The following is a 107,727-nucleotide window of genomic DNA, read 5'->3' on the forward strand; positions in this document are numbered from 1 at the left end:
TGGTGGTCCTAATCCTGCAGCAGCTGTACCCGAACCTTCGACACTCGTGCTTTTGCTGATGGGTGGTCTGTTGGCAATTCGACGAGTCCGTCGTTAATGTTTACCACTTGATATCCCGGAGATTCCTGGGCCGCAGCGATCATGACCCTGCGGCCTTTTTCGTGAAACGCCTCAAAACGTGTCCTGTCCTGCTTCGGACTCTTCTCCTTCAAGATCGTTTATCTCTTGCCTGTTGGATTCTTGCTTTTCCGCCTGCAACGGATGTCGTTCGAGTTTTGCAAATACCAGATCACGCGTTTCGAGATCTATCTCTGTTGCCTGCCAAATGGCGTTGGAGTTCTCGATGTTCAACGTGAGGTTGATTTTTTTCGGCACGAATTTGTTGGCGTTTTGCCTCGGAAGTATGGTGCCCGGTCGGGCAGCTGCGATTTGACCAAGGTCCGAGTCTGACAGTGTTCGCTCTTTGGCTGCAATCGGTTGTTTTCCTTGCCCTATGTATTGGCTTCGCTTGAAGGCAAGAACAACATCGCTGGTGTCAAACTCACCGCTGCAATCCCAATCGCCTTCGCCCCAAGTTGAATTGGCCAGGGCTTGATCTTCGTACTCTCCGGCTTGAAAAATCTGCAGCAAGTCATCAGCGTTGAAAACTCCGTCAAGATTTGCGTCACCGAAAGATGTGTTTGCTAGATCTTCGACTAAGACTTCCAGGTCGCGCTGCCCAACGACACCATCCCCGTTTAAGTCGAAGCGAGTTTCACCCGTTGGCATGGCTTGACAGAGCAAGCCAATGTCCGCCTGATCGATTTGGGCGTCGTTGTTGAAGTCACCCGCAATGGTTTCAGCTGATCCAGGGGTGCCGTCGATGCGAACGCTACTTTTCCAGGATGCTGCTGAATTCCAGGTTGCCGTATTCCCCGAGAGCTCAACGTGATTGAGTGAGAAACCTTTGCCGTCGGTGTCCGCGATCCATTCGTCGTCGTAGGTAAACTGTTGGATCAAATCTCCCGAAGCGATTTCCAGCCGAATCGATTCTCCCCCATTGCTAAGTTTGTAATCATCGGCCGTCCTACCGTACTCCCCGATGACACGGATGTCCGTGCCATATCGACTGACGAACGCGTCTTCATTCCGGACTGTAACAACTCGCTCACCAGGAGCTAATGTCAGATTGGGGAAATCAAAATGAATCCCTTCGCTGAGGCGAACACTGTTCAAATTGATGGTTTCGGTGTTTGAGGTATTAACAAGTTCGACAAACTCAAAGTCATCTGATTCGAAGCGATCTCCGGCCTGAGTGTCACGTGGATGGTACATCAATTCGCTGATGCGAAGGAATTGCTGAGTCGGTGTCAAGTCAGCCTCGGTTTGAAATTCCGTCACGATCGATTGTTGTGGTGTCATTAAACGGACGGTGGATCCAAAGTTCGACAAGTGTCCCGCATAGTTCCCTTGAACGAACAACCCTTGTCCGCCCCTGGGGCCGGCAGATCGAGCAAGGAATGAATTGCGATTGGGTGTCAAGTAAAGTGATCCACCGGCTGGAATGACCGTTCCTGGCTGGATTGTATGTTCGATTCCACCGGCCAGTTGCCAACCGCTTAAATCAACGGCCAAGTCATTTGGATTAATGATCTCGATGAACTCTTCGTCTTGATCTCCCGAAATCGGATTGAAGTCGATCTGTCCGAATTGGATTGCGGGAACTGCTACTTGTGGTTGGAGAACCTCTCCACGATTCGCGCTAGTAAGTTGGTTGTAGAGGAAGGTGCGTCGAGTCGGAAAATATTCATCTTTGAGGATATTGATGTGATCCATCCAGGTTGATAATTCTTCTTTACCAAAAGTGATGACTTCGGTTTCCGGATGAGTTTTCCAGGTGCCCCATTTCTGATAATCGAGAAGTGCGTCAGGCTCCATTAGTGCGACAAGCTCGTCAATTCGTTTTTCAAATTTGAGTTCTTCTTGCGGAGTTCCTGGCGGCTGCAGAACGTCATCCAAGACGGTTTTGATGCGCCGTAGGTACATTTCGCGGAAGCCGGGGACATGTTCGAATAGAGCGTCAAATAGACGATTGTCACGGCCGGTGAAAAGGGCGGCCGCGGTGGGAAAGATATCCTTGGCTCGACCGACACCGCCCCGCCCAAAGGCAGAATCAAGGTCCCAAGGCAAGGGCTCCCAAAGGCCCGTGTTCTCTGTGTCACGGTAAATATACAGGTTTTTGTTGCAACAATCGCCGTGTCCCATGGCGACAAGGCCAACCAAATAGTTGTTCGTTGCTGCAAGATCCACATTGTCGAGGAGAAAGCGAATCAGTTCTTCGCCTTCCAGCGACAAGCCTTTGAAGAAGGCTCGTAAATCGTCTGTGTTTTCGTGCCTGCGCGTTTGCTTTTTCGACTGGCCGCGTCCGGTGTTGAAACCCAGGTTCATCTTGTAGAGCGCTCCACCCGGATCCAGGCCGGCGCGGGCTAAAAACTGCTCGTTACCGCCGTCGACGAAAGAATAGGTAGCGAAGAATTCTCCATTGCGTTGAATTCGGACCGGCATTGAAAAATGGGCCGGCGTGCCGATGTTCCGGAAGGTTTCGAACGCAAGCGGAATTCGCACCTTGGCTCGATTCCAAAAGTCACTGATGATGTCGAAATCATTCATCCGAAACTGGAACTGTTCCAATTCAAACCAGTTCTCAGAGGTGAAGAATATGTCATGGCTTTTCTTGGGGCCGGCGAGGCCGACGGTTCGACCCGTCGTATCGATGAAAATATTGTCATAGAAATTTCCGTCGTGGAACAACGCTCCAGTTGTCCCGGCAGTCACTTCCGATGCGGCAGGATCTTCGAGAAACAGATGTAAAACGTCCAAGTTCGATTGGATCGATGGATCTGCAACAACGGTTCCAAGGTATTTTCGATTGTTCACCGGATCGGCGAAAGTCGGAAAGCTACTTAAGTCGTGGTCCGTGCTGCTGGCCGTAATCCGATAACGAATCATCTCGGCAGGTGCGGCAATACCTGCTGGAATCGATGCGCCGTAGACTCCATCATCCGCAGCTCCGTCACCGTGCAGTCCATCATCGTGCATCGGCACCGAAACCTCATCATCGAACATGCGGCGGTAATGGAGAGTGACATGTGAGATTTGATCAGTGGTAGAAAACAGGGTTGCTGTGACGTTTAATGTGTCCTCTTGCGTGGGGATTTCGGGTTCATGAGTGGCGGAAGTTATTCCGACAACTGTCCCGATTTGGTTGGGATCACCTGGCGTTGGATTCGTGAAGTAATGCCGATCCGTCGAACGGAGATCACCAAATGTGCGGAGCGATAAGGCGGGGATCATCAGGAAATCACTGCTTTCGACCTCATCATTCAACGCATGAATGGCGAGCACATTTGTGCCTGTCGTTAGCAAATCAGGAAAGCGTGACATGTTGATCATTGCGGCTTCTGGTACGATCGCAACCTTGTCTTTATGAGCATCTGTCGCGGCTGAATTCCAGCTTAACTCGTCGGGTGCTTGTCGCCTGGCAATTTCCTGCCCATTGATATAGGCCACATACCCATCGTCGTATTGCATATCGAGCGTTAGAGAATATACCGATTGGGGAGCATTCAATACGAAGGGGAAACGCAGGTAGGCCGATGAGTTAACACCGTACATTTCGGTCTCTAAATTTGTCGATATGAAATCCTCGTAACCGCTGCGTTTTTCGTAGCCAATACCTGTTGTCACCTCAGTCCAGGACGAGTCGTCGAAACCAGCCTCGGTCCAGCTTGTTTCCAGGTTCGACCCGCCGTTTCCCTCGGTCGGAATCAGTAAGCGGGAGGAGTCTCCAGGACTGATAACGCTTGCTTCACTCGTGGGCTGTGGCAACCCAAACGAAACGTCAGGGATTTGCGGGGGGTACGTGGGACCAAAATCAAACTCGACGGTAAGTCCATCGGGTTGAACTAAGGCGAGGTAGTCTCCCGACGCCTTCAAACGAAAGTTCGTATGTAGTTCGCCATCCGGAGAAGTGCGAGTTTTCTCGGAGGCAAATACAACAACCCGTTCATTTGGGTTTAGATTTACGTCGGGGAACTTCCAGCGATCCAAGTCATTTGGATCGTCAGTGAGGAACCAACCCTCGAGATTTACCTGCTCGGAATTCGTGTTCAGCAGTTCGATCCAGTCGCTGCGATTACGGTCCTCGTCACGCAATAGGTTATCGTTGGAGGCTAGGAATTCGCTAATGACGACGCCTGCAAGCAGGTTTCTGGCTTCAAGACGTTCGAGTTGCGGGCTACACGAATGGTTTGTTTTGCTTGAACGCTTCGCTGAATTAGGCCGTTGGAAAGTGCGCCAAAAACCGCCAGAAAGTCGCGTACGCATCGCTTCCTCCACTTGTTGTCGTTTTGTTGGGTCGATTATTATCGGTGTTTCACAGAGGTGTCCGTCTATGAGTGTCCGTCTATGAGTGTCCGTCACTCTAACACGAATTATGCCGCGGGGAGAATCAAAATTTTATCGGAACAGGCTTAGGAAAGTAACGAAAAGGTTCGTTTATCGCCCGAATTTTAAAGATCGATCGAGAGTTAATGAGAGATCGGTCATTTGTGACAGCAGCGATGCTGTAGTTCACCCAGATTTGTGATGTGAACGGGGCCCCGTGAATGGCGATCGAAATCCATTGAATGTTTGTCTGCATGGGGCTGGACGCTTCGATGGGGCGGTTCGATAACGTGAATTAACAAGGGTAAAAATGTGTGCAGAAAGAAAGATTTGATTGCTGTGCCCATCACCAGACGGTCAAGCAGGTTGTCTCCCTAAAACTTGAGCCGAATCGCGCCTGTCTGCTAGGACGGTTGGAGCTTTTTCGGCTGCAGGGGAAATGTGAGTTTTCTCGCCCCAATCCCCGCTTTTTATTCTGAAGTGCATAATATGGGATGGTAGTCTCAGGTGATTCTACGGAGTCGCGTTTCGTTTTAACTCCTGTTTTTCTGCGACTGGAGACTGAAGGATGTTGGCCATTTCGACCCACTTCGAGCAGCAGGTCGAATTAAGAAATTCGGCAACCGCTGTCATTGATGGTGCTCGCACGTTGTCATACGCAGAACTTAATGCACGTGCTAACGGGATTGCGCACAGGATTCTGGCTGAAATCGGCGAAGAACCCGCTCCTGTCGCCCTGTTGCAGGGGCTTGGCGCAGATGCCATTTCTTCAATCTATGGAGTGCTCAAGGCTGGCAAGTTTTACGTGCCGCTGGATGTCAAGTCTCCTGTCAAACGGCTCCGCGGAATATTGCAAGAAATGAATGCTCCGTTGTTGATCACCGATCATACACGAGACGGTGTCGCTGACGAGTTGCTTGGAGAGATCAAACAAAAGTTGGTTGTTGGGGAAGATTTTGAATCGGAGCAGAAAAATCCTCGAGTAGCTGTTTCACAGCTCGACCTTGCATATGTGATGTATACGTCTGGTTCGACGGGACAACCCAAGGGAGTCATGCACACACACGCTAATGTGTTGGCCGACATGCTCAGGCAAGGCCGCGATCTCAAAACTGATTCAAATGATTGTTACGGACTTCTCTTTGCTCCGAGTTCGAGCGCATCCTGCTGTAGTATTTTTGGTGGTTTGTTGAACGGGGCTGCGGTTAGTTGTTTTGATCTAGATCGAAATCCAGTATCGGCCATGGCCGCCTGGCTGTTGCAAGATAAGATTACCATTTGCGATATCAATGTGGCTGCCTTGCGTTTGTTTGCGGCATCACTTACGGAAAAAGATCGGTTTCCCGACATGCGGCTGATTGCACCCGGAGGCGAGCCACTCTATCGCAGCGACGTTGAATTGTGTCGTCGAATCTTTGGCAAGCAGTGTGTTGTCCAGAATTCACTCGGCACAACCGAAACTCGCACGGTCACTCAGTATTTCATCACATCGGAGATGGAGCTTGAAACTTCGATGGTGCCGGTGGGTTGGCCTGTCGATGAAAAACAGGTGTTACTTCTAGATGGAAATCAATCTGAGAGCGACGAAGGAGAAATCGCAGTCGCTAGTCGCTATCTATCGACCGGATATTGGAATCAGCCCGATTTGTCGTCCAAGGTCTTTTTGCCGAATCCTCATCCTGAAGGTGAACGAATCTATTTGACTGGAGATCTGGCGAAGCGGTTGCCTGATGGTCGACTTCTGCATCAAGGACGTAAAGATTTTCAAGTTAAAATTCGAGGGTACCGAGTTGAGATATCCGAAGTCGAAGATCGATTGCTTCAGCTTGAAGAGATCGAAGATGTGGCAGTGATTGCCAAGCCAGATCATCGTGGAGAGTTATGTTTGCAGGCTTACCTCGTGATCGCCGCTGGGGCCAGACTGACTGTAACGCAACTGCGAGATGTTTGTCGGATTAACCTACCGAGATCAAGTCATCCGACTCGCTACAGTCGTGTCACTGCTTTGCCCAAGACAAATAACGGAAAGCTTGCTCGGGCAAAGCTGCATGAAGTCGAGGGGGAAGAATTGCAGGATCATCGGACCGATTGTTGTTCGCATTCCACCGACCTCGAGAAACGGCTTTGCCAAATCTTTGAACAGGTGCTCGGTTATTTACCAATGGGTATCGAGGATCAATTTAACGATTACGGTGGAGATTCGATTCGGGTCTTGGATTGCATTCTTCAGATTGAAAAAGAAATTGGGGTTCGGGTTTCGCCATTGACGTTTCTGGAAAATCAAAGTGCAGGAGAACTGGCTGCCTATTTGGAGGATAAATAAATTGTTCGATTCCGCTTCCGGGGGGACGGTTCATTTTTCATCTAACGTTCGTCCAATAAAGTTGTTCTTGTTTCCTGGCGTTGCCGATTCGGTATTTGATCTGAAAGAACTTGCCACACAAGTCGATGAAAGAATCGAGGTGATTGGCTTGGAGTCACTTGCGAGTGAAGAGTCAGCTGATTTTACCAGCCTGGCAGCTCATTATGCAGAACGCGTAGCAAGCCTCAGTCCTCTCGGACCTTGGTGTCTAGCCGGTTATTCGTTTGGCGGGCTTTTGGCCTACGAGGCGGCGAGGCAATTGAATGAAAACGGTCGGGCGATCGATTTTCTGGGGCTCATCGACGCGTCTCCGGATCTGCTCCCAACGGGGCCCTTACGCCATCCGATGAGATTCATGGCTAACGTGCCCGTTTGGCTTTTGGACGAATTTCGACATGACCGATTTGAATTGATCAATAAAAAAATAACGCATTGGTTACGGAGAAAGCTGACAGCGCATCAGGGCTCATTTGAGTCCGAGGGACTTACCGAACAATTGAGTGGACGTGTCGAGAGTAATCTGGAAAAGATACAGGCCTACTCACCGCCCGCCAGCTGTCTCAAGATTTCCCTGTTTCAAACTCGAATACGTCCCCTGATGCACTCGATCAATCCGTATCGCGACTGGTGTGATCTCACTACCGAGAAGGTGAGAAGGATTTCAGTTCCGGGAAATCATGATTCCGTCTTGAAGCCGCCGCATGTTAACTCCTTGTGCAATGCATTTAATGAGGAGTTGTTGTTTTGTCTTAGGCACTCGTTGAGGCCAGCCGACTCCTAGACGCCTTCATCGCTTTGAAGGTCCAATCAGGATGAATTGATTTTGACGTGCTGACTTGCTACGGAGCAATCGTCTTGACGCTAAGCGACTTCGATTGAAGACGGACCCCATCGAGATACGTCTTGCCATGGCCTCCTTGGATTGCGCCAGTTGCAAAACGAAACGTAAGCCGAGCCTTTGCCGTTTGTTTTGCCAGAACCAACCCTGGCACGATGATCTTAGTCCCGTCAGCGGGACGTTTGTCAAAGTGGATAAAGCCGGTACTGCCTAATTCAGAACGCCAAGTCGTAGGTTTTTCCGTCATCCATTCCTGTCTGTGATCGTAGCAAACCTTCACAGGGTGTTAGATATCGTGGTTCAGCATGACGCGCATGCTGTAAAAACAATCCTTTGCCTGTTGGTTAGTCCGTTTGGCTGGATGCCGAAACCTAATTATCGACTGTCAGGTTCTGTCTCGTTTAAAATCATCAGACTTTCCTAGGATTCGTTTCAAAGGCAGAGGCCAGTCGTCTCATGAACGCTTCGCCTCTGCCCAGCTAATTCCGATTTCCTTGAGACGTTCCTCGGATTGCGCATCGCTGAGTTTAATCGCTTCCCTTGCGATTTTTCGTCGATGAAAAGCCAGTGCCTGTGTTCCTGCCCTTGCTTTGACACGGCCACTTACTCTTTTGGCGGTTTCTCGATCGCGCCCAATAGTTTGGCATAGTAGCCTTTAGCGCGTGCTAGTCGTTCTAAAATTGCTCGGCTACGAAGGTCGTTACCTCCGGAGAACTCCGTTTCGATAGAGGCAATCGCCTCGAGCTGTTTCTTGATGATTGGCTTTCCTCGAGTGGGCGACCAAGTCGGTTCACCGTCGATGACGATGTAAATCGGGGAGGTGTGAGCGACGGCACCATTGTCGCAACGTACGTTGATCGCCATCCACTGACTGCGCTTTATTTCGATTTGTGTATTCAAACTCAGATTGCCGGACTCGTTCTGAGCTGGTTGCACTTTTGCAATCGTTCCATCATTGCTAACGAGTTCCAACATCACCGGCAGACCCACCTTTTTATGACCTAATGCACGCGCTTGTACCTTGACAACAGCTGGTGCGTCAAAGGCCAGCTCCGATCCCGAAAGCTGACCATTGACAGTGAATTCCAAAGCAGGCCCATTGCTAACAAAGGTTCGACCTTTTGCCAGCCCTTCAAACCAGCGATCAATGTCGAGCTCCTCTCCTGTATGAACATATGTTCGAACTTCGCCGATTGATGATCCCCATGGCACATCGCTCCCTGCTGCTGCAGCCAGCCGAAACCCCAGGTTGAGATAGTCATAGTAGTCAAGCGTATTGATGCGACTGAATTGAAGTAGCTCGACAAAGTCGATGCCTTCCGTCGTGACATACCAGGGAAAGCCGCGAGGAAGGTTACATCCATTCCAAGAAAAATGAGCGAATCCCACTAGGGCCTTCGGTTGGTCATGGATTCGTTTGAACGCCAAGTCATAAAGATCGTAAGTGTCCAGGTCCCGCGCTAGATGTGAAGTGTTCAAACCAATAATGTGGCCAAATGTACTGCGGGGTTCTTCTTGGCCACTGACCAGCCAATAGTCCCCACGCTGTTCGCGGAAGTTTTCACCAAACCCGGCCTGCTTGAAATCGGTGCCATGATGGTGTCCCATTTCCAGAATGTTAACCACGTGTAAATCTTCGGCTTCAGCATATCGAAGCAAGAAATCTCGGTGCGACTTTTTGGTGGTCGGATGGTGCACGTGAACATCGCCCGAAAACCACCCACTTGCAGGGAGATCGATCCAGCGATCCAATCGCAAGGTGTGTTCCTGATCTTGTTCGCTCACAGTAAATTGTTTTGCGAGTGGGATATATTCCATCCCGCGTGCTACGGAGATCTGGTAGCGTCCAGGTTCAAGCTGGATGGAAAAGTTGGGTTGCGTCTGATAACGAACGGGTTCTCGCCAGAAAGGAATCGAAGGTAGCTGTTCATAAACAAAGCTGCGATCATTGTTGTCGCCCTTGCCCAGCATTTTTCTTCTTGGTCCAATCCAATTTGGATCATCGGCATCGAAGGAAATTCCTTGATAGAACTCCTCGGTTTGACTGAATCGTGTCATGATTCGGCCATCCGGAGGGAGACGCACAGATTGGTCGTCGAGAGATCGAATACAGACCACAGCCGGTACGGGCATTCCGGAGGGAACGTCCTGAAGATGAAAAGTGATCGTCGATTTGGCAGGGGCAGCGGCTGACGTGAATTCTGCTAGAAGGCAAGTTAGCACGCAGGCTGTCACGAAGTGGCATAAGCCGATCCGAGGTTTCATCATCTTCGTTCCTGATGAAGGTTCGTTAGACTGGAAGAAACAGTGGGCAACTTCGTCAATCTTACCCAAGGGGTTCACGGCAAGGTGAGGGGGAACGCCGCTTTTTGTTGGTGGAAAACAGCGAATCACAGGCCCTTTCGCCAGCTAAGAAAGACTTGATGTTGGTCTCGCTGAAATCGATTGGTTTTATCCGGCGTGAGGTGTATTAAAGTTTGTGATGTGGTAGCAAGCGGCCAGGCTTTTTTTGCTTTGGTAACGCATGTTTCAATTGCAGCGGGATTAGCGGTCCTGTCGCGTTGTGGAGAAACGATTAGGACGGGGCGCGGCGCAATCATCTCGAGCAGGTTATCAAAGTCGTAGGGGATTTTACTTTCGCGATCATCGAATAATCCCAGCTTTGGCTGGAGTGCGTGCAGTTCCCACCAACGCCGAATGCCTCCCGTCGGTCCGTCGTCGGTGTCTGCTCGTAGCGGTGTAAATCCGGAGAACGAAGCGACTGAATGAATTCGTTGATCAAGTGCGGCGGCGTACAATGCGGTCATGCCTCCCACCGAATATCCCAGCAGGGTGATCTTTTGCGTGTCAATTGCCGGGATGGGCCCGTTCGCCTTGCCGCGACCATCAACGAAGTAGTCAACCGCTGCATGAACATCTTGAACCATTCGGCCCAAACGTGACCATTCCGGGTGCGTTTCATAAAAGTCGCGTCCTTCGAGTAAACGTAATCCAAAGCCACACTGGTCATAGGCCAAAACGACGTAGCCGGCAGCAGCAAGCCGGTGATAGACGGTTGTGCCCTGCACGCCGTAGCCTTCGTTGTATCCGCTGTGGTAGGAAAACGGGTGAAGCCAAATGACGACGGGCGCTGGATGCTCCAGCGAATCCTTGAAATAGAGATTGCCGCGTACGTTCTTTCCGAAACTGACGGGCACGCGGGTGACTCCATCGATGGCCCATCGATCGTGAGTCATCAGCTCTGATTCTTCTGAAGTCAAGAAAGTTCTTTTCACATCGGCCGAATCATCGACAGCTGGAGTTCCCAGCGACCATTGGATGATTTGACGAATGGATGCCTGACCGGGCGGTTCTAATGCATCGGGTGCCTGTTTTTCGCGCCAAGTCTGCCAATCGAATCGATGAATCCAGCTCACAGGAAAGTCGCTTTGCTTGGCATCTCCTCGTTGAAACGAGAGATCGAACCAGTCGAGATTTCGCTGCCGGTCTGCTGGAGATATTTTTTCCGGATCCGGGCCTGATGAATGTCCGCCACTTCGGTAATCGATCCGCAATCGGTCCGAGTGCCCCAGAAGTTGATAAACCTTCTGCCCCTCACGGTAGGCTTGCTCTACTGCAAATGTCGGTTCCGATCCATCATTATGGGCTGTGTGAATGAGACACGGTCGAGGTGCGATTAGGGCGTACCAGCCATGTGCGTCAATCGGCAACTCGTCTTCTCGGCCCGTGTAGGAACGCAAGGAAGGTAAGAACCACAACGACGGAAAGTCGCTTGGTGCTTCGGCAAACGTATCGCGTCCTGTGTAGCGGTAAGGACAAGACCCGGGAGACCCAGGGCTGCGAGCGACCACGCAGCGAATACGTTCGTCTAGCGCTGTTGCGACCAACGCTTGTTTGCCGTATCGAGAGAAACCGATGATTCCTATTCGTTCGGCATCAATGTGGAATTCATGAGTGACGTTGAGCAGAACATCAAGGCTGCGACTGGCTAACCAAGCTTTCGTGACAATCTCCGTCCATGTTGCCTGGGGATACTCCTGGCGAAACGTTTGCCAGACGTCTTCATAGTTGGGAAACTTGCTTTCTCGATGATGGCTGTCGACACCGGGATACAGGCAGACTGCATAGCCTCTTTGCACAGCGTCTTCGGCCCAGTAGATTTGATAATAGCGTGGGGCCATCATCAGCAGCGGGAAGGGCCCGTCACCAGGTGGGGTCCACAACGCGATTTCGAACGATGCTTGTTGGGGTGTGTCGAGAGTTATCTTAATTCGTTTCCGTCGTGATCCGTCGTTGGCTTCGATTTCCGTTGTGGTGGTAACGTCCACAACCGTCGGTACTTCGTCTGGCAAACTTCCGGTGAAATGCGTTGTCAACAATTGGCGAATTTCGGCTTTTCTCGCAGGCCATAAGTCGCGTGATTTCACTTGTACGCCGTCGAGGAACTCAAGCAGCGGCGGCAAGGTGGCACGATGGTATGCCCTTTGCGCTTCCCCAAAAAGATGGCTGCCGGCGTTTGAGACTAGTAGCAAGTAAGTGGCAAGAAATAGCAGGAATTGGTGGCGAAAGATGATCAGTAGAAAACGCATGGTGAGGCGGCAGATTCAGAGACGCAGGAGAGGCGTTTGGGTATTCCAATTTCGCCCGCTTCGACGAGGCTTTTGGGACATGAAGTTGCAGGGTGAATAAAAGTAGGATGTTTATCTTGACGGACTCGAACAGCGAACGCAATCAGATTCCTATTTTACTTCTAGGCCTTGCAGTGAATTAATGAAAAGCAAGCGAGTTTCTACTTCCTCATGCCCCAATGTAGTACTTGTCTTCTGGGGGGGCGAGTGAAGTCTGGGGGGGCGAGTGAAGTCGATGACCTGACAGATTCAGCCGATTTGTAGCAAGGCCTGGCCAGGATGAAGATTCGATTGAAAAAGAAGTGAATGTTCTTTAGTTTCTATCGAGCGGCTTTTGCAGAACTCTGTTTTTTGAAGCAGAGTTCTGCTGGCCAATAGCGTGCAGTGCGTTAGCAACTTGCGTTCGAGAGCGACTTGTTCGCGTGGTGAATTTAAGCTTGCAGGCGATGTGCGCTCCAGCCCCTTCAGCGTTTTCTCGCATTCGCCGCAAGCATGCAGAACAGGGCGAAGAGTAACAGCTGGAGAGTTGCTGGTTCTGGCACTCCATTGGTCGGGCTTTGTGGACCCATATCGTAGCCACCATCTTCGAAAGCCTTGATCAGATCACCCGTGCCGAACCGGCCATCTGCATCCCAATCTCCTTCGGTCCAGGTTGCAGAAATATCTTGTTCGTATTTGCCCGCTGCGAAAATCGCCACGAGATCACGACTGTTGAACTCGCCGTCGAGATCGGTGTCTCCAAACCAAGTTCGCTTGATTTCTTTGACCCATACTCTCAAGTCATTCGTGCTGACTCCCAAGTCGCCGTTGATATCAAACCGTAAATCTTGCGATCCAGAGGCAACGACGGTTGTCAATAGGTTGATGTCGTCAATGCCGAGCAGCTGGTCACCATCGAAATCTCCAGCCACGCCGTCCGACAAAATGTTCACGTCCATTTCCATGGTGGCGGCTGTCCCTCGTGGATGCTCTTTGAGATACCACTGAGGATAGGCAATCGTGCCGGTGTGGCCGGCTGGCTGGTGCAGTGAAGATACAAAAAAACCAACTCCGCCATCGGCTAGCGATTGTTGCAGGTGTTCCAACACATTTGGCAGCCCTAAATCAATTTGAAATGTGTAGTTTGATTCGTAGGGGACAGTTGAGCCGGGGGTGAGGTCGGGCACCACGCCTATTGCCCAAGGCACCGTATCCCATGCTGGGACGGGCTCTTCGTGCCTCGCGTTGTAACCACCCGTCGGGCTGTTGTAGACATCGGTGAGATTACCAGAGCCGTCGTCACCCAGTGGGAAAAGATCGTAAGCACCTGTATTGCTGGAGAAGAGTGAAGTACCTTCCTCGAATTCAGGTGGCGCGTAGTCGACCGGGTCGAAACCCAGCTTTTCATAAGGATCCGGGTAGTTGTCTCGAAATCCTAATCCGAACAATTCAATGGGGCGGCCCGGATCATCTGTGTCGTTGGCCAGATCGCTGATCAGGTCGTACGTGTTGTCATAGACAATATTGCCGTTTCCTGGACCATTCGTGAGGTTGATTCGAATGGAGTTGATCTCATATTGGTGGGGAGCAAGATCAGCTTCAATCGCGATCGAGGTGTTAAATCCAAGCACCGTGGCGCCGCGGCGAGCGGGATCCGTCGAACTCCCTGGACCCCCCAGCGAGCCGAACGTTGGCCCCAGAATTCTGCTTCCGGGAGTTCCGTTGGCAGGATACAGCCATTGATCGATGTCGGGCCGAGCCCACTCCAGCAAATCACCGCTAGCCATCATCGGATCGAATAGGCAAAGTAGGATCGGAAACAGGATCTTGACTCGGGTTGAGCCGCTTTTGTAACGAAAAAGTTCTTTACGGTTGTTACTCATGCAAGGATCTCCTGATTCTCATGGGGTGTTGCCGATGACGCGATTTGCAAGCTTCCCTTGCTTGGGCCGTTGCGGCTGCTCGGGTGCCAGTCATGAGGGAGAGCGGAAAGACTGGTCAATCGAAGCTGTAAATGTCAGCCGATACTGGATGCGTGAAGGTGGTTGCGTTTCGGAATGAATTGCCGATTGGTATGCCTGTTATTCCGTCCGTGTGAACAGGCACCACCAATCAGCGTTTTCATCGTTGATTCTCACTAGCATCGTTTGTGTTGACTTGGTGATGCGAGCGAACATATTTCTACTGCCGTCTACATAGCAACCCGATAAAGCCGATTGCTAAGAAAGTAAGAATCAAGCTGGATGGCTCGGGTACGACACTTACTAATTGAGGTCCGTCGCCTGTAGCGTTATCGGAAGAGATGAAATCGAAGCTGTTCCCTTGGCCGCCAGCAACGTTAACGCCCCAGAGTCCGAAGCCATGATTCGCTTCGCTTCCGTCGATCCAGGAATCTACCGTGGAAGTTACATCGAGGTAGTAATCGCCCATCGCCGGTATTTCAAGCATGCCTAGGTGATCTGCTCTTCCGGCGTATCCGCCAAAGGCCGGATCGTCACCTTTGATATTGCTCTGATACCATTGCAGGCGAGCCAGTCCGTCACCATCGGGTGTGCCGGGAAAAGCAGCAGAAGGGTAGCCATCTGTCGTTGATGGGAAATCAACTTTGGTAGCGCTGACTCCAATCGTCGACGTGTCCGGTACAGCGAGAGTGGAGAGCTTGAGGAATTTGTCGCCCCCTCCATCGGACTTCGTGGATAATCCCGCTAAGTCGTCGAATTTGATAATAGCGAAATTGAAATGTACGAATGCTGCGTTCGGTGTGCCAGCGGAATAGTCGGTGCTGATCGTAATGCCGGGATCAAATTCGTTATTCGTCCCAAACGCTATGTAGGAATCGGTGTCGAAAGTTGCGCTGGCAAGCGTTCCCGCTTCCAGATTACTCCCGATTCCGCACAGCAGAATTGTACAAAGGAACTTGTTGAAAAATCTCATCGATGTAAGCCTCCCAGTTTGAGTACCACAAACAAAAAACAATAGGTGGATTACGGCAGTGGATCGGAGTGCTTGCTGTGCCTCGGTCGAACTTTTCGACGACGGATCGCTCAAGCAGAACGGGGGTCCACAAAGGGGCAAAGCCCGTTTCATTGAAGTGCCGCAGAGGCTGGCAAGCATGGGACCAGAAGGGCCAAGCGGGCTGGCAATCAGAGAATCGAGGGTCATGTAATGAAACTGCGTCTCAATTCAAGTAAGCTGATACTAGTCTCCGAGCTAGGAGCTGTCAACCAGTTTCTGGTAGTCTGGAATGCCGTGTTTCATCACCGTTTTTGTGATTCTTGTGTTTATATAAAATGTTTTATAGTATTTGTTTACGGTTTTTTCACCGCTCCTTCCAGCTGGGGCTTGCTGAAGGGCTTGAAAGCCACTATCATCTCTAATGAGAATGGTTCTCAATAAGTGGTCGCCAGCATCGGTGTTTTTCGCCGCCAGCCAAGCTTAGTCCCCTGACTTGTTTAAATGGCTTGGGAGAAGTGGTGATGGCTGAAGTGGCCCGCAAGTTATCGCTCCTTGACGATCGGGATTTTGTGGGTGCCCAGCGCGCTTCGGGGGGATTCACGCTGGTGGAATTACTGGGGGTGATTGCCATCATGAGCCTGCTGCTGATGTTGCTCTTGCCGGCCATCAATGAGAGCCGAGAGTCAGCGCGCCGTATTCAGTGCGTTAACAATCTCAAGCAGCTTGGCATCGCAACTCATGGTTATGCTTCTGCTCGGAATCATCTGCCGCCACCCAAGGCGGGTACGCAATTTGAAGCTCGCGGAAGCACTCTTGTAATTCTGCTTCCTTATCTGGAGGAAGCGGCGCGCTTCGAGCGTTACGACCTTAAAAAAACGGTCACCCATCCAACGAATATCGAAATAACTCGTAGCACGCCAAGTGTCTATTTGTGCCCGTCCATGGTGATTCCAAGGCAGGTGCCAGATTTAGAATGTGGTGAGCAGTTAGGTCCCGGAAGTTACGTTATTTCCAGTCGAACAAAATACGCTGAGCACGGGAAACTGGATGGCGCTTTTGTAAATCCGCCTCTGAATGGCCGCTACCCATTGAGTTTTAAGCATATCCGGGATGGCACATCCAAAACGCTGCTGTTCGGTGAAATCGACTACGGCCACAAGGGTTGTCTTTGGGCAAACTGTCCCGGGAGAAATGGCGAAAGCAAATGGGGCGATACGATGTGGGCCCACGGTTATTGGTTCTATGCTTGGGGTCATATGTCGGCGGAGTTGCCAGAAGCTTTCAACCACAATGGAGATTATTGGCATCCGAATAGCGCCCGCGTATTTCGCAGTGATCATCGGGGCGGTGTCAATTTTGTTTTGGTCGGTGGTTCCGTCAGATTCATCACGGATGACACAGCCCCCGAAGTCCGAAATGCGTTGGTGACCCGAAATGGTGGGGAATCAAATCAATTGGCTTTCTAATAAATGTTTCTTGAGGATGTATAGCGTCATGTCTGAAAAACTAACCGAGTCAAACAACAGGTCCGTTCATTCCGTGCAGGAACCTGCCGTTCGGACGGGGCAGAGTTCATCTCGCATGGTTAATTCTCGAGATTTGCTTGATGGGAGGCGTGAAATACGCATCCGCCATCGAGGTGAAATCTATCGAATGCTGCTAACTCGCAACGGAAAACTGATGTTGCAGAAATAATTTTGGGACCGAAGGAGGAATAGGATGCGATGCAAGTTGTTTCGCAGCTGGCCGTTGAATGGTTTCCTCACGGTCTTCTGTTTGGGTTTCGTGGCGGACGCGGCAGAGTTTGTTGTGTGGAACGCCGATGCGGGGAGTAAGTTGACGGTGCCGGGTGAGTCGACCGAACGTGCACGATTGACGAAAGGGGTTACCCGTTTTGGTAGGGCAGGCATGGATGGCAAGCTTTATCTGTACCGAGACTATCGGGGAAACCTCTTTCATTATTTCATTCAGAAGCAATCTAAGAATCAAAAGTTGTGTCAATTGGCGCATCGCAAGTCTTGTCTCGACCGGACAGCAAGCTAGGAGAGTACGACCATGAGCAACATGACTTATCCAATAGAATCTGCAATCTCACTGTATCGAGAGGGCTTGTATGACGAGGCAGACGAGTTTGTTTCGCTTTCCTTGCAGTCGAATTCGGATGACGGAAGACTGCAGGAGCTTCATGGCATTATTCGCAATGCACAAGGGAATCTTACCGGTGCAATTGATTCGCTCGAACACGCCGCCCTAATCATTCCGCTTTCCCTCGCTGGTCAGTGTGTTTTGGCACAGTGTTACGTTGCCGTAGGACACCGACAGCTGGCAGGGGAGATGTTTCGGTTCTTACTTTCCCAGCCGAAGGTGGCGCCTAGTTTATTGCCGCTGATTGCTGCCGGTTTTACCGCTCTGGAAGACCATCAGCTTGCGCTGGAGGCCTGTCGCCGAGCTGCTGAGGTTGGAATCGACAATGGCGAACCGTTCTTTGGGATGGCGCATCACATGGAGTGTCTTGACTATCCCTTGGAAATGATCGCGACAGTGCTCAAAAAAGCGATCGAATTGGAACCTAACCGGGTCCGCTATCGAATTGCACTCCTGCGGACCCGGCAACGCATGGGGCAAGATATCGAGGCCCAGGCGGTGGCTTGTCAAATTAATGTGGAACAGCTTCGTTCCTTGCCATGTGCGAACAGTCTTAAGCAACTCATGGAAATTTACGCTGAGGCAGGAGACCATCGCCGGGGCGAACTGTGTCGACTCCGAATCCGTGAAGTTGATTCCACGGGTGATGAATGATGAATCATAAGGAAATTAAGTGATGACCGAACCGTTGACTGCCGAAACGCTACGAATAGGGGCGAGTCTTTTTGAAGCAGGTTGCTTTGATGAAGCTTTGCACCTTCTGCATGATCAACTCGAGGTCGACCCGAATGAGGGGCGACTTTGGGAGCTTTATGGTTTGGTGTTTCGAGCAACAAACGATTGTCTGGCTTGTCTTGATGCATTGGAGCGGGCAAGCCTGTATGTGCCTCTTTCATTCTTAGCGCAATGTGCGCTAGCTGAATGCTACGTGAATACGGGGCGGTATGAGTTGGCTCGGGACATCTACATTTACCTGGTTGAGCAACCCGATCTGTCGACTGCCCTCTTGAAGCGGCTGGTTGCTGGCTTTGATGGGTTAGGAGACCTTCCGATGGCGCTACGCTTATCGCGTGAGGTGGCCAAACAACTACCCAATGATGCGGAAAGTCGTTACGCCGTGGCCTACTTCATGGCAAAACTTGATTATCCACTTCCTGCGATTGAGAGCGAAGCTCGACATGCGGTCGCTTTGGCGCCCGGAAACGTGCAGTACCGTATCGGACTTGCAGGATTGCTTGAGCAGCATGGGCGGGTTTTGGAGGCGCTCGAGTGGATCACCGATCTTTCCGTTGAACAGATTCGAAACTTGTCGTGCAAGAATTGCTTGGTCCGGCTGGCTAGAATCTTTGATACTGCCGAAGATGAAAGTCAAGCAACTATTTGTCGTCGGATGCTTGCTGGTCATCGTGAAACGAATGCAACCGACGATAGGCAAAACGGGTGATTGTTCGCAGGGAAAAGGTCAAACAATGAATGCTAGGCCAACTCGTCCGTACCAAATGACTTAGCTGTTTTAAATCAACATAACTTCAGCCCGCCAGCAGCCTCTTCGCCCGGTTTGCCAGCTCGCATTCGCAACCTAGAAAGGATCGAGCATGGAGACAATGGCCAATGTGTTTCAGAATGCCCAACAACTGTATCGCGATGGTTTTATTGGCGGATCAGTTGACCTTCTGCAAAGTACTCTGGGGCATTATCCGGAACACGGAGAACTTTGGGAGCTGTTAGGAGTGATCTATTTAGTTGAGGGGCAAACGGAACTCGCATTTGAATCGCTCGAGCGAGCAGGCAGCTTGTTTCCACTGTCTTTTGGTGGAACTCTTGCCCTTGCCGAATGCTACCGACGTCGTGAATTAGCGGTGACCCTGCGTGCAGGCAAGATCCAATTATCACCGCAAAATGCGAATGCGGTAGAAGCCTCTTGGGAAGTTCCAGTCGAGCATGAATCTGCCTTTTAAATCTCGTCGAAGTGATGGAGTTATTGGGAAGGCGGACATTGTGCAGGTAGCCTCCGGAAGAAGGGACGGGATCCTCACGCCCGCAGAAGTTGAGGTTCTGCCACCTGATAGACATCACTTCTAATGTCTTGACTGCGATCGGAATAACGATAATGGGCACCGCCATGGCAAAGCGTGAAAGACGCCTCGTAAACATGCCAAACGCGCGAATTGCGATCATGATGAACGCTTATTCCGCATAAGCGTTCAAGTGATCGATCAAGATGTTGTCTTTCAAGTTCTCGGTGGCGATAAGGTTCACATCGATCGCAATTAACAGCCAATTAAGAAGCGGCGTTAACAACACTTCTTTGGATTCGTTCAGCTCGTTTCCGTCTTGCGGTTGAGTAGGGTGGGTTTGATCGCGATTGAGTCACACGCATCGCCTGGTGATGGCGTTGAAAGCGATTTTCATCATGTTCCACTCATTGAAGTCGTGGGGCAGAACGCAGGTTGGCAATGCGGCGAATCATTGACGATTCCACGCGTGAGTCGATGGAAGCACTGCCCCGGGGGAAACTCAATTGCGCCACTGGTGTATCCCCAGATCGCTGGTCGTACGGACAAGCTGGCTCATTGCTTGAATCCTGCGTAACCGGTCAGGACGGCAAGTGCTGCAAGAAGTCCTTTTCAGATTTCGTATCGAAACAGCTGGGCTTTGTCGTTGAGCCTACATTCGCGTTTTTACAGGTGTTAGGTGAGATAGGCGGCACTTTGAAAGGCGAACACCAAATCACGCGTTGTGAATTCCCCATCGCCATTCCAATCGCCCTCAGCCCAGCTTGAATTGCCTGCTAAATTATCTTCGTATTCACCGGCTTGGAAGACGGAGACAAGATCGCTCGAGTCAAAAAATCCATCGAGGTTGCTGTCGCCAAAATTGGTTTGGAAGATCTCTTGGACTAAGAAAGCATGATCATCTTCGTTAAGGCGATCGTCACCGTTAAGATCGGGGCCGAGTTGGCCCGAGCGGATCGCTGCGGCTAATAGGTCGATGTCCGCTACATCGAGATCCCCATTTTGGTTGATATCTCCCGGTTGGGCGGTACGCGTGATGGTGAGGGTATCTTGTCCGGTCTGCATTCCCTGATGGTTGAGTGCGTTTAAGCTGAGCTGATGGGTGCCGAGTTCAATCGGCAATGTAATTTCCCACTGCGAGCCATCCAGCCAGCGAAGCTCGATTGGATCTTCTCGGAGGTCAACTTGAATCTGCCTCACGTCGATCCAGCCACGTCCGCGAATCTCGACCATTGCTTCATTTGTTTCGATGGGGTTACCGCCATTTGTTGTGATTTCGAACTCGATTTGATCCGGCAGGCGATCCAAAACAAATTGGCTTCTTTGTTTCACGTAATTCTTGATTGAAGCCAGATTCTGCTTAGCAACTTGACCGTAATGGTCGATCCAGCGGTCGAGATACTCATTGTTGTAGGTGGTGTTAATCAGATCCAAAAGGTGACCGTGATAAAGCCGGCGTGCAATGGGTTGATTCATTAAGCGTCCCGCGTTGCCTGCAGTTCCGATCAATGACTGTCGCGTTGATGCGGTGAAGGCGAAGTCCCAGTCCCAAGGCAAAGCCAAAACGCGATTATCGGAGGGGCGTGTATAGAACTGAATGTTGTGATGTAAGCTCCCACGCGTGTATGCGTCGGCGGCACCTGTCAGCGATTGCAAGGCGAAGACGCGTGCCCATTGGTCGACGTCAATCAGTTCCGCAACCTCATCGAAGTTGCTGGAGCGTAGCTTATCCAAAGCCTGCGATGCTTGGATAATCGTCGCATAGTCATCCGCATCGCGGTTGTTTCTGATCGCTAGGTGGGAACGATAGGCCTCTTTGTTGTCCCCCAGATCTTCGAGATCGCGGGTGGGTTGGGGATGCGAATACGGAAACGGAACCTTGGGGCTTTCCGGATCACGATTGGTCGTTCCATTCGCGATATAGGCAATGTCCATTTTGTAGACGGTTCCGTCCGCCCCATTTTCGTATTGCGAGTCCAGGAATTCGTTGCCGTATCGTGCCATCATCAAGAGAGCAGTGCGCGTGTGACTTCGGCGAGGCGCGATGACATGTACCAAGTCGTCGAACATGTGGGGGATGTGGCCGGCGGCGTTGGCGATGTGCTTGATGATTATTTCGTCTTGGGTCCGCGGAGTTGGGCCACTTCGACCCGAACGATCAATCACGATGGAATCATGGACCCCACGGAATTGGTGCATCGGATCGAATGCTACTTGGAATCCTAGATAACTGTTATCGGATCGGCCTGCGTTAGAGCCTCGCAGGCGAACTCCGACGTCGTAGAACACTTCTGATTCGTTGTAGACGACCGTCGCTCCGAGATGTCCATTGGATACTACATTCGTGCGATTATGCAGTAACGCGGTGTCGTCAGGTGTCATCATGATGCGGAAATTGTGGATGCCGCTTCGCGCGTCTTGTTGAGGGATTTGGTAGAGGGCCCTGGATGATGCGCCCTCAACAGGAAACAAACTCGTGGCGCCCCGAGTGTCTTCGGCTTGGACATAAAACTGGACGACGTCTCCGCTTGCTTGCCCCGGGATAATCGCCATGTATTCATTTTTTTCGGATGGCATCATCGCTGCCGAAGTGAAACGACCGCCATCGACCGAATAGTGTAATCGTAATGCTTTGACTGCATCGGGATCTTCCGCTTGCACCGATACGGTCACCGGTTCGCCTGCCTTGGGCAGCACGGGTGAATGGGATAAAGATGTTAAAGTTGGTCCGACATTCGCCTCGTAATTCGAGTTTTGACGACCTGGGGTTCCGATGGTTTCTGGTCGCAAAATGCGTGTCGACTTCGGCAATTTGTCGAAGAATAATCGTGAGTGGACCTGGTTCGAACCACCCTGCCATCGCACACGATAGGAAATTCGGTAGTTAACACCGTCGCGGATTCGCGCATCATCAGCGAAGGTGGTTTCGGCGTGGTTGTAACGATCTTCCAAGCTGCCCGTTGCGGTCAACTTCAGCACTTGGTTGTTGGGGTCCTCGGGGTCAGGAAGCACCCGTCCGGAGTGATTGCCAGCGATCCGCCAATGAGCGGGTGTGCTCCCCAAAGCGTCGCTGTCGAACGATCCGTTTTGAATTCGTTCGATTCCTCCAACTCCATGTTCCAGGACGGAAACGTCATCAATCAGTACCTGGCCATCGTCCAGCATGCCTAGGATTAATTCGTGGTAGCGATCCGAGCTGGAACCCGAAAATCCGTCAGGTTGGACGATTCCTTCATAGATAACGGTTTGCCACTGGGATTTTTCAAACTCGGAGCTCGCGCTCCACGATTCAGCCGAACGGTTGTCGGCATCGGGAGAACGCAGTTCCAGGCTGGATCCTCCGCCGTCGGCAAAGTCGTGCCAACGTCCCCCGTCGTGGTAACGCAGTTCGTCAGCTGGATTTCCTCGCTGGTCCGTAAGCCGAATGGTCTCGCCGGCATTGGCGAGCTTGCCATTGAACTCACCGACAATGATTGTTGCTAGGTCGGGATGGCTCGACATCAGTTGATTTGCGTCTCGCGCGACGAGTCGGTATTCTCCCGGTCCGATGATCGCATCAGACGGAAAAGCAAATTCCACTCCATCGGTCAATTTCCAGCCCGCCAGCTCGATCGTTTCGGTTTGGCTGCGATTGAAGATTTCAATCCATTCTTCTTCGGAGGCGGTGTAGGGCTGGCCGGGAACCGCTGCCGCGATCAACTTGGATTGCAGGATCTCGGCGCCGAAGATGATGTCGTTGCTAGCCACGGACGCTTGATGGACCTCCACCGAAATTCGATTGGGGCCGACACGCAAAAAGTCATCCGGAATCACGGTCGTCTCGCTGAGGATTGCATCCGGGATCGACTTGGCGAAAGTCCCGTTATCGATAGGACCTTCTGGCATGTTATAGCGAAGCACTTCCTGACCATTGACGTAAACGACCGCTCCGTCGTCGACCATGTGCCGTAATGCAACGCCCTCGCCCTTGGCTAATTCCTCTGCACTCAAATCAAAGTTGGTCTCGAAGTAATAGGTGATGATGGGTGGGAAAATCGTGGCGGGATTCGGGAATTCCGTTTGGATTGGAATGCCTAATGAGCGACGTTCATAACCAAACAATCCTTTGCCGCGCTGCCAACTATCGACACCAACTTCGTGACTTTCTGTGTGCCAGGTTGTGTTGAGTCCGTCGCTTGCCGCCCGATAACGCCAAGTCGTAGTGCCGATGGGTAGCAAGGAATTGGTTTCGATTTGTGCGGGTTGCCTATCGACCGCAGTTCCGGGGGCGTGATAGAGGATTTCGTTAATGACAAGGTCGCTCGCAAGTGGCACGCTGTTGTGATCACCGGGTGATTTTGCGAGCGGTGTAAGCCAACGATTTGCAAATTCACCCGTGTCGATTCTTTGTTGCGGACTATCTCCGATGCGAGCCGCATCGGAGACGAAATCGAGACCACTGGAATAGAGGAAGAGATGATCGACTTCCGAGGTCGAAAAAGGAAATTGTTCTTGTCGAATAACGTGCAATTCACCCGGTCCGAGTTCGCCAGCAAGATTTAGCCGAGTGGCGGATTCGCCATTCGTGATTGTGTAGCCCTCAAGGCTCTGTGTTTGTTGACTCATGTTCTTCAGTTCGACGAAGAATTGATCGCCATCACGTTCGGATATCTCATGAAAGACAATCGCACTCGATGTCGTGTCCACTTCCGAACTGTTCGGAGTCCCGCCGCGAATGCGACTTTGTGTCCAGTTTTCGACAAAACTGCTGCCGCCGTCGAGATGGATCTTGACCAGAGAGGCGCCCGAACCATCGGTCGCCTCCGGCCAGGGCCACTCGTCGTCGTAGCGGACTTGATCCATCACGCGATCACTGTTGTTGATCAAACGAATCGTCTCGCCACCGTTGTTGAGTCGACCGGAATACGGGCCGTGGTCGGGCTCAAAGCCATAATGTTGTGCGAAGGCCGTTGGTGATTTTGCGACAACGGAGGATTCTCCCGCTGGCAACACACTGTTGGCGGGAAAGGTGAAGTTAACGCCTTCGATGCGCCAACTGGATAAATCGAGGTCTACCGCCATTTCGCTGTGTAGCTCGATCCATTCTAACTCTTGATTATTCCCTGGGTTAAACATCAATTCGCTGAAGACCACGGTGCTATCGAGAACAACTCGTTGTTCGAGTTGTTCAACACGCGGCGTTCGTTGTTTTTTACGGGGGGATGCCATTTATTGAGAGTTCTGGATTACATCATGTGTTTGGTGGCGAGATTAATCTTCAAGTGACAGAACAATATTATTTTGTTGTTTTTGAAAAAAAGTGCCAGTAAAATCGGTGGACAATGTGGAAAGTATTGGGATGTTTTCTCAGGATGTTGACCATGACCAGCAGACAATATGTTTGTTTCATCGCTTTCGTTTTTACTTTGAACGCGTTGGGTTCTACTGCGCCGGCCCAACTTTTGATTGATGGGGGCGGCCTGCTGTTGGTTGAGGAAGGGCCCGCAGTCAGCTTGGGTGGTGATTCTGTTCCGGCGAACTTAGCGCTTGGCGGCACGGCCTTCGCAACGGGCGAGCTCGGCCCCGAACTTGGCATCGATTACCACTACATCGATAACCTGAATGATGGTTCCTATGGTAACGAGTACAGTTGGATCGGCGGGGACGAAAATCCATTCTTTGATGTCTTTGCTGGAATTGATCTCGGGGCGACTCCCGTCGCCCAGGTCCAGAGCATTGCTTTTGGACGCAGCAATGTATTGAGTGGCGACAATGGTTGCGGGGGTGCTGTTTGTTTAGATCGTCATCTCGGGTTTTACACGCTACAATACACACAAGTTCCCAATCCAAGTTCCGACCTTGATTTCGATACGACGGGAAATCCGATCACGGGTTGGGTTGACATCGGGAATTTGGAATATGGGACGAGCGATGGTGTCGGTACCAATTACAACAATACATGGCAACGGCATCGGTATAATTTTGATCCGGTTGAGGCTACCGGCGTTCGCTTGATCGTTCCAGGGACGGGGCTTGGTGGTGGCACCGCGATTGACGAGATCGAGTTGTATGATGTGCCGGGTGAATTTACACCGCCGCCTCCTCCGCCTCCTGCAGTCAAGATTGAATCCGCGCCCGGCTTCTCGATCGGATGGGACGGCAACGACGGTGACTTCTTTGATAGTGAGCCACCGCCGGACGGAGCATTCGTTCCCGATAACCTGGCCTTGGAAGACAACGGTGCCGATGCATTTTCCAGCAGTGATCTAGGGCCTGAATTGGGCATTGATTTCCATGTCGTTGAGAATCTAAACGACGGTTTCTATGGCAATTCAAACAGCTGGATTGGCGGTTCTGACAATCCTTTTGACCCAGATGCCTTTGCGGGGATTGCCCTGTCAGAAGAGCAACGAATCACGAGCGTTGCCTGGGGACGTGACAATGGCAACGACTTCACAGACGCCTGCGGTGGACAATGTACAGATCGATCATTCGGTAGTTACCTCTTGCAGTTCACTCAAGTGGATTCACCGGATGAAGATACAGACGCGACCGGCGATGCTTCGACAGGCTGGCAGGATATTGGCCAAGTGACCTATGCGGTTCGGCGCGAAGACTTTACCGACTATCTTCGTCATGAGTTCACCGTGAGTGACGGGACGGGCGGAGTTCTTGCCACCGGCGTGCGTCTTGTTGTCCCCACCACGGGGTTGGCTGGTGGTACGGCGATTGATGAAATCGAGATCTATGCCGCTGCCGTCGCTAATCTTTGTGATGTGAACGGTGACGGTGCCTGTGATGTAAACGATATCGACGATCTTTCCGCAGCGGTGCGGAACGGTTCGACGGAAGCTCGCTTTGACACCAATCAGGACGGTTTCGTAGACGAGGCTGATCGTGGGTTTTGGATTGAAGACCTGATGAACACTTGGTCCGGTGATTCAAATCTCGATAACGAATTTAATAGCACCGACTTTGTGATTGTTTTTCAGGCTGAGTCTTTTGAAACCGGGAAGCCCGCGACCTGGGCGACCGGCGACTGGAATGGCGATGGGGCTTTTGACAGCAGCGACTTTGTGACTGCTTTTGTCGCCGGCGGATACAACAAGGGAGTTCGGCCTGCGGTCGCGGCTGTGCCGGAGCCATCGAGCTTGATTGGAATGGCAATCGGCGCGTTGGCATTCGGATTCGTTCGCCGAAAGAAACACGAAAAACTTGGATTTGTTAATTAGAGAAGTTGTGGTAGACCGGTTTACTTACACACGAGAATCTTATTTGCGGTGACAAGGGCAGCCAGTGACGCGAAACGGATAACTCCGACAATCAAGAGTTAGCAAATACCGGTTCGTTCTATTCTGTTGCGCCGACTCGGCGTGGCTGCCTTGTTTCAAGTTTGTCTTAGTTTTTTCAAGGCTGCTTGGTTGCTTCTCGGTTGTCGATTTCGTTTCGTCGTCGATTGTCGTATTTGAATTCGCCAACTTTGAGGGTCAGCTTGATGAATGCAATTAGATATCTGCAGATTTGTGGTCTGCAACCGATATTGGTTGTTTTGGCCGTTTTCGTTTTCAATAGTTCGCTCACAGCGCAGCTCACCTCGACAGGGGGAATTGTTCTGGTGGAGGAAGGTCCGACGGGTGGCTCTGTGCCGGCTAATCTTGCGACGGGAGCGATCCCTTTCGCCAGTAGTGACCTTGGTCCTGAGCTTGGCATTCCTTTTCATGTCGCTGGGAATCTGAACGACCAGATCTACGGAAATAGCAATAGTTGGATCGGAGGGGATAACAATCCGTCCGATCCCTTAGCCTTTGCCGGTATTGATTTTGGCGCTGTGGTGAACGATGTCCAGAGTATTGCGTTTGGACGCGATAACCTTGCTGCCTTCACTGACCGTTCTCAGGGTCTTTACAGCCTGCAATATACGCAGGTAGCGAGTCCCAGTGGCAACTTGGGACTCGCCGTTACGGGGGATCCCGGATCCGGTTGGGCGGACCTAGGGACGCTCGATTATGGGGCCAGCGAAGGACACAGCAGCAACTACAACCAAACATTCGTAAGACATCGATTCAATTTCGATGCTATTGCTGCCTCCGGGCTTCGGCTGGTTGTGCCAGCAACCGGTATCGGCGGTGGGACTGCGATTGACGAGATCGAGGTTTACAATGTTGCGGGTGACGTGGTCGATCCTCCTCCGCCTCCGTCACCATTTGATATTATTTCGGCAGAAGGTTACCAGGTAAGTTGGGACGGCAACGATGGCGATTATTTTGATGATTTAGCGCCACCGTCGGGTTCGGTTGTGCCCGATAACGCTGCCTTGGCAGCGAACGGAGCGACTGCGTTTTCCAGCAGTGACCTCGGGCCGGAAATAGGGATCGGTTTCCATGTCGCCAGCAATCTCAATGATGGCTTTTATGGCAATGCCAACAGCTGGATTAGTGGCAGCGGTGATCCGGACGGTCCGCCGGCCGTGGCGGGGATTGCTTTGGGCAGTTTACAGCCGGTGACCAGCATTGCCTTCGGACGTGATAACGGTAATACCGAGACCGATGCTTGCGGTGGAACTTGTGTTGACCGTTGGGCGGGGCAATACACCCTCCAAGTTACAACAGCCGACGATCCGAGCGGAGCCGCCGATGAGGCATGGACAACAGTCGCTTCGCTCAACTACCTAACAGATTTTCCTGACGGTCCCGGTGGCTCGTTTACCGGCCATTTACGTCATGAATTTGATGTTGCTCAGGGAGATGATCCTGTGATGGCGACTGGCGTTCGTCTCTTGGTACCGGTCGTTGGACTGGCGGGCGGAACCGCTGTTGACGAGTTGGAGGTTTACGTCGTTCCAGAACCGAGTAGTGCCTGCCTGGCATTGATTGGCTTGATCGCTGTGTGCTCCCGTCTGCGCCGGCGGAACTAATTCCGGTCGGGCTTGCATCTTGTTACGAGTCGGGCGACGATAGGGGGTGCAGGGTCTTGGTTCCTGTACCTCCCTTCCTAACCCTATGATTCGAAATCGTGCGCAAACTCAATATCATCGCTGGTTGCATTGCGGTCATCCTTTTCCTGACTTTCCCAACGAAGGGTGAGGAGCCGGTCGATTTCGGTCGCCAGGTCTCACCGATTCTTCAATTGCATTGCGTTGAATGTCACGGCGCGAATCTTCAGGAAAGTAATTATCGGCTGGACTTGCGTTCTTCAGCACTGGCGTCGGCGGATTTCGGCGATCCTCCTATTCAACCCGGCAACGCTTCAGAAAGTCCTCTCTACCAATTTGTGGCGGGAATCCACGAGGATGAAATCAGCATGCCTCCGGATGGTGAAGGTGAGCCATTGTCCGCGAAAGAGATTTCGATCTTAAAACGCTGGATCGATGCGGGTGCGACGTGGCCCGATGAGTTTGCCGGAAAGGCCGATGCGAAGATCACGACCGATCACTGGTCTTTTCAGCCAGTGGTGGAGGTGAGTCCTCCTGAGCAAGACTCGACTTATACCAAGACGCCGATCGATCTGTTTGTCTTGGAAAAGCTGCGGGCCAATAAGCTTGATTTTTCTGAGTTGGCGGATCGTGTGACCTGGATCCGACGAGTTTATCTTGATTTGCATGGGTTGCCACCTACCGCCGTACAAGTCAAGCGATTTGTGGAAGATACCGCGCCCGATGCCTATGGGAAGGTCATCGATAACGTGTTGGCAAGTCCGCACTACGGCGAGCGATGGACGAGGCATTGGCTGGACGTTGCAAGGTTCGGAGAATCGACCGGTTTTGAGGTCAATCGTGATCGCGAAAACGCTTATTATTTTCGTGATTACGTGATCGACGCGTTGAATTCGGATAAGTCCTACCGGCAGTTTGTTATCGACCAACTGGCAGGAGATGTGGCCGGGGATGAAGTCGGAACTGGTTTTCTAGTCGGCGGTCCGTACGACATGGTGAAGAGTCCTGATATCAATTTGACACTGATGCAGCGGCAGGATGAGTTGGCGGATTTTGTCAACACAACAGGCACTGCCTTTCTGGGAATGACGATTGGTTGTGCGAGATGTCATAACCACAAATTCGATCCCATTCCGCAACGTGACTATTATGCATTGCAAGCGGTATTTGCAGGGGTTCAGCATGGCGAACGACCACTGACTGCAATTGCTACTCAGGATTCAGCTAGGCAGATCGCCAACTTCACGGACCAGCTGACACAACTGGAAGCCAAGTTTGATCGAATGCGAAAGCTTGCCGTTTCGATTGAGGTCAAGGAGGGGCAATCGAAACGTTTGCCGGCTGTGAAGGCCCGATTGAATGTCGATCGATTTGAGCCGGTGCTTGCGAAAAAAATCCGCTTCACCATCCTCGCAACGAATAGCTCAGAACCTGGGATTGATGAGTTTGAAGTCCTGACCAAGGATGGCCGTAACGTGGCTCTCGCTGCGGACGGTGCGGTGGCAACGGCTTCCGGGACCTTGCCGGGGTACGCAATCCATCAGCTCGAACATCTTAATGATGGGAAGCCGGGAAATAATCACAGCTGGATTTCTAATACGGGGGGAAGCGGTTGGATTCAAATCGAATTTCCCGATGTTGCCGAGATTGAAGAAGTTCGTTGGGGGCGTGATCGCGATGGTCGTTTTAGTGATCGCGTTGCGATCAATTATCGGATTGAAGTTGCCAATACATCAAATGAGTGGTCTTTGGTTTCGTCGTCTGACCGACGTGAACCCTTTACGGCGAATTCCGAAGACGCATTTATCGCTAAATTACCCGAAGAGCAGGCTGTCGAGGCACGATCGCTCTTTGCCTCCCTTCAGGAAGCTAAGAATCAATTGGCAGCCGTGAAAAATAACATTCCGAAAGCCTATGTGGGGACTTTCAAGAATCCAGAACCTATTCGACGCTTACACCGCGGAGATCCACTCGCGCCGCGCGAGGAAGTTAATCCGGATGCACTAAGCGTCATTGGCTCCTTAGAGTTGACGAGTGAGGCGAGTGAGAGTCGACGTCGATTGGCCTTGGCCGAATGGATTACCCAATCTGACAATCCCTTAACCGCTCGAGTTATTGTGAACCGTGTTTGGCATTACCATTTCGGCACCGGTATCGTCTCGACGCCGAGTGACTTCGGACTGAACGGAACAGAACCCTCGCATCCTGAGTTGCTTGATTGGATGACCAGCCAATTCATGAACAACGGTTGGTCACTCAAATGGTTGCACCGACAGATCCTTTCGTCGCACATCTATCAGCAGTCTAGCAAGCCACGTCAGGATGGATTGGAAAGCGACGCTGCAAGTCGTCTGTTATGGCGCTATCCACCGCGACGACTCGAAGCTGAGGCGATTCGCGATTGCGTTTTGAAGGTTTCAGGAGCTCTCAATCCAAAAGCCGGCGGTCCGGGGTTTCTGTTGTTTGAAATTAATCACGAAAATGTCCATCATTATTTCCCCATCGAGGAATTCGGTCCGGAACAGTTTCGACGCATGATCTATATGACAAAAATTCGTCAAGAGCAGGATGAAGTATTTGGTACCTTTGATTGCCCCGACGGCGGTCAAGTTATTCCTGATCGCAGTCGTTCGACGACTCCACTACAAGCATTGAACTTGTTGAATTCTAAGTTCATGCTGCAACAAGCGGAACTCTTTGCGGATCGCACACGCGAGGCAGGCGATGAGACTGTTAATGGCCAGGTGGATTTTATCTTCCAAGTTGCGTTTTCGCGTGATCCGAGTATCACTGAAAAATACATGGCAGTCGAGTTGGTCAACCAGTATGGTTTGACGGCGTTATGTCGAGCGATTTTCAACGCCAATGAGTTCCTGTTTATTCAATGAGGCAACACGTGTTATGAATTCTCGTGACTTGCTTGATCGTAGAAATTTTCTGGCACATACGGCCAGCGGGTTGAGCGGAATTGCGTTGGCGAATCTCCTCTCCCAAGAGCGATTGCTCGGCGCCGATCACCGATCGCCGGTGCGTCCAAAGATCGACCCTCAAAACCCAAATGCTGCCCGTCAACCACATTTCGATGCCAAGGCTAAAAATGTTTTAGTGATTTTTTGTGCGGGTGCCTGCAGCCACCTTGATACATTTGATTACAAGCCGGAGTTGATTCGCAGGCACGATCAACCGATGCCTTCTTCTGAAAAAGTGATTACGTTTCAAGGAGAGCAAGGCGCGTTGCAAAAAAGTCCCTGGGAATTTAAGCCGCGAGGCGAATCTGGCAAGATGATTTCTACGCTTGTCGATCATTTGGGGGAACATGCTGACGACATGTGTTTTGTCCATTCGATGACCAGCAAAACAAATACGCATGGTCCCGGGGAGAACTTCATGTCGACAGGCTTCACGCTCGATGGATTTCCAAGTGTGGGCTCTTGGGCGACCTATGCGCTGGGAAGCGAAAATGAGAATCTTCCTGCCTTTGTTGCGATTCCGGATCCGCGCGGCAAACCTCAATCGAGTGTTAATAATTGGGGGCCTGGTTTCTTGCCAGCGGTTTTTCAAGGGACTGATTTTAACGCCGCGTCACCGATTCGTAATCTGGATCGACCCTCGGCAATTAGCCCTGCTGAAGACAAAGCAACGCGTGATTTTCTTCAGCGATTAAATGAGCATCATCTCCAACAGTTTCCCGGAGATTCAGAATTGGCCGCGCGGATTGCCAGCTACGAATTAGCGGCCAAGATGCAGTTGAGCGTTCCCAAAATTACCGACTTGTCGACAGAGCCGGCGCATGTTCTCAAAGCGTACGGAGCTGACGATCCTGAGAATAAGCTGAAGGCCCAGTTTGCCCGTAACTGTATTCTCGCTCGACGCCTGTTGGAAAGCGGTGTTCGCTTTGTCCAATTGTTCAATGGTGCCTATCAAACCGGCGGTGAAGGGACTAGTAATTGGGATGGACATAAAGTCTTGAAGAAACAATACAGTGTGCATGGCCCAATTCTCGACCAACCGGCGGCTGCTTTGCTGGGAGATCTCAAGCAACGGGGATTACTCGAAGATACACTTGTGGTCTGGTGTACCGAATTCGGGCGGATGCCAACGTTTCAGAAGGGAGCAAGTGGGCGAGATCACAATCCGGCTGGTTTCACCTCTTGGTTGGCTGGCGCCGGAGTCAAAAAAGGATTTTCTTACGGGGCTACCGATCCATTTGGTTACAAGTCCGTAGAGAATGTTGCGACGGTTTACGATCTTCACGCGACGGTTCTCCACTTGTTGGGGCTCGATCATCAGCGGTTGACCTACTACCACAACGGAATCGAGCGACGGTTGACTGATGTTCATGGAGAGGTGATCACCGACATCCTTGCCTAATGTTCGGTTTTCGAGTCAAACAGGTTTCAAGCTGCTTAGGAAGCTTTGCCGACTGCCGGAAGCTTGTTCGACCAAGCACCACTTCGGGCAAAATGTGCCGCAAAAGACGGTCGGTCGGGATCTGAACGGAGAATTGGCTGGCCAGTTGGCTCGGGTGGGTTCGTTTTGTTCACACGCATCATGCTATTCTCGAACGGAAGCTGCCGCGAACTGTTGTCTGCCAAACGGGCATTAAAAAAACGTTTAGTTCAATTTGCGTGCAAAAGTTCAAGGGTCCAACATGGAGCATTTTGATATCGATCGATTGTTTTTTTCCCGAAGGGTTTTCCAGGCTGTGGTGGTCAGCATGACGCTACTGTTCATCAGCGGCTGTGAAAAAAGAACCATTGTTTCGGAAAAGAGTTGGAAGCTTCCCGGCGCAACGGTGCACGAGAAGATTGATCATGGTGAATTGAATTGGCCTGACCGAGTCTACAAACGTACCTATTGGATCGTGAAAAATGGCAAGACGGTTCCTGTGGGCAGCTTTCGCAATGAATCAGACGTTGGTGTTGCCTATCAACCGTTCATCTTGAACGGATCAATTGTGATCCCCACCTCTTCTTATGTCTTCTTGGTGTCGGCAGACAATCAGGTCAAGGAATTTAGTCCCCGCAAAGCAGACCAATGGGGGGTATACTCTGCCCGCGCCGGGATCAATGGTTTCTACGACTTCCATGCTGAAACAGTGGTAAAAAAAGGCGACGTTTGGAAGTTCTCTTATCTGCGCAATGATGCTGACCGAAGCCATTTACCGGCATCTGTGTATTTCGCCACATCGGATGATTGGGAGTCGTTTCAAATGGAATCGATCCCGGAAGGGAAGTAAGACGTTGAATGGCTTCAACATTGACGCACGCGTAGCAAGATGAGACGAAAACGTGTGCGCTAAGCGGTGAAAAGATCCTGGTGATGCTGCTCTATGTGCCAACGAAGGAATGGGATTTGTTGAGAATTGCTAATATTCTTCTCGGCAGTTGAGCAGATATTTGACCAGATCGGCCACCTGGGCATCGCCCAATAAATCAAATCCGCTTGGCATTGCTGAAATCTGGGATGTCTCCCGATGCTCAATGATTGAGATAGGGATCTGATGCAAGTTGCCATCGGCTGTGACGAGTCGGATGTCGCGGCCGTTGTCTTGTAAAACGGCACCCACGAAGGTCAAACCCTCGTTAGTCACGATGGTTTGTTGTTGGTAGCCTTCGGTGATCGTTGCACTTGGTTGTAAAATCGACTGCGCGAGTTTTTTCCCATCAAGTCGTGTTCCCACACCGGATAGGTTGGGAGCAAAACTGGTACCGCGTCCAGATATTCGGTGGCATGATGCGCAGTTTGTGCCGCTTGTTGAACTGTCGAAAAAAAGCTGTTTGCCTCGTTTTGCATCCGCCATCGGTAAATGCTCTATCACGGACCCAACAGTCGCTCGTTGCGGTTCTGGCAGGTCAATTGCCAAGTTGGCTTTTTGATTCAGATGCTGTAAAAGCGTGAAGAATTGCGGTTCTGGTGTCTGGCAGAGCGCTCGAATCGCTCCTTTTAGAGGTGCACTTGTTCGTAATGTTTCGTCCTTGACAGAGAGCAGTGTGATGAGTGTGTTGCGCACGGTTGTCGAGTCACGATGGTTCTGTATTGCGGATGCGAAAATGTTTTGCCTAGCATCGATTGGAGTCCAGCCGACGGGTATTTGGAGGCGTGATAAGACGATCATCGCCGGGCTTACCAAGGGTTGACGCGAGTCCGTGTTCAATCGTTGCAAGATGTCGTCAGCGATGGTTACAGCGGAATTTCCATCTTGGCGGGAAAGCGAAACAAAACCGTTGATGGCGGCCTGTTGTAGTTGATCTTCGCCGGCAAGTGCCGCCCATAGCAAATCCAGGGCTTGGTTTTTTCGAGCGAGAGGGCGGATCAAAAGTGACTGATCTTCAGCCGATTCCAGGAGACCGTAGAGTTGATGAATTGCATCCCAATCCTTGTCGTTCCGGTACGTTGCTCTGGAAAGCATCCTTAAGTAAACCCGTCGCACCTGTGGCGATTTTGCCTTGTTGGCTTTTTTGATTAAGTCACGAACCGAGACGGATTCTTCGAGCTCGATCCGGGATTGGGTATTTGGCATCTTTTGGGGCGGGCGTGGATTCATCGCCCAGGTTAAGGCCCAGTTTTGGACCTGTTCATCCGAATCGACTTCGGCCAGCCTGACGGCTTCGTCGAGTGTGAGTTCGTGTCCCTCTTGCAGGCTTAGCAGGGCTGCGAGTCGGACTCTCGGCTGCTGGTTTTGGAGTAGCTGCTTGCGTTCGGAGATCGAAATCAATCTCCTCAGTGATTGCCAGCCGGCGTAGTAAGTCACGCGGTCGTTTTCAATCGCAAGTCGGTCAATCAGTGGTGGGATCAGGTCTGTCAAATTGGCCTGCCAGATGGCTTGCACGGATTCAAAACGAATTCTCGGTTCTGGGTCTTTTAGCGAAACGCTGATGGCGGCCTGAACGTCAGCCATGGATTCGGCAAGAATCATCTGTCGTTGGATTCGAAAAGCGAGAATTCGGACAGCTTGAAGTCGTAGGTTCAAGGAGTGCTTTGCTTCCCGCGAAGGCGATTTGGAGGTGATGATTTCGCACATCTGTTGGTCGATGTTTTTGGCGGATGCTCGCTTGTCATTCCTGCCGATCGCCCACAATGCCCAGGTTTGTTGTCCTTGATGAAGGTGACCTGACGCGACGGCGCTCTCGAGTTTAGCCAAGATCTTGTCTCCTCGACGGACAAGTTCATCCTGTGCATTGACGCGCCAAACCGGAATGCTTGCCGGTCCAAGATCTGCTATGAGTTCATCGACCGACCATGCTGAATACGGGCGAGCTCGGCTGGAGTCGATGGTCGACTGATCAGTCTTGCCGCCGTGGGAAATCTGAAACAACCAACTACCGGCGTCTGCAGGATCGTAGTGATAGTCACCTCCCCATCCGCAAATATAAATTGTGCCATCCGGAGCAAACTCCAGATCGGTAGGTCGGTAGAGCAGCTTGCCGTTGCCTCGTTTCACGAACTGTTCCCAACGTCCATTCGCAGGAAGCATTAGCGCGCCATCCCAAGTCGGTCGATAGAGATAGGTACCTCGGAGCCAGTCATTAATGAAAAAAACGTTGCGGAATTTGGCTGGGAAATGAGGGTGCGAATAGAATGCGATTCCGGTTCCCGAGCCATGAAACACCGGACCGCTAATCGGAGCCGTTGCCAGATGATTGTCGCCGGTCCAATGGCTACTGTACGAATGACCCCATCCAAAGTGAGCCCCAAAAAACGGCATGATGATTCGATCGCCCTGGTCTTGGTCGTTGTCGGTGCCCAGCCAATTGAATTGGTCATCGAGTGTGATATCCCAAGGGTTTCGCATGCCTCGGGCAACGATCTCAAGATTGGTGCCCATCGGATCGCAACGTAGAACTCCTCCCTCACGTCCCCAATCGTCGGACCAATGATGGTAACTTTTTCGGTAGCTGTGTTTCGTGTGCGTTTTCGGTGGATAGGCGTCCGGTGCTCCGGGAGGATGTTCGACGTCCCACAGTTCTCGAAAGGGGCGGGGTGCCACATAACCGTATTTTTCTGGCTGATTGTGTCCCTTGGAATTTCCCTTCGACATGTAGAGTCGCCCGTCTGGGCCCCAAGTCAGTCCGTGTAACGCATGCTCTCGGTTGCCAAGGTCGGTGTAGAGGACTACGTACTCGTCCGCTTCATCATCTCCGTCGAGATCTCGGACGACAGTCAATTCGGGAGCGTTTGCAACGTAGAGGTCGTTTCCCTTCCAAGCCAAACTTTGGATGCTGTTGAATCCTGTCGCGAATGTTTTTGTGGTGTCCGCCTGTCCGTCTTGGTCGGTGTCCAGCACCAAGACCACACTGTCAGGCGGTGTATCCGGCATATTGCGAGGATATTGGGGGCCTTGTCCAACCATTAAGCGTCCTTGGGAATCAAAACATAGCGACGTTGGCTTATAGACTCGTGGTTCGCTGGCAAAGATAGAAATTTCGAATCCGGTAGGAACTTGTGGCAGGTCGGAAGCCGATTGGGATTTCTCGGTGGGAGGGACGTCGTTGAAGTTTTGGGAAAGGGCCCGCAGAAACTCCTTGTACGCGCTGGCTGGGGAAAATTGATCGATCGAGTCATTCGAATGAACCAGGATTCCATATTTCAAACGGAATGGTTCTCCTTTCTTAACGAGCACATTTTCACGCTTCTTACCACGTCCGTTAAGTTCGTTTTCTCCGAGTGGATTTGCGACTAACAGCCCTGTGTCAACAGCGTGCCACCAGGGTTTTCGGAAGTTGGCTGGATCGTTCATTAGCACAAGGCCGCCGTGATGTTTTTTTCCGGTTTGATCAAACACCGGTCCGCTGTACTCGCACCAGTCGGCTTGGTTAGTGCGAATGGCTTTTAGTGCAGTGCGATTTTCGCTGTCACGAATCATCCCGCCGTTTGGTGTTTTCACGCACAGCGACTTAGCAACTCGGAAGGCCAGTCCCATTTCTTCCTGGTCTCCCAGCCAGAAATCACGCTCTTGATTGCGGAATGTGCTTTCACAAATCATCAAAATCCCATGAGCCGTTTTACGAAAGGAATATCGACATATTTGTTCGCCGAACGGCACATCACTGCCGTTGGTCAAAAGCTGATTTCTGACTGCAAAATGGCCAATGTTTTGGTGAACCGTTGGCTCGTCGACAAAGCTTCCACCAATGATCTTCGCCTTCATTCGCCAATAGTCGTTGCCTCCCACATCGCCAAATCCCCACCAGATTCCCGGGTGGTAGGTCTCGTGGTCGTAGAAATCTGTGGGTAGGGGAGGGTGATTTCGAGTGACTTGTATGTTCCCGCCGAGGGCGTGAATCTGCTTGAAGTACGGGCGAGTTGTGCGCGGATCACTCCAGACGTAAGTTGCAAACAATTTGCCATCAATCGAAATATCCATTTCGCCGGCTCGTTGATGGAAACCAATGCCTGTCTTTGGTAAGTAGGAGAGTTTCTTTGGTTTCTCTGCGGATGGAAGCACCTCGATCGGCCGATCATCATCATCGTCCACGGTGTCGGCTAACTGTTGGTGAAACTCTTTTCTAGCTTTTTCTGAATGGACCAGTGATTTCTCGCCAATCACCGAAAGAGGTTGGTCGTCATAGCTCCACTCGAGCTTGAGAACTGTTGGGTTACGCTTGCTGTCCTTACGCAGTTCGATCGTGAGTGGAAGTCGCTTGCCCTTCATCATCTCGATATCCGCAAGCGTCTGTCCGTCGGATGAATCCAGCAATATCTTATTTCCGAGACGCAGGCGAGCATCCTCATTGGTGGTTAATTGGATTCGGACTCGACCGGTCACAGGCGCAATGATGGCTCCGTGTAACCTGAGTGACCATTCACTTCCGAAATCATCATAGGCGAGATCAATTCGATTTTCTTTTAATAAGTTTTGAGGGCGTTTGAAGTCGCCCGATCCGTATTGAATTCCAAATATGCCGGGTGATTCTGCGGCAGTTGTTGTCCCGTTGAGTTGCGCAATCGAAGTGATTAGCAATAAGAATAGAATCGAGGTTCTGGTCATTGCTTTATCCTGTGATGGGGCGTGAATCCTTGTCCGCATTTTAGCTTGTTTTTAGGATCACGGGGTCGGAAAGCTGGTGGTGAAAACGGTGGAACGCTTTCCCTACTTATTAGCGATTAGGCTTACTCTGCGTATCTGAATCGTTTGCGAGATGTCATTTCGTCGGATGCACGACTGGCCGCATCAGGAATGTCTTGTTTGTATCTTGATCGGTTGACATCCGGCTTGGAATCTGGCGGATCGAGCAGCGGCAGATGGGAAAAAAACGTGGTTTTGTCACCCTGCGATTGTCTCCATGCGGGTTGCGTTTTAAGGTATGGGGGTAATCTAAACGCCCCGGGTTGTTTTTGAAGGTTGGACGCCAGCTTGCACAGACCAATTTCAGCTTCATCAGACGGTTTCTCGCGATCCAAACAGGCCGGCATCTATGACCTGTTTATGTTGTGCATTTGCATTTATGTCTTGGTGACTCTGGCTGCCATGACTTTCTTTCGACTGGATGCTTCCACCTCAAAGATTTTGAATTATGTTGATACGGTGGTTTGCTTCTTTTTTCTGATCGACTTTTTGATTCGCTTTACAAAGGCGGAGAGCAAGTTCAACTATTTGACGCGAGAATGGGGATTCATTGATCTGATTTCTAGCGTCCCTTTGCTCGGCCCATTGCGCTGGGGACGATTTTCGAGAGTCATTCGGATTTTGCGGCTGTTACGCGGTGTCAAATCAACGAAATTGATCATTCAACATGCACTGAGTCGCCGGGCTGAATCAACGTTTGCAGCGGCGGCACTGATTGCTTTTATCGTTGTTGTCTACGCGAGTATTTCGATCCTTTATTTTGAGCGAGGAGCCGATGGTGCAAAAATTATTACTCCGGAAGACGCTCTGTGGTGGGCTGTAACGACGATCACAACGGTGGGGTATGGCGAAATCTATCCTGTGACGGGTGGGGGGCGGTTAGTGGGGGTGGTCGTCATGACGGCCGGCGTAGCGCTCTTCGGTGCCTTGACTGGGTTCGTGGCCGTATGGTTCTTGGCACCGACGCAAGTTAACGAAGAGTTGGAATTGGAATCTGTACGCAAAAAGCTTGCTCGGATCGAAGAGCATCTGGCAGCACTGACCGAGCAAGAAAAGACGCACGCGACGCAGCGGGCTGATGACTAAGAGCGAATTGCCTGCAAGCAAGTTTGCAGCAGGAAAAAAGGCTTCTATCGTTTTGTGATCTGTTCAAGCAACGCTTGGGCTTGTCGGGCAGCATCCGTCTCGGGATAGCTTTTGACGATTCGTCGCAGCACGATTCTTGCGCGTTTTCTCTCGCCGCTGCCGGCAGCAGCAAGTTCCTTTGCGTACCGAAATGCTTTGTCGGCTTGCTTTGCTTGCTTTTCCGTTTCCCTCGCTTGTTCCGCAAGCAAAGCTTTTTGTCGGTTTTGCGCTACGAGTGTCTTGAGCTCTGGACGCTTTTCCAGCCAGAGTCCAGCCTTGATGACTTTTGGGGCGAGCTTGTATTGACCTTCAAATCGTTTCTTCATTTGCAAGAAGGCAGTATAAGCGCCTGCTCGGTTCCCTTTTTCTCCTAAAGACCAAAAACGAGATTCGTCGTTTTTTAAAGCATTCATGACGGCTGCATGGAATTTTGTGTTCGCCTCTTTCGCGGATAAGTCGCTGAATTCGTACGACTTCCATTTGTCATGGAGCCCTTGCGGAACTCGAGAAGGATCGATTTTCCAGGTTGCGCCCTGCAAGGCAGCCTTGATACTTCCTGCGAAATTTCCAGAAGAACCTTGCTCCATTTTGCCATCGCTCGTGATGATTCTTGCTTGATGTATATTCTGCAGACTGATCTCGGGTACTCCCATTCTTTGCTCGAATCGACGGTCTTCATCCACGATCACGGGCCAAGTAATCTTGGTGTTTCTCACGTACTTTTCAACTTCAGATCGATCTTTACCAGAAACGACCGCGATAAAAACAATCGGTTCGTCCCGATATTCATTTGCTGTCGTGAGCAGCCCGGCCCACTTTGTGCGACATCCGGGTCATGTCTCCTCGAAAAACCAAAGAAAGGCTCCCTTATTTACCAATCCCTGCTGACTGATTGGAGCTGAATTAATCCAATTTTCGGGGGCTGTTGGAAATGCGTTCTCATTCGCCAGCACCGGTGAGCTGGAGGACAACCAGATGGAGATCGTCAACAAGAGACCCATAGCGGCTGATCCATGTCGTGCGGTGTTGCGCGTTTGCAACAAGGGAAATCTACACATTGTTTTGTTTCCGAGGGCATCACAAGCGTATGATGGTGGCGTTGAGTATATCAAACGACCGGGTGTGAAACGACTTTTATTTTGTGACTTGATATTGCTTAGCGGCTTTCCGCCTTCTTATCTCTTGCATCCTACTATGTTGGATACGTCGCATAACGGGATGGTGTAGGAGTTGCAATTCGAGGTTCATCAAAAACTCCTGAATTCGTTGGAGACGCAAGTCATTCGCGATTATTTTGACACGACCGTTTCTCAAATAAATCTGTTACCCGTGGAATGACTCGATTGCACCAGTGTTGTTTCCTTCAGCGCTTGAGGATGCTTGAGGATGCTTGAGGATGGGGGACTCGGCTAGATAACCGAGCGCGAATTCACGGCGGATTTAGGAGCATCGCCGGCAGGATCCAAGCACTACCTGGATACATGAATCAAGCGATGATTGAAATGAAGCGAGTGCACGGGGTTTCGTACCCGCGTCGCGGTCACGCAATCGTTTATCTTTTTGCCAGGAGGTATTTGGGAAGGCATTGGATTACTGCGATGCTAATAATTTGCAATGGTGCGGTTGCGATGTTCCCCTGGGTTAACCCGGCCTGCAGGTTTGCGAAGAACCATGACTTTGAGTTGCGATATTCCCCTGGGATTCCGGTATGAAGGGATGAACGCTACTTGACCCAGTATCGCACACGGTTTCATTCGATTTGCTTGAACTTCCACCTCGACGCCAGGAATCATCCTGACCAGTTGAGTTTGCAGGTGCGGCGCAAGTTTGCCTATCGAGAAATTCACATCTGGAATTGCCTTGTCGACAAGTGAGTGCTTGGCTTTCCCGGGAAAATACGACCGCCACTTTACTGCACGTGCGAGCAGCTGATTAAGAATCCTCATGAGAGGTTAAGGGAAGTCGCTTGATTGATGAGTGTTGGGGCGATCAACGAAGAACGATGTGATGGCATCGTAGATCGCCTAGCGGTGGAACCGAGGGTTTCGATCGACAACTTTGATTATTATGCCCCCCACTTTTTCCGTGAACTTGAGCGTGCCGCCACGCAACGGCTCGATCTATTAGCGATGCCTTCTTGGGATACAGGCTGAATCGAACCCAGTTGAAAGCAGGTGATTTCGCGTTCATGGAGTTTGCCCAGGAAGACGGATTTTCGCCTTTATCTATCGAGCGCACCTTCGAGCCCGTATGATATCTCTAGGTGAGCGAAAGGATTGATTTGCTTACAATCCAATTGAGTCGGATGATCCACTTGCGACAAGGTGTGATGAGATCATGAGAACGTTACTCCTGAAACATGGGCAGTTGTCTGGATGGACACTGTTACTCATTTGTTTTTCTTTGCCAAGTAACATTGCAGCACGTGAGACGTCGGTGTTACTGCAAGCGGAAAAATATGATGCGTCTTGCCAAATTAAGATTACTCAGAGTGATTCGACGATTTCTGTGGTATGGCCGATCGGTCCTGCGGGTGATTGCACACTGGAATTTGACCTCGACCGGCAACTTCCACTCATTCGATCGATCGCTATGCTGAAAGCTGAAGGTCAACCAACGGAATTGATTGCCGAGGGGCTTGATCCGTTTGTCTTAGTGCGAGTGGGGAATCGGGATCTTGCCAAGCGGGAAGGTTGGACGATCTTTTTCGATCGTATGCAGAGAAAGCCTCACCGATCATTCGTCGCCCGTCTCGATCGAACAAGTGCGATAGCGACGAGCCACGCACAACGCGCGACATTCACGATTGGCGAGGTCACAGCCGGACCTTTTCGTGGCGTATTGCGTTGGACCTTCTTTGCTGGAAGCCCGTTTGTTCTGCAGGAGTGTGTAGCGCAGACCGAGAGGCAGTCCACCGCGTTTCTTTATGACATGGGACTCGTTTGTCGTGATAAGTTGCCAGCGCACATGGCATGGCTTGACGCTTTGGGGGTGTTTCGACGAGAAACAGCCACATCATTCGATGTCGCAAAGAACCTTCCCGTCAGTAAACGCGCCATCTGTGCAGAGTTTCAGGGCGGCTCGATCGCATTGTTTCCGCTGCCGCATCGTTACTTCTATCCACTCGATTTTTCAGATAACTTGAGTAACGTTTGGGTCGGTCCGGATTACGAAGGGCAGGGACTCCCCATGGGTTTTGGCATTCGCCATGACTGGAAGGGAGACGATCGATACGTCCCGTGGTTTAATGCTCCTCCCCACACGTCACAAGAGCTGGGAATGTTTCTGTTGTTTTCAAATCAGTCGGCTCAGGGGACATTGAAAGAAGTCAACCGACTCACGCGTGATGACCGTTTTGAAGCAATTCCGGGACACCGCGTATTTTCGAGCCACTATCATGTTGAACATACGCGTGAAATCATTAAGGCTCAGAAAGAATCTGCTGCCGAGGTTGATGAAATCATCGGACGTACAGCAAGCGGCAGCGAGTATCGCATTCCACCAGACTTGCAGGATCCTGGATTCATGCGCGTGTTTCGTGAGATGGGAATCGACATCGTGCATCTGGCCGAATTTCATTATGGCGATACACCACGAAGGAACGAAGCGGAACGGCTGAAACATCTGGAACACCTGCATGCGGAATGCCAACGTTTAAGCGATGGGAATTTCCTGCTTCTGCCTGGTGAAGAGCCGAATGTGCATCTGGGTGGACACTGGATTAGCTTTTTTCCTCAGCCCGTTTATTGGGTGCTAAATCGCCCGGAGTCGGCTCCCTTTGTGAAAGAAGATCCACACCTTGGCAAGGTGTACCACGTTGGCTCAGAGGCTGATGTGCTGCGTTTGTTGCGATCGGAGGGAGGTTTGGCCTGGACAGCGCATCCGCGCATCAAGGGATCGACGGGATTTCCAGATCGCTATCGTGATCGTCTGTTTTTCCAATCCGATCGATTTCTTGGCGCAGCTTGGAAACCGATGCCTGCCGATCTTTCGGAACCTCGTCTCGGATCGCGAGTGCTCAACCTACTGGACGACATGTCCAATTGGGGCGAACCCAAGTACGTTTTAGGCGAAGTGGATGTTTTTCAGATTGAGCCCGATCACGAGTTATACGGTCACATGAACGTCAATTATCTCCGCATGGATAAGATCCCGGAGTTCTCCAGCGGATGGCAGTCCGTTCTTGATGGACTGCGCGATGGCCAGTTTTTTGTTACGACCGGAGAGGTGCTGATTTCGCGATTCACCGCCGGTGACCGCGAGTCGGGTGAATCCGTACCAATCCCTCAAGATGGTAAGTTGTCGGTGCAGCTTGACTTGAAGTGGACGTTCCCCTTGTCGTACGCTGAAGTCATCACTGGCAATGGCGAACAGGTCAAACGTCAACGTATCGATCTTTCCGAAACAGGGGCGTATGGGGAAGATCGATTTCAGGTGGATGCGGATGTGTCTGGAAAAGCCTGGATTCGCGTCGAAGTTTGGGATGTCGCGACGAACGGCGCGTTTACTCAGCCCGTTTGGATTCGATCCAGTCCTTAGTCCGTGCCGGTCGTCCTTTGTCTGCCCGCAGAATTTCTCGAGCACCGCTGCATGATTGCGAAGAATCTTTTCTGTGAGCTGAGTGGATGATTGAGCGATCAGGTTGGCTGGTAGACTCCTGCGATGTGCCTACACGGATCGAACGGTCATTGATTGGTGATTGGTGGTTTTTTCTCAGTGATCAATTCACATTCAGGTGCGCACTTCACATTCAGGTGCGCACTTGGCATTCAGGTGCGCACTTGGCATTCAAGTCGATGTATTCTTGCCATTGCTCCGGAACGCGATCGCCGTGAAAGATCGCTTCCACGGGACATTCGATAGTACATGCTTCACAATCAATACACTCATCCGGATGAATGTAGACCATGCTTTCATCTTCATAAAAGCACTCAACTGGGCATACGACGACACAGTCGGTGTATTTGCAATTGTGACAAGGCTGGCAAACAACGTGTGGCATGATGCTGATTTCACTTCAAGCGATTGTAATCGGGATCTGCGGATGGGGTTGCGAGCTATTTTCGAATTAGTCCCATGAGTCAGGGAAACCTCGGCGAGTAGTCACTTCGTGATACAACTTTGAGATTTCGTAATGGCATTCTTCGACTCGTTCGGTATCACATAACTCTTCAAATAGACATTTCAATCTCTGCAGATTTGCGTAGCAACGCATGCCCGAAATATCGATATCAAGCGACGTTCTGGCCGCTTCATAATCACCGAGATTCAATTGCAGGCGGGAGAGTGAAATTCGATATGCCGCATTTTCAGGTTCCAAGTCAGCTGCCTTGGCTAGAAAAAGTTCGATCACCTCCGCAGGAAGGACACGATTCATGACTTGTGCGGATCCTGCCCAGAATACAGCATTGTCTGGGAATCGCCGGCGTCCTTGCTCGCAAGCGTTTTGAGCAATCTCGGTTACCCGATTCCCATCGCTGTCTCCATGGCTTGGTAGGGGGAGCAATCGAAGCGGCTTGGTCAGATCGCTGGATGGCGACGCAGCAAACTTCTACGAGGAATCTGGACCAGCAACTTCACCAATTTCTGAGCCAACATCTCCCGGCATACATGGTGCCCCAACACTTTCAACTTTTGGATCAGATCCCCTTAACCGCTAACGGCAAGATCGATCGACTAGCACTTCCCGCTGTTCCCACAACAGTGGCTGCATTTATCGCCCCGAGAAATTCCACCGAAGCAACCATCACCAAGATGTGGCAAGATCTTTTGGAGCTAGAGCAAGTAAGCGTTGATGCCAATTTCTTTCGGTTAGGCGGAAATTCTTTGCAAGCAATCCAGTTGCTCGGTCAACTTCGTCGAACCTTTGAAATCGAATTGGATATGAGCCAATTATTTGGGGCACTAACCCCAACTCGCCAAGCCGAGCTTGTTTTGAATCTCCAAGATCAGGCAGCGGAGCCAATTCCAAAAATCTGGAGAAGCACGACGATCGACACCTTATCGGACGAAGACGTGGACGCTGAATTGAAAAGAATGCTGCAGGAACGAAGTAAATCAGACAGAAATTAGCTGCCCAGCCTCAAGTCATAAGTTGCAGTTTCTTTCGCGTTTGCAGTGCAAACGAATCGGCGAGAATTTAGTTAGAGTCGAAATTTGGCTGCGGAAAGCGTCGTTGATTGGGCTTCTGCTTTTCTTCGTGTGACGCGGTGATTTTCTCCAGAAATTGTTTTCTTTTACCGTCTGTCCCAACCAAAATGACGCTACATCGGAAAGCGCTAGGGAATCGACTCCGATCGATAAAAACAAAGGGAGGTCAGTAAGCGATGACCCGTCCGCTGAATCGACGAGCAATTTGGATATTATTGGTGGCTGCTTTGCTTGCTCAAGTTGTCTTGCAGCCACAGCAGGTCGAGGGCGCACTTCCCAATATCGTGGTGATCTATGCCGATGATCTCGGCTATGGTGATGTCCAGTGCTACAATCCGAATCGCGGAAAAATTCCCACACCTCAAATCGATCGGCTTGCCGCACAGGGCCTACGGTTTACCGACGCGCATTCTTCTTCAGGTGTGTGCTCGCCATCCCGATACACCATTTTGACGGGCCGTTACCACTGGAGGTCTCGCTTGCAAAGCGGCATTGTGGGTCTGTGGGGCGAACCGTTAATCCCGCCTGACCGACTAACGCTTGCCAGTCTGGCAAAGCAAAATGGTTATCGCACTGCTTGTATCGGAAAGTGGCATCTTGGCTGGGACTGGCCGATCCCTGCCGGGAAAGAAAAACTGTTTAAGCGCGGTGGTCGCAACGGCAATAATTTTTTAAAAGCAACGGACCAACACCGGACTGCATGGCTTGAGACGTTTTCGCAGCCCATTCCGGGTGGACCCACCGCGGTTGGATTTGACGTCTATTTTGGCACCGATGTGCCCAACTGGCCGCCTTATTGTTTCATTGAAAAAGATCGCACGCTTGGCATTCCCAGCGAATACGCCTCACCAGTCTTGTTTCGCAAGAACCAAGCGAGCATACAGGGGCCGGCTTTAAAAGGATGGACGCTCGAGCCTATTTTGCCGGCGCTGAGTGACCGTGCTGTGTCCTTCATTCGTCATCAAGCCAAAACGCCCGAACCTTTTCTGCTCTACATGCCATTGACGAGCCCGCATACACCGCTGTCTGTGAACGATGAATGGAAGGGGAAAAGTGGGCTGAATCTCTATGCCGATTTGGTCATGGAGACAGATGTCGTTGTCGGCCAAGTACTCGATGCGCTGGAAGCCACGGGTGCGATGAACAACACGTTGGTTGTTTTTACGAGTGACAATGGTTGTGCGCACTACATCGGAGTCAATGAACTGGAAGCGAAGGGGCATTATCCGAGTGGCAACTTGCGTGGTTACAAATCCGATGCATGGGAAGGAGGTCACCGAATTCCTTTCGTTGTGCGTTGGCCGGGGAGGGTCGAAGCTGGCACGGTTTCTCAGCAATTGATTCACCAAGCGGATTTGATCGCCACCTTCGCAGAGATTTTTGGAGTGAAGCTTTCGGATGACGAAGCGGAAGACAGTTTTAGTCTGATACCATTGTTTGAAGGAGAAGATCGGGCGGTACGTAAACATGCGGTGAGTACGTCAATTCGCGGTATTCCTGCCGTGCGTTTCAGAGAATGGAAGTATATTCCGGTAACCGGTTCGGGTGGCTGGGGCAAGGGAGGAGATCCGTCGCAGTCGGTCCAGCTTTATAACTTGGCCACGGACCTGAGCGAAACCAACAATCTGGCGGCACGTGAACCGCAACGGGTGACTCAGATGCAAAAATTGCTCACTCGAATCATCAGACAAGGACGAAGCACACCTGGGGTGAACCAGGAAAACGACGTCAAAGTGATTCGACATGGCCCCTGAACGTTTCCGTAATGAACAATTTGTTTGCTAGAATGAGCGGAACCAAGCGCGCCTTGGAAATACGCGATGGACTTGGTTTCGAGCTATGTCGTGGCTGAAGCACGAGTTGGAATCGAAAATTGTCTTGAGAGTTAGCATGATATCGAATTTGATCAACCGATTCCTGGCAATCTTCATTGTTCTTGTCGCATTCGCCCAGCCCAGTTTCGGAGCTGATAGAGCAGCAGCGACGACGGAGCCCCTGAATGTTGTCTTTATTTTGGTCGACGATTTGGGTTGGTCTGATCTGGGCTACTGCGGAAGTGACTATTATCAGACGCCACATGTCGATCGTCTGGCGAAGCAGAGCTTGCTTTTTCGGTCGGCCTATGCTGCTGCGCCCGTCTGTTCTCCCACGCGTGCGGCCATCATGACGGGCAAGTCCCCAGCCCGACTCGACATGACAATCTGGCACGAAGGGGCTGTTCAAGGTGGCCCCAATGATCGGATGCTCTTACCCGCAACGGCGGTGGCTAACCTTCCACGTGAGGAAATCACGTTAGCCGAGCGTTTTCGCCAAGCCGGTTATATTACGGCGCACATCGGAAAATGGCATCTGGGAACCGCAGCTTACTATCCAGAAACGCAGGGTTTTGATCGAAATATTGGCGGCACATTCTGGGGCGCGCCGTCCACCTTCTTTTTTCCATTCTCTGGGAAATGGAACGAGAAAGATCCTGAAATCCGATACGTCCCTGGTCTGCCATTCGGAAAGCCGGGAGACTATCTGCCAGATCGACTTACGGATGCAGCCATCGATGTGATTCAGGCGAATCGCGATCGACCCTTCTTCCTAAATCTCTGGTACTACACGGTGCATAGTCCCATTCAAGCACCAAAGCCACTGGTCGATCGTTTTCGAGCCCAGCGAGCGGGCCAGCACCATCGTGATCCCACTTACGCGGCGATGGTCAATCGCATGGACCAAAATGTAGGACGGGTCCTGGCTAAACTCGACGAATTGAACTTATCAGAACGGACTGTCGTCGTCTTCACCAGTGATAACGGCGGTGTCGATTTTGATCAACGTTCGATTGTCCCTACCAGCAACTATCCGCTACGTTCGGGCAAAGGGACTCTCTATGAAGGTGGTGTTCGTGTTCCATTGTTGATTCGTTGGCCTGAAGCATCGGTTGGGGAAACCAACGAACTCTGTACGTCACAGGATTTGTTTTACACCTTTTCCGACATGTTGGCAGGTGACGTTGCTGAAGTTGCAGCGGCAAATGACACAAAGACAACGGAGAAGGTGAAATCGACTCAGGATGGAACCAGTCTCGTGCCGCTGCTAAATGACGTGACCAAAAAGCTTCCGTCCAGATCGCTCTTTTGGCACTTTCCACACTACTATCCTCGCATGACTCCTGCCAGCGCTGTACGTGACGGTGATTGGAAACTGATTCACTTTTACGAAGACGATCATCGTGAACTGTATAATTTGAATACGGATCCGGGGGAACAAGAAGACCTGTCAGCCGTACGTCCCGGACAAACAGCTCGCCTATTTGCCCAATTGAATCAGTGGCGAAAACGGGTTGACGCAAAAGCGCCGACTCAAAACCCAAAGTTTCCAGCTCGTTAAACGCTCGTCAGAATTCATGTTGTGAAATAACGGCAGTGCTGAGGCAATGAACGTAATGCCTGCTGCCAGTCAGATTAGATGGACTGATCCATTCTTTCAAAAATCACAGCTAATCAACAATGTGACAGTTTCCAAGCGTCTGCTGAAGATCCGCAACCCCGGCGCGAGTGACTGAGGTGTCGACGATGCTTAAGGTTTCGAGTTTCGTCATGCCTTTTAGCTGGGCGAGTCCCGTATCGGTGATCTTGGAACCATCAAGAAATAGAGAGTTGAGTCCTTTGAGTTGCGACAAGGACTGTAAGCCCGCGTCTGTTATCTGGGGTGTGTAGAGTTCCAGATGTTTGAGATGCTTCAGATCTTTCAGGTAGCTTAGTCCTGCGTCCGTGATTTCGGGCCCATTGAGTGCGAGCACTTCTAGATCGACGAAATCCTGGAGGTGAACAAGATCCGCATCTTTCAAATTTGCGTCGCCATTCCCCAAACCAATCACGATGACTTGTCCTTCTTCATTGACAGTGATCTCAGCGCCGAGTGTTTTGAGTGCCTTTGTTGCCGAGATCGGTTCGGTTTTGTTTTCGCCCAATCCTGTTGGGGTGGCACGTTTCTTCGGGGGGGCCTCCGTTGTTGCCACGTGGTGATCATGAACGTTACTGGGTGAGTCGGTGCTGCACCCCAGCAGAGACAGAAACAGGAAGATCCAAATCGGGGATTGTTTCAGCATCGTTCCTCCTTGGATGAGTTATTGACACTTTCTAGGAACCCGGAAATCGGAATTGTTATCTCAGAGGACCAGAATGAATTGTCGAAGATTCAAATGTGGAATGCAAATCTTTCCGGCAATGGGGATTGTCCCGTAGGGTTTCGAGAACCCACAGGTTCTTGCTTCGCTGGCTGGTTTTTTCGGGCGACGGTTGTCCGGAGCGGTCGACCTTTAGCTAAGATAACAGCCCCGAATGACCTGTTGGTCCTGATTGGGCAAAGTTGTGAGGAGTTGGTTTTACTGAGTCGCTTATTCGGTAGGACAGCTTGCGAGATCGAGAGTGAAATCCTGGTGAAGTCGAAATGAAAGTTGCCAAGTTATGAAAAACGTGATGGTTGCCATCGCAATGCATTTACTGTTTGCCCCGACGTTTGCCGCCGATGAATCCAAGACTCCTGGAATCGCTGATCATGGGCCGCGGTTCTCTACCGAGGGTAAAGGTTGGCGACTCGATCAGGCGCGGATCAACGATCCCGATTTACCGCGCGTGTTACTTATCGGTGATTCGATTCTCGCTGGCTATTTCAAACACGTTGCGAAAGATCTCGAAGGCCAGGCCTATGTGGATGCGTGGGTCAATCCACATCATCAGTCTGAGCATCTGAATAAGCTGTTGGCCGATGTGCTGGAACAAGGACCCTATGACTTCGTGCATTTTAATATGGGGTTGCACGGTTGGGTCGAAGGTCGCATCAAACCCGGGACCTTTGAGCCGCTCACCAAGGCTTATGTTCAGGTCCTGAAAGCGAAATTGCCGAACGCCAAATTGATTTGGGCGAGTAGTACGCCCGTTACAAAGCAGGACAGTCCGACGGAGTTGGAACCTGAAATCAATCCGATCATTGTCGAACACAATCGAATGGCTGCCAAGGTGATGGCTGAGATGAGTGTTCCAGTAAATGATTTTTACTCACTGCTCGTCGAGAAAAAACAGCTCGCTCGTGGCGATCGATTTCATTGGACGGCTCCGGCGTACAGGATTCTTGCGGATAAGACAAGTCAATCGCTTCTGCAAACCTTAAGGTCAGCCGAAAAGAAACCGATACCTGACAGGCTCATCGTGCTGACGTTCGACGATGGTAACAAATCGGACATCCGTTTTGTTGCCCCCCTGTTAGAAAGACTTGGCTTTAACGCAACCTTTTTCGTGAATCGTGGGCAAGCTGATGGGAATGGCCCGCGCTTGAGTTGGGCTGATATGCGAGAGTTGCAGTAACGAGGTTTCGAGGTGGCCAACCATACGTTGAACCATCCCAACCTCGTTGCTTCGGAGGCAGATAAAGTAAGAAGTGAATTGAGAGAACTCACTGAGCTGCTGCGTCAGCAAGGTATTTCGCCACCTGCCAGCATGGCATACCCCGGTGGACACCACGACAGAAAGAGTTTGAAGCTGCTTTCCGAGTTAGGTTATCAATTCGCTCGTCGAGGCGTTGATCCAGAATTTCCGCTTACGGATTTTGGTGGGCCTGGTTTGTTCTATGATCCGTTCGTCGATCATCCGTTTTTGATACCGTCCACGGTCGTTTTCGGTCCGGATACAGATTTAAACGATCTTCGGAACGCCATTTGGGGCGCAAAAGACGGCAAGGTGGCTGTTCTAACCTATCACGGTGTTCCTGATGTTCATCCACATTGCAGCACTTCGCCCGAGGTTTTTCAACAGCACATGCAACTCTTGAAGGATCACCGTTGTACGGTGATTGCGATGCAGGATTTGGCTCGCTATGTCGATCCAACCCGGCGACCGGTGAATCCTTACAAGGCCATTCATGATCGATTCGCACTTCAAGTGGGTGATTTGAGATGTGAGTACTTGGTCGACCCGAGGGGAGTCGATACAGGTGAGCCTCGATTCAGTTGGCAGCTCTCTTCCTTTCGACCGGGGCAAAAACAGACGGCTTATCAGGTTTTGGTGGCTACGAGCGAGGAAAATCTAAGTCGGAGTCAAGCGGACCTTTGGGACAGCGGTAAGGTGGTTTCTGATCAATCTGTTCACGTGGCTTACCAAGGAAAGAGATTGAAAAGTGGGCAACTTGCTTATTGGAAGGTCCGTGCTTGGAATGGACCGGCCAATGACGGTCGTTATGCGAACCCAACTTATTACGATCAGCAAACCGTAGCTGCCTTAAACTTCATCCGACCATCCGACTACTCCGACTCGGCAGAGTTTCAGATGGGGTTGCTCGAACCGAATGATTGGCATGGTTCGTGGTTAGCCCATCCGAATGCCAAAGTGTCATCCCCCTTATTTCGCAAAGCGTTCACGATCGATCGTGGTATTCGTCGAGCGACGGTATTTTTCGCGAGAGTTGGCTACTCGGAATTAACTGTCAATGGAGAAAAGGTGGGCGATCACGTGCTTGATCCAGGTACGACCTATTATCACCACGATCAAGATTACAAGATTGACTCCCGTGTATTGTATGTGACTCATGATATCACTCCGTTCTTATCTGATGGACGAAATGCAATTGGAGTGATGCTTGGACACGGCTGGTACAGTGCCGAAGACGATGTACCCGGGCCTCCAAATCATCGACTGCCTTATGCTGAATCACCGCACTTACGTATTGAGATTCAGCTGGAGATGAAGGATGGTACAACTCGAGTACTTGCAAGCGACGAGACATGGCGAGTCGCAGCGGGGCCTGTAACTTATAACGACTTTTCGCATGGTGAGTCGTACGACGCACGCAAAGAGTCCGTTAACTGGGATCAGGTTGCCTTCGATGATACGGTCTGGCTTGTGCCGCAGGTTGTTGAGGGTCCCAATGGGCGACTTGTCTCGCAGATGTTGGAACCAATTCGTGTCGTCGAGACGATTCAACCGGTGAAAGTGAATGAACTTCGCGCGGGTCAATTTATCTATGATATGGGTCGTAACATAAGTGGTTGGACCCGGATTCGTGTGCGAGGTGATCGCGGCACCAAGGTGACTTTACGCCATGCGGGCGGCCTACATGCCGATGGCCGCCTCGATGACCGATGTAACATGCATCCGACCCATGAGGCTCGTCAAACGGATCTTTACATTTTAAAGGGGGAGGGGGAGGAGAGCTGGGAGCCGCGATTTACACTCCATGGATTTCGTTATGTCGAAGTGTCGGGGGATCCTGCGCTTTTCGAGTTGCTTGCGGTCGAGGGTCGGATGGTCCGTACCGATGCTGAGTCCGCCGGAACTTTTCGGTGTTCCAATCCACTGCTCAATCGTATCCATGACTATGCGAAACAAACTTTCGCATGTTGTTTGCAAAGTCAGCCGCAAGATGCCATGGATCGAGCGGAACGCGTGGCGTGGTTGGGCGACCCAGGAATGATTGCCGAAGATTGCATGTACAACTTTCGGACGGCCCCCTTTTGGACGAAATGGCTCGAAGACATTCGGGACGCACAAAAACCCAACGGCGAGGTTCCTTTTACTTGTCCCAACCCTTGGCGCGGATCCTTCGGGAATTATAGCTGGGTACCAGTGTGGCACTCAAGCTATCCATTGTTTGTTTGGTATCTCTATCAGTATTACGGTGATGAACGCATTTTGGCTGAGCACTTTGACGCTCTGCGATCATTGGCTGAATTTCATCGGCGCAAAGCTGATAACGGCATTTTGAACGGCGGCCTTGGCGATCATATGGAACCTCAAGCCGACGGTAGGTCCTCGTCAGGACCACGGCGGACGCCCAGTTCGCTCACCTCCACGGCCTACTATTTTTACGAAACAAAGATTTTGGCAGAGATTGCTCGCGTGTTGGGGAAAGACTCGCTGGCAGGAGAGTATCAGACCCACTCGGATCGGATCAAAGATGCATTTAACCGCGAATTTTTTGATTCCGATTCGAACGACTATGGACGAGGAAGCCAAACGGCGAATGCCGTCGCACTCTATCTTGGTCTTGTCCCTCAGGATCGGATTATGGGAGTGCGAGAAAATCTTGTTCATAACATCATGGAAGAACATCAAGGGTCTCTGGCAACGGGGATCGTTGGTACGAACGCCCTCGAACAGGTGTTGCCTGAACTTGGCGAAACCGAAGTGATGTATGGCATTGCAACGAAGACGACTTTTCCAAGCTGGGGTCATCAAGTAGTTAACGGTGCTACAACGCTCTGGGAAACATGGGAGGAACCAACGGCGGAACGCTATAGCCTCAACACGAAAATATTTGGCAGTTCACAACTCTTCTTCTACAAATATCTTGCCGGAATTGCGCCGGGAAGTCCGGGCTTTCAGGATGTCATTATTCGTCCTCGAGTGGTTGACGATTTGGATTGGGTCGAGGGGGGGGTGGAGACGATGCACGGTCGTATCGAAACGCGTTGGGAACGAACCAAAACCGGGTTGCGCTTGCGTGTCACAATTCCAACCAATACGACCGCCCAGATTCATGTTCCCACGCTGGGTTCTCAGCAAGTGGCAATTGGACTCGCTGGTGCTGATATTTGGTCAGACAAGGGCTATCTTTCGGGCGGGCCTGGCGTCTTAGGCGGACATCAGACGAGAGAGGCTGTTGTGTTGCAGGTCGGCGGCGGACGCTATCTGTTTCGAATGCGGAAACGATGATCACTGATTTCCGCGCGAATTGGCCGTTTTTTACCGGCTGACGGTCAAGCAGGAAAGTGGTTGAACAATCGATTGCCGTCCTGTTGTTATTCAAGAAGGCTAAGAGTCCCGCTCAGCCAAACAGCTCTTGAATCGGTTCGGCTGTTCCGTCGGGGGTGACGTAGAAGGGGCGTTGTTCAACGTTGTAATGATGATCGTGTCGGATACCCAGGGCGCGATAGATGGAGGCATGAAGTTGTTCGGTGGTAACGGGATCTTTCACGGTGGTACAGGGTCGTTCATCCGCCGTTTCACCGTAAACGAAGCCTTTTTTTACGCCGCCGCCAAACATCAGGACGCTGCCGGCACCGGTGAAGTGACGGTGCATTCCATAATGTTGCGGGCCGTCGATTTTGGGCGGGACTTGCACCTGGTCCTGGACTTTCTTTTCCGGTTTACCTTCCATCATCATGTCTCGGCTGAATTCACTCGCAACCACAATGAGTGTTCTGTCAAGTAACTTGCGCGCCTCGAGGTCCAGCACCAGTTGGGCGATAGGCGCATCGATCATTGTCTTAAGCTCTTTCATCCTCGTGTGGCCGTTGTCGTGCGTGTCCCAATATTTGAACGGATAGTATCCATGCGTGACTTCGATGAATCTTGCCCCCGCTTCGGTTAGTCGTCGCGCCAATAAACAGCCGAGGCCGAACCGACCGCCGACTTGATATGTTTCATAACTTTCCTTGGGCTCCAAGCTGAGATCGAAAGCCTGCCTCGCTTTGGGACTTGAAAGCAGGCGGTGTGCATTGTCGACCGATTTGATCAATGATTCCCGTTGGTACTCCGATCCGTGGCGTTGAATTGGGTTATTCGCGAGTAGTTTCTTGTAAGCCTTGTAACGCTTTGCGAAGCGGGCGTCGCTCATTCCCACTGGTGGTTTGACGGCCTCAATTGCCTGATCGGGTTCGACAAGGAAGAAGGGGGCAAATTCACTGCCGAGGAAGCCTGCTGTGTGGAAAGCCTTAAGCGATTCTTTCTCGCCACTATCAAACGTTTGGCCAATGTCGATGAAGGCCGGAAGATCTGGATTCAGCGGACCCACGCTGCGCGAGATCCATGAGCCGATGTGTGGAGCGGCTACCGTTAGTGGTGGCTCGTAGGCGGTGTGCCAATGATATTGGTGGCGGCTGTGCAGAATGAAGCCAAGGTCCGCGGCGCGGTAGGTTTTGATGAGCGTTCCGCGATCGATCACCGAACCAATCTTGTCTAAACCTTCGGTGAACTGCACTCCATCGATTGCAGTGTCAATTGCTGGAAATGTAGAGAGAACTCGGTTGGGATCCAACCCTTTCTCGTAAGGCGTGTAACGCTTGGGGTCAAACGTGTCGGTGCTGGCCATTCCACCGGCAAGCCAGAGGACAATCACTGTATCAGCAGTTGCCGGGAGTGATTCTGTTCGAGCGCTAGCCGATTGAGTCGGATATCCCGCTGCAAGTGCTCCAAGCGTTGCCACAGAAGCGGAAGAAAGAAAATCTCGGCGGTCAATTGAACTGGTCATTTTAAGAGTTCCGAAACCGGTTTGAGCAACAAATGGAAGTCGTGAATAGAAGGTAGGGTTTAAGGTTGCGTGCTATCGAAATGGGACGATGGCTTGTACGGTAATTCTGATCCTCTTGATTTTAGCAGGCAGGCTTCAAGAGTAAATTCGTGGTCCTTAGTGAATCAGTTGAAACTCTGGATGCATCGCAAGAATCCAAAATAGATCTTCGATGCCTTCAGACGACACGGGGTTCCCGACAATCTCACGCGATAATTGCATTTCACTGTCGGAGGGGGATCGGCTCAACGCGTTCGTGAAAAGCTGGTCCACGATCGACTCGGCTTGGTGTCCGGAGGCTGCCCAGACCTTGCCGCCTCGGGCCATTAAATCTGCAACGGCTTTGCCGTTGGATAATTCTAAAAGTTGGGCGGTCGTCGCGGTCGACTCTCGCCTCGTTACGATGACATCGCGTTTCGGTCTGCCCAAGGTCGTCATCAGGCGATTGAGCGTCTGCAGGCCAGCGCGTTTTTTGGCTCCGAGACCGTAAACAATGAATTCTAGATCGGCTGGGTCTTTCGCATGACCATTCGTGGTGTGGTGACGGCCCACAGTCGCCGTGAAGCGATTAAAGCGTTTCCCAGTGATGTCAAAAACGATCACTGAATCTGCGTGAGTGCCCAATCCAGACCTGTAGGTGTTACCGTCGACATGGAGCGGAGACTGTAGGACAGATTTGTCTTGGGTCACTTTTCCCCAGCCAGAACTAGCCGTCAGCCAGGGGAGATCAGTCAGACGGGTCTTCTTTTCACCCGGACCGTGGAGGATCGGGTCCACCCAGTTAGCGTGGTCGTCTTTGGTGCTTTGCTGTCCTTCTTCAACAACGAGAATGAGTCGCTCTTGGTTCGAGATATTGACGTCGACTTGTTTTGATCCACCTGTCATCAGGCCACTGTCAAAGAGGGCTGTTTTGCGGTCGAATTGCTCTGGAAGTTTTTCTTCCGAGTCAACTTGTCCCGCGGCGAGAATTATTTGATCGAGCGCGTCCAGAAATTGTTCCGCAGATAGTCGCCGGACGACCGGACCCTCGAAGACATAATTATCTTCGTCCGCTTCGAGTGGTGCCGAAGGTCGTTGATAGGCCTTTGATGTGAGGATTAAACGTATCGTGTGCTTTAAATCGTAGCCGTGATTGACAAGGTCGACAGCGAGCCAGTCCAGTAAGTCTTGGTTCCAGGCAGGGTTGTCCATCTCGTCAACCGGTTCGATAAGACCACGTCCTAAGAAAATTGCCCAAAGTCGATTAACTGCGGTGCGGGCGAGTCGTCCATTTTTCGAAGAGGTGATGATTTTCGACAGTTGTTTGATCCGATCCGTCCGCGATGCAGTAGGATCGATTTCACCAAGCTGAGGATAAAGAAATGCGGGTGCAGCCTGTTGTCCGACCGGCTTATTACAGCGATGAACTTCCATGGGATTTTCAGAGAAAATCGAGGCGAGCGCGTAGGTCTGTTCGAGTGTCCATTCGTTGATGAACGAATCGTGACACGAGGCGCATTTGATGTTCAAGCCAAGGAAAACCTGAGCAACGTTTTGTGCCGCCTGCATCTCGGTGACTTGCGAAGCGTTCACGGTGCCACGCCAGGCGATTCCTTTGATGAATCCGTCCGAACCGTCAACTGGATTAATCAACTCACGCACGAATTGGTCGTACGGTTTGTTTTCCATCAATGACTTTGTCAGCCAGCTTGTTATCGGCTTTCCGCCTCCACCGTGATATTGCCGCGTGTAACTGTTGCGGAGGCAATCGCTCCAGAAGGTAAGCCAGTGTTGACTGTAGTTTTGTTTGTCTTCTAGCAGATCGGTGACTAGCTTGGAGCGTTTATCTGATCGTGGGTCGGCTTGAAAGACTTCGAATTCCTCGGGCGTGGGCAGTAAACCAATCGTATCTAGAAAAGCTCGACGTGCGAAAACCGCATCGCTGACCGTCATCTCTGGATTGATTTGGTGCTTCGCGTAATACGGAGCCATAAAGCGATCGATCGGATTGAGCTCTTGATTGGTAGGGAGGATAACTTCGCGGGGCGCCATCGGGGCATTACGGAATTTCGCAAACGTGAAGCCTTTCTCCCACTTCACGCCTTGGTCAATCCAAGCTCGCAGAAGAGCAATCTCGTTCAGAGTGAGCGGTTTACCCTTGAGAGGCATTCGTAGATCAGCGTCATTGGTCAGCAGGTACTCAAAAAGAAGACTCTCGGCACTATTACCCGAAACGACTGCGGGTCCACTATCGCCACCCCCCAGGAAAGTATGGATGTGATCGATGTTGAATCCGCCTTTTCGTTTCCCATTGGCGTGGCAGCTGGTGCAACTGCGTTTGAGAATTGGCTTGATATCGTCAGCGAAATTGATCACTTTTTTGGCCGCAGGTGGTAATGTTCGTGACTCTGTCTCGTCGCCGCGAGTCGACGGTGACACCGCAAAGAGGCTTGTCAGCACGACTAGCTTTGCCCCGAGCAATGAATAACGGTTTTGGCGAACGAACTGCATGCGTTTTTTCCAGTTGGAATGTGGGATCATTCCATATCAAAGGTTGAGAGTCGTTTTCTTCTGGGCGGGGGATTGTCTCAGCCAGCCTGTTTTTCTTTGAATTGAGCCACAGGCAATGACCCGTTGGAGCTGGGCTGCGATTCACGTGAGTGGGGCGATCGATGTTTTTGCGATCCGAGTAGCCGCGATTTTCCGGACGTTATTTTACCTGAACATCAAAATGCCGTGTTGCACAAATCGAATGCTGCCACAAAATTCGCAGCTGAAATTTTGGTGATCGAGGCTAAGTTTTATGATCCCTGTGACACGATCCCCCCGAAATTATCGAGTTTAACGACGCCTGATTCGTTCGTAGGAAAAACGCTTTGTCCGACCGCTACCACTTGGCAACGGTTGCTACCAGATTGCCGTCAGATCGAAGGAGGCTGGCGGATCCGAGATTTTTTCCGGAACGGGTGCTCTCTTTTCCTCTTTCGCGTGCTGCCTGTTTGCTGAGATGAAAGCGGTGAATCGCATGAGACCCCTCCTTTTGCACCCGTGTCGATACGGGTTTTGAGGAGGTGGAAGCCGCTTGCCGGAGAGTCGGCGGAGAAATCGGGGCGATCAAGATTGGCCGAAAGAGTGATTGAAGCCAGCTGAGGGCAGGCACGGTTGGCTCTTGCCCCCATCCACCACCGATGGGATGGGGGCCTGCTGATTGTTGACCAGCTTATTTGGCTTTCTTAAGAATGATTTCCGGTTCTTGCGGTTGAGGCACACCATTGAGCGTTCGATCGAGAATCGCATGGCGGAAAATTCCAGGTTTTGAAAGGTCGATCAAGCACTTTTCCTGCAACACACCGGTTGGAGTATGTCCTTCTCTTTCCCACAGGAAGACGTTGTTCTGAGCCGAAATGATTTTTCCGGACATCTGAACCCCGGTGGATGTGTGGTAGTTGACAACAATGTCTCCGGTGTAGGCGTCATAGCTGGTCGCTCCGTAGCCTTCCAAGAGATCCGATTTCCAGTTCCAGACAATCATTGTCCCATCTTCTGAATATTGCACGGGATGAGAAATCACTTGCGTGTGTGCCGGAAAACCGTAAGCCGCATTGGCTGGCTGTTCGACAGTGCCTTCCCAGGTGCCGATCATGCTTTCCAATTGCTTTAGCTTTCTTCTGGCAAGATCCTTGTAGGACGCTTGTGCGTCTTTCGTGCTGATTCTGCGAAACTTTCGCTTGTTGCCGTGGTCGAGATCTCCCATGATTTCGTTCCAGAAGAATTCGTCGGGCTGAAAAACATAACGCAGTTTGTTTTCGGACCAATCACTCCAAGTCGATGTTTTCAGGTCCATGCTTCTGTTTTGTTCGCCGACGAATTTCAACACTTTTCCGACGACAGGTTCGACGGAAAAGCGAAGCTCCCATTTGTTTACTACTTTTCCATCAACGCTTGATGTGATGGTCTCGACGTAGTGGTAAGGTTTGTCTCGAGGCACAATCTTTTTGGTCATCGCGTACACCTTGCCTTCGGGGGTGATTTGTTCGCGTAACCAAGTACCGGGGACAAATTTTGCGCCTGCGACCTTTGCATCGCTGGCTAAATGGTGGTCTGCCGAGACGTCCGTGTGGCAGCTCGCGAAAATGGTCATGGCGAGCAGAGTGGTGGTGTAAGTTCTCATTGTGCTGATGGAATCCTTGAAAATAGATGTTGTGAGACGCGGTAACGCGAAAAACGGTTTTTACACCCTCTGCCATGCATGGCCGTCGGGTGAATACGGAGTATTTGATCTTTGCTCGGAGTAAAACCTGGGAGGCAAACGACCAGGTTGTGTTCTTTTGTCCATCCTGTCACTTTGAATCTTGCGCTGAATCTTGCGCTGAATCTTGCGCTAAATCTTGCGCTAAATCTTGCGGATCAAGATGTGGATCGGTGGATCGCAGAAACAATGCATTCCGCCAGAGGATCTCTGGCGGAAGAAGGGCAGGAAGTTATTTGGCACGGGTCCAGATTTCCTGGAAATCTCCGTCGTAGAATTCTTTCATTCCTTCTGGGAGTTCGTCGTGTTTGCCGCTGTGAATGAGTTGGTTGCCACTCAATTCTGTGCTTACTTTCCAGTTTCCGTTCAATTTGTCGGCATTGTTTAGTTGGAAGTCGATGTGTTCGATGTAGTTGTCACCATCAAACGTGTACGAACCACCCAACGACTCCATCACTTGATTGGTTTTAGGATTGACGACGACCCAGTTCCAGAAGTTGTCGATTTTGATCTTGGTGCTGATGTTCCCGTTGGGGAATTCTATTTGCCAGACACCCTCGATGGCCTCGAAGGCACTGTCGTTCGGTTGCATTCGAACCCAAGTTTCATCTAGATCTTCATTTTTTCCAGAACCTTTGATGCCAAGTTGGTGGAACGAACCATCATTCGATTCGATGTTGTAGGTTGTTGAACTCGGTAGATTCGGAAGCCATTCTTCGTTCGACGCATAGGCCGCTTGTTCCCTTATCGTTGAGCCATCAAATCGTGCTGGTCCGCCGTGGATGCTTTTGATCTCTCCATCTTCGACTCGGATCACTCGACGAACGCCATCGCAGATGATCTTGAAAACGCCGTTGCTGAAATCTTTCGGCATCGTAAACTCGTCAGTGGGCTCAAAGTTCTTCGCATAGACACCATCGATTTCGTCACCGCGGTCTTGGGTGGTGTCCAGCAATTGCCAAAGCTCTCTCTTGTGAAGTTGCTTGGTCGCGCCCATGCGGCTGATGATGTGCTGTCGTTGATCGTCCGTCAGTTCCGGAATCGATTTGAGGTTTGAACCGTGGCCGGCTGCCACGTCACTTAGGGTGTGGAAGACATCGTGGGTCTGGAAGTGGTAGTCATTGGCGGCATTGGCCGGAAACATTTTTCTACCGATGTACCAGGATTCGATCCTACCTTGATCAATGCTGTTCTGAGCTGCTGGGCGGAAATAGTTTTTTCGCAGTGACAGAAATTCCCCGCCCAAGCCATTCGGTACTTTCCAGAAGAAAACATTGTTGACATTGTTCCGATGGAAGTTGCTAGGAATGGACCCGCTGTCAACGAGGATCGCGCTGTTGACGATCTGACGCAGTTCGCCCGTTCGCTTAGCTAAAGGATGTCCCTCCGGATGAGCAGCTTGCCATTCTTGAGCGCCTGGGCTTGAATTGATTGAGCCAAAATCGCTGTAGATCTGCCCCGTTACGTAATCGTATTCGGAGTCAGTGCCGAAAGGAGAAATCACCTTGAAAAAAAACCAGTCTACAAGCTTTCCGTTCTTCTTGCGTTCAACGTGAACCGGTTTCCAGACATTCGATTCCAGTTGCTCGTAATCCGAACGATTCTCGGGATTGACTTTCATGAAATGCTGAACCCAATAAAGTCGGGGAGCATCCGTTTGGGCGAAACTGGTCGACAGCGTGCCGAATAAAACGGCCAAAGTTATCACGAAGCATAGGGAGCGCTTCATCGTTTTTTCCTTGAAAAAGAGGGGCCATGCAAACTGGAATCATGTAAAGTTCGCATCTTGCTTTATTGGGATGCCTTCAACGGGCATTCGAACCGATATCCGTTACTGTCATTAAGAAAATGGTGGGAGCCGCAAGGGATTTACGGATTGGAGTGCAGAGTTTTCGTCCGGACGAAAACAGGAATGCCAATTGGGAACCCATTCCACCGTCTAGTGCGACAACGGCTGAACAATTACCCAAAGCAAAGCTGAAAGAATTTTCTTCTTGTCGCCTCTTTCCATAAAGTCAATCCATGCAAGCTTTTACTGGTGAAAGAGTGAGCAGTGGGCAAAAGCGTTTTTCGACTTGAAGCAATGTTTTTGCAGCCAAAGTGTGCCCGGACGAGGATGGTTAGGGCGTGCGAATTAAAAAAAGATCAGCCAGTTTCGATCTGCGTTTTCCGCCAGGTCGAATCGTGTAATCCCTCTGCGATGATGAACGGCATGGGAAACGGCCCCGATAACAGGATGATTTCAGACAGTCATCTCTCGATTTGTTGGAATCGGATCAGACGTATCAGGGTCGGGCAGGCAGTCCGTCTCAGTTTTAGGCCTTACCGGATCGAAAATTCGAAGGCGAAGTCATCAAAATTCATCGTGCGGCTGAGCCGACATCCTACCTGGAAGGGAACATCAAGAAGTACAAAGGTAATGATACCCGTCGAGCCGCCGTCAACTGAATTAAGGAATGGCATGATGGCACTCATCGAGATTTTTTGAAGACCGCTGCGGCGGGCGAGCATTTCTATCGCGTGTGAACTGGCGATCGTGCCATTTAGGCAACGTTTTTTCGCAATGTTTACAGCGTGTTTTACCCCAACGGTGACCTAGGCCGATGGTCGGCGTGTTGTGACTGTCGTTAAGCTAGCGATAACGATAACGAGGAAAAGCGAAACGACCAGGGTCTTCCAGAGAGGAATCCTGAGCTGCGAATCGAAATCGAGATCGAGTACAAGTGGGGCATTCTCGGCAACTTGAACGCTACGACTGAAGGCGTAAACGGTTCCCTCTTCGGGTAGGCTGATCAGCATGGCCTGAGGGGCTGGGTCGGTGGTGTGTTGATGTTGAACCAGACGTCCCGCAATTTGTTGCAGAATCGCATTGTCTTCGGACGTATTGCCTCGCAGTAATTGACTAAGCTCCTGAGGGCGGAAGTTTAATTGGTTTTGTTGCAGAATCGGATTGTCGGCAGCAGCTTGCCGTAACTGCTGGTTGTCTGCAATGGCTGTATCGTTCTTGTTGTTGTCCAGGTAGAGTCGCTGCCGGCGCGTGTTGAGTCCGACAATTGCCTGTTGCGTTTGTAGGTTTTCTAATTGTACGCGGGCATCTTCATTGGACGCTGCGTCGAGCGCGTATTGGTTGGCTACGCTGTTGAGTGCCCAGCGAGCTTTGGTTTGTTCGCCTGCTTGAAGGAGATCGTTGGCTTGCTCCAGGAGTTGAGCGGCTTGCTGGGCTTGGACCTCTCGCTTTCCGCTGATCTTCGAGAGATAACTATCAACGTCGTAAGTTGCCTGATTCAGTTGACGAACGAGTTCGAGGTTTCCGTCATGATCAGTTAATTCAAATCCATGGGGCGCTACGACATTCCATTCGATGTTTTCCAGAGGTACGTTAAGATTTGGGCTGAGCAATCTCAGCTTATTCAAACGCTTGCCGGGCACCGAATAAACAAAACGTACTTTGGCAGTCCGATCATCGATACCCGGCAAAATGTAGAACTGCCACTCGTTCGTTTCACCGGATTGGCGGATCGAATGGACGCTTTCGCCGTTTACAAAAATGCTGAATAGTTCGCCGTTGGCTGGTAGACCGACAATTAAGCTACTGCGTTGGATCACTTCCATGGTTACATCGACTGCCGTCAGTTGATCGCCGCTTGGCGAAAGCACGGTGGTCAATGAGCCCTTAGCGACCCGTAGTTTGAGGGCATCTGCGAGAGAATGACGCTTGGCTTGGACTTGAAGCGTATTTTCAGGGTCTAAAGCTCGTAGAGCGAGTGCTGGTGCATTGCGATTGCCTGCGTCACGCAGTTTTTGCGGAAAGGTGTTCCAATCGGCTCGTTGCCATCCTTGCGAGAGAGGAGAGTGCTCGATTTCCAGGCGTCCGCCCGCGCGGACGCTGAAATAGTAGGAAAGTTGTCGAGCTTGAGGGAACGTTGCTGGGTTCAGTGTTTCATTTTCATTCGCCCGATCGCCACGTCGTTCATATTCGATGCGGAAATCAATTCCTCCCACGACTCGTCGCTTGAATTGCACTTCCCAAATGTTGGATTCAGGATCCGTTCTCACGAAATCGCTAATCGTTTCTCCGCTGGCTCGAACTGTCTTGATTTCGTCTTCATTGGTGATCGGCAGATTGACCCGTAATGTCCGAATCGAAGCGTTCTGAACATTGAAGTGTGCAAGCAGAGTCGATCGCGTTTGTCCTTCTCGCAGTGTGATGTCATGCAATACCTGACCGGTGAGCCAAGGTTCCAGTTTTTCGATGCCGAGCAACAGCTTCCAATTGCCCTGAAGGAGTCGGAACGCTAAGGCGCCTCGGGCTGTTCCGCCTAACGTTCGTGGATCGGTCTCGGACACATTCTGCCGTGATACGGTGCGCAAACGGATGCCCGTCGTTGGCCTAACGACCAACTCGCCAATTTGACGTGTTGCTTCCTTTAATTCGAAACGAGGTATGACCCAGTCGCCGAGTTGTGTCGGTGCGGAACCGGTGAGCGTGATTGAGAAGTCTTGGGTACCCATCGTTTTTCCATTGAGGTGGAGGATGATTTGACGTTGGTTCCCTTCGGTTAATTCCGACCAATGGTGCAGCGCGCTTCCGGTTAGAGACTCCACTTCCAGGCCCTGCGGTAAAGGGAAACTCAGTTGAAACAGGCCTGCTCGTGCGATCTCGGCGGTGAAGTTGATGCCCAATACAACTCGTTCATCACCCAACGAAAGAACTTGTTTACTGACAACACGGACTTCTGAATCAACGGGCGCGACACGTAAAGCCAGTTGCCCTCCCTCGGCGCCATAGCGGTAGACACGATGCAGCACGATACGTTCGTTGGGAACCAAGCTGCTGTCGAAGTCTCCCAGGTTCACCGCAGACATGTCGGTCGGTGTGGATTTTTCTGGTTGGGCATCGGGGCCGAATGCAATTGCAACTAAACCAACTTCTCCACTGGCGTCAGCGACTCGGAGCGGTGCGAGCACGACATCTGCAGGGAGTGGGCTAAGCCCACGTTGCGTATGGATCATCACATCGAAGGCTTGGGACTGACTTGGTTCGATTTCAAGTTTTAAGCCTCCGCTATCGGCATCGAACTGCCAAGAACCGACTGGGCCAGTTACTTCACTGACCGTTATGCCTGCTGGTACCTGTACGTTCAATTCATCAACTTCCCCTTGGGAGGTGCGGATCTGAAGCTTATGTTTTCCATCGATTACACCGGGACTCGGTATATAGAGGTTGGATGCTTCGACGAAGAACTGCCTTGCTTCCGTTGTCACATCGCGGGCTTGGGGCTTAAGTGATAGGGTTGCCTGGCCGGGACGAAGGAGCAGATTCGCCCGAGTTTCCTTGGAATCGGAGATATCGAGCGGTTCGATACGTATGGCGGTTGGGCTGAACACTTCCCAGTTCGCTTCGTCATACGTGATGGTGATCTGCTGAACGGCTGCTGTGCCGGTGAGGACAGGAATACCCTTGATCGGGTCAATTGCCTCCAGCTGAAATTCAAAGGTTGCTTGGTAGTCGGTTACCTCAGGTGTCGTGTCAGTCTCTTCCGGCGACGAGGCTGTATTTTCGACAACTGGAATGCTGATGATATACGTTAGCCCTTCGCCGGGAATGTTTCTCTTGTTGAGCCGTAAGCCTTGCGTTTCAAAGCGTGTCAGGATTGCCGGCGCTTTTAAAAGTAAAAAGCGATCGCCAGGTTGTCCGGAGAGTTTGATTGTGCCGTTTGCTGTGAGACGCGCATCTCGATGAGTCAGTTGCCACTGCTGAGTGATTGCATTGGCGGCTTCGAAGCCCTCGGGAACCGACGCTCGGCAAGCTGCGGAGGAGGCGAGAAAGGAGAGGACTACCAAAAGGATGGTTGCGGTGGCCGGTCCCGCTCCAGCCTCCTGCGCTTCTGGGGTTGCCGTCTTTTTCGCTCGACGTCGCTCCGCGAGATTTCGGAACCAATCGGGAATGCCTCGTAACCAAGTCCAGGCGGGAGGAATGAACGCAAGGCTGAGAATGGCCAGAGCAAGCATCGTAAAAAACAACGGTGCTCCGTCGCCTTGAAATAGAATACCGAGAGCGATCAGGAGGAGGCCGACGCCGCGGAGCAGGATTCGTTGGTCTCCGCTTCTGGTCTTAAAGAACGAATAGATGACGGCAGCGAGACCTGCGAGAAGGGCAGTAAGACCGACTCCCGAAAGGTTGACTCGCCATAATGAAATATTCTTTGCTTGAAATTCAACGAGTTCGCCGGCCGGCAGAATCGGCAGGCTGACCTGCAGCGGTGCGGGCAGTGCTGTGTCGGACAGCGCCATCGTTGCGGTGGAAAAACAGACAAAAACTGCGAGCGCCAGGCCAGCAAGTCCCAATAGACGGAGCGCGCCTTTTTTGCGACAAGCCCAGATCCCCAACCCATTTAGCAGACCGATGGAGATCAGCGGTACCATCCCCTGATTCGTGACCCAATCAAAACCGGATGGCCTTAATACCGGAACCTGAGGTTCGACGGTTCCGCCTTGGGGAATCAAAACTCGTTGTTCATCGCCCTGGATATTCCATTGTGTCTTTAGGATGGGTGCGTCCACGACGGGCAAACTCAGTTCCGGCGAAGACTCTCTGACGCTTGGCTTTCCCAGTCGCAGATTGACTTCTACGGGAAGATTCGGATCCGTGTTACCGGGCAACGGAATTAATGTGGCATGGTCAGTTTGGCGCGCGGTGACAGGCTGCCCATTGACAGAAATTTCCCAAAGACGGACAGGCTCAGCCGGCAACTGGATGCGAAGTGTACGTCGCCCACGGGATTTCACGTAATAGAGCACGTCGGTGACAAGTTCACCGTCCTGAGAAACACGCGTTGTCGCTTCCGAGAACTCAACGAGTTGAGTCACGAGGCTACCTGGCTGAAACCAATTCACTTTTAAATGAAGATCAAAGGGACGTTCTGTATATTGCCAGGTTCCCAAAGAGGGTGCGGTGCTGAGCAAGCGAAACTCAGCCGGTAACTCGAGTGGGTCTAACTTGAGCATGTCTTTCGACATGGACGTGGTGGTAATTTCCACTTGCATGGGACTGACTACCTGGATGTAACCACGTTCCCCTTGGACTCCGATAGGAGCGATCTTTCCAGCTTGGAAGGTGCTGTTGGTTTCATCAGGCTTTTCCTCAAAGGTTACCAATAACGTATACGGGCCCATCACGGGTTGATGGAGAGAAACGATCAACGTGTCGCCGTCTCGGCGCCAAGTGCGAACATTCTGGCCATCAACCATCACATTTCCCAGTGTTGCAGGAACCGCGATGTTCCACTCTGAGACAGGTGCGCCCGTGACGAAATAGTTAATCAGTGCGCTACCGTAGACAGTTTCTTGGTTGAGAGAATAGAGATGGAAAACATCGGACTGAATGCTGCGATCAAGCAATTCAATCTGCAGGGTGGCTGACCAACCAGGTTCGCGAATTCGGAAGGCTTGTTGCAGATTGGCCGCCGGTTTGGGGAAGTAAGAGAGTGGCTTTTCAACCAACAGGTTCGTCTCGACGACTGCGATTCGGAAACCCGGTGCACCGATGATCCCAATGTCGCCACGTATCGATTTCGCACCTGGATGATCAATGCGTGGAAGGCGCCAATCCTCTTCGGTCGCGGGCTGGTTTTTTTCTAAATGCAACTGGACTAATTGTCGCCCCAAAATGGCCTGAGAAAATGTCACCTTCAAATTGCGATGACTGTCTGTGACTTCACTCGCCGAAATGTAGTCCGCCACGCTAGCGCCGGTGACCGAGACCACTGAATAATCCGAGGGTATGAGAAAATCCCACTCCCGAATTGGAGCTTCTCGAACGTCCAATTCGATATCTGCTTGAATCACGCGATCCGTTTCGGCTAACTCGTACAGCACTAGCTCAGCGACGTTCACCTCGGCCTGAATGCGATCGGCAGCGAGGGTGAACTGGTACTCCGTAGCAGGAAAGCGATAAACAAAGGTTTGGCGAGCCTGAATGGCATTTCCCGGAAACTGATCTGGGGCCAGTTGCGTGAGACCTACCAGTCCGGTCGGTTCGAGACGTACTGATCCCAGGTTGCTGAGTCTCAGGTAACCGGAGTGGCGGACGGCCCCAACCGGAGACAATCGCAATCCGTCGACTCGTACTGGAAATGCGCCGAGAGGGGTCTGACTGTGCACTTTGATTTGGCCGGATCCGTTAATTGGCTGGCTGAGTGTGATGTCCAATTGGCGATCCGCTTCTTGGGCACTGACTTTCCACGCGACGACGTTACTGCCTTGTACATCAAGTATTTCTCCAGGTCCTTGCAAAAGAATGCGAAGCGATTTTAAATCGCCCTGCAGGACTTGATAATTGATTTGGTGATCCTGACGCAGCAAACCAGCGCCAACTCTTGCCTCAATCTGTCCCGTCGTGGTGAAAAAAAGCTTTCCTTCTCCTGCTTTGCGTGCCGTTTTCCACTGTAAACGGGCGCGACCTGTTGCCGGTAAAAAACCTTTCCAGTCAGCGTCATTTCGCACAGGTACGACGGATTGTTGGTCGCGGTGGAACTCGAGATCCGAACGGAGTCCGCTGAGCGTCAATGGAACCACACCACTGGCGGCAATCGTGAAATCCATGCGATGCGAGTTGGCCTGAGGTGATTCCAGCGTAGCGATGAAGTTGAGCGTGATCGGAAATGTGCCTGCCTGAGGAAATACCAGTTGGTAGGCAGTCATTTTGTTCGATTTTGAAAGCCGAAGGCGATAGTTGCTGTCGGTGGGGAGTTGGCTGAGAGCCGCATTGCCAGACAGGATCGTGATGTTGGTGTTGGGCTCGCTGACGTGTGCGGTGCTGACGAGTTCAAAACTGATTGACCGGAGATCTTCATTCATCGTGCCGCTAAGTCTCGTGTTTATTAGCTCAACGGGAGGGGGCGAAGAACCGTCACGGTTGAGCGAGAGCCTGATTCGACCACCGGTCGAGCTATAAAAACGTTCGAGGGGACTCTCAGGACTCTCGGCTTGTTTCGGATCGAGCGGTGAAAAACCGTTGACCGCTGTGATCACACCTTGAATACCGGGCGCATCGTGAATGCTTACCATCGATTGGAAGCCGACTGATTTCCCAGGAGTCAAATGTGTCAAATCGATGGCGGTGGGAAGCTGGAGTTTGGCGGAACGGACGGTAATCGTCACTTTTTGCTCGTTGACGACCTGTTCGAGATGCAGGTCAAGAAAACGTTCAGATCCTTGTCGTCGCACGGCCCAAGACTGTAGATTCTCGCCTTTCACCTCGCTAACGGGCCCTTCTCCACGCAAGCCGAAGCTCAGTGTCTTGGCTTCGCCCTGAATCACTTTGATTGCCAATTCAATACTTTGTTCGATTCGTTCCGGGCCGATTTGCACCTTGGCATCCGCTCGAGCTGTGTAAAACAGCGGGGGCTTGGGGCGGTTGTCGGCCGTCTCGACGATGATCGTTGCTCTCCCATCACCGCTGAGCGACGTACGATTTTCGGGCTGGTTGGAACTCTCTTGGCCCTGGCAAAGAACGACTCCTAGGTTTGCCCAGGACAACAGTAAGAGCAGGGGCAGGGTTGTGGAAACGGAAAGTCGTTTTGTTAACGTTTGCAAGATTGTCGTGACCATCAGTGAAGATTCCTCTGAATTCGCGTGTTCCTATTTTCCACTCATCTGTCGAGCTTGTTGAATCATTTGCTGCAGTTGTTGCAGTCGCTTTGCATCACGATATCGCGTCGGTAAACCGGCCAGCACGTCGGATAACGCCTTCAGTTCGACGGTTTCTCCCAACGCTGTGCCTTTTAGTTTTGCCGCTAACAGGGCAGCAGAACCTGCGATACGCAAGGCCGGGTTGGCCCGATCAAAACGTGGAGCGTTAGCGTCGTACGGAATTGGCCAGCGGTTTTCAATCATCTGTCCCGTCGACAAGTCGCGAAATCGCACCGACACTGAACCGACGTCACCTTCGCCATCTGCTTTCGGTTCAAATTGATAAATGGCTACTCCGGCTTCAGCGGCAGCCATTTCGGCTGCATCGACGTTGTCGTCGTGAAAGTCTTCTTGTTGCAGCCGGTGTTTTTCAAATCCGAGTAGCTTGTAGTGGCCTACCCGTTGGGGATTGAATTCAATTTGTACTTTCACATTTTGGGCTGCGGGACGCAGCGCGCCGGCAATTTGACGTGCGAAACCTGCATCGGCTGCTTCGAGGGAATCGAGCAAATAATAACGTCCGTCACTCCGACGCGTGAGGGCCTCGAGAATTTCGTCGTTCAGCCCCTCGGCGCTGATACCGGCCGCATCAAACGCAATTCCCTGATCGCGCATTCTCGCAAGCATCTGAGACAAACTATCGGGATTGGCATCGCCCAAATTGACCGCACCGTCCGTGAGTAAAACGATACGATTTTGCGCCCCTTCGAGCCGTTGTTCTAAGGCTTTTTCGAAGGCTAATGCTAACGCGGCTTCGATATTCGTACCGCCTTCGCTAGGTAAGTCTTGGATCAGTTGCAGCAATTGTTGAGACTCAGTTCCACTCACTTTGTCGGCTAATAACCGCGGTTGCCGTGCAAAGCTGATCAGTGTGACTTGATCGATCGGTTTGAGTTGCTGAGCGAGTAAAGCGAATGCACGACGCACCGTTTGACGGCGATCGAGTCGTTCCATCGATCCTGAATTGTCTAAGAGCAATGTCAACCGGAGGGGCGTGTCATTCGATCGACCCTCAGCCGCTGTCTTCATCGAAATCCGCAATAAATTGCGTTGTTGAAGAAAAGGATGGATTGATTGTTCCACGCAACAGCTGACTTTTTCACTGCGGCCGGGAGTTGGATCGCCATAATCAAATGCGTTGACAAATTCTTCAATACGAACTGTTTCCGCCGCTGGCCACTCTCCACGAGCAAGTGCTGACTGTGCTAGTTTGAAAGAAACATCACTCACATGCAGAGAAAATGTAGAAAAGGCTTCTTGTTCAGTGTTTTTTTCGTTGAGGCCCTCGTCAGCCTGTTGGATTTGGCGGAATTCGTTCCGCCTGTTCGTGACTTCTGGTTGTTGTGAAAGCCCATCGAAACCACCGATGTTCTTGTCGAGCTCTACCAGCTGACTTGATTCGAGCCCCAAATGATTTTGCTGCGCAGAGTTGAGCGATAGATCGGCTCCGTTTGCCGTTTCCGGTTGTTTGCGCTTGTTCGCTAACCCAGTCTTCGCCGAACGGGTCTGTGATTGTGAGGGTTGCGTTGCTGGGGTATTGCGGCGGTTGCTGAGGCGACCCTCTTTTCGCCCAGCGCCAGATTCTTTGGTGCGCTGCTTGAAATCTAGGTTGCCGCTGGGGTCAGGTGAACGAATGAATGGACTTCCCGAGTCAGATAATTGGCTGGCGGGTTCGTCGATTTGTCCTCGCTCGAATAATGTTCTGGAGGATGGAGTTAGCGGGGGAGCGGCCGGTTGGTTTACCAATGGCCGAGCTTCCGTTTCTTCCGTGTCAGTCTCGTTGGTACTAGGTGAATCTTCTGCCGCTGAGTAACGCTCTCCTGATTGCCGTAAGTCGAAGGCGGGCGCGGATTCGCCCCGTTTTACTGCTTCTTGATTCCTTGCTCGTTTCAGTAAATCGAGTCGATCCGTTGCTTTTCCCGAAGTAGCTGCTGCTGCTGGTCGGAAAGGTTTCGATTCGTTGGGTGGTTCGGCGGATTGAGGTTGTTGTTCCTTGCTTTGCGACGCCCCACCTCTACCGAAAAATCGATTCTCGCTTTCCACCCTTTTCTCTTGGGATTGTGATTCGGTGAATCGATCACGGCTTCTGCTCGAGTTGCTTGATGCTCGTTTTTTAACTCTGTTTGAACCGGGGTTAGCAGTTTGCCTCGCTGAAGAATGGAGGTGGCCTATTTCGGAGTTTTCAGCTGCTTCTTTTGAGTTGAAATATCGAGCCGTTCCGATAGCTCTTGGTTGTTCGGAAGGTTTCCGTGCGTCAGCTTCCGGCGATCCTTCGAACCAGCTTGAAGAATCTTTGCCGCTCTGGTTGCTATGCTCCTGGTTTGCATTAGGTGATTTCGAGGGAGTCATCGCCAAAGAAGGCATTTCGCCATCAGAGGGAGTAATGGCGGAATCCGAGGTGGAGAGGGCGGTTTGCAAAGCCGGTCGGATCGAAAAAAAAGTCAGCGTGATGAGGATGCCGGGGATCGTGATGTAACAAACCATTGCAGCAATTCGTTGTAAACTCCAAGTCGATGTGGGCGAGCTGCTGGTTGGTTGCTTGGGCTGTCGGTGGACGGTTGGTTCTGCCTCCGGTTGGGTCTCATTGTCAGCTGCTAATGCTAAGATTGAGGTTCGTTTGTCCGCAGACAATTTCCAGGCAGAATCATCTGCAAGCGATTTGTTGGGCTCAAGATCGCCCAGTAATCCATGGACACGTTGAATCCGTTCCTGAAAGTTGGCGAGCTCCGGACGCTCCTGAATGAGTTGGTTCAGCGTCTCTCGTTCGAAGTCGGATGCTTCCCCTAAGACGCGAGCGACGATGCGAGCTTCGAGTTCTGGATCGGTTTGCGGATTGTGCGTTTCTTCTTTCATGATCTACCGTCGATTCCGAGTGAACGCAAATTTTCTGCCAACTTTTTCAAAATGTGATGGAGACGATAGCCAACATTACTGACGCTTAAACCAGTTTGGACGCTGATCTCTCGATACTTAAGCTGGTCGAAATATTTCAGCTTGATGAGCCTTTGATCCGTCTCGTTGAGCTTCTCCACTAGTTGTCTCAATGCGTCAGCCGTTTCTCGTCGCAACAGCGTTGCATCGGGCGACTCTTCTTGAGCGGTTTGCAGCTGTTCCTCGCATGATTCGCTATTGATAACTTCCCGTTGATTGTCGCGACCATAGTTGTAGGCTCGGTTGCGAACGCTGCGGAAAAGCCAGGCTCTGGGAGCCTCGACATCGTCCCAACGAGCATGCAGCTGAAGGAAAACCTCCTGCACGATCTCCTCAGCAACCGTGCGCCGCCCAACCAGCGAATAGGCATATCGCAACAGGGGAGTTTCTTCCGTTTCAAACAAAGTCCGCAAGCTGGGCTTACTCACAGCCTGAGTTTCGGACGGATTGACTCGGGGTAACTGTTTCAACATCAAACTCGGTTCGCTATGCCTGGCAACTGGAAGTCAGGGCCAACCCACTTGCTACAAGGCAGAAGACCCGTCATCGCTTCGTTTCTTAGGCCGTTTCTGGATTTTTTTGGGCAGCCTCGTGGAACGCTCTAAAACTGGATGGAAAAGTCAGCATCGGCCGGTTTGTCCCCCGCTGCAAACGCACTCCTGGCCGGGGTCTGTCGGGCCAATTTGCCTTCTAACCCGCCTAATCGACTGATTTCTCGAATAATTGGGTCGCTGAAATTCCGCCAGAACCGACTCTTTGACGTACCCGACGGGCTACCCGTTCCGGAAATGCTGTGGTTTTGCGTAGAAAAATAAGAATGCCTAGGTTTGGCAGGTGAAACGAGGCAAGGAATGTCCGGTTAGGCGAGCTAACAAGCGTGAAAGAGATGCATTCGACGAGCCAATCGAATTGCGTTCGTCGTGGCGAAACGGGTGTGGTGATCGCCTTTCCTTCGCTCCGGCGGCAGCAAGTTCTGGTTATGTGGTTACTCCGCCGACTCGCGAAGCTTCCTCCTTGCAGAAAGAGTGCGAGCTTGCCGATGGGTCGCTTAAATTGTTAATTGACTCAGTCGATTACCAGCTTCATACTGCGACTGACGAAGCGAAACGGAAATGTTTCGGACCCTGAGTTTCGGCCGAGCTTTGGCTAACAAGAACCGAATTTCAAGAGGAAAGGTTATCGACAAGATGATGGGTAAATTAGTCGCGGGTCTTATGTGGGGCCTTCTCTTGACGCAGGTGGGCGTCGCATCGGATCCGCTTGAGATTCCCGATACGGACGCTGGTTTGACCGGTGCAGGGCCGTTACGACGCAGCGATTGGTTTCGAGGGGTGTGGCGACAGCGGCGCAAGTCTTGGTTGGACAAGACCGCCTCGCAACAGGGGTCGGTCGTTTTCTTGGGTGATTCAATTACGCAAGGCTGGGGAGATGACTTGCGCGGGGCATTCGGAAAACTAAAGGTTGCCAACCGCGGAATCAGCGGAGACACGAGCCGCGGCTTACTCGTGCGACTGCCAGAAGATGTTCTTGAACTTCGACCGCGAGCTGTTGTGCTGATGATCGGCGCCAACGATCTTGCCGAGAAGGCCTTGGGGGAAGTTGTCTTTGGCAATGTGAAGCTGATCGTTGAGGCCCTCAAACAGCACAATCCGAAGATGCCGATCCTGTTGTGTGAAACGTTTCCGTGCGCACCGGACGCTTACCGCCCTGTGAAAGAAATTCGTAAGATCAATTCGCTCTATGCGCAGACTTGGGGTGACGATCCTCAGGTCACGATTGTGAAAACTTACGACCTGTTTGCCCGAGCTGACGGCGCCTCGTTGCGTGAATTTTTACCCGATCACGTGCACCCGAATAGTGCTGGCTATGCCAGGTGGGCGGGCGTCTTACGTCCCATCTTCACGGAATTGCAATTCGGTGATACGACGCCGGATCCGCACGCCTGGATTCACTTTACTCGACACGACAAGCAAGTTGCACTCTACAACGGTTACTACATTTACTACACCGATCGCAGTCAACCGCTTGAATTCACGATCGACGTTCCGCCTCATCCGGATCACAAGCTGGCCTTTCAGTGGATTACCAAGCATGGTCCGATCCGATCGATGACCGTTGAATTGAATGGTCAGGAAAAAATTGTTCGCCACCCTTCGCGTGGTGATGGCAAACAAGCGTATTTTTGGGATGCACTACCGGTGACAGATTTTGGCATTCGGGAGAAGCAGACCAAGGGAAGTTATCGACTGCAGATCAGCTGTCCGGATGATGCCGAAGATGATGCGGTGCTCTCCGGCATCCGCTTAATCACTGATGATGCACAGTTGTCTCATTCCCAACTTTCTCAGCCCATTCATAAAGTGAATTTTGTGGCGCCCGGGTCGATGTCCGCAGCCGAGCGTGCAGCGACGCGAATTGATCGGAATGCGGCCAGGCGACGAGTTCACACAAGTTGGGTCGCCGAAACGGTGCTCAATCAACAGCAGATTGCGGCCGATCCATTTTTGGCCGCAGCCGCTCGCTTTGGCGAAACGGTGATCCGTCATGGACGAGACGTCTACGGTCCGACGACCACGCCGATGTTCGTACGTTACTTGCATCGAGAACAGCTAAAGGCACCCGCCTCGCTTGCCTCGATGCCACCTGCTCTCGGCGGAGCATCACGTCCGATTGTGCAGACGCAATTTGATCGCTCGCAAAATCTGTTGCGAACACTTGTGAGTCTCAGTCAGGCGACCGGCGATCCGAAATACGCGGACGCTGCCATGGAAGCGACAATCCATATGTTCGAGGAATACGCGATGCCACACAGTGGCTTAATCGTGTTTGGTAATCACATGACGATTGATTTGGTTGGTGATCGCTCCTACAGCGATGGCCGCTCCGGTGATATTTTTGAACTTGAGGACGTCTTTCCGTTCTACGACTTCTGGTACGACGTGGCGCCCGTGAAGACGGAACGATTTATTAAAGGTTGCTGGGAGGTCTACGTGCGTGATTGGAATATCATGCATTACAACCGTCATGCTGGTTTTAATAAGAACATCGACTTCCGTCAGACCTGGGAGCGTCCGCTGTTGGAGGTCAAAGATTTGCCCACCAAGATGGAGGTGCTTGGGTTCATTGATGTTGGACTCGACCTGGCCTTTGGTGGATATTCGCTAGGCTGTCTACAGCAGGAGCAGAAACCGCGGCAGTGGGGGAACCGCTACCTGAAGGTACTCGCTTACCACCGCGATCCGAAAACCAATGTCTGGCCGATGTTGCTTTACACGCCGTCGATTCGGCGACATCTGGAAGTTTATCGTGAAGCTTTTCCCGAGGCCAATGTGACCGAGCCTCGAGTGATTATTTCAAGCTGGATCTACAACATGCCGGTGTTTTTTCTCGGTGCGTTGGGGACGGTTGAACAGGCCGACAAATACGGCCACAAAGCCGAATTGAGCGAAGTTCATGGTCGGATCGATGATTGGATCCTCGGCTATATGGATGCGGCTTACGATCGAGAAAACCACACCATGCGGAGTATCATCCTGGATGGTACGGACGTCACGGATCACGTTTTTCAGCCCGGTAAGGTACTTCATGGTTGGGGGGCAAAAGCCGGAGATTCTTTTCGAGCAAACCCGCCATCTCCCGCATTTCTGACCGCCATCGCTCGCGCCTACCGGCTTGCCGATGATGAAACTCGCAAACGCTATTGGTCGCTACTGCGCGAATTGGTTCGAGGGGAGGGACTCGGAGAGCTTGGTGCGACACCGGACGATCCACCGGATTTTAAGCTGGATGGTGCGCCGGCGGAACCTCCGTACCTTTTTGCACTCGCCGATCTCTATCGGGTTCATCGTCGACCTGAAGATTTGGAGCTCATGGAGGCGTTGGGGCACAAGTTGATTGATCGTCGTCAGGATCCGAAGACTGGATTGTTCTCATTACCGCCCGATCGTCTGCAAACCATGCGGCATAATCAGCGAACGAAGGAACCCGGCGAGGGGCTCACGACCGGGCAAATTCTACGTGCGGAATTTGACTATGACCGGCCCAGGGTGGTCTCGTTGGATGTGATTGATCCTCTGGCCTTAATGGCGGTGCATGCTTGCCGCACAGGACAGTTCGAAAAGATTCCGCAATGGCTAAGTGGAGGTCGGTGGGGCACCAGCACGGGTTGTGGTCACACGGTCGATCTGAATCTTGAACGTTGGTTCGACCGAGAGAAGCAAGAAGCCTATTACGAACGGGAACGCGATTGGCTGGACCAGAAAGGCTACGTGATCGGCGAGGGGTGGTTCGCCGAATGAGTGCAGCGCCGTGAAGATCTGTGGCGCGAGAATGTCTCAACTTTATTGCGATGAATTGCTCACGGAACTCGCACGCGGATTAGACAAGTTCCGACAGGGGTTTCGCGTTGTCTTCGGTAAGATACTGAGGTCGTCCCGCAAGGTCGGGAAGGGTTGCCTGTTCCGGAGTGATACCGAGGTTATGGTAGAGCGTCGCATACAGTTCGCCGAAGGTGACAGGACGGGAGGCGACTTCGCCAGCGATCTTGTCCGTGCTGCCGATGACCTGACCCGTCTTCATGCCGCCACCGGCAAGCAATGCGCAGTTAACGTTCGGCCAGTGGTCACGTCCCGTTCTGGCGCTGATCTTGGGTGTACGACCAAATTCACCCATCACAACGACGCTACAGTCCTTGTCGAGACCGCGGTCATGCAGGTCTTCGACCAAAGCACTTAAGCACTGATCGAACGGGGGAAAGTCTTCTGCCTCGCGAAGGAAAATGGAGTTGTTGACACGGCCTTCGGTATTTCTACCACCATGCCAGTCCCATTTGCTGTAGTTAAGTGTCACAACACGAGCACCGGCTTCGATTAGCCTTCTCGCCATGAGTAAGCTTTGAGGTACACGCGGCGCACCATTGCTGTCCATGAAGACTGTCGGGTCTCCGGTACCGTACCGTTCGATAACGTCAGCCGGTTCCTGCGAAATATCGAGAGCATCGGCCATTCTGGACGAGGTCAATAATCCAAATGCTTGTTGGGTAAAGGCGTCCATCGCGCCCATTTCGTCGTTTGAGTCGAGATTGCGGCGAATGTTGTCAAAGCGACGCAGCAGTGATTTGCGATCTTCGAGACGTTTGACGCTCATGCCATTAAACAGCATGTCGTCACGAGTCTTTCCCATCAATGCCCGGAACGGCGAAGCGGCGGAGCCGAGAAAGCCTGGTCCCGGTTCGTTGTAAGGACCGTGCGAGCAGGTGTAACACAAGCTGACGAACGGTGGGACGCTTGGATCCACCGAGCCCTGTAGCTTCGCGACGGCGGAGCCGAACTGTGGCCAACCACCGGCTGGTGTGAGCCCTTTCGGGTGGTGCCCGTTGTACACTTGGATCGCATCGTGGTCAGCCTGATTACCGACGAGAGATCGCACAATTGCCAATTTGTCCATGATCTTGGCAAGGCGCGGGAGGGCTTCGCAAATCTGGACGCCTGTGACGTTGGTTGGGATTGGTTTCCATGGACCTGCGAATTCACTTGGTGCGTTCGGTTTCAGGTCAAACATGTCCTGGTGGGGGGGGCCACCGACCAGGTAAATCAGAATGACTGATTTGTGTGACGAACGAACCCCTGAAGCGGCTTCGGCGCGAAGCAAGCTCGGAAGCGTGAGGCCACCTAGGCTCAACGCACCCATTTGAAGGAAGCCGCGACGCGGCAACTGGAATGGATGTGAAATCGGCATGGGAGACTCCGGCGGTGGGCGTGGAGACGGTTTCAGCCCACTCAGTCTCGCTCAAATGCTTTCACCGGTCAACCGTTTTTGACCGGTTATTTGATCGTGCCCGCTGGAATCGTGATCCAGCGCATGCTTCATCAAGTTGGAAAGCAGTTGCCAAATGACTAGAACGATTTTTTGCGTCGTTGCCAGTAGGTTGCACTGATCCCGAAGATGCCGAGAAGTGACCAGACAGCGAGGGTTGTGGGCTCCGGAACTGCCGGCGGTTCGTCAGTACCGATAGCAAAACCCGCCCTAAATCCGCCGTCAAATACTCCTGTAAAACTAGTTCCGGTCGGCACATCAGAAACTTGACCGTATTCGTCACTTCCCCAGCCGACGATCGAGCCGTCACTTCGTAAGGCGTAAAAATTGTAATCGCCCCCCGCGATCTGCACGAAGTCATTGCCTGATGGTACGTCGAGGAGGTTGGAATCGTCGTATCCCCAGGCGACGAGTGAACCGTCCGCACGAATCGCGGCGCCTTGGTAAGAAGAGGCGGCTACATCTTGAAACCCGGTGCCGGTCGGCGTGTCAGTGACCTGATTGTATTCATTGTATCCCCAGGCGGCGATCGATCCGTCTGCAGCCAGAGCATAGACATTCGCGTACCAGCTGACGACCTTCGTGTACCCGTTGTCGGTCGGGATGTGGGTGAGTTGATCGGAATCATCGTTTCCCCAGCCGTAGATCTTGCCATCAGAGTTGAGGGCAAAGCCGGCGTAATAGCCGTTCGAGAGCTGGACGAAGTCATTGCCTGATGGTACGTCGAGGAGGCTGTATTCGTCGCGTCCCCAGCCGACGATCTGGCCGCTGGAGTTGATGGCAAAGCCAGTGTAGTAAGAGCTGGCGACATCTTGAAACCCGGTGCCGGTTGGCGCGTCAGTGACCTGATTGTAGTCATCGTATCCCCAGGCGGCGATCGATCCGTCGCTATGCAAACCAAACCCAAATGCGTAATAGGAGGACATGTCGGTGAAATCGCCTCCGGTCGGGATGTCACTGATTTGATTGGAATCGTTGTCTCCCCAGCCGTAGATGATAGCCAGCGCGCGACGGGGACGCGATACTTGTCAGCAAGATGATCACGAGTAGGACCTGTCTGTTGGTGAATTTGATGACTGGCATTTTGGGGATCCTCGAACTTCAGTTATCTGTCTGCTTGTTGATTCGGCAAGAGTTTCATTTGATCAACCCAGGTCGGGTGCGCGATATTGGTTCACTATGGTAGCACCGTGATCTTGCGTATTGAAGCGATTCTGCGTTGACTTAGTCGTTTTTTGGGGGTGCATGTAAAAGTCGTGAAACGGTATTGCTCTTGGCTCGACACGATCGTGCCAATTCTGCGGTATTCGCTTTGTTAAGCGAACTGAATCGATTCAGCTTTTCAGCTGAATCACGATCGTGGTCGCTATCGTTCGGCGTCACCACATGGCTTTTTTTCGTTCGGTTTGGTGTCCAAGGTTGTGATGCGAGGAACGCTTGGCGTGCGCCGATTGACGAGCAGAAGTAAAGAGATTTGCCGGCACGTGTTACTGCCAAGCATCAAAAGGGATCAATGCTCGAATTGATAACTCCATCAAGCCAAAGCCGCGCCAGAAAGCAGGAGAACATTCGCCATGTCTGGCTGGATCTCTTTCCCTTAACTTTCTGGCAAAGGTTGATGGAGATTCGAATCTGGAGGCTGTAAATCTGTTACAAGCCACCGATCGTTGCATGTTGCCAGGAACCATCTGGCCGCCAAGGCAGGATTTCTTTTATCGCGAAAAATCGGGGTTTTTACCGTGTAATGGGTTTGCATGCTTTGGTTTGCGCGCCCGATTATTCGATGCACACGGATCTATTTTGTGTTCTGGACGAGATATTATTGAGTCGCATCGAGAACTTATTGGGAAGAATGTGTTGGATTTGATACGATGCGAGATCTGCTATCAATACGTGGAGCTGCCGCTATCAATACGTGGAGCTGCCGCGAAATCCACTTGTGATTCGGAACGTGACAGACGGATGGGCTTGGCGATGGATTCGACACAGATCGAAGTTAACGTACAACCCGGCAAGGTGACGACATGAGACAATGTTGGTCAGCAATTTTGCAGAATTGGCTCACGCGGCCGCAGGCGAGACGAATTTCAAGACGGCGTGACAGGAGACCGAGACAGCTTGAGTTGCTGGAGTCGCGCCGGGTTTTGGATGCGAAGCTACTGATCACAGAAGTCGTTGTCGCCAACGAAGAGGGCATCGAAGACGAAGACGGTGACCGTTCGGATTGGCTTGAAATCTACAACGCCGGTGACGCAACGGCGAATCTTGGCGGCTGGCATTTGACCGATGATTCGGAGCGAAAAGATAAATGGTCGTTTCCTCCGCTCTCGCTGCCGCCAGAGCAATATCTCATCGTCTTTGCGTCGGGAAAAAATCGCAGCGATGATTCGAGTCCGCTGCACACGAACTTCCGTCTCCAAGCGAGTGGGGAGTATCTTGGCCTGACAAATCACGAGCAGGTGGTGGTGAGTGAAATGGCACCGCAGTATCCTGCGCTGCAAAGCGATCGATCTTATGGCCTTGCCCAGCAGAGTAGCACGACGATTGCGGTCACCGAGGACACAGCCGTCCGGGCCCTGGTGCCCACGGAAGAAAACGGTGGATCGACGCTCGGGATATCGTGGACGGAACTTGGTTTCGACGACTCGAGTTGGTTAAGCAATTCTGGCCCCGTTGGATTTGAAGGGGATGTGGGCGGGTACACCGATCTGATCGGTCTCGATCTCGAAGCCGATATGTGGCGAGAGAATGCAACGGCATACATTCGTATCCCCTTTCAAATCGAAAATGCAGAAACACTGTATGGGATGACGTTGCGCGTTAAATGTGATGACGGCTTTGTTGCTTATGTGAATGGCACTGAGATTGCCCGTCGAAACGCTCCGGGAGTCCTCGATTGGAATTCGAAAGCGACGGCTCGGCCAAGTGATTCGGAAGCGAAGACGTTTGTGGATTTCGACGTCAGTTCGATGCTGGGGACACTGCGCAACGGTGAAAATCTACTCGCGATCCATGGGATGAATAGTTCATCGGGTTCCAATGATTTCTTGATTGGAGCCGAGTTGCGAGTGGAATTGCCGGGGCCGATTCAAGACGGAGGCTATCAGTTCTTTCAGCAACCGACTCCCGCTGGAGCCAATGGGCTTGTCGCATTCGACTCGCTGGTTGATCCTGTTTCGTTGGATCACGAACGCGGGTTCTATGAGTCGGCGTTTGATTTGCAATTGCAAACTGCTACCCCGGGTGCGAGTTTGATTTATACGACCGACGGTAGCTTGCCGACGCTCGACTCAGCGATCATCGTTTCACCACCCGATGCCCTGACTCCACCAACGGCGACCGTGCGAATTGATAAAACGACAACTTTGCGAGTTGCCGCGATACGAGAAGGCGCGATCTCGAGTCCGCTCGATACACACACGTTTTTGTTGTTGGAAGACGTGATTCACCAAGATGTGCAGCAAACACGAGATCGAGGTTTTCCGGAAACCTGGGGCAGCCGAAACACGATTCCAGATTACGGAATGGATCCTGATGTTGTGGGTCCGGACGATCAATTTGAAGGTCGTTTTGCAGCCCAAATGGTCGAGTCATTAACTGCTGTGCCTTCGGTTTCGATCGTGACCGAGATGGATGATTTGTTCGAAAAGGAAAATGGTATCTATGCCAATTCAGCCCGATATGGCTTTGATTGGGAACGCCCAACGTCCGTTGAAATAATTGGGGGTGACGATCAATTTGACTACCAAGGTCTGGCCGGTTTACGGATAGCAGGTGACAACGTACGGAACTTTGCAAATTCGTTGAAACAGTCGTTTCGACTTGAGTTTCGCGGGCGATATGGTCCAAGAAAACTTCGTCTGCCGCTGTTCGGAAATGATGCGTCGGATTCGTTCGACACCATTATCTTGAGGGGTGCTTACAACGATGGTTGGGTACATACTCCCCATTCAACGCAATACATTCGCGATACATGGGCCCGAACAACCCTGCTTGAAATGGGGAATCCACAGGCCCATGGACGCTTTGTGCATGTGTATTTGAACGGTGTTTATTGGGGTTTGTATAACGCGGTTGAACGTCCCAATGCCTCCTTCTCAAGCAATTATTTTGGCGGTGATAAGGATGAATGGGACGCGCTCAACACGGGGTCCGTTCGTGATGGTAATGCTTCCGCATGGCAGGCGGTACGTCGAGTAGCTCGCAACGCGCGCAAGTCGGATGCCGAGGTGAGTAACGCCGCTGTACTCGAATTGATGGGTAAGAATCCCGATGGCACGGACAATCCAGAGCTGGAAACTCTCATCGATTTTGACAACTACATTGACTACCTCATGGTGAATCACTATGGCGGAAACGTCGATTGGCCAGGGCGAAATTATTATGTGGGTCGCCGGCAGGGTCCCGAAAGTACGGGCTTCAAATATTACGCTTGGGACACCGAAAAAATCTTGGATCATGGGGAAGGTTCGTCATTAACCACCAATCGATTGAACGCGTCGGATGGAGTTGCAGAGGCCTATCGATCATTACGCGAGAACGAAGAGTTTCGCCTGATGTTTGCCGACCGAATTCAACGACATTTCTTCAATGGCGGAGTGCTTCATGTTGATCCTGCGTCGCCCGAATGGGATCCCGCTCATCCCGATCGTAATGTGCCCGCAGCACGCTACGACCAATTGGCGGCGGCAATTGAAACCGCGCTGATTGCCGAATCAGCACGCTGGGGCGATACTCAATCGACCGGCGTTCGGAAAGACAATCGCCTGTTTACTGTGGATGATTGGCAGCAAGTCCGCGAACGTCTCAATGAGCGTTATTTTCCCCGACGGTCTGCGATTGTGCTGGATCAATATGTGGAAGCCGGGCTCTTTCCTGCTGTGGCTGCGCCTGTCTTTAGCCAACACGGTGGCGAAATCACTCCGGGCACGCTGGTGAATGTCGAAGCCGTTGGCGATGTCTACTACACGACGGATGGCAGCGACCCAAGACAGAGTGCGTTGCGACAGGGCGAAACGGCTGGCGAAGTTGGTCTTACAGCCATGCAGTACACCCAGCCCATTTCGTTAAACGGGGCGACCGTTCTTCGAGCACGCACATTGGTTGACGGTGTTTGGAGTGCCTTGAATGAGGCGATCTATCGTTCTGCGACACCAAGTGTCAGGATTTCGGAACTGATGTATCATCCGGCCGAGGCAGATGATGGCGACTTCTCCGAGGCAGACCTTGAATATCTGACTGTTGTGAATGTCTCCGATCAGACCATCGACCTTGCCAATCTGCAGCTCGTAAAAGGAATTTCCTATCGGTTCCCTCAATTTGAACTTGCTGGCCACGAAGAGGCTGTGCTGGTGAGAAACACGGCAGCCTTTCAACATCGATACGGGGCGGCTGTGCGAATCATTGGGGAATATGGAGCGACTCCCGACGCATCTCGTTTGAGCAACGGCGGGGAAACCATTCAGTTGCTGGATTCGTCGGGGCAGACGATTCAGGAGTTTAATTATGACGATGCTTGGTATCCATCGACCGATGGCGGAGGATATTCACTGACGATTCGCGATGCAACCGGACCGTTTGAAAGGTGGAATCAGTCGGAGGGCTGGCGACCTAGCGTCGGTCGGGGAGGTTCACCCGGGTTGGATGATGCGGTGGCAGACATCAATCGGGATGCGGAAATTGATGTGAGTGATGTGGATCTTTTTTGTGCCATGGTTCGCGATCGGGATCTAACGGCCGATTTGACGGGCGATGGCTCCTTGGAGGATGACCTTGATTTTCTCATCCAAGATGTCTGGCGGACCACCTACGGGGATACGAACTTGGACGGAATCTTTGATTCGGAAGATTTGATTGCAATTTCGCAGGCTGATCACTTTGAAGATGGTATCCGTAACAATTCATCCTGGCGTCATGGAGATTGGAATTGTGACGGAGAGTTTGATACGTCTGATCTTGTCTTGGCCTTCCAGTCAGGCAAGTACGTAGCGAATCGTTAGGGCCAAATCGTTAGGGCCAAATCGACTTGCCGAGAAATTGATCGCTCGCCGTCGATTGGAAGTGGCGGTTGGACGTTACTTCGCTCGAGTGCTCATTCAAGCCACGCCATGAGCGGCCGCTGTCAGCTGAACAATCCACGCACCGGTTGTCCATTGGTCACCAACGCGGTGGGGCGGCCATCGGGCATTGTGATTTGCAGATTTGAGTCAATGCCCAAGGCGTAGTAGATCGTGGCAGCAAGGTCTTCGGGGGACATTACGTTTTCTTGCGGATAGGCTCCATCTTTGTCGGAACTTCCCCACGTCGTGCCGCCTGGAATACCAGCGCCCGCAACAACGGCAGGGAACAAGGTGCTCCAATGTCCACGGCCCCATCGTGGGGTCGGTTTGGGGGTTCGCCCCATTTCTCCGAGTGCTACAACGAGTGTTTCGTCCAACAATCCTCGCTCTTTCAGGTCAACCAGCAGAGCGGATAAGGCCTGGTCAAAAGTTGGCAGCAGATGATTCTTCACGTCATCGCTATGAACGTGAGAATCCCAACTGTAGCCGTCGCAAGCATCATAATGAATTGTGACGAATCGTGTTCCGGCCTCAACAAGCCGTCTAGCTAAAAGGGTGGCCTGGCCAAACAAATGGCGTCCGTATTGGTCACGCGTCGTCGCCGGTTCGCGACGAACATCAAGGGCCTCACGGGTGCGTTGTGATGTTGCTAATCCAACGGCACGACGGTTGAGTAAGTCGAGTTCGTGTTCATGTCGCCTGTCCAAGATACGGCGCTGATCGTCAAATTGCTTGAGTAATGATGTTCGTTGTCGCAGGCGGTCGAGTTCGATCGCAGTCATGGGTTCCAGACCGGCGAAACGAAAGTTTAATTCTTCATCAGAACAATTACGCCAATAGGGATTGTCGTTGATGTTTTTTCTGTCAAAACGAGTCGTCAAAGGATTGTTGGCTGCGCCGAGCCAACCCGCATATTCGCCAGGTCGGACATACTGGCCGTTTTCTTGCAGTCGTCCCAACCGATTGGGGACGACCATATAGTTGGGTAATTCAGCTGCTAAGCCGCCGTTTTGTTGTGATAGATATTCGACGACCGATCCGATCGAGGGCCAATCATTGGGGGTGGCGCTAAAGCCGCCGCCAATCGGGATGTGCCAACGGTGTCCCGTTTGTAAATAGTGGCCCGCTCCGCTGTGATCGTTGAAATCATGTGACATCGATCGAATCACACGGAAGTGATCGGAAACGTTTGCCAAGCGTGGCAGGTGTTCGCAGATCTTCATGCCTGGAGTGCGACAACCGATGGGGCGAAATGGCCCTCGGATTTCACTGGGCGCATCAGGCTTCAGATCGAATGTTTCAAATTGACTGGGGCCGCCAAACAGAAACATGAAAATGACCGACTTGGCGCGAGCCTGCTCAACCGGTTTGATCCGCTCAGCAGCTAATGTTTTGGGGAGGCTCAGCCCCAGTAGGCCTGAGCCAGCCGCCTGTAACATCGCTCTACGGGACACGCCGTTACACGATTTACTGGGGACTCCGCGGATCGATAGCATGGTCTTGCCCTCGTGGAAACCGGTTCAACTCGTCGCCTCAGATTGTACTCTGGCGGTCGACCGGATCACAACCGGAAGCGAATATCATTAAGTGAAGTCTGACAATTAATCAGTTTGGGCGTTTTTCGCCAGACAAAATAGTCGGCTGCGCGAGCGGACCAGGAGACACCCATCGGCAATGGCCGGGGTAGCAATGATGCTTTCGCCAATGTTGTTGCGAGCGAGTTCCCGATAGGTGGCATCGTTCTTGAGAACGATAATATCTCCATTTTCACCGGCCAGGTAGATCTTGCCATCGCCTGTCACGGGGGATGCATAAAAATCACCCCCGCGTCCAACTCGTTGGGGTCGATGAACGGGGAGTCCTTTCGCCGTGTCGAAGACGGTTCTGATTCCGCCGCTCTTTAAAAGCAAGAGCCGATCATCAACGACCAACGGCGAGATGATGTGATCGGTATGCTTGGTGGGGTGCTTCCATTTTAAATGAGAACGAGTGACGTCACCGCTTCCGCCACCCTGGATCGACATGATGTATTGTTCGGCAGACGTGTCGCCGGAAGCGGTGAAATCGGCACCGGCAAAATTGTTGGGATGAAGGAATGCGACATCCAATTCACGCCCTTCCAAGAAACCATCTCGGTTGAGATCGCCACGGTCAAACGTGCGTGCCCAAAACTGTGCGGGAATCATCTGGTCCCCGACAAACTTCTGGATTTCACCTTTGTCGAGTCGGTTGTCATTGTTGCCCGCGTGCTCGTCACGATCAACGGCTGTGATCCATTGATTCGCAATGCCGGCGCTTTGTAGAGAAACATAGATCGTGCCGTTCACACAAACGGGAGTCGTCTTGATATTGCGAAGCAGAACTTTAGCAAACCAACGTCGTTTACCGCTGTCGGGATCGTAGCCGATCAACATGCCGGTGCCAGCGACGACGATGTCGCTCCGACCATCAATCGTCGAGATGACCGGATGCGAATAGTTCACCGACATGTCGAGTCGATCGTCGCTCCAAAGCAAATCTCCGGTGCGTTTGTCAAAGGCACGCAAGGATGGGTTAAGGTCGTCGTCCTGGCAAAACAAGACCGTGTCGCCATGAAGGACTGGTGACATTCCAGGCCCCCATTTGAAAACGAAGAACGGTGTTGGCAGCTTCTTTCGCCAAATGTCCTGGCCGGTTTGTGCATCAACGGCCAGCAAACCCAGCGTGCTGAAGTAAAAGTAAACACGCTCCTCGTCTGCAGCGGGGGTTGAACTAGCCTGACTGTTGATGGAATGAATCGAAGGTAAGGAACCCGTGGCCCAATCGCGTCGCCAAAGTCGCTTGCCTGTCTCGACATCGAAAGCAAAGAGGCTGATTGTCTCGGCGTCCGTCATCCCACTAACAAACACACGTCCGGATGTAATTACCGCGCCGCCGACGCCATCTCCAACAGCGGCTGACCAACGTACGTTTTCTCGGTCGGAGAAGGTTGTCGGGAGCGCGAGAGTCCCTCGGGAAATTCCACGACAATTCGGACCTCGAAATTGTTGCCAATCGTCGGCAGACAGATTCGCAGCGATCATCGTCACGAGTGTCAAGGCGATTTTAAATTGACGCGAAATCGAGAAACTAATTTTACCCACCATGGTGATGCTCTCTTGATGGCGTTTGGATGCGTTGAGGGCGTACGGTCCTGATTTAAAAAAAACGGCTGGAAAGAATCAAATGATCTGGAGCCAACTGCCTCAGCAAAACTTGAAAAGTGGGGCAGTAAATCCTTGAGATGCGCCCGATTCTAACAGTTGCGGCGCTGCCAGTAGCCTTTTGCCCAGCCTAAAGAAAGATTTTTGCCCGCTGACTTACAGAAGGCTAATCGGGGCGATGAATGGGGGGAAACCGGCATTCAACACAGACTGACATTGCGTGAATGCTGTCGGAGATCAGTTTGGCAGTTGAGTGGTGCCAACCCGCGGCCTGATTGATTGCCCTTTTGAGTAAAAGAATCCAGTATTTTGAAACTTGTCGGCTGACTTGGGTGTATGAGTTGCGTTAGATATCGGAACGGCAAGCCATCCGTGGTGAACGCAAGCATCGCGATTAATGCTAACCACAATGGTTGAAGAAGGTGTCGCGGGGTAGGAAGGTCCAGGAGGGCGTGATGATACGAACTGTGAACACCCAGCCGTTTCGCAACCGATTGTGACAACGTGCCGAGGTAAACCTCGCTGATCAACGGGGGAAGTTTAAAGTAGGCGTGCTGGAATCAGGTGCATCACGTGTAATTTGACGAATTCAATTTGTCTGTCTGTTATGCTGAGAATCGAGGCCGAGGGTGACCCCGTTTTAGTCCGACTTGGCGTTGAGGGATTTCAATGGCTGTTCCGCCCTGTTGGTGGCAGCCTTTGGTGACGGTGGCGAAGATCGCTTGCGTGATCAGGTTAGTGGAATTCACGCATCCTGATGTTCGATGAATCGTCACGAATCTTTCGGTCTATCACATTCTTGATGAACAGGGTGAATTCTGGATTGACGGGTTTATGAAGGTGGCGATTTTGTGACGTAGCCGAAGTGACTCGGTATTGGGGATTTGCGCGACGAACGTTGTTGGGTGGAGTGGTTTTTCGGCGACTTGACTTGATCATTTCTTATGGAATCAATATCGATGCGAATTGAATCAGGCAGAAATCATTTCCGTGGAAGAGCGAGAAGGATCACCTCAGAGCTTCTCGAATCGAGGCAGCTACTTGCGGTGGTGATCAGCGAGTTCATGGCGGATAACGAAGCCACTTGGGCGGACCAGGATGGAGACTATTCGGACTGGGTGGAAGTTCGTAACACGGGAGACTCGTCGATCGATTTGCAGGGTTGGTACCTGACGGATGCGGCGGACAATCCCGCGAAATGGCAGTTTCCGAAACAGAGCTTGGAGTCGGGTGAACAGCTCGTCGTGTTTGCCTCTGGAAAGGATCGTCGGGAAGTCGCTCAAGAGCTGCACACCAATTTTAAACTTTCCTCGAATGGCGAGTACTTGGGGTTAATGCGTCCTGGTGGAGTGGCAGTGGAATTTGAGTATGCGCCGATCTATCCGGCACAAAGTGGAGACGTTTCTTATGGAGTTTCTCCAGATGGCAATCAGCAGGGGTATTTTCTGACTCCCACACCGGGCGATCTAAACACCGACTCACCGATCGCTGATTTGCCGCAAGCGGTTGTCATCAGCGAAATCATGTACAGTCTGCCTCGTGATGGCATTCTTGATGCAGAGCGAGTGGATCAGGAATTCATCGAGCTGCACAATCTGGGTTCGTCGGACATTTCCCTCGCGGGCTGGCGACTCATTCGAGGTGTCAATTTTGAGTTTCCTGCCGTAACGCTTCCAGCTCAAGGGTATCTGGTCGTTGCTGCGGACACCGATGCGTTTACCCAAAAATACGAGAATGTGACGAACTGGGTCGGGGGTTGGGAGGGCAAGCTTTCGAACCGTGGCGAGACAATCGAGCTGGTTGATGGGCTTGGTAACGTCATCGATCAGCTCCGCTATGCGAGTGAAGGTGACTGGGCAATTCGGACGGTCGGTCCGGACGATCGAGGTAGCACGGGCTGGATCTGGAGTGCCGGCCACGATGGAGGAAATAAATCACTTGAGCTGGTCAATCGTTTTGTTTCCAACGACTTTGGTCAAAACTGGACGTCCAGTCTTGTTGATGGTGGAACTCCTGGATCTTCCAACAGCACGGCGGACGCGAATTCCGCGCCGTTGATTTTTGACGTGTTACATCAGCCCGCCATTCCCAAAACAAACGAAGCAGTAACTGTTTCGGCGGTCATCAAGGACGATGCCATCGGCGCAAACGCAAGGCTTCATTGGAAGATCGATACGGAAGCCGAGTTCAACACCGTCGTGATGCTGGATGATGGTCAAGGCAGCGATGGGTTGGCAGGCGACTCGCTTTTTTCCGCAACGATTCCCCCGCAAGCGGATCGAACAGTGATCGAGTTTTTTGTTGAGGCAGTTGATGTCGCCAACCATCAAAGAACCTGGCCAGCCGCCACTTCGAATCAATTGCAAGAGGCAAATGCGCTTTACCAGGTGCTGGATGATTTCGATCAAGATCAGCGGTGGAACCCGGAGAATCCGCCGGTCTATTTTCAAATTATGACGAATGCTGAGCGGCAAGCGTTTACCGATGTCAACCGACAGAGTGATGCTCAGTTTAACGCGACATTCATTTCAGTTGATGGATCGGGAGTCGACGTTCATTACAACACGGGGATCCGCTTGCGGGGTAGTGCGAGTCGTAATAACGCCGTTCCCAGTAATCGGATTAACTTTCCGAATGACCGCGATTTTCAAGGGTTCAGGCGAATCAATCTCAACGCTGCTAGCGCCGTGAATAATATTGCCGGAGCTGCATTGTTTCGCCTGGCGGGTGTGGAAATGGCCGACGCACGTGGCGTTCGGATGTACTCCAACGGAGTTGATTTGCGCAACGGGTTCTATGCACACGTTGAACAGATGGATTCAGACTTCGTGGATTTGCACTATCCCGAAGATAGTGCCGGCAACCTTTATCGAGGTCGACGACCTGATGAGTCACCTCCGGGTGGTGAGGGTGCTGGTTTGGCCTATTTGGGAACTGAGTCCGCGCCCTACGTCAGCTACGGAAAGAACACCAATGCGAGTGAAGCGGATTGGAGCGATGTGATTCAGCTTACCGATCTGCTCAATAACAGTCCTGCGGAAACCTATGTCCAGGACGTTCAGCAGGTGGCGAATGTTCAGCAGTGGTTTCGAGCCTTTGCGATGAATTCACTGATAGGCAACACCGAAGCGGGGTTGTTTACGGGAGACGATCTGGGCGATGACTATGCGATGTATCGTGGAGAAACCGATACCCGTTTCACCATGATTCCGTACGATTTGGATTCGGTGTTCGGTAACGCGGGGCGGGACTTGGATGAGCCACGCGGCGTGCCTGCCTTAGATCGGTTGATGACTCATCCGGAATTTCGTTATCAGTTCTATCACGAATACGAGGACTTGATTCAGAATGTAATACGGACGGACCAAACCGAAGAAACGATTCGACAGGTGTTGCGGGGAGTGGCGACCGAATCACGCATCGAAGAAATTCTCGGATTTCTGGAGCAGAGAGCTCAGAATGTAATCGACGACATCAATCAGGTCGTCTCGATCGGGGCCAATACAGAGATTGTTTCTGGTCTTCCTCGTACCAATTTGCCGGAGCTCACGCTTTCCGGACGAGCTCCAGAGAGTTCGACCTTGTCGATGACAGTCAATGGACAAGAGGTCATCGATATCAGCGCAAATCGTAGCTGGGAGTTTAATATTGCCGGGAACCAAAAAGTTGAATCGCAAATTCTGATCGAAGCAGGTTCCGCCTGGAACTATCTCGATGATGGATCTGATCAGGGTGCGGTTTGGCGCGACGCGGGATTCGACGATCAAGCATGGGCAGTCGGACCAGCACAACTCGGATACGGTGACGATGATGAGCAGACGGTGATTTCGAATGGAGGAGGCGCAGACAACGCTCCCACGACCTATTTTCGTAGCACATTTTCTGTCGACGATCTGGACAAGGTCGACCTCTTGTCGGCGAGACTCGTCTACGATGACGCAGCTGCTGTTTATCTGAATGGTACGGAAGTCATCCGCACCGATAACTTAAGTCTCGACGCTAAATTCGACGATTATGCATCCGAGACGCGACCGAATCAGCAAGAAAACGATTTTGTTCCATTTGAATTGCCTGCCGATCTATTGCTGCAGGGAGAAAACGTAATTGCAGTCGAAGTCCATCAAGCGGGCCCGAGCAGTTCTGACTTGTCCTTCGATCTGGAATTAACTGCAAGAGATGTAGAAATCATTGATGCGGAAGTGGTACCGGAGCTTGAGTTGTTTCCGGGGCTGAATCGTTATTCGGTGGTCGCTTTTGATCAGCCCTCAGCGGCGGGTGATATCGTCGACGAGCAAATCATTGATATTTGGTATGACGATGGCTCTTCCCTGCTTGTTTCAGCAGATATTGTCAGCGACACAACATGGTCAGCAGCCGAGGGCCCCTTCCTCGTTCAGTCCGATATTACGATTGCTGCTGGTGCGACGCTCACGATTGAGCCAGGAACAACGGTCTTCTTTGGCAACAACGGACGTTTGACTGTGCGAGGTACAATCAATGCGATCGGTAAACCATTTCAAGAAGTAAGATTTACTCGTGAACCAGGTGCTGATGACTGGAATGGAATTCAGTTTCGCGACGCGATGTCGGATAACCGGATCGAATATGCGATTGTCGAGTATGGCGTTACTGGGGATGGAATGTTGGGATTGGAAAATTCAAGTTTGGTGCTTGATCATGTGACGCTAGACAACACCGATCGGCGTCGCGTCCGATCGATCGATTCCTCACTCGTCATCCGAAATTCGATCTTTACGAATATCTTTGATCCCGATGAAGCCCCCACGACCGATAATCAAAGCGAACACATTTGGGGGCGTGGGGTGCCGGAAAATGGTCAATGGATCATCGAAGATAATGTCTTCGGACATATCACCGGTCACAATGACCACATTGATTTCGACGCGTCTCGTTTGCCAAATCCAATCTCCGTGATTCGCAATAACCGGTTTGTAGGTGGAGGCGACGATGCGCTGGATATGACCGGGGATGTCTGGATCGAGGGCAACCGATTCTATAATTTCATCAAGGATGAATTCAATACAGATCCCGGCGAATCCAATACCATTTCGTCGTCAGCTGGAACGTTTTGGACGATCGGCAATCTGTTTTCGAATGTCCAACATGCGTCGTTGGTCAAAGAAGATGCGTTCATGCACTTCATCAACAACACGGTTGTCAATGCCGAGTTTGCTCCACTCTATTTCGATTTGCCAGGGCAAACCGACGGACCCGGTCGAGGGGCCTATGTCGAAAATAGTCTATTTCCACCGACGCCAACAAGCTTTGAGCAGATTCAACCCGACACGGATTTGATCGTCTCTCATTCTTTTCTGAGTGGCGATTTAATGTCATTCGAAGGGAACGGGAATCTGTTTGGCAATGCGAACGTGAGGACTGATGGAACGCTTGCTGCCGGGTCATTTGCACTGGGAGCCGGCAGTGATGGCCAAGATATGGGTGCGGAAGTGACGCTGGGGGCGAGTCTACGTGGTGTGCCCGTGGGAACGACCGCCAAACGCGACGCCACGATCTTTGTTGGCGGCCCAACCATTACGCACTTTCGTTACCGAATCGATGCGGGCGCAGAAAGCCAGGAATTACCCGTTGGGCAATCGATTCAGCTTGATGACTTGTCGGAAGGCATGCATACGTTGGTCGTTACCGGAAAGAACCAATTAGGCAATTGGCAAAGCAATGATGATGCCACGACCGCGACTTGGACCGTCGATTCAGAATACCGACCGGCAGTCGTCATCAGCGAATTGCTCGCGACTAATAAGTCGGACAACTTGGACGAGACTGCGGCGGGCTGGATCGAATTGTTTAATCCCAGTTCAATGCCAATTGACTTAAGTAATTATTCCATTACCGATGATCGGGAACGTCCCACTCGGTTCGTCTTTCCCGCCGACACGGTGTTGGCCGCTGGGGAGCATCTGACTTTATCAACGGAGCAGCCTGGAGATGGTGCGGCTGAAGGAGATCTCGGGTTTGCACTAAACGATGATGGCGAGGCCGTTTACCTGTTCGACGACGGAGCGACGAAAAATCTGGTGGATTCGGTTGAATTCGGACTCCAACTTCCCGGTCTTTCAATCAGTCGCCTGGGAGACGACGCCGAATGGGGATTGAGTGTGCCAACTCCCGGGTTGCCTAACCAAGCTCACCCTGTGGGCGAGGCAACAAGCATCGTAATCAACGAATGGCTTGCAAGTGGGCAGGTGCGTGTGGAGGCCGATTTCGTTGAACTCTACAACTCGGCAGATTTTCCGGTCGACCTGGGAGGACACTACTTATCCGATGATCCTTTCGCGATTCCGGATATGTCGGAATTCCGCCCTTTGTCCTTCATTGCCGCGAAGGGGTTTCGCACCCTGATTGCGGATGGCGACATCGATCGAGGCGCAGATCATTTGGATTTCCGAATTTCGCCTGATCTGGAACAGATCGGATTCTTTTCACCTGATCTGACGCGGATTGATCTCGTCTTTTCTCCTCCTCAGACATCAGACGTATCGATGGGGCGAGTTCCCGACGGTGACAAGCGATTCGGATTTCGTAACGTACCAACACCGGGAGCTTCCAACGGTACCGAAAATACCGTCAACTTCGGATTTGGGCTCAACAGCGAATGGAAATATGACGCATCGGGATCCAATCTGGAGACAGCATGGCGAGACCCAGAATACGATGACTCCGATTGGTCGTCAGGCCAAGCTTTGCTAGGTGTCAGGAACCGGCTGTTTGGGCTTTCGTTGCAAACGGAAATCGACTTTGACGCAACCACCTTATATTTGCGCAAAGCCTTTACTCTGGAAGATGAGATCGATTTGTCTCAAGTCGTGGCAGCCATTCGTGCTCAAGTTGATGATGGATTCATCGTCTATCTTAATGGCCAAGAGGTTGTCCGGCAGCGACTTCCTGATAGTGATGTTCGATTCAATACAAGTGCTTCTGAGAGTGTATTCAACGCGCCAGTTGATGGGCCTTATCAAATTCCGGAAGGTCTATTGCAGGTAGGGGAAAATGTGTTTGCCGTTGAAGTTCATCAGGGACGAGCGGTCTTCTTTGATCAAGATCTGACCTTTGGTTTGTCGCTCGAAGGAACTGCAAAGATTAAGCAAGAAGATCCCTTTGAAGATTTAGATCAAGGTGCTCGGATTACGGAACTGATGTACAACCCAGAGTCCAAGGGCAACATTGAGTTTGTAGAGATCACGAATGTTCTGGATCAACCTCTCGATCTCACTGGAGTCAGGTTGTCCACTGCCATTGAATTCGTCTTTCCCGATAGCATCCTGCAGCCGCATGAATCGGTTATCGTTGCGGAAGATGTCGAGGCCTTTAGAAATCACTACGGTGCACACGCGCGAGTGATTGGCGAGTATGAAGGCAAATTAGCGAATGGCGGAGAGTCAATCAGCTTGATTTTTCCTGAACCGTTCGATGCGGCGATTCTACGTTTTAATTTCAGCGATCGTTGGTTCCCACAAACTGACGGCGAGGGATATTCTCTGGAGGTCGTTGATCCCCAGTTGCGAATTGATCGTTGGTCCGAACTGGATGCTTGGCAAGCTAGCTCTTGGGTGGGCGGTTCACCAGGGTTCCTGGGAACGGATCGCCCGGGCGATTTCAACTCTGACGGCAAGCTCGATGTTCAAGATATCGATCTGATGTCTGACGCGGTCCGCGCTGGTGCGGGCGATTTTGATCTCGATCAAAATGGCACGGTAGATTTGGCTGATTTGGAAAATCTTGTCGAAACGATTTTCAATACCAGCATTGGAGACGCCAATTTGGATGGCCTCTTTAACTCAGGGGATTTGGTGACCGTGTTTCAGGCCGGTCAATACGAAGATGGTATCGTTGGTAACTCGACTTGGAGTAGCGGCGATTGGAACTGCGATACCGAGTTCTCAACCAGTGATCTCGTTTACGCATTTCAGCAAGGGCAGTATTCGGCCGCAAGTGTGGCAGTGCAGAACCGGAGGCCCGCTTCGCATGCCGCAGTGAGTCATCTCTTTGAGAGTACGGCAGCTGAATTGACGAAGATGGAAGCCGATCAGTCGCCAGCAACGACGATGGTCGCTCGACGATCCTTGCAACTGCCGGAACTCGATCAGGTGGCTGCCGATTCGTTGTTTTCAGAGGTTCACCCGTCCCGCAGGTTTGCAAATAATGAGAATTGGCTGGAAGGCGAAGGCGATTCACCGTTTTTCGAATCTGAGCAAGCGACTTGGCGATTCTAAGCCCATATCCGAATCCTTGAGTTGCCAGCTGAATCACGATTTGGCAAGCTGCCAAATACTGATTCAGTAGCCTGCTCGCACTGTGTGGCTGATGGTCGGCGATCGGTCAGACGACCAGCTCTTTGATTGGCTTATGTTTTTCGATCGCCTGGAGTGCCGTACGGGACACGCCTCTTGCGATACGTAGTTTTCCTACGTCAAAAATCGTATGCATGATCGTACTCATCATCATTTGGGGAGTAACCGGGTCTGTGGCGGGGTACGCATTGTTGCGATCTGATCGTCCGATCACTTGTCCCATGGGAAGCCCTCCACCAGACATCGCCAGCGTTCCTAGATTAGCCCAATGGTCGCGTCCTCCATTCTTATTGATTTTCGGCGTTCTACCGAAATCACCGGTGATCACCAGCAGTATTTTGTCGGTCAATTCGCGATCCTTCAGGTCATCAATAAATGCGCTGACCGCCTTATCGACTGTACGGCCTAACATGTTCATGCCGTCAATCATGCCCGGATTGTTGCCGTCCGCATGCATGTCCCAGCCGGCTGAGTGAACGGTGACAAAACCGGCGCCATTCTCAACCAAACGTCGAGCCAGCAGCATTTGTTTGCCGAGATTGGATTTTCGAAAAACCTTTTTTCCAATCATCGTCTCACTGGTATCGTACTTCTCGACCAACCGTTTTGATTCACGCGTTAAATCGAAGACCTTTGAAGCGTTCCCAAGAATTAGGTCGAAAGCTTGCTGCTGATATTGTGATGTGGTTCGAATTTGATTCGATTCGACTTGGCGTTTCATGCGGTCGATGGAAGTTAACAGGGCCATGCGATCATCGAGTTGATCCTGTGAAATGGCCAATTGCATGTCGGCTGCAAAGGAACCCTTCTTGGAGGAGCTGCCGTTGTTAATGCGTCGTATGCTTGATCGCTGGTGTTGAGGTGGCAGATGCGATGAATCGTGATGTCGGAACGGTGATAAACCTGGGCCGAGCTGGCCCGGCCAAGAGCCCTTCACCACACGTTTTACTTCGCTGCTGTACTGACCGTCGAGTTCTGCATGGGTCAGCAGCAAGTAGGTCGGCAAGCCTGTAACTTCATGGTTTAATCCTCGCAGTCGAGCGTATAGCGAACCCATGGAGAATCCCGTCTTGCCATCACCTTTCGGATCGGTACCGCCGGATAGCACATGAACATGGGCTTGCTCGTGTCCGCCAATGGGGTGCTGATGAGATCGCACGATGGCTAACTGTTTCGCCCGTTTGGCCAGTTCGGGAAACGTCGAACCAAAAGTTACACCCGGCAAGGATGTCTTGGTTTCACCATTCATGCTCCGATGGGGCGCCGGAGCATCCATGTTGGGGTTGAAAGTTTCGATATGGCTTGCACCGCCAGAAAGATAGAGCAAGACAACTGCCTTATCACGCAGGAAATCTGCCCTCATCGATTCCGCCTGGGCTCGAACCGATAGCAGGCCCGGCAAGGTCAGACCGGTCATGCCGAGCGCACCCACTTGCAGGAAATCTCGGCGAGAGACCCCTGAGCAATCGGGTGCTCCCGTTTGGGTCGTGATTGTGAACATCGTATCTCGACTCCCCAAAAAAGTGACGATTCGATTACGAGCGTGGTTTCAAGCTCAGTGAGCCTGCCGTGGCTGACTTTGCGACTGTGTTAATATTATACGCTGATGAAGGACCATGGTTGAACTGCGAATTTGGCCGCCTTTTCCGGCTGGTTTCGCTGGCCATTCAAGCGAGATAATCAGCCATCGGGGCCTTGGATTCGACATAGCGTCGGTGTCCATCCACGTAGGAATCGTGGACTAATTTGTCGATTGACTCGAGAGCCATAAATCGATCGCTGAAACCAGGGACGTGTGGGTCAATGGTCAAGCGAGCCGATTGGATGAATTGAGCGATCAAATCTTTCGGGTTTTCGTTGCCGATTGCCAATCGGATGGTTGTCGCACCAATTCCACCGGCAGCCAATGTTACTTCGTCAAGTTCTGAATGGGTCGTTAAAGCCGGACAGCTGACAATCGTGTTTGATTGGCCCAAACTGATCATGTGGGCAAACATCGGTTCTAAGGAATCGAAGAATCGCTGAAACACCTCGGCTGGAACGCCCTCGATGTCGATCGTGAAGAGGGGTGCCGGCAACCCGAGAAAAAGTAACTTTTGACGAAGGGCGGAATTTTCGTTGTCGGGCAAAGCGTTGCAGTGCACTTGTATCTGTGGATGGGAATCGAAAAATCTTGCCAGGATTTCGGTGTTAATGCATTTGTTCAACATGCGAACACCAAGTGTTCGCACACCTTGAATTACTTCGAAGGCTGCATCGGCATTCAGGAACGCTCCTTTGACGTAATAGACATTCCAGAACATCGTTTCGTTCCAGGCTACACCATTGATCGTTGCTCCTTTGGGAGCGAACATATCGTGGTTGCGACCAATCACCACGCCCGCAATCGTCGATCCGGTTCCCGACAAATCTTTTGTGTAGCTGTGTATCACAAAGTCCGGTCGTTCGTTTGGATCTTCACGCTGTAACGGCTGAACCAAGAAAGGAGTTCCGACCGTGGCGTCGAGTATGACACGAAGTCCTTTTGCATGGGCTGATCGACAGATGCCGGGAACGTCCAGCACGTAGCCGTGCGGATTGCATGGTGATTCAATGTAAACGTAGGCTTGTCTGCCAGCTGCGAAACGGTCAGCAAAATTTTGTTGAGTTCGTTTCCAGCATTCTTCAAAATCATCGACGCTTGACCCGGCAAATGACTCGACTCCAATTCTCAAATTGGAGGGTTTCGCGTACCAATCGTGAATCAATTGATGAGCACCCCCATAGATGTTGCGACTGCTGATCAGTACGTCATCTCGTCCAAGCAGGTGGGATAAGACACCATCAATGGCTGCCATGCCACTGTTGAAGTTCCAGGCAAAATACTCAGTCGAATACGGGCCCGCTTCGATATCGACGATGAAATTTGCCAGCGAAACGGAAGTCGGATTCAGGAGTCGGGAATAAATTTCTAGCAGCAACTCTTTTCCCTGGAACGCGTCTTCAATCCATTCAGCACAGGCGTAAACGTAGGTTGCCGTTCTCGCAATGACCGGGGTTGCCGAAAAAATTGCAGTCACATTGTCGAAAACCGCATAAGGTCCCTTCGCAGATTGCGTTTGGTAGTCGAGTTTGAGTGTTTGGTAGCTGCGACGAAATGGGTTTTGCAGCATGTCCAGCAGCTTAGCCGTTTGAAAGGAAAGGAATTTCTTGGCGTTGAAGTAAGCGATCCGATCCGACCGGTCGAGATGATTGATTGACTCTTGGGTCAAACGCCAAAGTGCATCCATGTCGGCACCCGTTTCATACAGTCGTCGCGCAACGTTCGCTAACGCTCGACCTTGATCGCTTGCAGGGTCGATCCCGAAGTGAACAAGCTGCTCAGTCACGAGTTCACTGACGTCGCTCGCTGCTGTTGTGTTTCGACGTGGCGATAGATTTCGCATCGCCGCCAAGGCTGCGAGTTGGGGATCCGACATGCCTATCACTTCTCCCTGATTCTTTGTCTTAAGATGCGTGAATTCCGCCCAATTGTAGCAGGTTAATAGGATCGACTCGGTCAGCTGTCGGTTGAATTCAATCAAGGATGTTGATGACCGCCGAAAACGGTTGAAGGGAGAGATCAGCAGCTTGCGATCGCCGATCCGTATCGAATTTCAGGCTGTGCAGTCGGCAAGTTGGAGTGGATTGTCACCGATTGGCCGCATTGTTTTCAGAAACGTTTCCGATTGCAAAGGGGACGGGAGTTAGGTTGTCTGACGAGTTGTCAGCGTTGAATTCAGGTCGCATCGCGCTGCCAGGCCAACTTTGCCCGCTGCCTGCCGTAATGTCGGGTTTCGATCTACTTGGTGGCCAGCTCCCTGCTCAGCGGTGGAGATGGGTGCGGGGAGCCTTTGCCGCGTTCGGTCGTTCGGCGCGTCGGCAGATCGGCGAATCGCTCGGAGTGCCTTCTCACTGGCGGAACTTTCCGCCGTCTCAGGATCCTTCGAATCGCGGTGGGTTGGCCGGCGTTCGACGGAAGGCAGGCTGGGAAAAATTACCGTTGAGAGCCGTTTTTTTTTTCGCTTTGGGGTGAGCGAGGAAGGGTCGAATTATGCCGCATTTTTAGGCAAGCAACAGAGGTAGTGCTATGTTTGTGAGCGAGCGGGGTGGAGCCCCTTGCATACAACGTTGAATTCCTTACGATCATAGGCACTATTCGCGTCATCGGTACGCGATTTGCTGACTCGAGACTCCGCCTGAAGTCTTTCAGACACCGAAAAGGCGGCTGTGTGCTGGTAAGAGCTTTCTGGGCTGGTTGAGCCTCGGGGGGAAAATTGGTTCGCAGATCGATGTTTGGCGTCCTGCAGTCGACAGGCTTTGACATTTCCCATTCCTCTTGGAAAAAGGACGAACTTCAGCCATGAGCAACAAAACGAAACTCGAATACATCTGGCTCGATGGATATAAGCCGACGCAGAGCCTGCGGTCCAAGACACGGATCGAGTCAGATTTTGGAGGTAAACTCGAGGACTGCCCCGTATGGTCTTTTGATGGGAGTAGCACCGAGCAAGCGACGGGCGAGGATTCTGATTGCCTCCTGAAGCCGGTTGCGATCTTCCCCGATCCGGGTCGTAAGAATGCGTTTCTCGTGATGTCTGAGGTGCAAAACGCAGACGGAACTCCGCATGAATCGAATGGTCGAGCGACCATTGAAGAAGACGACGACGATTTCTGGTTCGGTTTCGAGCAAGAGTACTTCCTCTGGTGCACGACGAATAATAACCCACCTGGTTTTCCGGCAGGTGGTTTTCCAGGACCGCAAGGACCCTATTACTGCTCCGTTGGCTCAAGCAACGCCCACGGACGAGATTGTGTCGAAGAGCATCTCGATGCTTGTATTGAAGCAGGAATCAATGTTGAAGGAATCAATGCCGAAGTGGCAGCGGGTCAGTGGGAATTCCAGATCTTTGCGAAAGGCGCGAAGCGGGCCGGTGATGAAGTTTGGGTAGCTCGATACCTGCTCGAACGTACCGGTGAGAAGTACGGCTTTGCGATTGAATGGCATCCGAAACCGTTGGGGAAAACCGACTGGAATGGATCGGGGATGCATGCGAATTTCTCGAATGGTTTAATGCGCACCTGCGGGGACGAGGCTGTGTTCAGAAGAATCTGTGATGGATTTGGTGGCGTTATCGATCGTCACATCACTGTTTATGGTGCAGACAACGATCAACGATTGACTGGCCAGCACGAGACGCAGAGCATCAATGAGTTTAGCTACGGCGTATCGGACCGTGGTGCTTCGATTCGTATCCCGGTTGGTACGATTGACGACGGCTGGAAGGGGCGACTCGAAGATCGACGTCCTGCATCGAATGCTGATCCTTACAAGGTATCGGCCGCGATCATTAAGACCGTGAAAGAGGCAACTGCTGCAGCGACTGCCTAACGTTGATGCTTGCCATTCGATTGCTAACAAAACGCAGTCGATTGCCAGGAAAAAGATTAGCCCCCCGGAGCGAGACGAAGGGGGGCTTTTTTATTGCCCTTTCAGCTCTGAGGAAGCTTCACTCCGTAAATCTGATATTTCGAACTGCGTCGACCATTTCGCGAATCGTTTGGTATCGGTGGGCCGGATTCTTGCTGATCGCCTTCATCACGACGTCGTCGAAACTCTGCGGGATTCGCTCGGACGGTCTACGTTTTGAGGGAGGGGCAGGGGTATGGTCGATGATGTTTTCGAATGTTTCTTGGATCACGCGACCGCGGAAAGGTTCCCACAGGGCGGCTACTTCATAGAGTACGACGCCAACGCTGAAAATGTCGGAACGTTCATCGACGGTTGCTCGGTTGACATTGACCTGTTCGGGAGACATGTAAAGCGGTGTTCCGGGCCGATCACCGGCCATCGTGAGTCCTTGAAGCGATTCCTGGTATTTTCGCGACATCATTGGATGTTGCGGTTCGTCGGCGGGCTGTCCCCACACCTTGGCGACTCCCCAATCCAACAGAATGACTTCGCCAAAGTTGCCGACCCAGATGTTCTCCGGTTTCACGTCGCGGTGGATCACTCCACGGGCGTGAGCATACATCAATGCCAGAGCAGCTGAGACCACAATATCCACGCGCTGTTTGAGTGGAAATTCAGCAACTGTCTCGCGAACATTCGTGGCGACCCGCTTCAGAATCTCAAAGAGGTTTTCTCCGGAGATCCGCTTCATGGTGAAATAGATTCCCGTTTCGTCATCGCGTCCAATCTCATAGACCGGCACCGTATTGGGATGTTGTAACTGAGCCGTGACTCGGGCCTCTCGAAGTAGGCGTCGGTTTTCTTTCGGATCTTTGATGTACTTTGGAAGAAGCGACTTGATAACTACCGTTCGGCCGGTGATTTGATCGTGGCAGGTGCGGAGGATCCCTGATCCGCCTCGCGCCATTTCTCGAAATCCCACGTACTTTTGTAGCCCCTCGGGGAGGTCATCAGGAAGCTCATTGTCGGTCGAGGTAAGAAAAATCGGACCATGGCTGTCCCCAGGCTGCGGCATCGTGGGCTCCTTTGACTTTTAACCGACGCAAACAAACGTTGATGTTTTCCAGCTCAGCAATGTTTTTTGGAAAAGGTCTGCACAAGGCGCCGCATGCGCATTTCGTAACCGTTGGTAACGATGCAAGACTCTACTTCCATTTAGATTATGGCAGCTTGAGCGGGCGGCTTCCAGAAATCTGACAACACGCAATGTCTCAGATCGGTGCCCATTCGCCAACGCCTTTGTGTGACGCATTATTGGTGTGACGCCGAATACCGCCTTCAATCGGTGGGAAAACGGTGGCAACGCCGTTGGTTACTCGACTCTTGTGGACTGATAGGCAAAATTTGCGTTCAGCCAATGAAAGCTCGGGAAATGCAGCAGTCCGGCGATTTACCCGCGAGAATGCAGGGGATGATCGGAGAATTTATGGAAAAGGCTTAATTCGCGGGTGGAGCGATCAAGAGGGCAGCATACGCCATTGAGTCAGGCGTCTCGCAGCCTGGATCGACCACTGCAATCTGGCGATTTCCGATCTCATCGCTCAGGATGTTGTTCTCAATTTCAGCTCCGCCGGGTGACCAACCTGATAGTTGTACTCGGATCTTTCCATTGGTCAGGCGTTCGACCTTGCCATCGACGGGGCATCCCCATTGTTGGCTGTCTAATGTCGCGTTCCAGACGGGTGTGGATTCTTCTGCGCTGCTGTTCAGACAGATCCAGTCGGTGACCGCTTTTACTTTTGTCACTCCCTGCTTCCGACATTTGTTGGCAATCCACGCCTCGACGAAAGGCGGCTTGACCGTGTTAGTCGACGTTGAAGGAAGGACGATTTTCACATAGACGTTATTTCGAGGGGCGGGTTGGGAATCCTTGCCAGGAGGATTTTTGGTTTTGTGAACAATTTTCAGTCCTTGAGGTAGCTTTAGCTTTGAAAAGTCAATTTGGCCCTCTGTCCAAACATGGACTTTGACTTGATTGGCGGCAAGAGTCGCATCGAGTCGCCAGTCACAAGCGACTCCGCCGTCTTTGTTCCAGGGAGATTTGGCAATCCCTTTGCCTGGATGAATTACCAAGCGATGTTCTGCAATTCCCTTAATTGCCATGTAGTCACGAATGAATTCGTTGAATTCGGATGTGTTCCCAGTGAAGAAGAACGTATCTTGGAAATTGACAAAAAAACCATGCACACGATGGTCGGTGTTGATCAATGCATTCAGCCCGGCGGGAGCCTTGGCGAGCTGTACCGATTCCGTTGCCGCATAGTCCGCGCCTACGCCGAACGCGCATGGGGAAAAGACGAAGATTAGGATCGGAAAGAACAGATATTTGTACATGTGAAAGCGCCCTCGGTATTCCATGGTCATGTCCGGTGAGGAGATCAGTAGCCCGATTTCGACGCTTCTAGATTCGATAAAGTTCCCCTGCTCCTAGAATTGGCCTTGGCCTTGGCCTGATTGGCCTGGGCGTGAATTGCTGATGCTTCTGCGTTTCAGCATCGATTTTCGACTCAGTACTGATGCGCGTTTGACCAGCGTTTCTCCGTCTTGAACCGTGCTTTGCAGAAGCCCCCCTTTTACCAGGCGAAGCACTTGTTTTTCAGAGGTTGATAGCTGTGCTGCTGCTTGTCCGACCGTCATGAAGCTCATGTGTATCTCCAATTCTTGTCACGAGATAGGTTGATGGACCTTGTTGATCTCGTGGCTGTTCTTCCTTTTTATGTCGGATTTTTTGTGCCGGAGGGCACTCTTCATCTCATTCGCACGTTTCGTATTTTACGTCTTCTGAAATTTTATCGCTACAGCACGGGGCTCCAAATCCTCGCGTTTGGGTTTTGGCGAGTTCGTCATCAGCTTCAAGCACTTGGTTTTGCAACCATTGTTCTTCTCTTTGTGAGTCAAGGCGCCATGTATGAGTGTGAACGGCATGCGCAACCGGAGATATTTGGAGATTTGGGAGATGCCTTCTGGTTTGCGTGCGTCACGGTAACGACGGTTGGATACGGTGATATGTTTCCCGTCACAACAATGGGGCGAATCATCGCGATGGCTACTTTTGTCGCTGGCATTACCTGTTTTGGGACTTTTACCGCTATGATGGGAAGTGCTTTTGCGACAACGTTAAAGCAAGAAATGGAAAAACAAAATGTCGATGCGAACCAGGGTGTCAGGTTGGATGGAAGAGGGGAAATTGGAACTCGAAACCAAGGAAACGAATAGTCTGTCGAAGGCATTGCAAAAGCTTCTCGAGAATGAGCTGTTATTGCAGCGGGTTAGGGTGTCTCTCGATTGCGAACCGGAAGAAGTGCCGATTGCGCTTCGCGAAGTGTTGCGATTCTTGTTTCTTGTAAAACATTACGATTTAGGTCAGCTAACGCCGTCGCGCCGGGTTGACCTAATTTGGCATGAACTGATTCTTTTCACGAAAATGTACCGTGAAATCTGTCATGAATTCTTGGGGAAATTTGTCGATCATCATCCGGGGGGATCTGCGGAAAAGAATCGACGACAGTACCAGGAAACGTTGCGTTGCTATCGACTGGAATTTGGAACGCCCCTCTTAACTTATTGGGGTCGTGACAAAATACCGGCTGATTGTGGCATCTGTGAAGCGTTTTGATCGCCTTAACTCGATTTGCAGGAATCTAAAATGTATTTGTACGGAATGCTTACGATTGATCCATCTCAGCTGACTCACCTCGACCGTGTGAAACCTACCAAAGGATTTGCGAGGTTGGCTCATTTATTGACAGGGGGACTGGTCAATACCAAGGAAGAACGGGAAACCTTTTGCGCCGTTACCATTTTGCAGCAGATTAATCGGGTGATGCGTTCGCTGAAAATCGATAACCTTGTTCGACTTTCGACAGATGAAACCGTTTTTTACGAAGATAAACACGGGGTTGAAGGTGATTTAAAGCAAGCCTTCAACGAATTCGGACACACGGTAAGTGCCGACAATAGGCATTCATTTGAAAGATTAGAGCTCGTACTCGAACATCATACACGCGACTTGGGCTACTTAATTGATGTTCGGATTCTTCGCACGCACCGGGTGGGGGAGCATCCGATACAAATATCGATAAACGGGATGCCGAAAATTCTTGGCGGTGAGCCCGGTGGGAGTATCGACCCTGGCCTTCTCAATGACGTTTTCGTTTCGCAGCAATCATACGATGTGTTTGTGGCAAGGTACAAATGCATGTTTGATGAATTCTTAAATGACATTGCCCAGGCATTTGGGGAGAATATGAAAGTCGATGATGTGAGCATGTCTTCGAAGGTGAAAATTATCCGTCCTTCGAAGCGAATTAATCGACCTTCTGATGTTCCACGGTCATCCGATTACGTCTACGATCCGATCTTTCAGGATTATTATGGCCATGCTGACGCCTCTTTCTATGCGTGGATCTGGGCTGATAGGTGTCACACCAACGAGATACATTGCCAAGATTGCACGATCGTCGATTCTGATGGGGCGGATGTGCTTGCTGTGGGTGCTGAAGGTTTTCTGGCCGCAGAGGGCAGTACCATGAACGTTGATGAACCTTTCGCGTTGCCTGCGACTGCAGACCTGGTCGTGTTCCATGAAAATGAATATGCAGCAGAGTTTTTCAGTGAGTCGGCGAGATCGGACCTTTCGCAAACGGGGGAAGCCGGTTCGGGGGGGTGGCTTGACTCCTTCGGCGTTTCCTTCGATGGTGGTGGCGATGGAGGTGGCGATGGAGGTGGTGGTTGCGGAGGTGGTGGTTGCGGAGGTGGGTGTGGAGGCTGTGGTGGTTAAGTTTAAACGGCGGTCGTGATCTACTTATGGAGAGCTGAATGTCATCCTTAACAACTGCAAGGCTGCGGACCTGGGTTACGGTTGCCATGGTGTTGGTGCTCGTGGGTTCGTTAGCCTTATGGTCGTTTCACCGTGACCTCCTACCCCATACGATTCGCATCGCAACCGGGGAACGTAGCGGGCTTTATTACAAAATTGGCGATGCGATTCAGGGACCCGTCGAACATCAGACGCGGCGCTCGGTCACCCTGAGTGAAACGCGTGGATCGGATGAGAATTATCAACAATTGGTGAATGGCGAGGTGGATTTAGCAATCGTTCAGGGCGGCGCCGCACCGCTTGAAGACCTCAGCGTGGTGACACCCTTGTTTCGAGAATATGTTTTCGTGATTGTGCGTCGAGAAAGTGGCATCAGCAGCGTTTGGGAGCTAACGGGACGAAAAGTCTTACTTGGCCAACGCGGCTCAGGCAGTCGGGTTGCTGCCGTCAAAGTGCTCCACCATTTTGGGATCGATGTTGCTGATTTGCACGCTGACAACGCACGTTCCCTCCGTGTCTTGGAAACCGACGAGACGGTCGATGCGGCGATCGTCACCGCTGGCATTGAACATCCCCAACTCAAGAAGATTCTGGCGTCGAATGAATTTGATCTTTTGCCGATTGAAAGCGCGCCAGCCATGGGGATGGTGCATCCATTCCTACGCAAAGTTGAGGTCCCGCGAGGGTTGTTTGCGGAGCACCCATCGATGCCACCCGTCCCGATACCGACGATTGCGACGACGGCTTATCTTGTTTGTCAAAATAATGCTCCAGCTGAGCTCGTAGATGCCGCCTTGAGAAGCATTCACGAAGAAAATCTCCGACTTAAGGTACCCACGTTAATCGAAAGGCAAGATGCATCTCAATGGACACCAACGCGAATGCATCCAATCGCACAACGGTATTTCAATCCTGCTGATAATTTCGGCATGATGGCAAATGTGATGGAGTCACTTGCTGCCACCAAGGAGCTTCTGTTCGCGTTGGGGGCGGGCATTTATCTGATTTGGATACGTTGGCGACGGATGGAGGAACGGGAACTCCAAGAAATCATGGAGCATCAAAAGGAGCATCTTGATCGTTTTCTAAATCAGACACTTCAGATTGAACGTGCACAGATCAAATCGGATGATGTTGAGGAATTGCAAGGCTACATGGCGGCTGTTACCGAAATTAAATTAAAAGCGCTGCAAGAATTGACCGAGGAAGAGCTTCGTGGGGATCAGGCATTTTCGATCTTTCTTGATCAATGCTCCAACTTGATTGGAAAAATACAGATGAAGATGCTCGGGTTGACCTCGGAAAATTT

General features: G+C 51.6%; 55 protein-coding genes and 1 pseudogene. 29 read left to right on the forward strand and 27 right to left on the reverse strand.

Features of this window, described 5'->3' with window-relative positions; translation table 11 throughout:
* Positions 1–171: 171 nt before the first annotated feature.
* A complete protein-coding gene (locus P8N76_18915) occupies positions 172–4,365 on the reverse strand; it encodes a lamin tail domain-containing protein (GenBank protein MDG2383752.1) in 4,194 nt (1,397 codons plus the stop codon).
* Between the two features lie 628 nt (positions 4,366–4,993).
* Here P8N76_18915 and P8N76_18920 point away from each other — a divergent pair.
* Entirely contained in the window at positions 4,994–6,748 is a 1,755-nt protein-coding gene (locus tag P8N76_18920) for a non-ribosomal peptide synthetase (protein ID MDG2383753.1), read from the forward strand.
* Position 6,749: 1 nt separating this feature from the next.
* Complete coding sequence (locus P8N76_18925; protein ID MDG2383754.1) at positions 6,750–7,568, forward strand: thioesterase domain-containing protein; 819 nt, start codon at positions 6,750–6,752, stop codon at positions 7,566–7,568.
* 58 nt (positions 7,569–7,626) lie between these two features.
* Here the strand turns inward: P8N76_18925 and P8N76_18930 are convergent, their stop codons facing one another.
* The 5 genes from P8N76_18930 to P8N76_18950 form a co-directional block, all read right to left on the reverse strand.
* Positions 7,627–7,872: a hypothetical protein gene (locus P8N76_18930; GenBank protein MDG2383755.1), complete on the reverse strand. Its 246-nt coding sequence runs from the start codon at positions 7,870–7,872 to the stop codon at positions 7,627–7,629.
* A 356-nt stretch (positions 7,873–8,228) separates the two neighbouring features.
* A complete protein-coding gene (locus tag P8N76_18935; protein ID MDG2383756.1) occupies positions 8,229–9,893 on the reverse strand; it encodes a CehA/McbA family metallohydrolase in 1,665 nt (554 codons plus the stop codon).
* Positions 9,894–10,015: 122 nt separating this feature from the next.
* Positions 10,016–12,214, reverse strand: coding sequence for an alpha/beta fold hydrolase (locus tag P8N76_18940; protein MDG2383757.1), 2,199 nt, complete (start codon positions 12,212–12,214; stop codon positions 10,016–10,018).
* Positions 12,215–12,717: 503 nt separating this feature from the next.
* Entirely contained in the window at positions 12,718–14,115 is a 1,398-nt protein-coding gene (locus P8N76_18945; protein ID MDG2383758.1) for a hypothetical protein, read from the reverse strand.
* Between the two features lie 298 nt (positions 14,116–14,413).
* Positions 14,414–15,166, reverse strand: coding sequence for a PEP-CTERM sorting domain-containing protein (locus tag P8N76_18950; GenBank protein MDG2383759.1), 753 nt, complete (start codon positions 15,164–15,166; stop codon positions 14,414–14,416).
* A gap of 542 nt (positions 15,167–15,708) precedes the next feature.
* On the opposite strand from P8N76_18950, the gene P8N76_18955 reads away from it, so the two are divergent.
* From P8N76_18955 to P8N76_18980, 6 genes are all read left to right on the forward strand, one after another.
* Complete coding sequence (locus P8N76_18955; GenBank protein ID MDG2383760.1) at positions 15,709–16,653, forward strand: DUF1559 domain-containing protein; 945 nt, start codon at positions 15,709–15,711, stop codon at positions 16,651–16,653.
* 28 nt (positions 16,654–16,681) lie between these two features.
* Positions 16,682–16,882, forward strand: coding sequence for a hemin uptake protein HemP (locus tag P8N76_18960; protein MDG2383761.1), 201 nt, complete (start codon positions 16,682–16,684; stop codon positions 16,880–16,882).
* Positions 16,883–16,906: 24 nt separating this feature from the next.
* The gene (locus P8N76_18965; GenBank protein ID MDG2383762.1) at positions 16,907–17,230 is read left to right on the forward strand and encodes a hypothetical protein; all 324 of its coding nucleotides are present in this window, start codon (positions 16,907–16,909) and stop codon (positions 17,228–17,230) included.
* A 12-nt stretch (positions 17,231–17,242) separates the two neighbouring features.
* Positions 17,243–17,986, forward strand: coding sequence for a hypothetical protein (locus tag P8N76_18970; protein ID MDG2383763.1), 744 nt, complete (start codon positions 17,243–17,245; stop codon positions 17,984–17,986).
* 22 nt (positions 17,987–18,008) lie between these two features.
* Positions 18,009–18,776, forward strand: a complete 768-nt coding sequence (locus P8N76_18975) for a hypothetical protein (protein ID MDG2383764.1) — start codon at positions 18,009–18,011, stop codon at positions 18,774–18,776.
* A gap of 151 nt (positions 18,777–18,927) precedes the next feature.
* Entirely contained in the window at positions 18,928–19,290 is a 363-nt protein-coding gene (locus P8N76_18980; protein MDG2383765.1) for a hypothetical protein, read from the forward strand.
* Between the two features lie 732 nt (positions 19,291–20,022).
* On the opposite strand, the gene P8N76_18985 is transcribed toward P8N76_18980, so the two are convergent.
* Positions 20,023–24,555, reverse strand: coding sequence for a lamin tail domain-containing protein (locus tag P8N76_18985; GenBank protein MDG2383766.1), 4,533 nt, complete (start codon positions 24,553–24,555; stop codon positions 20,023–20,025).
* A 152-nt stretch (positions 24,556–24,707) separates the two neighbouring features.
* On the opposite strand from P8N76_18985, the gene P8N76_18990 reads away from it, so the two are divergent.
* From P8N76_18990 to P8N76_19010, 5 genes are all read left to right on the forward strand, one after another.
* A complete protein-coding gene (locus P8N76_18990) occupies positions 24,708–26,558 on the forward strand; it encodes a PEP-CTERM sorting domain-containing protein (protein ID MDG2383767.1) in 1,851 nt (616 codons plus the stop codon).
* A gap of 263 nt (positions 26,559–26,821) precedes the next feature.
* Complete coding sequence (locus P8N76_18995) at positions 26,822–28,240, forward strand: hypothetical protein (protein ID MDG2383768.1); 1,419 nt, start codon at positions 26,822–26,824, stop codon at positions 28,238–28,240.
* A 98-nt stretch (positions 28,241–28,338) separates the two neighbouring features.
* A complete protein-coding gene (locus tag P8N76_19000; protein ID MDG2383769.1) occupies positions 28,339–31,146 on the forward strand; it encodes a PSD1 and planctomycete cytochrome C domain-containing protein in 2,808 nt (935 codons plus the stop codon).
* Positions 31,147–31,159: 13 nt separating this feature from the next.
* Entirely contained in the window at positions 31,160–32,629 is a 1,470-nt protein-coding gene (locus P8N76_19005; GenBank protein MDG2383770.1) for a DUF1501 domain-containing protein, read from the forward strand.
* Between the two features lie 346 nt (positions 32,630–32,975).
* Positions 32,976–33,497: a hypothetical protein gene (locus tag P8N76_19010; GenBank protein ID MDG2383771.1), complete on the forward strand. Its 522-nt coding sequence runs from the start codon at positions 32,976–32,978 to the stop codon at positions 33,495–33,497.
* 129 nt (positions 33,498–33,626) lie between these two features.
* On the opposite strand, the gene P8N76_19015 is transcribed toward P8N76_19010, so the two are convergent.
* A complete protein-coding gene (locus P8N76_19015) occupies positions 33,627–38,249 on the reverse strand; it encodes a PmoA family protein (protein ID MDG2383772.1) in 4,623 nt (1,540 codons plus the stop codon).
* Between the two features lie 366 nt (positions 38,250–38,615).
* Here P8N76_19015 and P8N76_19020 point away from each other — a divergent pair, with 366 nt between their 5' ends.
* On the forward strand, positions 38,616–39,413 hold the full coding sequence (locus P8N76_19020; GenBank protein MDG2383773.1) for a potassium channel family protein: 798 nt from the start codon (positions 38,616–38,618) through the stop codon (positions 39,411–39,413).
* Positions 39,414–39,457: 44 nt separating this feature from the next.
* Here P8N76_19020 and P8N76_19025 read toward each other — a convergent pair whose 3' ends face one another.
* Positions 39,458–40,168, reverse strand: a complete 711-nt coding sequence (locus tag P8N76_19025; GenBank protein MDG2383774.1) for a hypothetical protein — start codon at positions 40,166–40,168, stop codon at positions 39,458–39,460.
* Positions 40,169–41,425: 1,257 nt separating this feature from the next.
* On the opposite strand from P8N76_19025, the gene P8N76_19030 reads away from it, so the two are divergent.
* Positions 41,426–41,605 (forward strand): hypothetical protein, encoded by a 180-nt coding sequence (locus P8N76_19030; GenBank protein MDG2383775.1) that lies wholly within the window; start codon positions 41,426–41,428, stop codon positions 41,603–41,605.
* 184 nt (positions 41,606–41,789) lie between these two features.
* On the forward strand, positions 41,790–43,991 hold the full coding sequence (locus P8N76_19035) for a hypothetical protein (protein ID MDG2383776.1): 2,202 nt from the start codon (positions 41,790–41,792) through the stop codon (positions 43,989–43,991).
* Positions 43,992–44,520: 529 nt separating this feature from the next.
* Here the strand turns inward: P8N76_19035 and P8N76_19040 are convergent.
* A complete protein-coding gene (locus P8N76_19040) occupies positions 44,521–44,829 on the reverse strand; it encodes a hypothetical protein (GenBank protein MDG2383777.1) in 309 nt (102 codons plus the stop codon).
* A 5-nt stretch (positions 44,830–44,834) separates the two neighbouring features.
* On the opposite strand from P8N76_19040, the gene P8N76_19045 reads away from it, so the two are divergent.
* The 3 genes from P8N76_19045 to P8N76_19055 all read left to right on the forward strand — a co-directional run bounded on the left by P8N76_19045 (position 44,835) and on the right by P8N76_19055 (position 48,977).
* Positions 44,835–45,524, forward strand: a complete 690-nt coding sequence (locus P8N76_19045) for a phosphopantetheine-binding protein (GenBank protein MDG2383778.1) — start codon at positions 44,835–44,837, stop codon at positions 45,522–45,524.
* 254 nt (positions 45,525–45,778) lie between these two features.
* Positions 45,779–47,356, forward strand: a complete 1,578-nt coding sequence (locus tag P8N76_19050) for an arylsulfatase (protein ID MDG2383779.1) — start codon at positions 45,779–45,781, stop codon at positions 47,354–47,356.
* A gap of 136 nt (positions 47,357–47,492) precedes the next feature.
* Positions 47,493–48,977: a sulfatase gene (locus P8N76_19055; protein MDG2383780.1), complete on the forward strand. Its 1,485-nt coding sequence runs from the start codon at positions 47,493–47,495 to the stop codon at positions 48,975–48,977.
* Between the two features lie 109 nt (positions 48,978–49,086).
* On the opposite strand, the gene P8N76_19060 is transcribed toward P8N76_19055, so the two are convergent.
* Complete coding sequence (locus P8N76_19060) at positions 49,087–49,698, reverse strand: hypothetical protein (GenBank protein MDG2383781.1); 612 nt, start codon at positions 49,696–49,698, stop codon at positions 49,087–49,089.
* A 922-nt stretch (positions 49,699–50,620) separates the two neighbouring features.
* Here P8N76_19060 and P8N76_19065 point away from each other — a divergent pair.
* A pseudogene (locus P8N76_19065) lies at positions 50,621–52,873 on the forward strand (family 78 glycoside hydrolase catalytic domain).
* A gap of 12 nt (positions 52,874–52,885) precedes the next feature.
* Entirely contained in the window at positions 52,886–54,295 is a 1,410-nt protein-coding gene (locus P8N76_19070) for an alpha-L-rhamnosidase C-terminal domain-containing protein (GenBank protein ID MDG2383782.1), read from the forward strand.
* Between the two features lie 112 nt (positions 54,296–54,407).
* Here P8N76_19070 and P8N76_19075 read toward each other — a convergent pair whose 3' ends face one another.
* From P8N76_19075 to P8N76_19105, 7 genes are all read right to left on the reverse strand, one after another.
* Entirely contained in the window at positions 54,408–55,832 is a 1,425-nt protein-coding gene (locus P8N76_19075; GenBank protein ID MDG2383783.1) for a DUF1501 domain-containing protein, read from the reverse strand.
* Positions 55,833–55,988: 156 nt separating this feature from the next.
* Entirely contained in the window at positions 55,989–58,361 is a 2,373-nt protein-coding gene (locus P8N76_19080) for a DUF1549 domain-containing protein (protein MDG2383784.1), read from the reverse strand.
* A gap of 709 nt (positions 58,362–59,070) precedes the next feature.
* Positions 59,071–60,021: a hypothetical protein gene (locus tag P8N76_19085; GenBank protein MDG2383785.1), complete on the reverse strand. Its 951-nt coding sequence runs from the start codon at positions 60,019–60,021 to the stop codon at positions 59,071–59,073.
* A 310-nt stretch (positions 60,022–60,331) separates the two neighbouring features.
* Positions 60,332–61,828 (reverse strand): hypothetical protein, encoded by a 1,497-nt coding sequence (locus P8N76_19090; GenBank protein MDG2383786.1) that lies wholly within the window; start codon positions 61,826–61,828, stop codon positions 60,332–60,334.
* A gap of 866 nt (positions 61,829–62,694) precedes the next feature.
* Positions 62,695–69,711, reverse strand: a complete 7,017-nt coding sequence (locus tag P8N76_19095; GenBank protein MDG2383787.1) for a hypothetical protein — start codon at positions 69,709–69,711, stop codon at positions 62,695–62,697.
* Between the two features lie 30 nt (positions 69,712–69,741).
* Positions 69,742–72,645 carry a von Willebrand factor type A domain-containing protein gene (locus tag P8N76_19100; GenBank protein MDG2383788.1) on the reverse strand — a complete coding sequence of 968 codons (2,904 nt, stop codon included), beginning with the start codon at positions 72,643–72,645 and terminating at the stop codon, positions 69,742–69,744.
* Positions 72,642–73,196 carry a sigma-70 family RNA polymerase sigma factor gene (locus P8N76_19105; GenBank protein ID MDG2383789.1) on the reverse strand — a complete coding sequence of 185 codons (555 nt, stop codon included), beginning with the start codon at positions 73,194–73,196 and terminating at the stop codon, positions 72,642–72,644. The genes P8N76_19100 and P8N76_19105 overlap by 4 nt, the downstream gene beginning before the upstream one ends.
* Positions 73,197–73,910: 714 nt before the next feature.
* On the opposite strand from P8N76_19105, the gene P8N76_19110 reads away from it, so the two are divergent.
* The gene (locus P8N76_19110; GenBank protein ID MDG2383790.1) at positions 73,911–77,021 is read left to right on the forward strand and encodes a GDSL-type esterase/lipase family protein; all 3,111 of its coding nucleotides are present in this window, start codon (positions 73,911–73,913) and stop codon (positions 77,019–77,021) included.
* 79 nt (positions 77,022–77,100) lie between these two features.
* Here P8N76_19110 and P8N76_19115 read toward each other — a convergent pair whose 3' ends face one another.
* Positions 77,101–78,459: a DUF1501 domain-containing protein gene (locus P8N76_19115; protein MDG2383791.1), complete on the reverse strand. Its 1,359-nt coding sequence runs from the start codon at positions 78,457–78,459 to the stop codon at positions 77,101–77,103.
* Between the two features lie 158 nt (positions 78,460–78,617).
* The gene (locus tag P8N76_19120; GenBank protein MDG2383792.1) at positions 78,618–79,463 is read right to left on the reverse strand and encodes a hypothetical protein; all 846 of its coding nucleotides are present in this window, start codon (positions 79,461–79,463) and stop codon (positions 78,618–78,620) included.
* A gap of 1,098 nt (positions 79,464–80,561) precedes the next feature.
* Here P8N76_19120 and P8N76_19125 point away from each other — a divergent pair.
* The gene (locus P8N76_19125; protein ID MDG2383793.1) at positions 80,562–84,536 is read left to right on the forward strand and encodes a lamin tail domain-containing protein; all 3,975 of its coding nucleotides are present in this window, start codon (positions 80,562–80,564) and stop codon (positions 84,534–84,536) included.
* A gap of 122 nt (positions 84,537–84,658) precedes the next feature.
* Here P8N76_19125 and P8N76_19130 read toward each other — a convergent pair whose 3' ends face one another.
* Together P8N76_19130 and P8N76_19135 are read right to left on the reverse strand one after the other, a co-directional pair.
* Positions 84,659–86,092 carry a DUF1501 domain-containing protein gene (locus P8N76_19130; GenBank protein ID MDG2383794.1) on the reverse strand — a complete coding sequence of 478 codons (1,434 nt, stop codon included), beginning with the start codon at positions 86,090–86,092 and terminating at the stop codon, positions 84,659–84,661.
* Positions 86,093–86,197: 105 nt separating this feature from the next.
* Entirely contained in the window at positions 86,198–87,721 is a 1,524-nt protein-coding gene (locus P8N76_19135) for a PQQ-binding-like beta-propeller repeat protein (GenBank protein MDG2383795.1), read from the reverse strand.
* 1,016 nt (positions 87,722–88,737) lie between these two features.
* Here P8N76_19135 and P8N76_19140 point away from each other — a divergent pair.
* Positions 88,738–96,030: a lamin tail domain-containing protein gene (locus P8N76_19140; GenBank protein MDG2383796.1), complete on the forward strand. Its 7,293-nt coding sequence runs from the start codon at positions 88,738–88,740 to the stop codon at positions 96,028–96,030.
* 106 nt (positions 96,031–96,136) lie between these two features.
* Here the strand turns inward: P8N76_19140 and P8N76_19145 are convergent, their stop codons facing one another.
* Positions 96,137–97,609, reverse strand: a complete 1,473-nt coding sequence (locus P8N76_19145; protein ID MDG2383797.1) for a DUF1501 domain-containing protein — start codon at positions 97,607–97,609, stop codon at positions 96,137–96,139.
* Positions 97,610–97,775: 166 nt separating this feature from the next.
* Entirely contained in the window at positions 97,776–99,566 is a 1,791-nt protein-coding gene (locus P8N76_19150; GenBank protein MDG2383798.1) for a PLP-dependent transferase, read from the reverse strand.
* Positions 99,567–100,489: 923 nt separating this feature from the next.
* On the opposite strand from P8N76_19150, the gene P8N76_19155 reads away from it, so the two are divergent.
* Complete coding sequence (locus P8N76_19155) at positions 100,490–101,518, forward strand: glutamine synthetase beta-grasp domain-containing protein (protein ID MDG2383799.1); 1,029 nt, start codon at positions 100,490–100,492, stop codon at positions 101,516–101,518.
* Positions 101,519–101,636: 118 nt separating this feature from the next.
* On the opposite strand, the gene P8N76_19160 is transcribed toward P8N76_19155, so the two are convergent.
* From P8N76_19160 to P8N76_19170, 3 genes are all read right to left on the reverse strand, one after another.
* Complete coding sequence (locus P8N76_19160) at positions 101,637–102,614, reverse strand: serine/threonine-protein kinase (protein MDG2383800.1); 978 nt, start codon at positions 102,612–102,614, stop codon at positions 101,637–101,639.
* A 422-nt stretch (positions 102,615–103,036) separates the two neighbouring features.
* On the reverse strand, positions 103,037–103,933 hold the full coding sequence (locus tag P8N76_19165; protein MDG2383801.1) for a hypothetical protein: 897 nt from the start codon (positions 103,931–103,933) through the stop codon (positions 103,037–103,039).
* Between the two features lie 93 nt (positions 103,934–104,026).
* A complete protein-coding gene (locus tag P8N76_19170; protein MDG2383802.1) occupies positions 104,027–104,245 on the reverse strand; it encodes a hypothetical protein in 219 nt (72 codons plus the stop codon).
* A gap of 33 nt (positions 104,246–104,278) precedes the next feature.
* Here P8N76_19170 and P8N76_19175 point away from each other — a divergent pair, with 33 nt between their 5' ends.
* The 4 genes from P8N76_19175 to P8N76_19190 all read left to right on the forward strand — a co-directional run.
* On the forward strand, positions 104,279–104,815 hold the full coding sequence (locus tag P8N76_19175; GenBank protein MDG2383803.1) for a potassium channel family protein: 537 nt from the start codon (positions 104,279–104,281) through the stop codon (positions 104,813–104,815).
* Complete coding sequence (locus P8N76_19180; protein ID MDG2383804.1) at positions 104,787–105,215, forward strand: hypothetical protein; 429 nt, start codon at positions 104,787–104,789, stop codon at positions 105,213–105,215. The genes P8N76_19175 and P8N76_19180 overlap by 29 nt, the downstream gene beginning before the upstream one ends.
* Positions 105,216–105,245: 30 nt before the next feature.
* A complete protein-coding gene (locus P8N76_19185; GenBank protein MDG2383805.1) occupies positions 105,246–106,379 on the forward strand; it encodes a hypothetical protein in 1,134 nt (377 codons plus the stop codon).
* 38 nt (positions 106,380–106,417) lie between these two features.
* On the forward strand, positions 106,418–107,727 hold a 1,310-nt coding region (locus P8N76_19190), incomplete at its 3' end, for a TAXI family TRAP transporter solute-binding subunit (protein ID MDG2383806.1).

Source organism: Pirellulaceae bacterium (assembly GCA_029243025.1).
Taxonomy (GTDB): domain Bacteria; phylum Planctomycetota; class Planctomycetia; order Pirellulales; family Pirellulaceae.

Excerpts from the sequence above, each read along its gene's own strand:
- P8N76_18915 (MDG2383752.1), bottom strand. The coding sequence starts at position 4,365 with ATGCGTACGCGACTTTCTGGCGGTTTTTGGCGCACTTTCCAACGGCCT.
- P8N76_18920 (MDG2383753.1), top strand. The coding sequence starts at position 4,994 with ATGTTGGCCATTTCGACCCACTTCGAGCAGCAGGTCGAATTAAGAAAT.
- P8N76_18930 (MDG2383755.1), bottom strand. The coding sequence starts at position 7,872 with ATGACGGAAAAACCTACGACTTGGCGTTCTGAATTAGGCAGTACCGGC.
- P8N76_18935 (MDG2383756.1), bottom strand. The coding sequence starts at position 9,893 with ATGATGAAACCTCGGATCGGCTTATGCCACTTCGTGACAGCCTGCGTG.
- P8N76_18940 (MDG2383757.1), bottom strand. The coding sequence starts at position 12,214 with ATGCGTTTTCTACTGATCATCTTTCGCCACCAATTCCTGCTATTTCTT.
- P8N76_18945 (MDG2383758.1), bottom strand. The coding sequence starts at position 14,115 with ATGAGTAACAACCGTAAAGAACTTTTTCGTTACAAAAGCGGCTCAACC.
- P8N76_18950 (MDG2383759.1), bottom strand. The coding sequence starts at position 15,166 with ATGAGATTTTTCAACAAGTTCCTTTGTACAATTCTGCTGTGCGGAATC.
- P8N76_18955 (MDG2383760.1), top strand. The coding sequence starts at position 15,709 with ATGGCTGAAGTGGCCCGCAAGTTATCGCTCCTTGACGATCGGGATTTT.
- P8N76_18960 (MDG2383761.1), top strand. The coding sequence starts at position 16,682 with ATGTCTGAAAAACTAACCGAGTCAAACAACAGGTCCGTTCATTCCGTG.
- P8N76_18965 (MDG2383762.1), top strand. The coding sequence starts at position 16,907 with ATGCGATGCAAGTTGTTTCGCAGCTGGCCGTTGAATGGTTTCCTCACG.
- P8N76_18970 (MDG2383763.1), top strand. The coding sequence starts at position 17,243 with ATGAGCAACATGACTTATCCAATAGAATCTGCAATCTCACTGTATCGA.
- P8N76_18975 (MDG2383764.1), top strand. The coding sequence starts at position 18,009 with ATGACCGAACCGTTGACTGCCGAAACGCTACGAATAGGGGCGAGTCTT.
- P8N76_18980 (MDG2383765.1), top strand. The coding sequence starts at position 18,928 with ATGGAGACAATGGCCAATGTGTTTCAGAATGCCCAACAACTGTATCGC.
- P8N76_18985 (MDG2383766.1), bottom strand. The coding sequence starts at position 24,555 with ATGGCATCCCCCCGTAAAAAACAACGAACGCCGCGTGTTGAACAACTC.
- P8N76_18990 (MDG2383767.1), top strand. The coding sequence starts at position 24,708 with ATGACCAGCAGACAATATGTTTGTTTCATCGCTTTCGTTTTTACTTTG.
- P8N76_18995 (MDG2383768.1), top strand. The coding sequence starts at position 26,822 with ATGAATGCAATTAGATATCTGCAGATTTGTGGTCTGCAACCGATATTG.
- P8N76_19005 (MDG2383770.1), top strand. The coding sequence starts at position 31,160 with ATGAATTCTCGTGACTTGCTTGATCGTAGAAATTTTCTGGCACATACG.
- P8N76_19010 (MDG2383771.1), top strand. The coding sequence starts at position 32,976 with ATGACGCTACTGTTCATCAGCGGCTGTGAAAAAAGAACCATTGTTTCG.
- P8N76_19015 (MDG2383772.1), bottom strand. The coding sequence starts at position 38,249 with ATGACCAGAACCTCGATTCTATTCTTATTGCTAATCACTTCGATTGCG.
- P8N76_19030 (MDG2383775.1), top strand. The coding sequence starts at position 41,426 with ATGAGTGTTGGGGCGATCAACGAAGAACGATGTGATGGCATCGTAGAT.
- P8N76_19035 (MDG2383776.1), top strand. The coding sequence starts at position 41,790 with ATGAGAACGTTACTCCTGAAACATGGGCAGTTGTCTGGATGGACACTG.
- P8N76_19040 (MDG2383777.1), bottom strand. The coding sequence starts at position 44,829 with ATGAATCGTGTCCTTCCTGCGGAGGTGATCGAACTTTTTCTAGCCAAG.
- P8N76_19050 (MDG2383779.1), top strand. The coding sequence starts at position 45,779 with ATGACCCGTCCGCTGAATCGACGAGCAATTTGGATATTATTGGTGGCT.
- P8N76_19055 (MDG2383780.1), top strand. The coding sequence starts at position 47,493 with ATGATATCGAATTTGATCAACCGATTCCTGGCAATCTTCATTGTTCTT.
- P8N76_19060 (MDG2383781.1), bottom strand. The coding sequence starts at position 49,698 with ATGCTGAAACAATCCCCGATTTGGATCTTCCTGTTTCTGTCTCTGCTG.
- P8N76_19070 (MDG2383782.1), top strand. The coding sequence starts at position 52,886 with ATGGTCCGTACCGATGCTGAGTCCGCCGGAACTTTTCGGTGTTCCAAT.
- P8N76_19075 (MDG2383783.1), bottom strand. The coding sequence starts at position 55,832 with ATGACCAGTTCAATTGACCGCCGAGATTTTCTTTCTTCCGCTTCTGTG.
- P8N76_19080 (MDG2383784.1), bottom strand. The coding sequence starts at position 58,361 with ATGCAGTTCGTTCGCCAAAACCGTTATTCATTGCTCGGGGCAAAGCTA.
- P8N76_19085 (MDG2383785.1), bottom strand. The coding sequence starts at position 60,021 with ATGAGAACTTACACCACCACTCTGCTCGCCATGACCATTTTCGCGAGC.
- P8N76_19090 (MDG2383786.1), bottom strand. The coding sequence starts at position 61,828 with ATGAAGCGCTCCCTATGCTTCGTGATAACTTTGGCCGTTTTATTCGGC.
- P8N76_19095 (MDG2383787.1), bottom strand. The coding sequence starts at position 69,711 with ATGGTCACGACAATCTTGCAAACGTTAACAAAACGACTTTCCGTTTCC.
- P8N76_19100 (MDG2383788.1), bottom strand. The coding sequence starts at position 72,645 with ATGAAAGAAGAAACGCACAATCCGCAAACCGATCCAGAACTCGAAGCT.
- P8N76_19105 (MDG2383789.1), bottom strand. The coding sequence starts at position 73,196 with ATGTTGAAACAGTTACCCCGAGTCAATCCGTCCGAAACTCAGGCTGTG.
- P8N76_19110 (MDG2383790.1), top strand. The coding sequence starts at position 73,911 with ATGATGGGTAAATTAGTCGCGGGTCTTATGTGGGGCCTTCTCTTGACG.
- P8N76_19115 (MDG2383791.1), bottom strand. The coding sequence starts at position 78,459 with ATGCCGATTTCACATCCATTCCAGTTGCCGCGTCGCGGCTTCCTTCAA.
- P8N76_19120 (MDG2383792.1), bottom strand. The coding sequence starts at position 79,463 with ATGTCCTCCTATTACGCATTTGGGTTTGGTTTGCATAGCGACGGATCG.
- P8N76_19125 (MDG2383793.1), top strand. The coding sequence starts at position 80,562 with ATGAGACAATGTTGGTCAGCAATTTTGCAGAATTGGCTCACGCGGCCG.
- P8N76_19130 (MDG2383794.1), bottom strand. The coding sequence starts at position 86,092 with ATGCTATCGATCCGCGGAGTCCCCAGTAAATCGTGTAACGGCGTGTCC.
- P8N76_19135 (MDG2383795.1), bottom strand. The coding sequence starts at position 87,721 with ATGGTGGGTAAAATTAGTTTCTCGATTTCGCGTCAATTTAAAATCGCC.
- P8N76_19140 (MDG2383796.1), top strand. The coding sequence starts at position 88,738 with ATGCGAATTGAATCAGGCAGAAATCATTTCCGTGGAAGAGCGAGAAGG.
- P8N76_19145 (MDG2383797.1), bottom strand. The coding sequence starts at position 97,609 with ATGTTCACAATCACGACCCAAACGGGAGCACCCGATTGCTCAGGGGTC.
- P8N76_19150 (MDG2383798.1), bottom strand. The coding sequence starts at position 99,566 with ATGTCGGATCCCCAACTCGCAGCCTTGGCGGCGATGCGAAATCTATCG.
- P8N76_19155 (MDG2383799.1), top strand. The coding sequence starts at position 100,490 with ATGAGCAACAAAACGAAACTCGAATACATCTGGCTCGATGGATATAAG.
- P8N76_19160 (MDG2383800.1), bottom strand. The coding sequence starts at position 102,614 with ATGCCGCAGCCTGGGGACAGCCATGGTCCGATTTTTCTTACCTCGACC.
- P8N76_19165 (MDG2383801.1), bottom strand. The coding sequence starts at position 103,933 with ATGTACAAATATCTGTTCTTTCCGATCCTAATCTTCGTCTTTTCCCCA.
- P8N76_19170 (MDG2383802.1), bottom strand. The coding sequence starts at position 104,245 with ATGAGCTTCATGACGGTCGGACAAGCAGCAGCACAGCTATCAACCTCT.
- P8N76_19175 (MDG2383803.1), top strand. The coding sequence starts at position 104,279 with ATGGACCTTGTTGATCTCGTGGCTGTTCTTCCTTTTTATGTCGGATTT.
- P8N76_19185 (MDG2383805.1), top strand. The coding sequence starts at position 105,246 with ATGTATTTGTACGGAATGCTTACGATTGATCCATCTCAGCTGACTCAC.